The organism is Lacinutrix sp. YIN62 (genome assembly GCF_057219185.1).
On the sequence record NZ_JBXVVH010000004.1, the window covers coordinates 115204 to 205142 of the forward strand.

Here is an 89939-nt window from a genome sequence, read left to right on the forward strand (position 1 = left end):
GATTAATAAAAGGCCAGCGATACTTACAAACCATCTGTATTTTTCTTCATAATTATAGAACTTAAATTCTTCAATTTCTGTTTTTTCAAGCTTGTTTATCTCATCATATATTTCGGCTAACTTTTTGTTATTTGTTGCTCTAAAATATTCTCCTCCTGTTACCTGGGCTATTTCTTTTAATAATTCTTCATCTATTTCTACTTGTATTCTTCCATATTTAAATTGGCCATTAGATTTTATAGCCATAGGCGATAATGCCATTCCATTTGTGCCTATACCAACGGTATAAACTTTAATACCAAATTCTAAAGCTAATTCACTTGCTATTTTGGGATTTATAGATCCGGAATTATTAACGCCATCTGTTAGCAATATAATAATTTTACTTTTTGCTTTACTGTCTTTTAAGCGGTTGACAGCTGTTGCTAGTCCCATGCCTATTGCTGTTCCCCCTTCAATTATAGCATTGTACTTTATGTCGTTTAAAGATCTTAGTACTATTGCTTTATCGCTAGTTATTGGAGTTTTTGTATAGCTTTCTCCTGCATATTCTACCAAACCTATTCTATCGTTTGGTCGTCCTTTTATAAATTCGGAAGCAACATTTTTTAAAGCTTCTAAGCGGTTGGGCCTTAGGTCTTTTGCGAGCATGCTCGCAGATACATCTATAGCCATTACAATGTCTATTCCTCTAGTTGTTTTTGTTTTAGAAGAGACATCTACTGTTCTTGGTCTTGCCAAAGCTGTTATTAAAAAAGCTAATGCAACTAAACGTAGTGCAAAAAGTAAGTGTTTTAGTTTGGGGAGCCAGGATTTGGTTGCTTTAAAACCTTTTAAACTTGAAATTTTTAGTTCTGGGGTTTGTTTGTTATGCTTAAAGATGTACCATAGCAGAGCCAATGGTAACAATAGTAGCAACCAAAAAAACGACTTGTTTAAAAATTCTATGCCTTCAAACATTATTCTTTTTCTGGTTTTAATTCTAGGGAGTTAATAATTCGTTCTGTTATTTGGTTTGCATAAACATCGTCTTCCTGCCATGTTAATACAATTTGTTGTAATATATTTTGAGTGGTAAAACTTAGGATGGTAAATTTACCTTTTCTAGATTGCGCTTCAACCTTTGATGGGAAATCTCCTGTTCCAAAAGTTTTTAAACCTTCTGCTCCGTTTGGAGTAGTGAATTTCTCTTTGTTTAAAACAATGTTTTTAACACCGCTATTTTCCCACATCTTTATACTACTATCTGCAGCTTGATTAAGATCTATTTTGTTTTCCCCTTGATTAGCTTGATCTTGTTGTGGCTCATTATTGAGAGTAGTTGTAGCTAGTGCTATGTTTAATGGGCCTAAGAGGCTTCCATAAGTAAATAGAGTGATTTGTATTTTACCTTTCATCTCCTCAGGAATGTCGGGTGTTGTGCGTTTTAATACTTTTGGAGTACTAATGGTAATCGGAGGGTAACCATATTCACTAGTGACCCAATGTGTCTCTAGTAGTGTTTTGCTTTCGTGGCCTATGATAGTATCTTTAACGTAGCTAAAACCATATTTAATTGAAAAACCAATAAGTGTTGTTATAACTAAAAACGTTGCTATAGCTACGGTAAGGATTATTTTTTTGCGTTTTTGTTTTTTGGCCTGCGCTTCTTTGTATTGATGATCTAGTAATTTCTCTTCTTCAGTTGGCTCAGGAAGTGCTTCTTTTACTTGATCTATCTCTATATCAATGGTGTTTCTGTCGATTTCTGCAAGAGCAATATCGGGGGATGATTTAGCAAATTTAACCAAATCGGCACGTTTTAAAATAGATTCTATATTTCTAATATCTTCTTTACTTAGTTCTATTTGATTGCCTTCTTTTAAGAGATTTAGTCTAGAGATTAGTTCATTTGTAGTACTTTCTAAAGCACGATCATAAACTTTTTCATTAAGGTATTTTCTAATAATAAAAGTTAATTCAGAATAGTAATTCTTTAGGTCTTCATTTTCAAGATAGTTAGATTCATCTAATGCCTTTAATGCTAACTTTGCCCTATCGTATGGGGGGAGCAAAGCAATCTCTTCTGCTTTGGTTAACGGCTTTTTACGCCATATAAACCAATAGAGAGAAAACGCAGTTATTCCAATAATTAGTAGAGCTATTATTATGTATTTCCACCAATTTCCAGTACTTTTATTTACTTCTATAATAGGTTTTATATCGTATAACCCTTGTTTTGTAGTGTCTATAACAACATTTTTCACCTCTACTTTAAGTGAATCTGTAAAAAAAGATTTATTGCCAATAGTTATTTTTTGCTTTGGAATAGTATAAGCTCCTGAATCGAATTGTGTTAATCCGTATTTTTTTATAAGGTTATATTTTGCATCATATTTTGTTGTGTCTATTTTATACGATTCTATTACTTCTAAAGGGCGAAAAGTTTGCCCTTCAGGGAAAACAACAATTGCGGTTGTGTCGGTTTCAACTTCTATTTTGTAAGTGATTTGTTCTCCTATTTTTATAGTCGTGGAATCTATTACCGCTGTTATTTGCGAAAAAGATAATGAGGACACAAAGCAAAAAACAAAAGTTAAGACGGGTAACGATGACAATTTTAATATTGAAATCTTATCGTGTTTTTTAATTGTGTTAAAAAAAGTGAAATTGTTAGTCATAAAATTGGTATTCATTTTAACCTCTTCGTTTAAAATAACCTAAAAGTTTTTTTACATAACCCTCATCTACACGGCAGTCTATTGAGCCCGCTCCAGATTTCGCAAAACTATCCTTATAATATTCTGCTTTTTCGTGATAGAATTTACTATAATTAGTTCGTGTTTTTTTTGATGCTGTATTAACCAGCATTAATTCTCCAGACTCTTCATCTTGCATTTGAACCAGCCCTAGATTAGGTATAGACTCCTCGCTTTTATCATAAATTCGTATGCCTGTTACATCGTGTTTCCCAGCGACTATTTTAAGTGTTTGCTTGTAGTCGTCTGCAATGAAATCTGATAATAGAAATACAATTGCTTTTTTCTTCATTACATTTTGCAAGAACTTTAAAGCTTCAGCTACATTTGTTTGCTTGCTCTTAGGATCAAATTCTATGAGTTCACGAATAATCCTAAGAACATGTGAGCGCCCTTTTTTGGGAGGAATGTAAAGCTCTACTTCATCCGTAAATAAGATTAAGCCAATCTTGTCGTTGTTCTGTGTGGCAGAGAACGCAAGGGTGGCAGCAATTTCGGTTACTATTTCATTTTTAAATTGTAAATCTGTACCAAACAGTTCTGATCCTGAAACATCAACGACAAGCATCATTGTAAGTTCGCGTTCTTCTTCAAAAACTTTTATATAAGGTTCGTTATATCGTGCTGTTACATTCCAATCTATATTACGAACATCGTCACCAAATTGGTATTGTCGTACTTCACTAAAAGTCATACCGCGACCTTTAAAGGTAGAATGATATTCTCCTCCAAAGATGTGATCAGATAAACGTCGTGTTTTGATCTCAATCTTGCGTACTTTTTTTAGTAATTCTTTAGTATCCATTTTTAGTAAACAGTTTGTAGTTTTAAGTAAATGATTAAAAACAATTGTAAGGGGTCGAGCAGGTTTTTAACTGCAGAGACACTAACTAATAATAATCATTGACTATGGTACTTCTATTTCGTTTACAATTTTATTAATAATATCTACAGATGTAATGTTTTCAGCTTCAGCTTCATAAGTAATGCCTATTCTGTGACGTAAAATATCGTAAACTACAGCGCGAACATCTTCTGGGATTACGTAGCCTCTTCTTTTTATAAAGGCGTAACATTTTGCTGCCGTAGCTAAATTGATACTTCCACGAGGGGATGCTCCAAATGAAATTAATGGTTTTAAGTCTGCTAGTTTATATTTTTCTGGGTAACGTGTAGCAAATATAATGTCTAAGATGTATTTTTCAATTTTCTCATCCATATATACTTCACGAACAGCTTCTTGAGCTTTTATAATTTGAGAAATGGAGACTACTGGATTTACTTTTTCGAAAGCGCCTTTTAAATTCGCTCTCATAATTAGTTGTTCTTCATTTTGCTTAGGGTAATCAATTACCGTTTTCAACATAAAACGATCTACTTGCGCTTCAGGTAAAGGATAAGTTCCTTCTTGCTCCACGGGATTCATTGTCGCCATTACCAAAAAAGGCTTGTCTAAAATAAAGGTGTCTTCCCCAATAGTAACTTGTTTTTCCTGCATGGCTTCTAATAAAGCCGATTGTACTTTTGCTGGCGCTCTATTAATCTCATCCGCTAGTACAAAATTTGCAAAAACAGGTCCTTTTTTTATAGAGAAATCATTATCCTTCATGTTGTAAATCATCGTACCTACTACATCTGCAGGTAATAAGTCCGGTGTAAATTGAATACGACTAAAGCTACCATCTATAGCTTTTGATAAGGTGTTTATTGCTAGTGTTTTTGCTAGTCCTGGAACTCCTTCAAGTAATATGTGTCCTTGACCTAATAAACCTATTAACAAACGCTCAATCATATGTTTTTGACCTACAATGACTTTATTCATTTCTAAAGTTAGTAAATCGACAAAAGCGCTTTCTTTTTCAATTTTTTCATTAATAGATTTAATATCAACTGTACCTGTACCTTCCATTATTTTCAATTTTTTTAGCTCACGAATTTAACATTCATATTTCGAAAGTGCAAATTGTTAATTTTTTCGATGATTCGTTGTTAATAATTGGTTAAAAATTTAACATGTTAACACACGTTAACGTTATTTTATTTGCTGGTTTCAAGCCTTAAAAAAAGTAGCAATAGTTTTGTTGTAATAAAAGTAAGCCGACTTGAAATTGATGGCGTTGTAAGTGTTTACAGGGAAGATATACAGCATAGGGATTATAAATAATAATGAGAGTAAAAAAAGATTTTCAATCTAAAAAATGATAGATTTGAAGCTAGAAATGGTTTTCGTTTTTTATATGGTAAATAGATTGACTGCTTATTAAACGATAGTTATAAAAAAAAATAATTTAAAAAAGAACTTGCTTTTAAAGCTAAAAAGATGAAAGAAAAAATTGCATTAATAACAGGAGCGACGAGTGGTATTGGTAGAGCAACAGCTTATGAGTTTGCAAAACATGGCATTAAATTAATATTATGTGGAAGACGAGAAGCGCGTTTACAGACTATTAAAAAAGAACTCGAGGAATTTACAGCGATTCATACTTTGAATTTTGATGTGCGAGATAAAAAAGTTGTTTTTGAGGCTATTAACTCGTTGCCAGAAGCGTTTAAACAAATTGATATACTTATAAATAATGCTGGTAATGCACATGGCTTAGATCCTATTCAAGATGGAAATTTAGAGGATTGGGACGCAATGTTAGATATAAATGTTAAGGGGTTACTTTATGTTAGTAAAGCGGTTACCCCTCAAATGACGGAGAGGTGCTCTGGGCATATTATAAATATTGGTTCTTCAGCAGGAAAGGAGGTTTATCCAAAAGGGAATGTATATTGTGCGAGTAAGCACGCAGTAGTTGCTGTTACCGAAGGCATGCGTATAGATTTAAATCCGTTTGGGATTAAGGTGGGGTCTGTAAACCCAGGCTTGGTAGAAACAGAATTTTCTCAAGTACGTTTTAAAGGGGATACTATAGCAGATAATGCGTATAAGGGCTATAAGGCATTGCAGCCAGAAGACGTTGCAGAGGTTATTTATTTTGCGGTTTCGCGACCTGCACACGTAAATATAGCCGATGTTTTAATGTTTTGTACGGCACAAGCAACTGCTACTATAGTGAAAAGAGAATCATGATCGATTGGCTAAAAAAAGAATGGTACGAATTGGCGTCTTTATATATAAAAGAGGAACGCGTAATTGCGCGTTTTTGGGAAGAGATAGCAGGTGCCTATAGTGATAAAAAAAGATATTATCATAATTTGTATCACATCTATAATATGCTAGTTCATGCAAAGCAGATTAAAAATCATTTTGTTGATTTTGATAGTGTTTGTTTTGCTATTTGGTATCACGATATTGTTTATAAAGCAACAAGAAGCGATAATGAATTGAAAAGTGCTGTTTTTTCAGAAAAACGATTAAAACTACTGGGTGTTGAAGCAGAGAAAAGAGCACGTATTGAAAAAATGATCGTATCGACCCAAAAACATAATGTTTTAATTACAGGGAATAATGATAATGGTTATTTATTAGATTTAGACCTTTCTATATTAGGAGAGGACTGGGATGTTTATAAGGGATACGTTAATAATATACGAAAGGAATATAATGTTTACCCAGATCTGATATACCGTAACGGAAGAAAGAAAGTTCTGAATGCTTTTTTAGGTCGTGAGAGTTTATATTTTTCTACAGTTTTTAGAGATAATCTAGAGCTTAAAGCAAGAGAGAACTTAAAAAGAGAACTTGGTTTGTTGTGCTGAATGAAGAATGTTTTATCTATTGTTTTCTTATGTTTTATAAAACATAATGCTCTGTTTACATAAAGCGCCTTAACTATAATGCCCTTTTTTGATCTTTAGATCTGTGAAAAATAATGAAATTTAAAGGGTTTTAAAATAAAAACCCTTAAATTAACGTAGCCAATAAAAATAACATATCGTGAAAAAGCGTTCGTTTTTTTATAAGGGTATTTTTTCGTGTAAGTGGAGTGTGATAATGAGAGGTGTTTAGTTTGAGGTAATTAAAGCTAAAATAGATAAAGTTATTTAACGCGTATTATTTTTGAATTAGTATTGATGAAGCTAAATAATAATCAAGATTTAGAATAGACTATTAAATTATGATTAATAAGCGTCTTTTGATAAAAAACTTATTGGCTCATAATGATGAGAATAGTTTCTATGATAAAAAACGCAAAATAGATATTGGACTAAAAGAAGGTAAGGCTAAATTCTTAAAACATGTCTGTGCATTATCAAATAGCAACCCTCAAAACAATTCGTATATAGTTATAGGTGTAGAGGATGAAGATAATAGCGTTGTTGGTGTAGATTTTTTCGATGATAGTAAAATACAGAATCTTATTAATGCATATCTTTCTAACCCGCCAATAGTGCAATATGAAAATGTGCCATTTCCGCATTTGCCAGATCATAAAGTAGTAGGCTTGGTTACGATACGACCTATAAATAAATTAACTTCACTGCGTAAAAATATTTGGAAGTATTATGGAGGCGCCTTCTTTTTTAGAGATGGTAGTATGAGTATGCCAAAGATTTTCGAAAGTGAAATTAAAGATGTGAATTCGGAAATTGTAAAGGCTATAGAAAACCATTCACAAAATAATATTGAATATACGTTAGATGGTGTTTTCGATTTTATGAAAAACAGGAGAGATTATGATCCTCAATATAAGGTTTTTAAAGAGTATTTTGTGGTGTGTTGGTCAGGACGAAAAAAGAAAATTAAAGAGGAGGTTTTTTATTCTAGAGTGGATATCGAGCTTATCAACGAACGTGTACGTTTGTTTTTCTCTGCATTAGATGAGGTTTCTATAATGTTGGATGATCATAGTTTTAAGATTATTGAGTATGTGAATTTGGGACTGCAAAATACCTTTAAATATTATCCTTTAGAGGAAACTATAATCCATTTTAGTAATAACGCAAGTTATAATATAGATACGCGGTTGATCTTTGAAGCGCCTCAATTTGATAAAAAAATATTGCATCATATTTATAATGCAAATAATGCTTTACTAGAGAAATTAAAGAAAGGAAGTACACTAAATAATCAAGAGGTAAAAGATTTGTTAAACCTCCCAGTAACTTATTTAATATGTTATCTTAATTTATTTCATAAGGCTATAGATCGGTTGCACGAAGCGAAACCGTTATTAAAATCGTATAGTGATGAGGTGTATATGAGATATAAAGAGGCGGTTCGTATTTTGAGAAAAGTTAAATATAGTTGATGTGTTTTGAGATATAAAAAAGACAACTCATTTGAGTTGTCTTTTAAAATTACTAATTTTACTTTCCACCATCAAGTGTATCTTGCCAATCTTTTAGTTTTTGCCATTTGCCTTTCGATGCTAGCAAAGCTTGTTTTGGCCAAGAGTTTGGTTTGTGAATTTTAAAACGTTCGCCTTTGCTGTCGAGAATTGTTTGACACTCTTCTGTAGTGCAATTAGCAAGGGTATTCCATGTGTTAATATGGTGATTGTGAAATAATTATTTAATCTTTGGACCAATACCTTCTATTAAAGTTAAGTCATTTTATTTGATGGATTTACCAAATATTGTTTTGACTTTGGCGCTGTCAAAAGCGGGCTTTTTAGAAGTTTCTGGGGTCATTATTTTTGAGCCGATGCCTTCATTTCCTGCTCCAGAAGCTATCTTATGTTTAGAATTTTTATTTATTATCTTAGATGCTCGTAGTTCCGATTCTAGTATTGTAATTCTGTTTTTAAGAATATTCGAATCTACGTTGTGCTTTTTTGTATTTGTGATAAGCATTCCTAATACGTATCCTAAACTAGCACTAAGTACCCCTCCTATTAACGGGATTAATACACACCAATTCATATTTTTTATTTAGTTAATGCTTACTATTATTCTTCTGTTTTTTGCTTGTCCTTCTTTTTTGCTGTTGTCTGCTATTGGTGTATCAGGCCCTTTAGAAAATGTTTTTATCTTAGATTGTAGAATGCCATTTTCTATAAAATAATCCCTAACAAAATTAGCTCTGTTCAGCCCTAGTTGAATATTACTTGTTCTATCTCCAATATTATCTGTGTGACCTGTAATTTGTATGAAAGCCCCTTCTGTTTTATCTATATATTTTGAGATTTTAGCGAATTTTTTACGTTGATCTAAGGTTAGATTAATGTTGGTATTTCCTATTTCAAAATACAATATCAAAGGGTTTGTCTTGATGTCTTGTTCTAGGTTTTTTTGACTATTCTTAACCGAAGTGTGTTTTGAGTTAATGGTATTCAGTTTATAATCTGTTGGGCCTAAATAGGTGTCTTTATTGTCCGGGGTTAAGCTGTTTTTTAGTTTCCCATAAATGTTAATGGCTTTAGAAGGTGCATTATTAGCAACAAGGTAATTCTTGATTGCATTAGCTCTTGCTAGGCCTAAGTTTGGAAATGCAGTCTTGTTCTTCTCTTTAATAGTGTAATAGCCAACAATATCTAGGGACTTATTAGCATTGTTACTTAGGTAACTTGTTAGTTTTTTTATTTCAATATTGAGATCTTCTGGAAGGGGTTTTACGATTATGCTTTTAGAAGATTTAAAGTTGAAATTATTATCATTTTTAAATGCAATACCACTTTTTTGATCAATGATGGAAAAAGTCGTTTTCGTTATTTTTTTAACCTCAGTTGCCTTTGGTACTTGGTTTTTAGCTTCAGTTGCTTTATTTGTGTTAGCATAATAAGGACTGTAGCATAAATAATAATATAGAACTGTTCCTGCGGTAATGGTTATCAGTATTCCTAAGAGATAGTAGTTTTTTGTATTCATTATGCTGTTGGTTTTTAGGTTAATAGTCTTTTAAGTTATTAAATTAAATGTTAAATAGTAGTGTTTTACGTGTTTAAAATTGCATTCTGTTAAAATATGACTATAGCGCGTTGGTTAGCTATCCTATAAAGGGTACTCTTTAAGTTTTATTTTTTTGTAATATTCTACGATTATTGGTAGTTAAATGCACTGTATTTCAGTCTTTTGATTACGGTAAAAGCCGTAATTCTTCGATAAATCTTTCTTTTTAATGGTATTTTATCGAAAAAAGCAAAAAACCGACGAATCATTCGGTATTGTTTTGGTACATTTATTACGATTTCATTAATAAAAATCTTAAAAAACAATTAATTAATTAAAAAACAAGTGGTATTATGAGAAAAAAAGTACTTAAGACTTTTGCTTTGATTACGCTTTCGGCTTTAATGAGTTCGCAAAGTTATGGTCAAGAACAAAGAGGTAATTCGCAAAAAACGAATAAGAAGAATGGACAGCCAGGGCTAATAGAGCTCAGTAGGACTTCTGCTTATAAATTGCAAGATGTAAATTCAATTTTTGTGAATGAATTAAAGGTGGGTAAAGCAGATAGTTATTTGCAAACGAAGTCTGAAGTAGATGATTTAGGGTTTACGCATCAAAAATATCAACAGCAATATAAAGGTGTTAATGTGGAGTTTGGAACGTATACATTACATGCTAAAAATGGAGTGGTTAAATTGATGAGTGGTGAATTTTATAAAGTAGGAAATGTAGATGTAAGTCCGTCAATAAGCAAGGCACAAGGGCTTTCGAGAGCGCTAAGTCATATTGGAGCAGAATCTTACTTATGGGAAGATGCTAAAATGGCAGAGGCACTTGGTTATGTTAAGCCTAAAGGAGAATTGGTGATCTTGCCAGATTTTGATTCTGAGGATTCTAAAGGAGAAATAAAAGTGTTTAATTTAGCTTATAAATATGATATTTATAGTACTTCTCCAATTAGTAGAGGCGAACTTTATATCGATGCGCATACAGGAAAGGTGTTATTTTACAATAGCATAATAAAACATGTTGGTGAGCATGCTAATTCTTCAGTAAATTTAGGGTCTGTTGAGGCGCATTGTGAAAATTCAGAAAATGAGTCCGTTGCGTTTAGGGCAACAGCAAATGCAGCTACACGTTATAGTGGTACTAGAACGATTACTACAAGGACTGTTGGTGCTAGTTATGCTTTGAGAGATAATACAAGGGGTGGAGGAGTTAATACTTATAATAGCCAGCGTCAAAATAGTTATGCTCAGGTTAATTTTACCGATGCAGATAATAATTGGACAGCGGCAGAGTATGATAATGCAAATAAAGATGATGCGGCATTAGATGCGCATTGGGGAGCAGAGCAAACGTACGATTATTGGTTATCAGTTCATAATAGGAATAGTTTTAATGGTTCAGGGGCAGCAATAAATAGCTTTGTACATTATGATAATATTCCAGGTGGTGTTGGTTATGATAATGCCTTTTGGAATGGGAGTGTAATGACATATGGAGATGGTTCTTCTAATGGTAATGAAGGTAATGGTGGGTTTGATGCTTTAACCTCTATAGATGTAGCGGCACATGAAATAGGGCATGCAGTTACTTCTAATACTGCAAATTTAGCATATCAAAGAGAATCTGGGGGGTTAAATGAAGGGTTCTCAGATATTTGGGGAGCAGCAGTAGAGCAATATGCAAAAGGAAACGGAAGCGATACAGCACCTAGTGCTGAGGTATGGTTAATTGGTGATGAAATTGATAGACGAGCAGGATCTTCTGCACTTAGGTCTATGAGTAATCCAAATTCTAGAAATCAACCAGATACTTATGGTGGTACATTTTGGAGAAATCCTAATTGCGGTGTGCCCACTCAAAGTAATGATTATTGTGGAGTACATACTAATTCAGGGGTGTTGAATTTTTGGTTTTATTTAGCAGTTGTAGGAGGAAATGGAACTAATGATATTGGGAATGCTTATAGTGTTTCAAGTATAGGAATGGATAAATCTGCAAAAATAGCTTACCGAACTTTAAATGTTTATTTATCTGCTAATTCTACATTTGCAGATGCGCGATCAGGGGCTATTCAGGCAGCTAAAGATTTGTATGGAGCTGGGGGAGCTGAAGAAATTACAGTAACTAATGCGTGGCATGCGGTAGGAGTAGGTGATGCGTATGTACAGGTTTGTAGTTTGGGAGCACCTTCTAATTTTGCATCTTCAAATATTCAAGATACAGCGTTTTCATTAGCATGGTCTGCGGTATCGGGTGCTGTATCGTATGATGTGAAGATAGGCAATGCGTCTGTGGTTAATGTCTCGGGAACAACTTATGATGCCGTTGGATTAGCAGAAGGAACGACATATACCTGTACGGTTTTAGCAAAATGTTCTACAGGAGGAGAAGGTGTTGCGTCTAGTTTAAATGTAACAACAACAGGTACTGCGCCTATAGTATATTGTGATTCTAACGGCGATAATACGAACGATGAGTATATTAGTCGTGTGCAGTTAAATACAATAGATAATATTTCAGAAGCAGGGACTACTGGTACAGGTTATTCAGATTTCACATCTATTTCTGCTAATCTTATCAAAGGTGATGAAGCTTCTATTAGTGTGACGCCAACTTGGACAGGAACTCAGTATAATGAGGCTTATAGTGTTTGGATCGACTATAATAATAATGGTGATTTTACCGATGCCGGTGAACAAGTGTGGACAAAAGTGGCTTCTCAAGATACGCCAGCAACGGGTACGTTTACTGTTTCAGCTGATGCGCTTACAGGTGTGACTAGAATGCGGGTTGCCATGAGGTATAATACGCTTCCTGTTTCGTGTGGATCATTTAATTATGGCGAAGTCGAGGATTATACAGTTAATATTATAGGAGATGTGGCCGATACTACTGCTCCTGTTATTACCTTAGTTGGAGATGCTTCTGTAAGTATGACTCTTGGTGCTGCTTATACGGATCCAGGTGCTTCAGCTATAGATGATGTTGATGGGGATTTAACATCGAGTATCGTTACTACGGGAACAGTAAATAATAATGCGGAAGGAACGTATCTTATAAGATATAATGTTAGTGATGCGGCTGGAAATGCAGCTCAAGAAGTTGTTAGAACGGTTGTTGTTGTCGAACCAACCCCAGTTACATATTGTAGTGCTAACGGGAATAATACTAATGATGAGTATATTTCTAGAGTTCAGATGGAATCTATAGATAATGCTTCGGGCGTGGGGACTACAAGTACAGGTTATTCTGACTTTTCTGCGATCTCTGCAGGTGTAACAAAAGGGGCTTCTGTTTCTATTACTATAACTCCAACATGGACAGGGAGAGCTTATAATGAGGCCTATAGTGTGTGGATTGATTATAATAATAATGGAGAATTTTCAGATCCAGGTGAGCAAGTATGGACAAAATCTGTATCGCAAGATACTTCCGTTAATGGAACATTTGTAGTGCCAGCAGATGCTGTTATTGGAGCAACAAGGATGCGTGTTGCGATGAGATATAATGCTATTCCTGAATCTTGTGGGGCATTCAGCTATGGTGAAGTTGAAGATTATACCGTAAATATAAATGCGTCTAATAGTGTTTATGGTTTCACTGCAGAACAGCATAACGATCCTGTTCTGTTAGAAATTTATCCTAACCCAGTAAAAGGGAGTCTGTTATATGTGAAATCTAATGAGGGTTTAGAATATGTAATTGTTAATATGGTAGGACAGCAAGTTGCTAGAGGAGTTGCTTCTTCAAACGTTATAAATGTTGGAGGTTTGAAGTCTGGTTTGTATATCATTCAATTTAATGATAGTGATACATTGATAACTAAAAAGTTTATCAAAGATTAATAGTCAGATCTTTTGATTATTGTATGGGCCTCGGTTTTATCGAGGCCTTTTTTGTTGGGCTTTGTGTTTGATTATTTTAAAAAATAAAGAGACTTATTTAAAGCTATTTATGAAAGTACTATTGAATTGATTAAGATTTAAACGAGTTACTAATCGTTTATTTTTGGACTATAAATTATAGTACTATTGAAGGTGCTCTATTAAAAAAAATGAAACTTGATTTATAACTACTAATTTACTATCTTTAGTACGTTTTGAAGTTGAAAATCAATATACTACCTAGGCATTCGAAGTGGCGAACAACCGCTACATTTCTAATAGCGGTATTGATAGGTCTGGGGTTATTTATGGCTAGAGAATCTAGAGTGGTTTCATACATGTCAGATGATCCACAAGCATGCGTTAACTGTCATGTTATGACCTCTGTTTATAATAGTTGGATGCATAGTTCTCATCGTGAATGGGCTAATTGTAATGATTGTCATGTTCCTCATAATAATGTGTTTAATAAATATTATTTTAAGGCTAAAGATGGTTTGTATCACGCTTCTGTTTTTACGGCAAGGGCTGAACCAGATGTTATTAAAATGAAAGAAGCCTCTCAGGCTGTTGTGCAAAATAATTGTATCCGCTGTCATGTACAGCAAGTAACACAAGTAAAATATGATGGTTGGATTGAAGGGCATAGGGAAAATAGAACCAACCGACAATGTTGGAGTTGCCATAAACAAGTACCACACGGTAAAGTTCATGGTTTAACTACTGTAAAGTATAACATTGCGCCATTGCCTACCGATCAAGAAGAATTAGTAATTCCGTCTTGGATGGAAAAACAGATAAAAGACTAAACCGCAAATCAGATGAAAAACAAAGTATTATTTATCGTAACGATTATTGTCGTTTTTCTATTGGGGCTTTTAGCTTCAAGCATTGTAAACAGGAAATCTGAGGCAAAATACAGGTATATGCCGAGTGTAGATATAGTAGAAAATGAGCCAAGAAATGAAGTTTGGGGAGAAAATTATCCTAAAGAATATCAATCGTACTTACAAACGCTAGATACAACATTTGTGTCAATGCAAGGAGGTTCTGCTATGCGAGATGTATTGCATGAAGATCCTAATCTCGTTATATTGTTCGCTGGTTATGGCTTTTCAAAAGATTATAATCAAGGAAGAGGGCATGCCTATGCTATTGAAGATATACAGAATACGTTAAGAACTGGTAGTCCGAAAGGAAAAGGAGATGGTCCAATGCCTGCTACTTGTTGGACTTGTAAAGGCCCAGATGTACCGCGTTTAATGAGTGAAATTGGAATTACAGAATTTTATAATGGTAAATGGGCAGATATGGGGATGGAAATTGTGAATCCAATTGGTTGTGCCGATTGTCATGACCCTAAAAGCATGAAATTGCGTATTACAAGACCAGCTCTTGTTGAGGCCTTTGATGCTATGGGAAAAGATATTAATAACGCGACGCATAACGAAATGCGCTCTTTGGTTTGTGCGCAATGCCATGTAGAGTATTATTTTAATAAGGAGCTTCCTGATAAAGAAGGGGTTCCTTATTTAGTCTTTCCTTGGAAAAATGGTACTACTGTAGAGGATATGGAACGGTATTATGATGACTTGGAATTTTCTGATTGGACGCATAAATTAAGTAAAACACCAATGTTAAAGGCGCAACATCCGGGTTATGAAACATTTACTACAGGTGTGCATGCCGATAGAGGTGTGTCTTGTGCAGACTGCCACATGCCTTACAAAAGTGAAGGTGGGCAAAAATTTACAGACCATCATATACAATCACCTCTTAATAATACGTCTAATGCGTGTCAAGTATGTCATAGAGAAGAGTCTGATAAGTTGATTGCTAATGTGTATGATAGGCAGAAAAAAGCAACTGAAAATAGGTTAAAACTTGAGGATATGTTGGTTAAAGCGCATTTAGAGGCTAAAAAATGTTGGGACTTAGGGGCTACCGAAAAACAAATGCAACCTATATTGACAGATATTCGTCATGGTCAATGGCGTTGGGATTATTCTGCAGCGGCACACGGTGCCTCATTTCATTCTCCAGTTGAAACTAGTCGTGTTATTGGTAGTGGATTAGTTATAGCTCAAGAAGCTAGAGTGAAATTGGCAAGACTGCTTGCTGATCTTGGGTATAATAAACCTATTGAAATGCCTGATATTTCTACCAAGGAAAAGGCTCAAAAATTTATTGGTTTAGATATTGAAAAACTGAAAACTGAAAAAGAAACATTTAAAAAAACAGTATTACCTAGATGGTTAAAGGAAGCTAAAGCGCGTGAGGATAAGACGCCAATTAATTCAGTTTCTTCGGTAACTCATTAAAAACTGTTTTCAACTAAATATTTATACTATATCTCTTTTCAAAAAGTGTATTGAGATTTCCTTTATCTAAATCTAATGAATAAATTATCTCGTTTTCTTGGTTCGCCAATTTTAGCAACATTTTTATTATTGACTTTTGCTTTAGCTATGGCTATAGCAACTTTTGTTGAAAATGATTATGGAACAGCTACAGCTTGGCGTGTTATATATGATGCTTTGTGGTTTGAGCTTGTAATGTTAGGGTTGGGGCTAAGTTTTGTCGCAAATATTTATAAATATAAGCTTTGGCGAAAAGAAAAATGGCCTGTCCTTACATTTCATCTTGCTTTCGTAGTTGTTCTGTTTGGGGCTAGTATTACAAGGTATGTTTCTTATGGTGGTGTAATGAGAATTAGAGAAGGCACATCTTCAAATATAATTATTTCAGATAAAAACGATCTTAATATACATATTTCAAAAGGAGAAACATCAAAAATTGTAAAACAACAATTAGATTTTTCACCACTAAGTAATAATAATTTTAGAATAGACACTGATATAGATAATATTCCAATTACAGTTTCTTATAATGAATTTATTCCTGATGCCATTCCTAAAATTGAAAATGATGATAACAACGGAACACCAATAATTGAAATGGTCATTTCTGATGGAAACGGAAGAAAAACCATATTTATTGAGCATGGTGAAATAGAAGTTGTTGGTAAACATAGTCATAAAATTGGATTTAATGTTTATGAGCCAGGGGTTATAAACATCACTGCGAATAATGGTGATTTAAGTGTAGTCTCTCCTAGGAATTTAAGTACGTTTGCTATGGCTTCACAAATTGCTGGAACTATCAAAAAAGATTCAGTTCAAAGCTTTTCTTTAAGTACGCTTTATCGTGATGGGGATGTGTCTTTTGTACCTTTGTCTTATTACCCTAAAGGAAAAATAACGCTCGTAAGTTCGTCTGTAAAACCAAAAGATAATGACGAGAGAAAAGAGGATGCCTTAGTGGTTAATGTTCGGTTGGGAGAAAGTATTAAGCAGGTGGATTTGCTTTATAGGGAGGGTTTTTTACCTACAACGCATAGTATTGAAATTGGAGGTGTTAATCTGTCTTTGTCCTATGGCGCAGCGCCCATTATTACGCCTTTTTCAATTTATTTAAATGATTTTCAGTTGGAACGCTATCCAGGCTCTACGAGTCCATCAGCTTATGCGAGTGAGGTTGAAATTATTGATAATGATAGTGAGCTGCCTTATAGGATATTTATGAATAATGTTTTGGATTATGGTGGATACCGTTTTTTTCAGGCGAGTTATGATACGGATGAGAAAGGAACAGTTCTAGCTGTTAATTACGATTATTGGGGTACAAACATCACGTATATAGGGTATTTATTAATGATGATTGGGATGTTTTTTACGCTTTTTGGCAAAGCTTCTCGTTTTTCATTGGTTAACAAAAAGCTAAAGCGGTTAAAGCTAAAAAATGCCGCTCTGGTGCTTTTGTTTTTAGGGGGGACTAATATTCTTGTTTCGCAGGAAAAGCGGGCTTCTGTTGACTTAGAATTAATTAAAGCTCTCGAAATAAATGCGCAGCACTCCGAATTATTCGGGAGATTAATGGTGCAAGATTTAGATGGGCGTATTAAGCCTATAAATACGTTAGCTTCGGAGTTTTTGAGAAAGCTTTCTCGTAAACCTTATTTTAAATATACTGAAAGCGGAAAAAGCATATGTTATGATGCTAATCAGGTGTTTTTAGCAATGCAATCAGCTTCAAATATTTGGCAATATGTTCCTCTTATTAAAGTTGATGTGAAAAAAGGAGGAGAATTGTTTAGTGATTTAAAAGTAAGCGAAGATAATTTGTTACCATTTACAGCATTTTTAAATGTTAATGGGGATTATCTTTTAAGCGAGGCTGTTGAGAAGGCAAGTAAAAAAAAACCTGGTGAACGTAGTGAGTCTGATAAAGAGGTTTTAAAAGTTGATGAAAGATTCAATATATTATTTAATGTGTTTGCTGGAAATTATTTAAAAATATTTCCTAATAAAAATGATGATAATAACACGTGGTTTAGTCATGCGCATCATTTTAACGATTTTCCCGAAGAAGATGCTTTGTTTGCAAAGCGGATTATTCCAGCTTATTTTGAGGATGTTAAAGGGCGAAATTGGGTTGCGGCTAGCGAAAAACTGGCTTATATTAAAACGTATCAAGATGTTATAGGAGCAGCTGTTATTCCAAATAGAAAGCGGATAGAAGCGGAGTTGTTGTACAATGCGCTAAATTTAAATTTTTGGTTGTTTCAAGGCTTTTTTGTTACAGGTAGCTTGCTATTGATGTTGGCTATTTTTAAAATTTTTACTCTGCGTAAGAGTATTGATCTAGTTTGGGACGCTTTAGTAATCATGACGCTTATTGTTTTTATATTATTTACAGGGAATATTATATTACGGTGGTATGTCGCTCAACATGCGCCTTGGAGTAATGGTTATGAAATGTTGGTTTTTGTTTCTTGGGTCTTAGCTTTATGTGGATTGATAACTTTTAGAAAATCAGATTTTGCCCTCCCTCTTGCGACTCTTTTTTCTGGAGCTTTGCTTTTTGTGAGTTATTTAGATTGGTTAAATCCTGAAATAACCAATTTAATGCCAGTATTAAAGTCGTTTTGGTTGAAGGTGCATGTGGCTACAATTGTTAGTAGCTATGCACCATTAGCACTTTCGTTTATATTGGGTTATATGGCTTTATTATTGATGATATTTAAAACTAAAAGGACGGCCAAGACGATAGATGTTAAGATAAAAGAGCTTACTTATATTAATGAAATATCTATGACTATAGGTTTGTTTGTATTGGCAGTTGGTACATTTTTAGGAGGTGTCTGGGCTAATGAATCTTGGGGGCGGTATTGGGCTTGGGATCCTAAAGAAACTTGGGCCTTAATTAGTATTATTGTCTATGCTATTGTTTTGCACTTGCGTCTTATTCCAGGAATGAAAAGTACTTATGTTTTAAATGTCGCTAGTATATTAGCGTTTGGAACTATTATTATGACTTCTTTTGGGGTGAATTATTACCTTTCGGGCTTACATAGTTATGCTGCAGGAGATCCTTTACCTATACCTACTTTTATTTATGTGTTAACTTTTATTGTGATTACTGTTTCTGTGCTTGCTTATTTTAGAAAGCGACCTCAAAGAGTTGTAAGAAAATAAGACAATTTATGTAAATAATAGTGTATTCAAAACCTGGTTTGTGTAGCTTTTAATTCAATATTAATGATATTGAATTAAAACGATTTCCTGGTTTAATGATATTTGTTTTTTTACCTGTAGTCTTTTAGGGGTAAACCCTTTTTGTAGTTAGTTTGTCGGGATGACAGGATTTGAACCTGCGACCACACGACCCCCAGCCGTGTACGCTAACCGGACTGCGCCACATCCCGAATTATTAGTTGAAAAAAAAGCCACTATTTCTAGTGGCTTTTCTAAACTTGCTCCTCCTCTTGGGCTCGAACCAAGGACCCTCTGATTAACAGTCAGATGCTCTAACCAACTGAGCTAAGGAGGAGTGTTTTTCGCTATTGCGAGTGCAAATATAGGAGCTTTTTTGAGTTCTGCAAAATAAAATTTAATTTTTTTTTTATTTTTATGCTAACCAATCTATAATTGCCTTGTATAAATCGTTTCCGTTTGCAAATAATACGAGACCTATTAAAAGAAAAAAGCCGACCATTTGTGCGTACTCCATAAATTTATCGCCAGGCTTTCTCCCTGAAATCATTTCATAAAGCAAGAACATAACATGGCCGCCATCCAATGCTGGTATAGGTAATAAATTAAGTACACCAAGCATTATAGATAAAAATGCAGTTAGCATCCAGAACGCTTGCCAATTCCATTGTGGAGGGAATAATTTTCCAATGGCAGCAAAACCACCAAGTTGAGAAGCGCCTTTTTTTGTGAAAATATATTTGAACTGAGCAAAATAATCTTTAACGGTCCAATATCCCATAGCGGTTCCTTTAGAGATGCTTTCTCCAAACGAATAAGACTTATGATGTGATTTTACGTAGTCTTTATCTGTGGGTTTTAAAATGACTCCTATTTTAGATTTTTCATTCGGTTTTATAAAAAGGTCTTTAATGCTATTATTTCTGTTTATTGTAAATTTAACAATAGAGTCTTTACGATTCTTTATTGCGTAATTGTAATCCGTATCATAAACGATAGGTTTATCATTTATGGCAACTATTTTGTCGCCTTCTTTTAGGCCTGCAATAGCAGCTGGAAATTTAGGAGCTATAGAATCTAATGTAAAAGGAACTCTTGCCGCAAAAGCAGGAGCGTCACCATTTTGGAATAATTGTTTACCTATGTCTTCAGGAATAGAAATTTCTTGCGTTTGTCCATTTTGATGCGCAACAGTAACGGTATTTATGGTTCTAAACATTAAATTTGCGTTAATGTTATTAGCGTCTTTAAATGGTATGCCGTCTACACTTATAATTTTGTCGCCTTGATTAAAACCAAGCGCTTCCATTGTTTTTGAGACACCAAAACCATATTTAATATCATCTTTTGTAGAATAGTTGGTTCCCCATGCAAATATCACTAGGATATAAATAACAAAAGCTAATATAAAGTTTACTGTAACACCACCAAGCATAATAATTAGACGTTGCCAGCTAGGTTTAGAACGAAATTCCCATGGCTGAGCAGGTTTTTCCATTTGTTCGGTATCCATACTTTCATCTATCATTCCAGAAATTTTCACATAACCTCCTAAAGGAAGCCAACCAATACCATAAACGGTTTCTCCTATTTTCTTCTTGAACAAAGAGAATTTAACATCAAAAAATAAGTAGAATTTTTCTACTCTGGTCTTAAATAGCTTTGCAGGAATGAAGTGACCCAATTCGTGTAATACTACTAGAATGGATAAACTTAAGAGTAGCTGTGCTGCTTTTATGAAAAATACTGTCATTTATATATATGATTTTTTAACGCCCAAAAGTACGTATTTAGGCTTAGTATAAAAAGCTATTCGTGTATTGCTTTGTGTTTTAACAGCAATTTATGAGCCAAATAAAGGTCCTGTGTTTCAATTTCATTGTATTTTTGTAACATCTTACTCAAATTAATAAGAATGTTATCGTTTTTTAAAGGTTACAAAAAATTTGCCATCGCATTCACGCTACTCTCAGCTGTGATTATCTCCATTTTCTATTCTATTTTAAAGGTTGAAAAGCCCTTGCCGATTTATCAGCCTAATAGTATCGATGTTACCTTGGTAGATAGTACTATTCAACATGTTAAAAAATATCATAAAATAGCCGATTTTAGTTTAATTAATCAAAACGGAAAAACAATAACGCAAGACGATTACAAAAATAAAATCTATGTTGCGGATTTCTTTTTTACGACTTGCCCTACTATCTGCCCCATAATGACCGATCATATGCGAGATATTCAAAAGGAAATTTTGAATGATGATGAGGTGATGTTGCTTTCGCATTCGGTTACACCCAAGATAGATAGTGTTGCGCAATTGAAGCGTTATGCTAAGCGAAAAGGTGTCGATGATAGAAAATGGAATTTGGTTACGGGCAATAAGAAGCATATTTATGAACTGGCTAGAAAAAGTTATTTGGCGGTTAAAACGAATGGAGATGGCGGAGAGTATGATATGATTCATACTGAAAACTTTATGCTAATCGATAAGAAAAAGCAAATAAGAGGGTTTTATGATGGTACGGATCCAGAAGCTATTTCGGAATTATTAAAAGACATACAGCGGTTGAAAAAAGAAGACGGATAAGAGTTTTTTGTCTGCATTTTTTTTTACCGTAAATTTTTGACTTACTTTTGGTTCTTTAAAATCAATCTAAATAAGCTTGCAACTCACTTTAGCACATCTTAAACGCGGCGAAAAAGCCATTATAATTGACGTATCATCAATACAGATTCCTTTAAAACTTCTTGAAATGGGATGCTTGCCAGGGAATCATGTAGAGTTGGTGCAGGTAGCGCCTTTTGCAGACCCTATGTATCTTAATATAAACGGAAGTCATTTGGCTATAAGAAAAGAGACAGCGCAGCATATATTAATTGAAAATGTAAGTAATGGCTAAGCAATTGAATGTCGCGTTAATAGGGAATCCAAATACAGGGAAAACATCTGTTTTTAATGCTTTAACGGGCTTAAAACAGAAAGTTGGAAATTACCCTGGAATTACGGTTGAAAAAAAAGAAGGGATTTGTAAGTTGTCAAGAGGTGTAAAGGCTCATATTATAGACCTGCCAGGTACTTATAGTTTAAATGCATCATCACTTGATGAAAATGTAGTTATTGAATTACTCTTAAATAGGAACGATAAAGATTTTCCGGATGTAGTAGTTGTGGTTAGTGATGTTGAGAATCTCAAGCGAAATTTATTATTGTTTACTCAGATAAAAGATTTAGAAATCCCTTGTTTGCTAGCTATAAATATGGCAGACAGAATGAAGTATAAAGGGATTTCTCTTGATATTGATTATTTGGAGTCTAAATTGCAAACCAAGATAGCGTTAATTAGCACACGTAAAAAAGAAGGGATAGACACTTTAAAATTATTAATTGCTAATTATAAAGAATTATCTATAGCACCTTGTTTAAATGCTTCTGAAATTGAAAAAGAATATTTTGAAAGGCTGCAAAGTGCTTTTCCTAATCAGCTACTCTATAAGCTTTGGTTGGTTATTACACAAGATGTTAATTTTGGGAAAACAAATAGAAAAGAGATAGATGCTATAGCGAGTTTTAAAACAAAATCTAAGAGTGATTTAAAAAGGTTACAGCAAAAAGAAACAATAAAACGGTATCAATTTATAAACGATACGCTTAAAAAAGGACAAACTATAGATGCATCTCAAGCTAAGGATTTGAGAACAAAATTAGATAGGGTTTTAACTCATAAGGTTTGGGGTTATGCTATTTTCTTTCTTATTTTATTGACTATTTTTCAAGCTATTTACGATTGGTCAAGTATTCCTATGGAATTTATAGATAGCACATTTGCTTCGTTAAGTGAGTGGGCAAAACAGATACTGCCAGAAGGTGCTTTTACCAATTTAATAGCTGAAGGTATTATTCCAGGCCTGGGAGGAATCGTTATATTTATTCCGCAAATAGCCTTTTTGTTTTTATTTATTGCGGTATTAGAGGAGAGTGGTTATATGAGTCGCGTCGTCTTTTTAATGGATCGTATTATGAGGCGATTTGGATTGAGTGGGAAAAGTGTTGTGCCGCTTATTTCTGGAACGGCATGTGCTATTCCTGCTATTATGGCGACACGTAATATAGAGAGTTGGAAGGAGCGTTTAATTACTATATTGGTTACGCCATTTACAACTTGTTCCGCAAGGCTACCTGTATATTTAATTATTATTTCGTTAGTAATACCAGAAGGGCGCTTTGTAGGGTTGAGTTATCAGGCTTTAACCTTAATGTTATTATATTTAATTGGCTTTGCAACAGCTATATTTTCAGCCTATATTTTAAATAAAATTTTAAAAATTAGAAGTAAGACCTTTTTCGTGGTTGAAATGCCAAACTATAAATTGCCAATGGTTAAAAATGTGGCTTTGACGGTTTTGGAAAAAACAAAATCTTTTATTTTTGGTGCCGGAAAAATTATCTTAGCTATATCTATTGTATTGTGGGTATTAGCGTCTTATGGGCCTGGCGAGCAATTTAATAATGCGGAAACCATAGTCGCTTCCACTTATGCATCTCAGGATTTAAGTGAGGAAGAGTTACAACAAAAAATAGCTTCTCATAAATTAGAGTATTCTTTTATAGGGATTACAGGAAGGGCTATCGAGCCTGCAATTAGGCCTTTAGGTTACGATTGGAAAATAGGTATAGCATTGGTGAGTTCCTTTGCGGCAAGAGAGGTTTTTGTAGGGACATTAGCAACCATTTATAGTGTTGGTAGTGATGATGAGGATACTATTAAAAACCGTATGGCTGGAGAGAAAAATATAATAACTGGAGGCGCGCTTTTTAATTTTGCTTCCGGAATCTCGCTATTGCTTTTTTATGCCTTTGCTATGCAGTGTATGAGTACATTAGCTATTGTGAAAAAAGAAACTAATAGCTGGAAATGGCCAACATTACAATTAACAATTATGACCGCGTTAGCATATGTAGCTGCTTTAATAGCGTATCAATTTTTAAAGTAAGTGAATTTATAGTGTGATTTAAAAGGCTTTAAGATGGTTTTTTTAATTCGACTAAATTTGTGATATCGTAAATACCTAAGTCAAGATGAATATTATTATTCAAGAAATACTCGTTTTTATAACATTAGCAATTGCTATAACGTTTTTGATTAAAAAATTCTTTTGGAAGAAAAAGAAATCTAAAAAAGTTTGCGGTAAAGATGACTGTGGTTGTCATTAATTACCATTGTTAAATAAAAAGAACTGTAGCTATTTCTATAATGGCATTAGAAATTAGTTCTTAACTTCAAGTTGAATGTAATAGTCTTTCATTTCAAGTGCCTTTCCTTGTTCAGGGTAAGGTGATAAGTTGTATCCAGAAATATTTAATTCTTTTGAAGTATATATTCTTTTGGTATTATCAGACTGCTTTCTAGAAGTGTTAAAGGTTAGTTTCCTTTGCGTAATTTTTTTATGGTCTTTAAATATGTCAATTAAAACAATGGCTTCTCCAGCCCATACACAATTTACGTTTTTAGGGCAACGTGAGTCTGTTACTACATCAACAAATTTGATGGTTATATTCTTAAAATGCATCGGTTTGTTAAATAATAATTTAGAAACAATACGAGGGGCTTTAGCTTTTAGCTTAGTTGTATTTTGAGAAAAGCTTAATATAGAGCATAGTAATGTGATAATGAGTAGAATAGGTTTCATAGGCGTTTTGAATAAAAATATAAATATAAGGTAAATCGTATTAAAGTGATTTAAATCTTGTTTTTTAGTTATATTTGTAAAAAATTTAAGTAAGCTTAAAAAATAATTAAAGCAATATAGATATGTCTGTAGCGATTGAGAATTTTGTAAAAGCTATTTACAAAAATGATAAGCATGATAATAATGATACAAAGCCAGGTAGTATTGCTAAGAAATTAGGAATATCTAATGCAGCGGCAACAGATATGGCTAAGAAGTTAGCTGCTAAGGAAATATTGCATTATGAAAAATATAAAGCGCTTAAGTTAACAGAGCGCGGAACCAAAATGGCTTTGAATATAGTACGTAAACATCGCCTTTGGGAAGCTTTACTTTTTAAGATGTTCGACATGTCTTTGCATGAGATTCATAGAGAAGCAGAGCTTTTAGAACATGAGACTTCAAATTTTTTAGCAAACAAAATAAGTGAGTATTTGGGTAACCCTAAGTTTGATCCGCATGGAGATCCTATTCCTAATGCAGAAGGCGAGATTACAACAGAAGACACTTCGATTGCATTATCTATGGCAATGGAAGGGCAGTCTTATATTATCTCTAGATTAATGAGTGATGATAAGGAGTTTTTTGATTTTTGTGCCCAGCATGGATTAAAATATGGAAACTCAATTTTGGTGTCTAAACAATTTAGTTCTAATAAAATGACTCAAATATTAATTAATAATAATACAATTCTATTAAACGAAGATTTTACAAAAATAATTTATGTTAATGAAATCAAATAAATACTCAAAATACCTTTTAAGTTTAGCCTTAGGATTAACTACAGTAGGAGCCGTATTTGCTCAAGAAGAACAAACATTGGGAACTCTAATTACAGATAGGCCAGACCAAACAGAGTCTCCAAGTGTTGTGCCGAAAGGATTTGTACAAATAGAAACAGGGGCTTTTTTAGAAACATTTGAAGAAAATAACACCAAAACAGAAGATTTTACATTCAATACAACTCTTGTGCGTTATGGGGTATTAGATAATTTAGAACTACGTTTAGGTTGGGATTATACAGATAGCAAGACTGAATTTAACGGAAATGAAATAGCTTCATCAAATAGTTTTTCGCCATTACTTTTGGGGTTTAAAGTGGCTATAGCAGAAGAGAAAGGAAGCATGCCGGAAATTGGTTTTTTAGGGCATTTAAATTTGCCGTTTTCAGTAAAAGAGGAGTATAGACCAGAAACTACAGGTGTAGATTTTAGGTTTTCGTTTGCACATACATTAAATGAGAAATCCAGCTTATCTTATAATTTAGGAGCAGCGTGGGAGAATGATTCTTCAGAAGCGGCTTATGTATACACTATTGCTTATGGTTATAGCCTGTGCGATAAATGGGGAGCATACCTAGAATTGTATGGTGATCTTCCAGAAAACAATAAAGCAAATCATTTATGGGATGCTGGAGTGACCTATTTAATGTCTAATAATATACAATTGGATGCGACCGTAGGAACGAGTATAACCGAAGGGCAAGATTTGTTAATTAGTGCAGGAGTGAGTTTTAGATTGCCTAAGTAATAATATAATAAATACTGAGTTCGAAAAATCAGAAAAGAATATAAAAACTTTCGAAGTTATAGAAATAGATAAAGAATTTTTAATGAAAAAATATATAGCAATTATAGGAGTCGTTTTATTTGCATTTGGGTGTAAGAATGAACAGAAAAAAGAAAATGAAAAGCTAAATGTTGTTACAACGACTACAATGATCACAGATTTAGTTAAGAATATAGGGGGAGATCATGTGAATTTACAAGGGTTAATGGGGAGTGGTGTAGACCCGCACCTTTATAAAGCTAGTGAAGGTGATGTTTCTAAGTTAGCAAACGCCGATATTATTTTTTATAATGGTTTGCATTTGGAAGGGAAATTGGTTGAAGTTTTTGAGAAAATGGGAAGCCAGATGAAAACACAAATAGCTTTAGCAGAAGCTTTAGATAAAAAAACTTTGATCGGGTCAGAGTATTTTGCTTCTAATTACGATCCGCATGTTTGGTTTGATGTGGATTATTTTAAAACCTTTGCAGGGCAAGTTACAAAAGTGTTGTCTGAGAAAGATCCTAAACATGCAAAGGATTATAAAGCTAATGAAAAAGCATATTTAAAACAATTAACTGCGCTCCAATTAAAATTATCAGAACAGATTAACGTGTTGCCAAAAGAAAAACGCATTTTAGTGACAGCGCATGATGCTTTTAATTATTTCGGAAAAGCTTTCGATTTTCAAGTCGTAGGCTTGCAGGGGTTATCTACAGCAACAGAAGCGGGAGTACAAGATGTTCAAAAATTGGCTGCATTTATTATAGAAAACCATGTGAAAGCTATTTTTGTAGAGAGTTCTGTTCCTAAGCGTACTATAGAGGCTTTGCAAGCAGCGGTAAGGTCTAAAAATCATGAAGTAACCATTGGTGGCACTTTGTATTCTGATGCTTTGGGCGACGCTGGGACTATAGAAGGAACCTATATAGGTATGTTTGACTATAATGTGAATACTATTGTAAATGCTCTTAAATAATGAGTTTCTGTAATCATTAGGAATTCTAATTAAGAGTGATTAGTAAATGAAGTTTAATTAATGCGATGACTTCGAAAGAAGGCATAGAGTAATGAGTAAAAACATAGCGGTTAAAGTAGACGATTTAACAGTGGCGTATAATTACAAACCTGTGCTTTGGGATATTGATTTAGAGATTCCAGAAGGAGTACTTATGGCTATTGTTGGACCCAATGGGGCTGGAAAATCAACATTAATAAAATCTGTTTTAGGAATATTAAAACCTATAGCAGGGAGTGTTAGTATTTATAATAAACCGTATGAAAAACAACGGTCTTTGGTGGCCTACGTTCCGCAAAAAGGAAGTGTAGATTGGGATTTTCCAACAACTGCTTTAGATGTGGTTATGATGGGAACCTATGGAAGTTTAGGTTGGATAAAACGACCGAGGCAAAAAGAGAAAAAAAAGGCTTTAGAGGCTTTAGAGAAAGTTGGAATGTTATCCTTTAAAGGGCGGCAAATAAGTCAATTGTCTGGAGGTCAACAACAGCGCATTTTTTTAGCAAGAGCGTTGGTGCAAAATGCTTCTATATATTTTATGGATGAACCTTTTCAGGGGGTCGATGCAACAACAGAAGTAGCGATTATAAATATCTTGAAAGAATTACGGAAGGCAGGGAAAACCGTAATTGTAGTGCATCACGACTTGCAAACGGTTCCAGAATATTTTGATTGGGTAACCTTTTTAAACGTAAAAAAAATAGCAACAGGCCCTGTGAAAGATATTTTTAATGACGATAATTTAACTAAAACCTATGGGATAAACTATAAAGTGAGTATTCAAGAATAATAAGTGCTGTTTTGCTTAAAACAGTGTTTGTTGTAGGTTTAGTCATAATTTATAAGACATTATCATTTTTACATATAATAATATTTAATACATTATAAAGTCATCGATTTAAAAGAATATATAGCACTGGTTTTTTCTGATTATACACTCAGAACAATAACGTTAGGGACAGCCGTACTAGGAGCTGTTTGTGGTATGCTTGGAAGTTTTGCTGTATTAAGAAAGCAAAGTTTATTGGGAGATGCTATTTCACATGCGGCATTGCCTGGAATTGCAATTGCATTTTTACTTACTGGTGCAAAAGATAGCAATGTGTTGTTGCTAGGTGCTTTAGTGAGTGGCTTAATAGGAACCTTTTGGATTCGTGGTATAATTACAAAAACACACTTAAAATCGGATACCGCTTTAGGGCTTATTTTATCCTTGTTTTTTGGATTTGGGATGTTATTATTAACGTTTATTCAAAAGCAACCCAATGCTAATCAGGCGGGTTTGGATAAGTATCTTTTTGGTCAAGCGGCAACTTTAATAGAAAGTGATGTTTGGTTAATGTCTCTTGTTACTGGAATTTGTTTAATCGTTTTATTATTGTTTTGGAAAGAGTTTAAAATACTATTGTTTGATGCCGATTATACAAAAACACTTGGGTTTAATACGCGAATTATAGACATATTAATAACGAGCTTTATTGTATTAGCTATAGTGCTAGGTTTGCAAACGGTAGGCGTTGTTTTAATGAGTGCTATGTTGCTTGCGCCTGCTGCTGCTGCCAGACAGTGGACAAATAGTCTAGGGCTTATGGTTTTTCTAGCTGCAATTTTTGGAGCTTTTTCTGGCGTGTTAGGAACCGCAATAAGCGCATCAGAAAACAACTTGTCTACAGGGCCTGTTATTGTTTTAGTGGCTTCGGTATTTGTGTTGTTTTCATTTGTGTTTTCTCCAAGTCGGGGATTGCTTTTTAAACAAATTAGGTTTCTAAAAAATAGAAGAGACTTAACACTGCATAAAACGCTGGCTTTTATGTATAATATAGCGGAAACACACGATAATATTTCGCATCCGCATACCATTAAAATCTTGAATAATTTTCAAGGATATACCAAAGGGACGCTTCAAAAATTAGTAGATAAAAATTATGTAAAACTAGAGGGGTCTATGTGGTGTTTAACAAAAGAAGGATTTAAGGTGGCTTCTAATTTATATAATCAACAAAGTAATAAGGATGAGTAGCGTACAAATAGAAATACAGCTTATTGCTAGTTTAGTGGCTATAGCCTGTGCGATTCCGGGAACATTTTTGGTTTTGCGTAAAATGGCAATGATAAGTGATGCGATTAGTCATTCTATTTTGCCCGGTATTGTTATCGGCTTTTTTATCACGCACAATTTAAATTCTCCGGTATTAATTCTTTTAGCTGCTTTAACAGGTGTTATTACAGTCGTTTTGGTAGAATGGATTCAAAAAACAGGATTAGTAAAAGAAGATACAGCTATTGGATTAGTCTTTCCTGCTCTTTTTAGTATTGGAGTAATATTAATTGCTAAAAATGCTAACGATGTGCACTTAGATGTCGATGCTGTATTATTAGGGGAGTTGGCTTTTGCGCCTTTCGATAGATTACTGGTTTCTGGAATAGATATTGGTCCCAAATCTTTATGGGTTGTTGGGTGTATTTTAGTTGTAACTATCGGGCTTTTGATTGCTTTTTTTAAAGAGTTGAAAGTAAGTACTTTCGATGCTGGTCTATCTGCTTCTTTAGGCTTCTCTCCTGTTGTGATTCATTATGGGTTAATGACGGTGTCATCTGTAACTACAGTTGGCGCTTTCGATGCTGTTGGAGCTATTTTAGTTGTTGCTTTAATGATTGCTCCAGCTGCAAGTGCTTACCTGTTAACAACAGATTTAAAGAAAATGTTACTATATGCCGTAAGCTTTGGCGTATTTAGTGCGATTTCAGGGTATTGGTTTGCACATTGGTTAGATGCTTCTATCTCTGGGTCTATAACAACGATGTTGGGTGTTTTGTTTTTAATCGTGTACCTCTTTGCGCCAACAAAAGGGTTAATAGCGGTAATGTATAAAGAAAAGCAACAACGTACCGAGGTGTCTTTACTAACTTTTTTATTGCATTTAAAAAATCATAATGAACAAGAAGAGCGTCATGTGAATCATTTACGAGAGCATATAAATTGGCAAAAAGTAAGGGCTAAAACCGTATTAGAATTAGCCCATAAAAATAATATGATTGTAATCGATAACCAGATTGTTTCCTTAACCAAAAAAGGAAATGCTTTTACAGCTAAAGCAATTGATTACATTGTTACAAATGAAGATTCACAGATTGAAGATATGAAAGATGACTTCTTTTTGTTTAGAGGTTAGTTAAAATCTTTATTTAAAGCTTTTAATGCCTCTTTTAACTCTTTAATGGTTACTTCTTTGAAGTTTAAATCGAGTTCATGGATTTGTTTTATCTCTGTATTTTTTATACCTAGATATATTTTATTATCATTCTTTTTTATAGCAATTAAAGTTATTTTTTCTCCTGCTGTAATGTTTCCGAAATCAAAATAATTTTTATGTTTTTTACTGGGTAAAATAGCGCTAATACTTTTAAAAACAAGTTTTAAGTCGGCGGTATTACCATTTTTTATTTTAAACTTATATCGAATAGTCTTGCCTTTGTTTTTGGTAAAACGATCGCAGTTAATCCATCCTAATTTTGAACTTGCAAATGCATAACGTACGATGTCATTTTGGTTTATTTTTCCCTTAATAGAATCTGTAGAGATTTTAGTTTCTAAAAATTCTGTGAAAATGGTTTCATCTTTTACGGAGATGGTAGTGTTGGTGCTAGAAGGTCCGTCAAGAGTTATGCTAAGAGGAAAGTAATAAGGTACTTTTACAGCTCTTCCACGTTGCATGCCTGGTTTCATTTGAGGTAATAAGCGCATAATTCTAATGGCTTCATCGGCAAGAGCTTTATGAGGAGCTCTTGCTTCAATATTAACAACTCTCCCTTCTTTATCTATCTTAAAAAAAATAGACACTTTAAGCTTTCCCGATAAATTTAAACCTCTAGCAAGGTTAGGATTGTAATTTTTATTTATAAACAAATCTATGTTGTTATTGAAACATTCGCTTCTCTCTTTGTTGTTTTTTGTATGCTCACAGCCAGGATAGGTGGGGACTTTTTCTATAACATTAAAAGCGACCTCTACATCTTCTTCTATAGCTTCAAAAATATAGTTATTCGATTTTGTGGGATTGTCTAGCTTCCAATTAATTTTATTTTGTTGGTATTCCCCAGTAAATAATAGCATTCCTTTTTTTCTTTTATAAGGAAAAGAAATAGACATTGTATTGGTATTGATGAGCTTTAGCTCTTTTCCGTTTTTACTAGCTTTAATAAATAACATGCCAGCAGTTTCCAATATGTTTTCATCGTTTTTTGTACTTAAATTAGCTAGTAAAATATCAGCAAGCTTATAGTATTCTGTAATCTCTAGTTTAATTTTGCCGCGTACCAATCTGTTATTCGTTTTGTAAACTAAAGATTTTGGCTTAATAATGATTTTAGTGCCTTCTTTGCAAGTTATACTTGCTCCTTTTTCTATGTCTATTGTAAAGGTTTCGGGTGTTTTTTTTATAGAATTGTAAAACGCAACTAATTCAGGTGCAACTGTTTTCAATGTATCATTGGAAGTGTTGGGCTGTTTTAAAATTACAGTAGTAATCGCGTTTTTCTTAGTGTTAATTAGTTGTTTTTTTTCTGATTGTTTAGTTGTTAAAGAAACAATGGCGTGATCTTTCTTTATAATTTTATTTTTATTATTCTTTTTAATATGTATTATAATAGAATCGTTTATGGGCTTTAAATGTTTCCATTTAGGGAATTGCTGATAAAAATTTTCTAAGGTTAATGAACGAGAGAATTTAGTTTGAGTTGTTTCATAATAGTACTTAATATGGTGTGCATTAGTTTTCTTTCGATCTAGAATAATAGTATCTTTCTTATAAACAACGATATATTTTTTTTCATTTGAAGTTAAATGTTTTTTATGAGTTTTATTTTTAGTGGTATCTGTTGTAAAAGTTGATGTGTTTTTTTCTTGAGAGACCTTTTGACTATCGTGCTTAGGAATTCCAAAAAATAAACTGTAACACAATATTGAAATACCAATAATAGTAATTGGGAATCCAATAATTTTGAGCCATTTATTAAAAATAAAATGTTTACGAGCAGCACATATTTCTTGTTTTAAAGCAGCCCGTTTTATACCCTCTAAAAGCAGAAGGTGTTCGTTGTAGAGGCTGTTAAAAGTGTCGTCGGTTTGTAGTTTCCTTTCAAAAGCAGTTCTATCGGTTTCAGAAAGTGTATTATTAATATAATTATTAATGTACTCTATGTTGTTTATATCGTTTTTCATAAGGTTCAAGAATTAAGAATGAATCGTTTTCGATTGAGAGCTGTATATGCCCTTGGCTTTTTGTAAGCATTTATACTTTTGGTTTTTTGCAACTTTTTCAGATTTAAACTGCATTTGTTTTGCAATGTCTTTAAAGGACATTTTTTTAATATAAAACCATTGTAATAATTGCTGGCAACGCGCTCCTAATTCTTGAAAAGATTGCTCTGCTAAGCGGTATTTTTTTTCTTCTAAAGCGCTATGTAATATTGTGGCTTCTTCAGGTTTTAAATTGTATACTTCTCGTTTAGAAAATTGCTTTTGTTGGTCTTTCCAAATAAAACGTGAGACAGAATATAAATAAGTGTAAAAAGAACAGGTTAATTTAAAATCTGTTTTTTTTAGGTTTCTATACAATACAATTAATGCTTCCTGAAAGACATCATTAGCATCAGCCTTTGTGCCGCCTTTATGTAGAATAACTTTTTCTATTCTAGGATAGAGCGTGTATAATTCTTTAAACGCCTTCTCGCGATACCCATTTTTAAAAAGCATTACAATTTTTTGATTCCTCATAAAAGTATTTTACTTATTAATGGACATTCTGTTAAAAGGTCTCCTAATTAATTTCTAAAAATTAAAAACTAAGGTAGGAAAATCGAAGTGATCTGGGTTAACTTTTTTATCTTTACACATGCAAATTCCCGAAGGAAAAAAAATATATTTCGCTTCTGATAATCATTTAGGAGCGCCAACAAAAGCACAGTCTATTCCAAGAGAAAAGAAATTTGTAGCTTGGTTAGATGAGGTTAAAAAAGATGCAGCTGCAATCTTTCTATTAGGAGATTTATTCGATTTTTGGGCAGAATACAAAACGGTTGTTCCTAAGGGGTTTACAAGAACCTTAGGCAAGCTAGCAGAAATTAGTGATTCTGGAATACCAATTTATTATTTTGTTGGAAATCATGATCTTTGGATGAATGGTTATTTTGAAGAAGAATTAAATATCCCAGTATATCATAAGCCTAAAGAATTTGTTTTTAATGATAAGCTGTTCTTTATTGGTCATGGCGATGGTTTAGGACCAGGTGACAAAGGATATAAACGCATGAAAAAGGTGTTTACGAATCCTGTTGCACAGTGGTTTTTTAGATGGCTGCATCCCGATATAGGTGTGCGATTAGCTCAGTATTTATCGGTTAAAAACAAATTAATTTCTGGAGATGAAGATGTGACTTTTTTAGGGGAAGATAATGAATGGTTGGTACAATATTGTAAACGGAAGTTGGAAGATAAACATCGTGATTTTTTTGTGTTCGGACACCGGCATTTACCATTAGATATTCAATTGAATGAAAACGCTAAGTATATTAACTTAGGAGATTGGATAGGTTATTATACTTATGGTGTTTTTGATGGGGAAACGCTTCAACTTAAAACTTACCAAAAAGAAGCGGAACTTTAAATTAGGAATTAAAATGTAAACAGGTTAGTTATAGGTGGTTCGACCGCGTCTATAACTGAAAGTTTATAAAAGGTTTTGCGTCTAAGAATAAGCTTTAATCCGTTTTTTAAACCATGCCGAATGAATTATACAAGTTTTAGAAAGTCACAAAAGTGTTTTATTTCTAGTGAAGGAGGTATAAAATATATAGACAAAGGACACGGTGCTGTAATCTTATTATTACATGGGGTTCCAACGTCATCATGGTTATATCGAAAAATGATTAATGGTCTTGCAGCGCATTATCGTGTTATAGCTCCGGACATGTTGGGTTATGGTAGTAGTGATTCCCCTCAAGGTTATACTATTTATTCTGAAAAAAATCATGCAAAGCGCTTACTGGCATTAATGGATAATTTGAAAATTGAAAGTTGGACACACGTTTTACATGACGCCGGAGGGTTATGGACATGGGCGTTGATTAAAATGAAACCCAATCGTATTGAGAGATTAGTGGTTTTAAATACAATTATATACGAAGCGGGATTTAAGCCACCTATACGTTTTAAAAAAGGAAGACTTGCAAAAATGGTCATGTGGAGTTATAAAAACGGTATTACTACAGGGATGATGTTAAAGGGGCTTTTTAATTCTGGATTGGTTAAGAATAATTTAAATAAAGATGATTTAAAAGGATATAGCAAGCCTTTAATGGAGGGGAAAACGAATGGGATGTATTATTTTTTTTCGCATACCTGTAATACATTACCTGTTTACGATGTTGCGTTAAGATCTATTAAAATACCTGTAATGGTCATCTGGGGGGAATCCGATATTTTTTTAAATTGGCAAGCTCAAAAGGAAAAAGTAATGACCGATTTAAATGTCTCTGAAGAGAATGTCCATTTATTAAATGCGCGCCATTTTATTCAAGAAGAGCAACCCGAAAAAATAAACAGACTTATTCTGGATTTCTTAAAAAAATAAAAGTACTATTGTTCTTGATGCTCTTTTATATCTTGTCTTAAATCGAGGGCTCTAAAGGATGGTAATGCTATTCCTGTTGTAATAACGGTGATTAAAGTCATTGTTCCACCAAAAACAACAGCGGTAACGCTTCCCATTAACTTGGCGGTTAAGCCGCTTTCAAAAGCTCCAAGTTCGTTAGAGGATCCTACAAACATAGAATTTACAGATGCTACTCTGCCACGCATATTATCAGGTGTTTTTAATTGAAGAATGGTTTGACGGATCACCATGGAAACACCATCTGTAACACCACTAAAAAATAGCGCAATTACCGAAATCCAAAACACAGATGATAAGCCAAATATGATAATACAAATTCCAAAACCAAAGATGGCTAGCAGTAGTTTTAAACCTGCGTTTTTACTTATAGGGATGTAAGCTGTTGTTAGCATTGTTAGAAAAGCTCCAACAGCAGGAGCGGCTCGTAAAACACCAAATCCTTCTGGACCAACTTTTAAAATATCTTGAGCAAAAATAGGAAGCAATGCAATAGCTCCACCAAAGAGAACGGCAACCATATCTAGGGTTAGCGCACCTAAAATAGCCTTCGTCTTGTATACAAACTTTATCCCTTCTTTTAAACTCTGCATAACAGGTTCTCCTATTTTTGGGTTTAATATGGGTTTTTTCTGTATCATAAAAACAGTAAATAATGATAAAATAACCAGTCCAAAAACAAAACATAACGTCCAGTGTACATTAAACCAATGTATCGAAAATCCTGCGAAAGCAGGGCCTAAAACGGAGGCCATTTGCCAAGTGGAGCTACTCCATGTTGCAGCATTAGGATATATTTTTTTGGGAACAATCAAAGCGATTAGAGAAAAAATGGCTGGGCCAAAAAAGGCGCGTAAAAAACCACCAAAAAAAACCAAAGCATAAATACTATGTAAAACGGTTTGGGTAGACCAGTCTTTTACTACTGGAGGCCAGGTAAGTAAAAAAAGACCTAGGCTAATTAAAGAAAAGGCGGCTATGCATAAGGCTAATAAGTTTCTTTTCTCTTTTTGGTCTACAATATGTCCTGCAAATAACGCCATACTCAATGCAGGGATAATTTCTAATAAACCAATAATTCCTAAGGATAAAGGATTTTTGGTAATAGAGTAAACTTCCCATTCTATAACAATGAATTGCATAGTCCAAGCAAATACTAAGGCAAAGCGCATGAGTAAAAAAATGTTAAATTCTTTGAATTTTAATGCTGCATACGGATCATTTTTTTGCATATATTTTAATTGTAAGACTGCTTTTTAAAAGTGTTATTTTATAATTCAAGCAAAATTAGTCTTTACAAAGTGTATTTAAGTAATCATTTAAATTTAATTGAAAAAGAGTGCCTTTTATAAGGTCTTCAACTTGGATGAGTTCTTTTTTATTTAATGCCAAATCAACTTTTGAGCTAGGTGTTTTTAATAGGATGGATTTTATTCCACAATTGTAATCACAACAGTTACAGGTTTCTCTGTTTTTTGCTTCAGCTATATGTCGATGAAATTGTTTAATCTCATTAGTTGTTAAATAAAACCCCATATTTCTAAATACAATTTGAGTTTTATTGCATCTAGTTATATTGTCTTCCCATTGGAAAGCTATTCCAAAGTCGTTATGGTATATTTTAAAAATCTCATTCTCCATATTAGATTATTTTCAATATCAAATATACTATTATTTATAATGAATCTAAATAATAATTGAAAATTTATTCTTTAATATCTTTTAATTTTAACTGTAGATTGACATTGCCTTGCCAGTGGTTTTCATCAACAGAGTAAGTTGCTTTGAATTTTTTTTCATTCTTAACTAAATCAATTTTGTCCCCTAAGCCAAAACCGATACAAGTTAATTTAGGATTACCACTTTGGGTTACAGTAACACGCAAGTGTGATTTATCTTCGCCAACGCATTTTCCGTAACCAGTATCTTTAAGGTTGGTACTCATAAATACAGGGGATAGATTTCCTGGTCCGAAAGGCGCAAATTGACTTAATATTCTATAGAATTTAGGCGTAATTGTATCTAAATCCAATTGCGAATCTATTGTAATTTCTGGGGTTAGGAGTTCTTTGTCAATTGTAGTTTCTACAACCTTTTCAAATTTATGTTTAAAAGCCTTGTAGTTTTCTGGTTTTAAGGTTAGGCCAGCAGCATATTTATGGCCTCCAAATTGCTCGATATATTCCGAGCAAGCTTCAAGAGCATTATAAACATCGAACCCTTTTATAGATCTCGCCGAAGCAGCGAGTTTATCTCCACTTTTTGTAAAAACTAAGGTCGGCCTATAGTAGGTTTCTATTAATCTAGAAGCCACAATACCAATAACGCCTTTATGCCAAGTTTCGCTGTAAAGAACAGTAGTAAAGCGTTCCTGTTCTTTTTGTGCTTCAATTTGTTCGAGAGCTTCCTTAGTAATTTGTTTGTCTGTATCACGCCTATCGGTATTAAAGGTTTCAATTTCTTCTGCGTATTTTATTGCTGTATCTATATTGTTTTGTGTTAATAGATCTACAGCATATTGACCGTGTTTCATTCTTCCAGCCGCATTTATTCTTGGAGCAATACTAAAAACAACGTCGGTTATGGTGAGACTGTCTTTTTTTAATTGATCAATAATGGCTTTAAAGCCTGCTCTTGGATTTGTGTTAATTACCTGAAGGCCGTAGTAAGCTAAGATTCTGTTTTCGCCAACTATGGGGACGATATCTGCTCCAATAGCAGTGGCAACAAGATCTAGGTATTGTATTAAGTCATCAATGGTTTGTTTTCTTTTTGAAGCTATTGCTTGTATTAATTTAAAACCAACACCGCAGCCACAGAGCTCATTAAAAGGGTAATTGCAATCGTCTTGTTTGGGGTCTAAAACAGCAACTGCATTTGGTACTTTTGATGCAGGTCTGTGGTGGTCACAAATAATAAAGTCGATGTTTTTTTTCTTTGCATAATCGACTTTATCGATCGCTTTTATACCGCAATCTAATGCGATTATTAAAGAGATCGTATTGTCTGAAGCGTAATCTATACCTTTATAGGAAATGCCGTAACCTTCATCGTAACGGTCTGGTATATAAGTTGTAATGTTTGAGTAGATACTTGATAGGTATGAAGCCATTAAAGAAACGGCTGTTGTGCCATCTACATCGTAATCACCATAAACCATAATATTTTCTTGGTTAGTAATTGCTAATTCAATCCTGGAAAGCGCTTTATCCATACCTTTCATAAGAAAAGGGTCGTGTAAATCTTCTAAACGAGGTCTGAAAAAATCTTTAGCTTGTGTGTAGTTTTCTATGCCACGTTGTGCAAGAAGTGAAGCAATAGGTGTTTCAACTTGCAGTGCTTTAGAAAGGTTTTTTACAATCTCAGTCTTGGGTTTCGGCTTTAGGGTCCAGCGCATTTATGGTTTTTGTTTTGTGCTATTGTATCTTGGTTTTACTACGGCTGTAATCTATTGATAGTCTTTTTTTATATAAAACTAAAAGTTAGAATTTAGTTATTGTGGAAAAAAACAGTTGTTTTTATTTCAGCAAATTTTCTAAACATTTCCATAACCCCACAATAAGTGTCTATAGATAAATTTACGGCTTTGTTTATTTTGGGTTCATCCAGGCTTTTTCCATAAAAATGATAGTCAATGGTTACTGTATGATAATATTTGGGGTGTTCTTCTGTTAGTAATCCTTCTACATCCATTTTGAAGTCGCTAATGTCTACTTTCATTTTTTTTAGAATAGAAACAACATCTAGACCAGAACATCCAGCTAATGCAGAAAGCATCATTGCTTTTGGACCTAAGCCTTTGTTAGTTCCACCATGTTCTTCCGACGTATCCATCATTACTTTGTGTCCGCTAGGGTTATCAGATTCGAAAAGCATATTGCCTTTCCATTGCGTTGTGATTTTATGCGACATTATTAAAGTTTTTTATCGTTAATTTGTAATATCAAAAATACCACTAAAAAAATAAAATTTATGCCGTTAATAACACCTTTAACTCCAGATCATGATTTAGAGACTAAAAAACTTGCTGAGTTTTTTAATGAAACTTTAGGGTTTTGTCCTAATTCAGTATTAACAATGCAGCGTAGACCTGCTATTAGTAAAGCTTTTATAAACTTGAATATGGCTGTTATGGCTAATGAAGGACGTGTAACTTCGGCGTTAAAGCGTATGATAGCCTGGGTAAGTAGTAATGCTACGGGGTGTCGTTATTGTCAAGCACACGCCATAAGAGCTGCAGAGCGTTATGGAGCAGAACAAGAACAGTTGGATAATATTTGGGAATACAGAACGCATCCAGCTTTTAGTGAAGGAGAACGTGCTGCTTTGGATTTTTCTTTGGCCGCATCTCAAGTGCCAAATGCTGTAGATGAAGAGATAAAAGCACGCTTGCATAAGTATTGGGATGAAGGGGAAATTGTAGAAATGCTAGGTGTTATTTCGTTGTTTGGTTATTTAAATCGTTGGAATGATTCTATGGGAACGACACTTGAAGGAGATGCTATTGATAGTGGAAATCAATATTTAGGAAAGCATGGTTTTGAAGTAGGAAAACACGTGTAATTAAATAGAGATTTATTTGGATGGTTACTCCCTGTAAATCTTTGAATTAAAGAGATAAATAAAAAAACCTTACTGCAAATAGTAAGGTTTTCTTATTTATGAATAATGTTAAGGTGTGTTTTTAATCTTTATATTATTAAGTAAAAAAGGAACAGATATAGTGCTTGTGCTTTTTATAGAGGTACTTCTTAGTGTAATCCAAATTGTTAAAACCGCTTTCTTAAACAATATAAACTTTAGTTATTGAGATTAACTATAATATTTGTAGCCTTAGTTTTAATGTTGTCTTGAGCGTTTTTAATGCTTGAATCTATAAGGGATGTGTTATTAACCATATCTCTTGTTGTTGCTAGAGCTTTAATATACCAGTCTTCCCATGCTTTTATTATTGCAATTTGAGTTTGTAGAGGTTCGCCTTTTTTTAAAGCATCTTCACTTTGTTTTAATTCTTCATCAAGTCTTTTGTAGGCTGCTGTTTTAATTTGTGTTATTATTTTTTTAGCGAAATGTGCATCTGCATTTATAAGTTGGTATGCGGCGTAAAGCGATGCTATACCAACGTTTTTAAGTGTTTTTTTAGAAACTTTATCGATGCGATCATTGTCTGTGTGATAGAATTGATCTGTAAAATGCCAAAATAATACACTAGGGATATTTGATTTTAAAAAGGGAACATGATCGCTACCACCTTCAAAAGGGTTTGTGTTTACAATCCAGTTAGTTTTTTTGCCTTGAGTTTTGAAGGTGTGTATTAAAAAATCATTTAAATAATGAGGTTTCATTTCTTTTAGAGTCATTTTTCGTCCTCCCCATTCTGTGTGTTTGTCGTTTCCTCTTGTCCATACCGCACTAGGATCAGGCATTTTTTCAATTAAAAAAGAGCCGCCAGTAATATCTGTATTTTCGCCAACCATATCTAGACTAATACCCCATTTTATACCTTTTGAACGCGTTTTATTTTCTTGTACGTATCTGCGTGTCGAAATAATTTCATCTCCCCATAGAAAAGTGAGTGTGCGTTTGGGGGTAAAAGTATTGTTTTTTATCATCTTGGCGGTAATGGTGGCCATTTCTAAAGCAACTCCAACTCCTGTGGCATTGTCGTTTGCTCCAGGCTCTTGAACATGAGCGCTAAATACTAATCGTTCATTTGGAAGGGTATTGCCTTTTACATCTGCAACAATTGTTAGTTCTTCCGATTTGTAAATTTTTGTTTCTATAAAAACATTTAGTTTTACAGGACCTTTGTTTAATGCTGCTTTTAGGCGTTCTTTAGCAGCATAGGACATTGCTATAGCCCATCCTTTTATGTCTTGGTTTAATGGAATAGATCTAAACTGAATCGATGTTGTGTTTTTTTTAGGTTGTAAATAGCTAGGATTACTATAAGATAAGATGCCAATAGCACCGCCTTTTACTACCGCTGTTTGAAAAACTCTTGCAGGGTTAGATTCCACAAAAACTATTTTTCCGTTTACGTTTGTGTGCTTTAATTGTTTAATGTCTTTAATATGAATAACTTCTGCGTGTACGCCATCTTTTGGAGTGCTATAAGAATTTATAGCTAGCATATTTCTGTTTGTTTTATGTTGTAATAGAGGGGTTTCAATCCCGTCTATTTTAACAATGGCATCAATGGATTCCCAGGTAGGTTTTTTGAGTATGCGTTTTTCAATCCTGTAAGTTAAAGGAGTATTAGAATTTGCGTTTTCTTCAAGGATATAGCCTGCTTTTTCAAGTTGTAGTGCAATATGATGGATGCTTTTGTTGAATCCAGTATTGCCAACGATTCGCCAATATTTTTCTACAAAAGCTGTGGTTTCATACGCTAAATCCCCTGAGAACTCTTTGTTGATGGTATTTAAATAATTAATAGCAGATTGCTTTTTGTTTTGCGTCGTAGGGGATATTGATGAAGACTTACAGGCAACTAATACTAATACAATTATAAGAATACTAAGGTGTTTTTTTAACATGATTTTTTTGATTGATGTTTTGATGAATTATTTTTTTCCTGCTACAACGATTACGATTTCACCTTTTGGAGGTTTGTTTGTGTAATGTTCTAAAACTTCTTTGGCTGTTCCGCGAATAGTTTCTTCATATAATTTGGTGAGCTCTCTAGAAACAGAAACAGATCTGTCTTCTCCAAAATACGTGCAAAAATGGCTGAGTGTTTTTATAAGCTTGTGTGGCGATTCGTAAAAAATAATAGTTCTAGTTTCTTCAGCTAAAAGTAGTAATCGTGTTTGGCGGCCCTTTTTTACGGGTAAAAACCCTTCAAATACAAATTTGTCGTTTGGTAACCCACTATTTACTAAGGCGGGGACGAATGCTGTCGCACCAGGAAGGCAATCGACTTCAATATTATTTTCTACGCAAGCTCTTGTAAGTAAAAAACCAGGATCGGAGATGGCTGGTGTTCCAGCATCACTTATAAGTGCAATGGATTCTCCGTTTTTTATACGTTGAACAATATTGGTAACAGTTTTGTGCTCATTATGCATGTGGTGGCTTTGCATTTGAGTAGTGATTTCAAAGTGTTTTAAAAGTTTTCCTGATGTTCTGGTGTCTTCAGCTAAAATGCAATCTGCGTTTTTTAAAACAGTAATTGCTCTAAAGGTGATGTCTTCTAAGTTTCCTATAGGTGTGGGTACGATATAGAGTTTGCTCATTGATGAAATTGTTATGATTTCAAATTTACGATCTTTTTAAGTGTTTTTGATGTAAGCGTTTTATATTTTCAAAATCACAAAAAAATACTATTATTTTAATGCTAATCGGTTCTTATTTAGTTTTAAAAGGTGGTGAGCCTGGTGTGGATTTGGTTATTAGTATGAATTAAAGGGGGATGTAGTAGGGGATGAGTGTTTTTATTATTATATTAAATTTATTCAACTAATTAAGATGCTGATCTTACTAGTTTGCCAAAAAAATAGGATATTAAAATGATGGGAATTGCTATGGCTGATAAGCCAAGACCATGTCCAGCAAAATAATGAGCAGCCGTTGCTAGAATAACATCAAAGAATATGCCTGCATAGGCCCATTCGGTAAGCCAATTGCTTTTACGCCATAATATCATAATAACAGCAAGTATTTTTAATATGGCTAAGGGGATTACAATGTATGTTGGGTAATTTAAGGTCTTAAAAAAGCCTTTTACCATTTCTGTATTTGAAAAATACATATTTGCAGAATACAGCATTATAACGCATATTACAATAGTAGTAATCCAATACGTTAGTTTTTGAATTCTCATCCTTAATTAAATTTAGCTTCTAATATTTCCATAAAACGTGTTTCATAATCTTCTTTGCCTTTCCAGTTATTATAATCTGGTTTTACAATATCTTTAATTAAGCGAGAAGCTTCTTTATAAGACTTAAAAGTATTTAATTGGGATAAAACGCGATCATAGTCTTCACTTTTACCTTCAAACAAGTGTTTTATAAAGGCTAATTTATCGTTTAAACCAATAGATAGCCCCGATTTTAGTTTGTCGTTAAGTGATTTTTTATCGTCTTCAATTTTTATGTCTGAAGCTTTTTCAAAAACAGGAATGTCTTTAAAATCTGAAGTAATATCTTCCAGATTGTTTTTTGGAGGTTTTGTATTGGGGGTTACAGCCTCAAATAGATCGTCTATTTTTTGTGTTTCTTCAGGCATTTGAGCCACAATGTCTTTTATTTTTTCCATTAAAGGCTCTGTGAGTTCTTCGGCGTCATTGTCGTCTAAATTAACGTACACTTTATTCTCAACCTCTATGTTGTCACTTATCTTATTATTAAAGGCAGTGTCTAGCATTCCAAAAAAAGAAGAGTCATTTCCAATGGTGGGAAGATTCTCTTCAAAATTCTCTTGAGCAAACTTTAAAACAGTTAATTTTTCATACAAAGCGGTAACTTCGGCGTGCATTTTATTTACATCTTCTTTCCCTCTTAATTTTAGAATCTTATGAGCAATGCTTATTAATTCTGATTCTAACTTCTTCTTCATAAATTAAAATTTTTAAGTTTAATGCAATTTAGGCTTTTGATTTTTAATAAATTTGACCCACCTTTATAAAGAATAAAAGGGATTTCATTATAGTGCTAAAATTACAAAATGTTTCTTGAAAATACAGTAAATCAAAAAGAACAATTTGGTTGGATTGAAGTTATTTGCGGATCAATGTTCTCTGGTAAAACAGAAGAACTCATTCGTAGGCTTAAACGTGCTCAGTTTGCAAAGCAAAAAGTGGAGATATTTAAACCAACCATTGATGTGCGTTATGATGAGGAAATGGTGGTTTCACATGACGCTAACGAAATTCGTTCTACACCTGTTCCTGCGGCTGCGAATATTCCAATATTAGCAGATGGTTGCGATGTTGTAGGAATAGATGAAGCTCAATTTTTTGATGATGAAATTGTGCGAGTTTGTAATGATTTGGCAAACAAAGGCATTCGGGTTATCGTTGCTGGCTTGGATATGGATTTTAAAGGAAATCCTTTTGGGCCGATGCCTAATTTAATGGCTACAGCAGAATATGTTACAAAAGTACACGCTGTATGTACGCGAACAGGGAATCTGGCGCAATTCAGTCATAGAAAGACAAAAAGCGAAGATATTGTTATGTTAGGAGAAACAGAGGAATATGAGCCATTGAGTCGTGCAGCATATTATAAGGCTACAATACGTGAAAAGATAAAAACGATGAAGGTGAATGATGCTGAGGAAGTAACATCAAAACAAAAAAAATCTGATGCCTAGAGTACAAGAAACAACTTTGGAAATAGATTTAAAAGCACTTAAGCATAATTTTGAGTTTATTAAATCTAAACTTAAAGAAAATACGAAGTGTTTGGCTGTTGTAAAAGCATTTGCTTATGGTAGTGATGCTATTGAAGTTGCTAAGTCTTTGCAAAAATTAGGGGTTGATTATTTTGCGGTAGCTTACGTTAAAGAAGGTATTGCGCTTAGGGAGGCAGGGATTATAATACCTATATTAGTATTGCATCCGCAAGTTCTTAATTTTGATAGCTTAATAGAGCATTCTCTTGAACCTAGTTTATATTCTCATCGTGTTTTGAAGGCTTTTATAGAGGTGTCCAAACGAAAGGGGTTGAAAGACTATCCGGTACATATTAAATTTGATACAGGATTAAATAGATTAGGGTTTGTAGCAGAAGAAGTTACTACGATGCTTGCTATGCTAAAAGAAAACAGCTCGATTAAAGTAGTATCGCTTTTCTCTCATTTAGCAGCTAGTGAAGATGAGAATGAAAAGGATTTTACAAAAGGTCAAATTGAGAGATTTAAAAATGTATCAAAGAAAATAATAGAGGGGTTAGATTATAAGCCAATGCTACACCAATGCAATACTTCAGGTCTTCTAAATTATCCTGAAGCTCATTTTGATATGGTAAGAAGCGGTATCGGGATGTATGGTTTTGGAAATGATCCAAAAGTTAATACGTCTTTAAAACCAATAGCAACACTTAAAACAATAGTTTCTCAGATTCATACACTAAAACCTGGGGAAAGTTTAGGTTATAACCGTGCATTTATTGCAACTAAAACAACAAAAACAGCAACACTACCTATAGGACATGCCGATGGTATAAGTAGGCAATTAGGCAATGCTAAGGGTTTTGTTACCATAAACAAACAGAAGGCTAATATTCTTGGTAATGTGTGTATGGATATGATAATGGTGGATGTTACAGATATTGTTTGTGAAGAAGGAGATGAGGTTATTGTTTTTGGGGCAGAGCATACTGCAAACGATTTAGCGTTAGGGATACAATCAATTTCTTACGAATTATTAACGGCGATATCGCAACGTGTAAAGCGAACATTCTGCAAATAAATTAATACTAGATTTAAAATAAGGTTCCAGGCTGGTTAGAATGGACTTTGTTAAAAAAATGCGATTGAAGGCAACTGCTTTTTTTTAATGGAATAGCAATTCTGTGCGTTGTAGCGTTATTTTTTTTGATATAAATTTTCATAAAATATTTTTTTTTCAATTTAAATAGATTGAAATGGTATAATTTTGTGTGAGTTGTGGTTAATAAAAAAAATAAAAAATGAAAGTAGCAGTTATAGGTGTCACGGGTATGGTTGGCGAAGTGATGCGTAACGTTCTGGAAGAACGTAATTTTCCGATAACAGAATTTATCCCAGTAGCATCAAAACGTTCGGTGGGAAAAAAAATAACGTTTAAGAATAAGGAGTATACTGTGGTTAGTATTGAAGATGCTGTTGCAATGTGTCCAGAGATTGCGTTATTTTCAGCTGGAGGTGAAACCTCTTTGGAATGGGCGCCAAGATTTGCTGCGGTCGGTACTACAGTAATTGATAATTCTTCAGCTTGGCGAATGGATAATAGTAAAAAATTAATTGTTCCAGAAATTAATGCTAATAAATTATCTAAAGAAGATAAAATTATAGCTAACCCTAACTGCTCTACAATACAAATGGTAATGGTCTTAGCGCCTTTGCACGAGCAGTATAAAATAAAACGTATTGTAGTTTCGACTTACCAATCGATTTCTGGTACAGGAATAAAAGCAATGCGGCAATTAGAAAATGAATTAGCAGGGGTAAAAGGAGAAATGGCTTATCATTACCCAATACATAAGAATGCAATTCCGCATTGCGATGTGTTTGAAGCGAATGGTTATACCAAAGAAGAGATGAAGTTGGTAAAGGAAACTCAAAAAATACTTAATGATACAACAATATCGATTACCGCAACGGCGGTTCGTATACCTACTTCTGGAGGGCATAGTGAAGCTGTAAATGTAGAGTTTGAAAATGATTTTAATCTTAATGATGTGCGTCGTATTTTAAACGAAACAAACGGCGTTGTTGTTCAAGATAATGTCGATGTGAATACTTATCCAATGCCAATATATGCTAATGGTAAAGATGAAGTATTTGTGGGGCGTATTCGTAGGGATGAGTCGCAACCAAATACTCTAAATCTTTGGATTGTAAGCGATAACTTGCGTAAAGGAGCAGCTACAAATACCGTTCAAATTGCTGAATATTTAATATCTAAAGTGTTATAAATGTGATTTTTTTGTCATAAATTCACCGCTTATTAAGTTAAAAAATGAATTTATGGCAAAAAAAATACTTTTATTTGTTCTTACCTTTAATTTATTAACATATGCTTCATGTGGGTCTGATGATGATTCAATTGATGATTCAGGTTTTATCTACGAGCCAGCGCCAACATCTCCTGTGGTATTTAATATTGAAGAGGTCCCTTATGCTAATCTTTCAGATTACAATCTTTTCGAAGGTGATTTAAAGGCGTTAAATCCTGTTTATGGCGTCCTTCCCTATGAACCAATTAATGCATTGTTTACAGATTATGCACATAAAAAACGTTTTTTATGGATGCCAGAAGCTGTAAAAGCAACTTACAATCAGGATAATACTGTTTTAAACTTCCCAATAGGAAGTCTGCTTATCAAAAATTTTTATTACGATAATGTGCAACCGTCTAATGAGACAAAGATTATCGAAACCCGAATTATGATAAAAAAAAATGAAGGATGGGTGTTTGCAAATTATATATGGAACGATGAGCAGTCTGCTGCGGTTTTAGATTTAACAGGAGGAAATACAAATATAGAATGGATTGAGAATGGAGTTGTTAAAAGTACTAATTATAGAATTCCTTCAGAGAGTGAGTGTTTTATATGTCATAAAAATGCAGAATATGCTACGCCTATAGCGGTTAAACCTCAAAATTTAAATAAAAATTACCCTTATCCAGATGGCGCTTTAAATCAATTACAGAAACTTGTAGATTTTGGGTATTTGGAAGATGATTTACCAACAAATATTAATACTGTAATTGATTGGAAAGATGAATCTATGCCAATAGATTTAAGAATGAGATCCTATGTAGATGTCAATTGTGCGCATTGTCATTCTGTAGATGGACATTGTGATTATAGGCCTGTCCGATTTGCTTTTAGCGAAAGTGAAGATGAGGTGGATTTAGGTGTTTGCGTTGAGCCGGATACCGGAATTCCTGGGATGACACATATTGTGAGATCGGGAAATATTGATAGATCTGTTTTGTATTATAGAATGAATAATACCGATGAGCAGTATCGAATGCCAATATTGGGACGTACTCTTATACATGAAGAAGCAATAGAAATGGTCGAAGAATGGATAAATAGCTTAACTATAACTTGTGATTAATACTCATTAACTATGAAAAAAATAATTTTACTAACAACAGCTTTTTTTAGCTTTACTTTTTTATTCTCTCAAGACACTTTTACTTGCAATGCTGCTTTATTGGTAACAGCAGGCCAGTATACTGTTACTGGTATAAACGGTACGGAAGTGCCAATGCCAATCTGTTCAGGAAATGGTATAGGAGCTACCAATGGAAAATGGTATAAATATATAGCTAGTCAAGACTATTCTTTAACGGTTTCTACAGATTTAACTACTAATAGCGGTGGAGACACAAGGTTTCAGGTGTATACAGGGGATTGTGCAAGTTTAGTGTGTCATGCAGGAGATGACGACTCGGGGACTGGACTCTTATCAAAAGATACATTTAATGTAGCGCAAGGCGAAACGTATATAATTGCTTTTGACGATAAATGGAGTGATGCTGGTTTTGTTTTTGAAATTTCAGAATCGGATCCAGTTGTTGTTGAAACAGCACCGATTACATTTACTATACAAGGTGTAACAACAACAGGGGAAGAAATGGCGGTAGTAGATATGAATGGGGATTTTCTAGATGATATTGTTTCTATAGGCGGGACCAATGTAAATATTCTACATCAGCAAATAGGTGGTGGATTTAATACGGTAAATATAACAACGCCTTTGGCAGATTTTACTCCTAATTGGAGTTTGTGTGCTGCAGATTACGATAGAAACGGTTATACCGATTTGTTGTATGGAGGTGGTAGCGGTGTTACCTTTATGAAAGCCAATGCTGATGGATCTGCTTTTGAAGAATCTTCAGGAAGTGATTATGTATTTTCTCAGCGATCCAATTTTATAGATATTAATAATGACGGCGATTTGGATGCATTCGTATGTCATGATGTTGCCGAAAATGTTTACTATATTAATGATGGTTCTGGAAATTTAACTTTTTATCAAGGGCAAAATGTTGATGGTGTGCCCAACGGTTTAGGAATATACAGCTCAGGGGGGAATTATGGTTCTCTTTGGGTGGATTATGATAATGATGGCGATATGGATATGTTTATTGCTAAATGTGGAGGAGAAGAAAATAGACGGAAAAATCAAATGCATAGAAACGATGGTAACGGTAATTATACAGAGGTTGCTGAAAGTATTAACCTGTCAGATCCTATGCAAACTTGGTCTTCCGCTTGGGGAGACTATGATAATGATGGTGATATGGATGTTTTTGTTGGTGCCAGTACTGGAAGTCATAAATTAATGCGTAATGATATAAGTGATTTAGGTGTTTTTACAGAAGTTACTATGGAAGCGGGTATCTCAACGTTTACTGCGACAGGCATAGAGAATGTAACCTATGATTTTGATAATGATGGAAATTTAGATGTGGCTTCAAATGGAAGTATTTTATTTGGAAATGGAGATATGACATTTAATGTCTTTCAAGATATAATGCCTATTAAAGCTTTTGGAGATTTAAATAACGATGGGTTTATTGATGGTTTTGGGGCTGGTAATATATATATGAATGATGCGAATAACAATAACTGGATTACAATTAACCCTATTGGTACAACTAGTAATATAAATGGAATAGGGGCTCGTATTGTTTTAGAAACAGCTTCAGGGACACAGATTAGAGATGTAAGAAGTGGTGAAGGGTTTGCATATATGAACACTTTGAATACGCATTTCGGAATTGGAACAGAGGATCAAATAATAACGATTACAGTGTATTGGCCATCGGGAATCGTAGATCAAATTCTAAATCCTAATCTTAACGCATCTATAGCCATAGTAGAAGGAGAACACCCCTTGGGTTTAGAGGCTTTTGTCGTAGACGATTTAATACTATATCCAAACCCAACAAGGCACAGTTTAAATCTTAATAAAACGTATCAGAATACTAGTGCTGAATTTATGATTTTTGATATGATGGGTAGAATGGTAAATAAAGGATTGATTAAAGGGAGTATTGATGTTAGTCAATTGCATACAGGAAATTATATGCTTAGAGTTTCTAGTGATAAAGGGATTACCGTGCAGAAATTTATTAAGCAATAGATTTATTATAGACTTAAAAAAAGCGCTTATATAATTAAATATAAGTGCTTTTTTATTTTATTTTTATGGCAACTAAAAGAAACAATACAATGAAAAAAGTAGCAATTTGCTTGTTAACCCTTTCAATAATTATGTCTTGTAAAGAAGAGGAAAAACAAAAACAGAGAAAAGAAATAGCCGTTACTTATCCAGAAACAAAAAAAGTAGATACGGTTACTAATTATTTTGGAACCGATGTGAAAGATCCTTATAGGTGGCTGGAAGATGATAGGAGTAAGGAAACGGAAGACTGGGTTAGTAAGCAGAATGAAGCGACTTTTGGGTATTTGGAGCATATTCCATATCGTAATGAGCTTAAAGAACGCTTATCTACATTGTGGAACTATGAAAAAGTAGGAGCGCCTTTTGAGGAAGGCGATTATACTTATTTTTATAAAAACGATGGCCTTCAAAACCAGTATGTAATCTATCGTTACAAAACAGGGGACGACCCGACAACAGCAACAGTGTTTTTGGACCCTAATGCATTTAAAGAAGACGGTACTATTTCTCTTGGAGGCACTAGTTTTTCAAAAGATGGAAAAACATTAGCTTACGCTATTTCTGAAGGAGGAAGTGATTGGAGGAAAATCCTTGTTATGAATGTGGAAACCAAAGAAATTGTTGAAGATACTTTGATTGATATTAAATTTAGTGGGATGTCTTGGTACAAGAATGAAGGGTTTTACTACTCAAGTTATGATAAGCCTAAAGGAAGTGAATTATCGGCTAAAACAGACCAGCATAAAGTCTATTATCATAAATTAGGGACGCCACAAAAAGAGGATGAGTTAATTTATGGGGGGATACCTTCAGAAAAGCATAGGTACATATATGGTACGGTAACAGAGGATGATAAGTATCTTTTAATATCGCCACGAGTATCTACTTCAGGGAATAAGTTATACATTAAAGATCTTGCCAATAAGAATTCTAAATTGGTTGAGATTGTAGGGAATACAGCTAGTGATACTTATGTTATCGAAAATGAAGGAAGTAAATTATATCTAGTAACTAATTTGAATGCTCCTAATAAAAAAATTGTGACTGTTGATGCTGCAAATCCTACACCAGAACATTGGGTAGATTTTATTCCTGAAACAGAAAACGTATTAAGTCCTTCAACAGCAGGAGGTTATTTTTTTGCAGAATATATGGTAGATGCTGTTTCTAAGGTATTGCAATATGATTATAAAGGGGAAATGGTTCGCGATGTGAAATTACCAGGCATTGGAAGTGCTAGTGGTTTTGGAGCTAAAAAAAATAGTAAAGAGTTGTATTATTCATTTACAAACTATGTAACACCAGGAAGTATCTATAAATATAATATAAAAGAGGGGACTTCGGCGTTGTTCCGTAAGCCAAACATCGATTTTAATTCAGAAAATTACGAGAGTAAGCAGATCTTTTATAATTCTAAAGACGGGACTAAAATCCCAATGATTATTACCTATAAAAAAGGGTTAAAGTTAAATGGTAAAAACCCAACGATACTCTATGGTTATGGTGGGTTTAATATTAGTTTAACACCCTCATTTAGTATTGCTAATGCGGTTTGGATGGAACAAGGAGGTGTTTACGCTGTTCCTAACCTTCGTGGTGGTGGAGAGTACGGTAAAAAATGGCATGACGCAGGAACACAACTTAAAAAGCAAAATGTTTTCGATGATTTCATTGCGGCAGCAGAATATTTAATAGATAAGCAATATACCTCTTCAGCGTATTTAGCAATCCGTGGCGGATCAAATGGAGGTTTATTGGTTGGAGCAACGATGACACAACGCCCAGATTTAATGAAGGTCGCTTTGCCTGCTGTTGGTGTTTTAGATATGTTACGTTATCATACCTTTACTGCAGGAGCTGGTTGGGCATATGATTACGGTACAGCAAATGACAATAAAGAAATGTTCGATTATTTAAAAGGCTATTCGCCTGTACATAATGTAAAAACAGGAGTTGAGTACCCTGCAACTATGGTAACAACAGGGGATCATGATGATCGTGTGGTGCCGGCTCACAGTTTTAAGTTTGCTGCCGAATTGCAAGAAAAACAAATCGGGAATAACCCAATATTGATTCGAATAGAAACAGATGCTGGTCATGGAGCAGGAACTCCAGTGAGTAAGACCATTGAGCAATATGCAGATATTTATGGGTTTACACTTTATAATATGGGGTTCGATGTTTTACCAAGTAAAATGAAAGAAGAATTTAAAGATTAATTCTATACTCATATAAATGATTGAAGCCACTTGATTTTAAGTGGCTTTTTTTTATGTTATTTTTGTAATTTAAATCATCAAATGCTTCAAGTAAAAAATATAATATTCAGTTACGATAAAGTAAACATTTTAAATAACCTTTCCTTTGTGGTTGAAGCAGGGGAATATCTTGCCGTCATTGGAGAAAGTGGTTCTGGAAAAAGCAGCCTTTTAAATGTGTTGTATGGGGAATACGATTTAGATCAAGGCAGTATATTTTGGAAAGACGAACCGGTCTTGGGTCCTAAATACAATTTGGTAGTAGGCTACGATTTTATGAAATGCGTCACACAAGAATTCGATTTGATGCCTTTTATCTCGGTAGAAGAAAACATAGGAAAATTCATGTCTAATTTTTTTCCTGAAGAAAAAAAGAAGCGTGTTAAAGAATTGCTAGAAGTTGTAGAGTTAACTCTGTTCGCGAAAACTAAAGTAAAGTTTTTAAGCGGTGGGCAAAAGCAACGTGTAGCTTTAGCAAGAGCCATTGCAAAACAACCAGAAATTATACTATTGGACGAGCCCTTTAGTCATATAGATAATTTTAAAAAACAATCGTTAAGACGGCGTGTTTTTAGCTACTTAAAATCGAAAAATATAACATGTATTGTTGCTACACATGACAAAGAAGATGTATTAGGATATGCCGATAAATTAATTGTCTTAGATCAACACAAAATAATAGCTAATGATACACCTCAGCAATTATATAAAGAGCCTAAAACGCCATTGATAGCCTCGTTTTTTGATGAATTTAATACTATTAATGGTGAAATTGTTTATGCAAATCAGTTGCAAGTCGTTAATGTTTCGAATTTAAAAATAGAGGTCAGTCAATCCTATTTTAAGGGGCATTATTATTTAATTGAAGGTGTTGTAGAAGGAAATAAAATTTTTTTTGAACACCATTCAAAAATAGAAAAGGGAGAAAAAGTATTTTTAAAATCTAGATAAACAAATTAGCCTAGTACGTTTTTTTTTGATTGTTTTTTTTGAAAAATAGTTGACCTAATAAAGCTTTGTTTTAAATTTAATATTGTTGATTTAAAAAAAAATGAGCCCTAAGGATCTTATATTATTTCCTTTTCGGCATATGTTAATCCATTAGGTAATTCAATTGAAGAAAATTCCAAATGTAAAACGCGCCTTCTTTTCTGTTGGATGGCTTTGGAAGAGGCATGTAATAACAAAGGTTTTAATAATTGTACGCCACCAGAACTCACTTCACATGTAAAAGGAATGGAGTTTTCGGAGATTAATTTAATTTCCTCATTATTTAATCGCTTTTTATGGGTACCCGCAATCACTTTTAAAGCGCCGTTTAAATAGTTGGTGTCATCCAAATGAATACGCATTGAAAAAGTGTCTTTAGAAATATTTTCTGGAGGCCGTACGCTAATGACTCCATTTTTATTGGTCCAGGCATTAAAGTCTTCGGTATCTATTTTTGTGGCGACATTTATGGGGATGTCTTGATGCCAAGTTACATACCAATTATCCTTTGGGGACTTGTCAAAATAGATGGCCTTTGTTAAAAAAGCATCTTTGTCAATGGAACGGATTATTTTTTTAAAACTCTTGTTGAAAAGAATGGCTTTTAATTCTGGTAATTTTAGCAACACCTCTCGCATTCCAAAGGACTGCTCGTCGTTTAGTTTTATATAAGTGTCTAATTTGCTTTTTAGTTTTCGAATGTCTCGTTTGCTGTATAACTGGTTTAAAATGGTAAAGCCTTTAAGTTTTAATCGTTTTGAGATGGTTTGTAGCCCATTGTCGCTTATTTCGGTTTCATAAGCGTCCACAGCATCATACAATCGCTCTTTTATGTTCCGTTTCAGACGCTCGGGGCCAATGACCTTAATGGCTTCCCCTAAACCTAGAATCTCTTTTTCTAATTCGAAATTCAACTGGACATCCAAAGAAATGGTGATGCCATAATTATCCTTTTCAATAACTTTTTGGGAATGGTGAAAAGGTTTTGTTATAACATATGGAGCGTGCTTATGTGTAATGTAAAGGATAACATGTTCTGTTTTCAATGTGGGGCTAATGGATACACCAATGGCTTTTTTGTAGAAAATTTCGGAGTCGAAAGAGGCATCAAAAACAAAAGGGTTTTTACTTTTTTTAATACTGATAATGCGATCTAAAGCCAAATTTAAAATGCCCTCGTTCTTTCTTTTCTTTCCGATGACGAACCATCTGTTTCTATATTCTTTTAATAAATGAGGGTGAAAGGTAAATGTGCTTTCTGCTCTAGCTTTAAAAGATTTGTAGGTAAGCTCGATCGCTTGTTTCTTTAATATGAATTGATAGAGTATGTCTAAAAATTCCAAGCCTTTTAAGTTTTCGTTTTTTTCAAAATCGATTAATGGTTTTTCTTGCGTCTTTTGGGTGTAAACATGGTCTTCCAGTTTTTGAACCATACTTCCTAATTTCTTAAAATGCGAAAAACCTTGAAATTGTTTCAAAAAGGAAACGGCTTCCGATAGTTTTGTTAGGTCTTGACTGGAAATAGGGCTGTTGGTAATGCTGTAGTCCTTCTGGTCGTATTTGTAGTATTTTCTATTGTAAACAACGATTGGTGCATTGTAGCCTAATTTGTCGCTACGCATCATTTGTATGTCCAATTGAATCGTACGTTTGCTTATATCTATGTCTTTGCCTTCGTATTCGTAAAGGGCATTAGAGCAGGCTTCGATAAGGTTATCCAACGTCCATTCTCGATACTTGTTTTGTAAACATTTATCTATGGTTTTATATCTGATTAATGCGTTTTTATTTACAGCCATTTTAAATAATTTATTCTCTAAAAATATTTAAAAGTAATGATTGCGCAAAAAGATTGCGTATTAATCTAAAACCTTTGTTTAAAAGAATTAAAAAATGGAAGCACTTAAGCTTAAAATATTCAATGTTTTAGTTGAAAACATATCAGTTTCAGAATTTGAAAATTGGCTGTATTCTTCAGAATTTTTAAAGAAAAAATTAAAATCCAATTCTTTAATATTCAGTGTAGTTAATCTTAATTATAGAGAGAGTGACATTGTTATAAAACTTAAAGAAATAGCCTCTGAAATTTTTAATGAGGATGATAAGTTAATCATTAAAATTCAAGTAGGATGTAAAAATATAGTTAGAGCAAATAATTCAGAAGAAATTAAAGATAACATTTTAAGAATAATTGAAAATTTTGATTTTGATGATGATTTCAAAATTTTGTGGGATTTTTATAATTTGTATCATTCTTTTGAAGGGTATTACGATAAAAGTTTTTCAAAAAGTAGTTATGAAGCTATTGATGAAGAATCGAAACAATTAGCCGAAGAAACACTAAAATTACTGGAAAGCTGTAAAAGTATTGAAGATAAAATAAATATTTTATCATTAAAAAAAGAAGTAGTAAAGACAGAAGAAAAAGAGAGTTTTGCAATCGTTGAGAATGAAAAACGCACATTGTTGAATAAATGTCTTGCTTTTTTCAAAAAAATATAATACTTCGTATTATCGGTATGTTTTTTTTAGAGATTTAAAAATAAATTTTGATAATTAAAAAATAAATCTAAATATTTGCAATGCAATAAAGCAACAAAATAATATTAACTAAAACGAAGCGTATGTATTTATTCATATCAAAACAAAATAGACCAAAAGGGATTCTACCTTTTGTTGTGCTTCGAGCGTATAGTTAATACCACTTTTCATAAATAAATGAAAAATCCGAAGCAAATAAAAACCTGTTTCGGATTTTTTGTTTCCAAGCATTAGCAAGCCAGCTAATAAACATTCAAAACAGTAACAACAATAGAACCAGAATTGCACTTTGTTCGTAGTCGACACGTTCAAAATGTATTTCACAAAACAAAATTAAAAATGAAACACATACATACAATCTAAACACCGATTCCTAATTGGGAGTAATTACTGGAATCATTAAAAAAAGACAAAAACAATGAGAAAAGGTCTAATGAAACCTGTAAACATAAAAGAACAAAGGCAAAAGAAAGTCTGACGCTTATTAGAAAGATTAGGGAATTACAGCGTAAGCTGGGATTTATAAAATTAGAAAAACCCATACGACACGGTTGGTTTAAATAAATCACAACAACACATCGTATAGAAATCTTTAAGAATAAGAATCTGATTTTAGAAGTTTACGATACGTTTGAAAAGTTCGTTTGGGCAAGAACCAAAGAAAAAGCAGCTTTTAAGTGCTAGCATCAAACGTCTCAACATCTTATTTATAGAGACATTCCAAGGCTAAGCAAAAAACAATACAATAAGTTAAGTGAAGGTGTACAATGCTTATGTGGTCCGTTTTAATATTACTAGGAAAAGCATAATATAAAAACGAGCTTATAAAATTACGTTTTCAAGAGCATATATAACGCATAGATCCATTACTGCAAAGTGAAAGCAATTTAATAGAGTAGGAGTTTATTAAAAAAAGGATATTACAATGTGACTCAAGCTTATTCTGGTTGGGAAAAATATTAGAGTCCAATCACAAAGAAACCAGAAAAGTTAAAAACAAAAAGACATCTAAAGAGGCTAAAAAAAATGCGCTCTTGAAGATATCATTAACGATACCATATCATGGGAAAAAAATTAAGCGGAAAAGACTTAATCAAATTAGGCTTTCCGAAAAACAATAGCATCAATGTGGCTTTGGGTCAGATTAACCGCTATCAAAAACGAGTTAAAAAAGAACAAATATTAACAGAAGCAAAAAAAGTATTATTAAACCCAGAACATTATAAAGGGGATGGCGTTTGGGGCAAAATAGCCGAAAGCTTGCTAGATCCCGTAGTCGTAAAAAAGCAAGTGTTAAGTACGCATCGCGCGCCGTTTCAAATTTATGGAGAAAATGAGATAGCTGATCAAGCAAAATACCAATTATACGATGCCTTAAAATTGCCAATCGCCGTATCGGGCGCTTTAATGCCAGATGCTCATGTAGGTTATGGCTTGCCAATTGGAGGTGTATTGGCAACAAGAAATGCCGTCATTCCTTATGGTGTAGGAGTAGATATTGGGTGCAGAATGTGTTTAAGCATTTATCCAGTTAAAGCATCTTATTTAAAAGGGAAAAAGCATCAATTGGAAAATATTTTGTCGGAACACACCAAGTTTGGAATGTACGAAACACATAAAGTAAAACACGATGATCCCGTTTTTGAACGAGAAGAATTTAAAACAATTCCATTAGTAAAACGCTTGAAAGATAAAGCATATAAGCAATTAGGAACCTCAGGAGGAGGAAATCATTTCGTGGAATTTGGAGAAGTAAGTATTCTAGATGTAAATAACGAATGGGATTTACCAATAGGAGAATACCTAGGTGTTCTGTCGCATAGTGGATCCCGTGGGTTGGGAGCCAACATAGCAAAACACTATACGTATTTGGCAACAAAACAATGTCCGTTACCAAAGCATGTACAGCATTTGGCTTGGTTGGATTTAAACACGCATGACGGACAAGAATATTGGTTGGCTATGAATTTAGCAGGAGATTATGCGCAAGCTTGCCATGATAATATTCATAAACGAATTGCAAAACTATTGGGAGAAAGACCAATAGCTAAAATAGCTAATCATCACAATTTTGCTTGGAAACAAGATGTGAATGGCGAAGAATGCATAGTGCACAGAAAAGGAGCAACACCAGCTAAAAAAGGAGAGTTAGGTGTTATTCCAGGCTCTATGACAGCGCCAGGATTTATAGTACGAGGATTAGGTAATAAAGATAGTTTACAATCGGCATCTCACGGTGCGGGCAGATTATTATCCAGACGACAATGTAAAATGACATTAACGCAAAGTGCCGTTAAAAAAGAATTACAAAAGCACAAAGTCTCTTTAATTGGAGGCGGTATTGACGAAGCGCCAATGGCCTATAAAAATATTGAAAAAGTCATGCGAAACCAATTAGAATTGGTAGAAGTCGTTGGGAAATTCACTCCTAAGATTGTAAGAATGGATAGATAGAAAAAGGGCTAAATTTTTCTTAAAAAACAAATGAATTATGGGAGCAAATCATAACATAAAAAGATACGGAGAACAATGGCCAAACTATAGAATAGAACAAGGGTTGGACATATTGAATAAATTAAAAGCATGGGTTATTATTTCTGGAGGTTGGGCTTGGCACTTTATGTCGCCAGAAGATCATACAGAATACAAACATGCACATGACCATAAGGACATCGATATTTTTGTGCATCCAAAAGAGGTGGGAGAAGTCATGGTGATACTAGCAAACGAAGGATTTGAAAAAGCATGGACAAGATACGATCATATACCTAGCAATGAGAATTTTAGACGTTACGAGAAAAAAGATTGGCTAGAAACAGGGAAACAAGTAAGAGTAACCATAGATTTTTTTGAATCTAAGACTATTGAAACAATAGAAGTTAATGGTTGGAAAGTAGTCGAGCCAAAAACCTTGTTAAGTTATTATTCCAGTATTCATTCAAGTGATAAATGTTGGGCAGTAAAAGCAGCATTGCAATTGGTTGAAAAAGGCGAAAACCCAGTAGGGAATGCATTACTGTCTAAAAACCCTTTAGAGTAAGTATAGAAAATAATAAATAATATAAAGGGTGTTCCTCTTTTTTAGAACGGATAGTATGGCTCTCTGGTAACTCTTAGAGCATCCGTTTTAACATAATGGTCACACTTTTAAATAAGAGAAATATTAAAATGGAACGCATAAAAATAAATTTGGACTTAAGATCTTCAGAGCGATGGAAAGGTCTAAGGCAATATGCAGAAGAAATAAATGGTCTTTTTAAACATTATTTGGAAGATTTAAGTGGAGCAGGAATTTTCGAGGACTATATAGAACTGTATAAAATTAATTTTATATCAAAAAGCTATAGAGACGAAATTACATCTATAGAGAAGTTTTGCAATTTTACTGAAAACCAAATACTAATAACAAACTTGTATTACGACGTTTTGAAATTTGTGTTTGGATGCACAGCATTTTGTGTTACGAATCAAAAAGAAAAGTTACATGCTAGGAATTTAGATTGGTGGACCGAAAATAACATTTTAGGGAAATACACTAAGATATTCGATTTCGAACAAAATGAAAAAAAGATATATTCTCTTGTAGGTTGGCCAGGATTCGTTGGTGCGCTTTCTGGAGTCAAACAAGGCGTGTTCTCCATTACATTGAATGCTGTTTTGAGTAACGAATCGCCACAATTTGCAATTCCCATTACATTTTTAATTAGAGATGTCTTGGAGAAAGCAAAGACGTTTACTGAAGCTGTCAAAATACTATCGGAAACAACAATTGCATCCGATTGCCTATTAATGGTTGTAGGTGTTAATGAGGGTGAAAATATAGTAATAGAAAGAACACCAACGACATTTTCAATTCGTAAACCTTTAGATGATAGTTTAATTGTAACCAATGAGTATTTGTCGTTAACAGAGAATAAATTAACACAAGACACTTTGCAACTAACAGCATTTGGAAGGCATGTTAGAGTCAAGGAGTTGTTGGATGAAAATAAACCAAAGATTATACAAGATTATTTTGATGTATTGTCAGATAGTAAAGTGAAAATGGATATCACAGTACAACAAATGGTACTAAATCCTAAGAATGGAGAGATTCATTTAAAAATTTAAGAACAAAAATGAAAACTAAAATAATACAAATAACCTCAGGGCAAGGGCCAGCAGAATGTTGTTGGGTTGTTGCGCAAGTTCTAAAACAATTTTTAGAAGCTGTGAAGAGCAATGGTATCGAATATAAAATATTACAAAGAGAAAAAGGAATTGAGAATGGTACGTTGCAATCAGTGACTATTCAATTGGAAGGAGAAAATCTAGACGTATTTTTAAAACAATGGATAGGTACAATACAGTGGGTAGGAGCCTCGGGTTTTAGACCGCAGCACAAGCGTAAAAATTGGTTTGTAGGCTTATATGAAATTGAAAAACTTCAGCAATTACAAATTGAAGAAAAAGAGATTTCATATCAAGCTACACGTAGTTCAGGACCAGGAGGACAACATGTAAATAAAGTGAGTTCCGCTATTAGGGCTATTCATAAACCAACCAAAATACAAGTGTTGGTTATGGATAGCCGTTCACAACATCAAAACAAGAAAATAGCAAAAATACGCTTGCAAGAAAAAGTAAGTACATTACAATTGAAAGCATTAAAGGTGAGCGTAAAAAACCAATGGGAAAATCATTTAAAATTAGAAAGAGGTAATCCAGTACAAGTTTTTAAAGGGGCGAGTTTTAAAAAGAATACAATTGTAAAAACGTATAAAAAGCAACGCAATGCATTAAAAAATGACTTGCGAAACGAATTAAATAGCTAAAACGATGGAAACAAATTTGTTAAATAGTTATGTGCTTAAAGCTATAGATGCTTATCCATACGAGTTAGAAGAAGCTGTAGAAAATTTAAACTATGCTTTGTCTTACGAATCTAAGAATACCTATGCTTTATATCTAATGGGAAGAATACAAGCAGAGCAGTTAGGTGATTATGAGCAAGCCAAAGCATATTACGCAGAAGCGTTGGCAAGTAAAATGGATTTTCATAAAGTGTATACTAAGTATATTCAAGTGTTATTGTGGAATGGCGATTTTAACGAAGCTCAAAAACTAATCGATTTTGCGTTGACGGTTAAAGGTATAGATCAAGGCTCTATTTGGGATAAACAAGGGCAGCTCTTCGAAATTAAGCAAGACTATAAAAAAGCTATTAAGGCTTTAAAAACAGCAATAATATTTGGGTTTAATGATTCATTCATAAATTATATTAATGATGAAATTAGTCGCATAAAAACGAAACTAAAACCAAGTAAAAGGAAAAGAGGTTCTAAGAAAAAGAAGCATAGAAATAAAAAGAAGTAAAATAAAATACAACTGCGTAAAAAGATTGCGCAACAGTATGGAATATTTGCAAAGTAATCATAAAGAAGTTTTACTAATTAAGCTTCAAAAGTAGTGCTCCGCCAGATAATGGAAGCTGGTGGGGCTTAATAAAGAGAAAAAATGAAAAATAGAGATAGGTTCAATGCAGACGCCTTTTTAATGAAAGATGAAAAACTTTGGAAAGCATTAGAGCAACATTGCTTGGTTGAATGTTGTGGGATTGATGCTTTCGATTTTTCTACTGAAGCATTTACTGAAGTTAAAGAAAACTATAATTTTAAAATAACTGTAATCAATTTAGAAAACTTAATTGAAGCGATAAAGGAGAGTTCCTTTAATAATGTTGGCAGTTTAATTTTTGGGTATTATGCTAAAAGAGGTGCGTTTGTATTTCTATTAGAAAGCATTAAAACGACAATAATTAAAATAACGGAGAAGATTACGGTTGAAAATACTGATTCTTAGATTAAATAATTAAAATGGAAGTATTGAGTAATTGGTTGGCTCGTCAGGCTGAAATGCGTTTTCAAATTCAACGAATCCTACTTTATTAAAGTAGAATGTATTGAGTTAAAATCTGGTCTTTAATTAGCGAGTAGGTTCGAGTCCTACTACTTTCACATCAAGCGAGTCTTGTTAAGTGTTTCGATATAACACCATTGCATGAGCCTTTACTGTTTAGTATTAAGGATTTATGTTCAACTTGACTTGAAGGTTTCGATTGTGTATCCAAAAAACAGTCTCCATCTATGTACGCAGGTTCGAATCCTGCCTTCGTTAATTTGAAGTAGCTAAGTCTGGTAAAGCAGTAGGTTTTCAATCGCAGGTTCGAATCCTGCCAAAACGTAACGGTTTTGTGGTCGAGCGGTCTAAGACACAACACTGAAAATGTTGCATTGAAATGGACTCAAAATCCATCCTTGAAAAAGCTGGTCATCTTGTAAAACGGACCACAACGTGAGTCGCACTTAAAACGGCAAAACAATGTGAAGTTAAGCGGGTTGTAAGACAGAAATGTTTCAAGGCAACAATCCCGAAAATACCTTGAAATACAAAGTGTATTTTAAAGTAACGGTTTAACTTTTTGTTGCAATAATTACCAATTAGGCTATGATGTTTTATATGGATCTATAGGTAAACGTTTCAGCATAAACTTAAGGTCGTACCTAAAATAACGATGTGTTTCCGTAGTAAGAAAGATCGTTTTTCTTTCACATTGTTTAAAAAAGAATAGGGATTCCTAAAAAAGGAATTTATTATAAATGTTTAATAATTCTGAAGGCATTCAGAATAAAAAGTAGAAAAATGAAAAGAGTAAGAATTTATGCGGGTACTGTAGGCTTAGTGTTTAAAAATGGTGATTACCAAAAGGTAATTACAGAAGGTAAATATTGGTTGGGGTTTAATGAGAGTGTTCTAACTTATAGCTTGTCTACACCGTTTAACGCACCCAAAGCATTGGAAATCTTACTTAAAGATGAGGCTTTAGCCAATATGTTAACCATAATAGAAGTTAGGGATCATGAAATAGCTTTGGTGTACGAAAACAATAACTTTAAAACAGTATTAACAGCAGGTCGTCATGCATATTGGAATACTTTGATCGATTACAAATTTGTAACTGCCGATTTAAATAAGATTGAAATAACAGAACCAATCGACAAAGCATTGTATAGCAAGCCAGAACTAAGCAAATATATTCGAGTATTCGAAGTATCCGCCTACGAAAAAGCAGTCATGATTGTAAACGAGAAGAATGTTAAAATTTTAGAGCAAGGAAGCTACCATTTTTGGAGAAACGAGCAAACCCTTAAAATTGCAAAAGCCGATTTACGTCAATTACAAATAGAAATTTCTGGTCAAGAATTGTTAACAAAAGATAAGGCAACAGTGAGAATCAATTTCAATGCACAATATAAAGTTGTGGATATTGAAACGGCTTTAATGCATAACAAAGATTATGAAAAACAATTGTACATCACATTGCAATTGGCATTGCGTGCATTTGTTGGGACTTATACGCTAGATGAAATGTTGGAGCAAAAAGAAACAATAACTCAAGCTGTATTTAACGCGGTTAAAACACAAGTAGCCACATTAGGCGTTGTTGTTTTGCATTGCGGGATAAGAGATGTGATTTTACCAGGAGATATGAAAGCCATCATGAATCAAGTATTGATTGCGCATAAGAAAGCACAAGCAAATGTTATTATGAGAAGAGAAGAAACAGCATCGACAAGAAGTTTACTGAATACCGCAAAACTAATGGAAGATAATACGATGCTGTTTAAGTTGAAAGAAATGGAATATGTAGAGAAAATCGCCGATAAGATTGGTGAAATTACAGTCTCTGGTAATGGTAACATCATAGAACAATTAAAAGATATATTCTCTGTGAATAAGTAAGCTTATGGCGTAACCCAAACCGAAAAAGGTTTGGGTCGCGCTTTCCGCTATATCTTTTGCAGAAAAAGCAAAAGGATACCGCTGCAATCGCTTACGCGGGATTAACAACAAACTGTGTTTTATTCAAAGAAACTTTAATGTTTAAAAGAACACTACGGCCTCAAACAAGTTTACTTATGAGGAAAATAAATTACAAATAAATAATACTACGCAAAAAGATTGCGCAACGCTTTGAAATATTTGCATTGTAATCATACAGAAGCCTTTCTAATTAGGCTTTAAATAGTGCTCCGCCAGACAATGGAAGCTGGTGGGGCTTAATAAAATAAAAATGGAAAACGTAAATAAAATAACAGGAAACGAATTAATCGCATTAGGATTTAGACAAGGAAAATGGATGAAAGATGCCATCGAGTATATAAATACAAATACATTGGAAGGGGAAGCAATGCTTAATTATTTAGAGCAATTTAAATCGCCAGATCCAGTCGATTTACATACAGAAACTGTGGCATTTTCAATAAACATTAAAGCAGAAAACGAGTTGGAAGAAGATAATGTGTCTAAAGTGGTTAACTCCATGGAAACATTAATGAAAACGCCAACACTCGTAGATGGAGCAATTATGCCAGACGCCTGTCCAGCAGGACCAAGCGGAACCATTCCTGTAGGTGGAGTTGTAGTTGCAAAAAATGCAATCCATCCAGGAATGCATAGTGCCGATATTTGTTGTTCGGTCATGTTAAGCGATTTTGGTAAAGCAGATCCAAAATCCGTTTTAGATGCCGCACATAAGAGCACACATTTTGGGCCAGGCGGAAGAGATAGGAATACACAATTTAGATTTCCAAAAGAACTATTAGAAGCCTTTAAAGCTAATTGTTTTTTAAACGATGGAAATATGATTCAAGCAGCGAGAGCGCATTTAGGAACACAAGGTGATGGCAATCACTTTTTGTTTGTGGGAACATCAAAAAAAACGGGAAATACAATGTTGGTAACACATCATGGATCTAGAGGTCCAGGAGCCAGGTTGTATACAAAAGGAATGAAAGTGGCCGAAAGATTCAGAAAAGAGCTGTCACCAGAAACCTTAAAACAAAACGCATGGATTCCGTTTGAAACAGAAGAAGGAAAAGCCTATTGGGAAGCATTGCAAACCATGAGGGATTGGACAAAAGTAAACCATAAAGTCATTCATGATTCAGTAGCAGAAGCTTTAGAGTTGACTATTGAAGATCGATACTGGAACGAACATAATTTTGTGTTTAAAGATGGCGATTTGTTCTATCACGCCAAAGGTGCAACACCATTGGATGCTAGGTTTATGCCAGACATCACTGGACCAAGATTAATCCCGTTGAATATGTCGGAACCAGTATTAATTGTAGAAGGAAAAACCACCAAAAATAATTTAGGGTTTGCGCCACACGGCGCTGGTAGAAATGTGAGTAGAACACAGCATAGAAAAAGTAAGACAGGAACAATTACAGATATTTTTAATGAGGAAACTAAAGGGTTAGATATTCGATTTTTCTCTAAGGAAATTGACATTACCGAGTTGCCAAGCGCATACAAGAACGCAGAAACCGTTAGAAACCAGATGGAAGAGTTTGGTTTGGGTGAAGTTATCGATGAGGTAATGCCCTATGGTTGTATTATGGCTGGCGATTGGCAAAAAAATGCACCTTGGAGAAAAAAGCGAAGACAAGATAAAATGAAGAGCAAATAAAATGAAGGAAAAATCTTTAAGCATTTTTGGAGGTCTTTATAATAACTATAGCAATTCCCATAATTCTATTTTCAATAGTATTTGTGGAAATTCCATTATTGATTTTTGGTATTATTAAAAGGGCAATTGATAAAAGTAAATAGTCAAGGAAAGCAAAACCTTTTAATACAATACTTAGTTAAAATCCAAGATGAAAATGTAATCTCTAAAGCGCACTACAACTCATTTAAGTATTATAAAAGGAATAATAATCTTGAAGCTTTTTTTTCATTGCTTAATAATCTAAATAAGAAATGACTGTCAGATTAATAAAAGTAATTGGAAACTTATATAGTATTTTCAAATATGATGTTGTTCAAAAATATTTAAAGGAAAGATCTTGCACTGGTGTTTAATGAGCAATCCGTTCAGAGAAAGGAAGGATGAAAATGAAAAAACATTTAATTCGTTCAATTAAAAAGAGATTGATAAATAATAAAAACAAATGGAAGGCATAGCAACAGAAATCTTTAAAGAAAAAATATTTCAAACGCTTCTTGAAATGATAAAGAAGCAAGGGGGAATAGCAATGTTAATTAGAGGAGCTGTTATAGATAGAATTCAAGGGTTACCTATAAAGGATGTGGATATCGAAGTCTATGGTTTGTCCTATGCAGAATTGGTTGTTTTAATTGATCTATTAGACTAGCCATATAATTTAGTAGGAAAATCGTTTGGAATAATAAAAACAACAATTAATAATATAGAAATAGATATATCTATACCTAGAAAAGAAAACAAAATAGGTAAAGGACATAAAGGGTTTGATGTTTTGTTAAATGAAAAGATGACATATAGGGAAGCGGGTGAGCGTCGAGACCTAACGATTAATAGTATGTATCAAAACTTGCATAATGGAGAGATAGAAGATCCGTTTGATGGGTTAAAAGATTTAGAAAAAGGAATTATTAGAGCCACAGCAAAAGAAACCTTTATAGAGGATCCATTGCGAGTATTAAGAATCATGCAACTATTACCTAGGAAAGGAAAGAAAGTTGCTAAAGCTACTATGAAATTATGTCAATCTATGATAAATACATTTTCAGAATTATCAAAAGAACGTGTTTTTGTAGAATGGGAAAAACTCCTGTTGAAAGCAGAAAAACCATCTGTAGGGCTGGAGTTTTTGAAAGAATCAGGATGGTTAATTCATTTTCCAGAATTAAGTGATTTAATAGATTGCCCACAAAATTCTATATGGCACCCGGAAGGAGATGTTTGGGTTCATACAGGAATGGTCCTAGATAATGCAGCTCAATTGAGGCATTTAATTCCAGAGGGTTGGAGATTGGCGTACATGTTGGGAGCATTGTTACACGATGTAGGAAAGCCAGCTACTACAACACCTGATTTAAAGTCATATGGACACGATATTGTAGGCGCAAGTATTGCAGAACGTTTTTTAAGACGAATGACGAATGATAAGATGTTAATATATAGAGTAACTACCATTGTAGAATTGCATATGCGTCCAGCACAGTTATATCATTCTCAAGCAAAGGAAACAGCTTGGAAACGATTGCATAATAAATGTAGGCTAGATATTCTAGGGTGGCAAAGTAAAGCTGATTCAGCAGGAAGAACGGGAAGAGATGTTGTATTGGATGAGCACAAAGTATCAGAAAAATGCTTCAAATTATTTAAGGATTTTGGAGAAACAAGAATTAAACCTTTAGTCTTAGGTAGAGATTTAATTACATTAGGTTTAGCACCTTCTAAAGCATTTAAGCAGGTTTTGGAAGATTGTTATGAAAAACAAATGGAAGGCTTAAGTAAGGAAGAAATTATTTTAAGTGTTAAAACTTCATTAAAGTCATGAAAACTAAAATATTAGAAAAACTTTTAGAGTTAGAGAAAGAAAAGAACATCGAAATATTATTTGCTTGTGAATCTGGAAGTAGAGCTTGGGGTTTTGCTTCTCCAAATTCAGATTACGATATTAGATTTATATATAAACATTCTAAAGATTGGTATTTAAACCTATGGGGTAAAAAGGATACGATAGAGTTTTTAACAGGTGATTATTTGGATGGTTCAGGATGGGATTTAAGAAAGTCATTGAAATTAATGGCCAAATCTAACACCTCTTTGTTAGAGTGGCTGTTCTCTCCTATGATCTATAAAGTAGATGCTGTATTTTTAAAGGAAATGCAAATGTTGGCGAGCAAGAATTTTAATCCCATAGCAGGTTTCTATCACTACCATAGTATGAGTAAGAATTTTTTGAATAAGATAACAAAGGAAGATGTAAAGTTAAAAAGCTTTTTATACGCAATGAGAACTGCTTTGTCGGCCCATTGGATTATTAAGAATAAGACGATTCCTCCTGTTTTTTTTTCAGAAGTACTAACTATTGTAAACGATCGTACTCGCAAGAAAATAGAAGAAATGGTTGTGTTGAAAAGGAAGCACAATGAAGATTTTTATACTGAAAAGAATGAAGTGCTTTATCAGTATTTAAAAGAACTTATTAAAGATAATGACAAAAAGGCGAGGCTATTACCTAGTATAAGCAGAAAAACAGAGCCATTCAATGCGCTTTTTATAAAAACTTTAAAATGACACTAGAAGAACTTAGGAAATCTGGAAATATTATTTTTGAATGTATTGCGGGAAGTAGGGCTTATGGTTTGGATACAGCAGCTTCCGATACAGATATTAGAGGAGTCTTTATATTACCTAAGGCGCAATTTTATAGTTTGAGCTATGTAGGGCAGGTGAATAATAAAACCAATGATATAGTTTACTATGAATTACGGAAGTTTATAGAGTTGTTGGCAAAGAATAATCCTAATGTTTTAGAGTTGTTGAATGTTCCTGATGAATGTATTTTATATAAAAACCCGATATATGATAATTTAGATAAAAGCACTTTTCTTTCTAAATTATGTAAAAATACATTTGCTAATTATGCGTTTACACAAATTAAAAAAGCAAGAGGGTTAAATAAGAAAATTGTAAACCCTGTAGAACTCAAACGGAAAGTAGTTGAAGATTTTTGTTACGTAAGATTTGAAGAAAAAACAATATCACTGAACTGTTTTTTAGTCAAAAATAAGTTGAATGTTTCGAATTGTGGTTTAGCTAAAATACCACATATGAGAGATTGTTACAACCTGTTTTATAGTAATACTATCCCATATAATGGTGTGTCAAGAGAAAATGCGAATGAAGTTTGTTTAAGCTCTGTCCCAAAAAAGGAAAAACCATTAGCGATGTTACATTTTAATGTAGATGCTTATTCTAGCTATTGTAAAAAGCACAAGGAATATTGGAATTGGGTAAATAAAAGAAACGAAGCACGATACAAGAGTAGTATTTCGCATTGTAAAAACTATGATGCTAAGAATATGATGCATACGTTTAGATTGCTTCATATGGCTAGAGAAATTGGTTTAAAAAAGGATATTAACGTTAGACGCTATGATCGAGAATTTTTGTTGTCTATAAAAAATGCAGCATTTGAATATGATGATTTGATAAGTAAAGCAGATCGTATAAAAACTGAATTAGAAGTTATATATGATGCATCTAATTTACCAGAAAGACCCAATGTAGAAACGATAAATAATCAACTAAAAATGATGAGAGAATGCTTTTATAAGTAGTGATAAACTGTCACGTTTTTTTTAAAATTAGAAATAACGACACTATTTTTTGGATAGTGTCAACTTAAAACAGCTCTATATCCCTAAGCACTTCAAAACGTTTTCTTTATAGGTTTCTCCTATAGGTATACGGACATCATCTATAACAATTTTTGTTTTTTGAAGTGCTTTTATATGAGTAATATTTACAATGAAAGATTTATGAACTCTTAAAAAATGTTGTGGTAATTTCTCTAAAATATCTTTAAAACTAGAAAGTGTTAATATCGATTTATTGTTATCTAGAGTGTATATTTTTATATAATCTTTAAGTCCTTGGAGGTATTTTATGTTGTTAATATCTATTTTAATGTTCTCATATTCAGATTTTACAAAAATATAATCCTTATTAGTCGCCCTGTGTGTTGTATTTGTAGGTAACGGATTTATATTATTAGTTTTTTTTAATTCATATTTTTCTTTTGCTCTAGAAACAGCTTTTAAAAACCGATGGAACGGGATCGGTTTTATTAAATAATCGGTAGCATTTAAATTAAAACCATCTAGAGCATATTGAGGATATGCTGTTGTAAAAATGAATTGCGGAATGTTTTCAATAGTCTTTACTAAATCAATTCCAGTAAGATTAGGCATTTCTATGTCTAGAAAAACTAAATCAACTTGGTGTTTATTAAGAAGCGTTATTGCTTCTAATGGATTACTGCAAGTCGCAACAATCTCAATACTTCCTATTTGATTAACATAAGATTCTATAATATCTATAGCTAGTGGTTCATCATCTATGATTATACATTTCATTTAATCTAGTTTTAATGAGAGGTTTACGATAAATTGGTTATTCTTTTCTTCTAAAAGTAAGAAATGCTTTTGAGGGTATAATAATTCTAAACGTTCTTTTGTGTTTTGTATTCCAATACCAGAATTCTCTTTGTTTTTAGTTCTGTTTCCAATTAAATTTTTGCAATTAAATTTAAGTGTTTCCTCGTTGATAGTAATCTCTATTTTGATTTCTGTTCTTCCCTTAAAATCAGTTGCATATTTAAAGGCGTTTTCTATTAAAGAAATAAATAATAATGGTCTTATTTTTTGAAATGTAATGTGCCCAGTAATATTTATTTTTATGTCTTCATTATTTGCAATACGTAACCGTTGTAGTTTTATGTAGTTTTGAATATAGTCTAACTCTTGTTCAAGTGGGACAAACTGGTCATTTGATTTATACAGCATATACCGCATCATTTCAGATAATGTTATTACGGCCTCAGGCGCATTATCAGATTTTTTTCTAACTAAAGAATAAATGCTATTTAAAGAGTTAAAGAAAAAATGTGGATTTAATTGATTTCTTAAAATTTGAAGTTCTGCTGAATTGTTTTGTGATTCTATTTCTTTTTTTCTTCTTTCGTTAATATTCCATTCTTCATACACTCTAATTACGGTGCCTACAATTATAAAAATGGCATTAAACAGCAAAGGAAGTCCATATCGAATGCCTTTTAGGTTCTGAAATTGTTTAAACAGTAGTTTAGAAGAATCAACAGGAAAAAAGAAGGTTGCTAAATAGATTGGACCAATTATAATAATTGTGATTGAGACAAGATATAACGTGGTGTTTTTTTTTAATAAAAAGCGTGGGACAAGATATAAATAGTTTACATAGAATAGTATAATGTTTATTGAGATTAGCCAAAGAAATCTCGAAGGAATCTCTCCTCTTGCTTCATAAACAGGAAGTAACATAATAGATATAATAGAAGACCATATTAAAAAATGAATACTTCCTTTTTTATATTTTTCAATAGCTTCGAGCATACTATTATTTTTTTAGGTCTACTATAACAAATTTACACAATCAATATGTATTTTTAAATGTTTAAGTTCTTCTAAGGTTAATGCTGGTTTTTCTCTATTTATAATTTTATTTTTTACAAGTGCTGCTGTCCTTTTGGCATCAGCTATAGAACAAAAGGGTTTTTGATCTTGTATTACTGGAATGACTTCTTGCTTAATTATTATTTTATCTTTTGCTAAAATGGTATAGCCGTAACCATCTTCAATTTTAAAAACAGTAGTCGTTATTAATGGTTCGGATTTAAAAAATAAAAACAGACCTAGAATAACTAAGATACTAAAACTTATGCGGATTGTTGTTTTTTTCATTTCAGATTTTTTTTAAAATACCCTAATAATCTTACTAATACGGTACAATACATTAGCTTGATTATTAGGGTGTCTACCAATTATTAATCCTCTTCATCAAATTCTTCTAATGGAAAAAAGGCATAGTTGTCATCAAGGTATAGGTTACCAGTTCTACCCAATAAAACAAACCCTCTGTGATCATCAGAAAAGCTTATAGGGTCTTGACGTGCAGAAGCTTCTATTCCAGAAAGTTCTTCCCATGTATCGATACCTGGATTATATTCCCATACAGAATTTAAGGCTCCATTATTGTAACCAGCGACTATATAACCTAATCCGTTTATGGAAAAACCAACAGCATTGGAACGTGCTACTCTGTAATCATCCTCTTCATCCAAATCGTTATTCCTTGTCCAGCTTTCAGTTTGTGGGTTAAATGTCCAAAAGTCATCTAGATATATACCATTACTTACACCTGTTCCTAAATAGACCTTGTTGTTTAAAGTAAATGTAGTCGCATCTCTACGTTTGTTACCTGCAAAACCTACAATTTCAGTCCATACATCTGTTGTGGCATCATATTTCCAAAAATCTTTTCTATCATTGTCGCCATCATACCCAGTGCCAATATATCCATAACCATTAATGCTAAAACCTACAGCACCTCTACGTACTCCGCCTCCAAAATCCGCTTTTTGTAACCAGACATTAGTATTGGGGTCATATTCCCAGAAATCACTTAATTCTAAATCACCATCATATCCAATACCAATATATCCTTTATTGCTTAAGGTGAAACCTAAAGCTGCGCTTCTTGGTATACCTGGAAAACTGGCTTTTTGAGACCAATAGTTTCCATCCATATCATATTCCCAAAAGTCATCAAGATAATCATCACCATCATAACCTGTTCCCATGTAGCCTTTACTTCCTATAGTAAAACCAGCCGCATTACTCCTAGGAATCCCATCAAAAATCGAACGCTCCTTCCAGTTTCCTCTTTTGTCATCATTATCAGTAGAACAGTTTGTAAGGAGTAATGTAAAGCAAATTAACCCTAGTATGATTTTTTTATTGTTTATCATCGTTGTTTTAAAATTATTTTAATTAATATTCTGTAGAAAAGAAACTTATATGTTTAAGTAATAGCTTTCTTAAGCCTTCTTGTTTGAATACAGAAATAAATGTCTAAACAAACATATTGTAGTAACCGTCTATTTAAAAATGTAATAGACATACTCATTGTATTTCTATACCAATCATACATTTTTTTAGATAAAAAGGAATGTGTGATTTGTAGATAGTTATTGATTGTTAGACTTTTAAATACCGGATTTGGTATACTTTTTTTTTGTGTTTGTATGAACTCCTATAGATTCGTTAAAAAAAAGAATGAGATATATCGTTTTACTTTTAATTATAGGAAGTTGTTTTTCTTGTTATGAAGATAATATTGGAGGAACATCTCAAGTGGGTGAAGATTTTGTAGAGAGTGATACGCGCGTTTATTTTATCGATACTTTAACGGTAGAGACTTCAAGTATTAAGTTTGATTCCTTGATAGTATCAAATGCAAATAGACTTTTGGTAGGGGCTTATAATGATCCTGTTTTTGGGAAAACATCTAGTAAAAGCTTTATTCAGCTAACGAATCTTGTTTACGATATCCATGAAGACGCCATTTATGATTCTATTGTTTTAGAACTTAAGTACGATAAATACTTTTATAACGATACAATATCCAACCAGAGGTTTAAGATTCATCAAGTTTTAGAAGATATTGAGCCCGATGAAGGTAATTATTATAATAGTATGCATTTTAATTATGATGAAACCCCTATTGCTATTATAGATTTTTTAGCAGAGCCTATAAAAGGGGATTCCCTGGAGATAAAAATGAATGATGATTTTGGGTTAACGCTTTTTAATAAATTAAAGGATAATGAAATTAATAATAGTACAGAATTCTTAGACGAATATAAAGGCCTGTTAGTTGAAGCAGACGCTAATCTAAACACCTCTATTTTAGGGTTCTCTACCGCTAGTTCGATGAAACTATATTATACGATAGATGATAATGATAACGAACAATTAGAGAGAACGATAGTTTTTAATATGAATGAGTTACATTCTTTTAATCAAATAAATAGTGATAAAACAGGAACATATTTTGAGAATATTGTAGATCAAGAAACATTAATTCAAAGTTTAGACACAGGGAATAGTTCTTTTATTCAGTCTGGAATCGGAATAGCTACGCGATTAGATATTCCTCATATAAAATCATTAAACGATATTTCTCCTGATGGTGTTGTTATTGATGCTAATCTGAAATTTTCTTTAAAAAAGAACACTTACTCAGATGAGTTACATACAAGCGATTCTTTGTGGGTTTATATCATGGATCATAAATCTAATGTTTTGCGAAACTTAACTTATAATGAATCTCCTGTTATAAGTAGTGTAGAAAATGATAACCCAGAATTTGAGACAGATGAGTATGTTATGAATTTAAAAAGTTTTATAGAGTTAAAACAACTTGAAACCTATGAGGAGTATTTTTTGGTTATTTACCCCAGAAATTTTAATAATTCTTTAGATAGATATATTTTTAACGGGAATCTCGCTCCCAATGATATGCAAATGAAATTAGAATTAACATACGCAACATATGAGCAATAAATTTTGGAAAAACCTATATGTTATTTGTGGTTTAATTCTTTGTCAAATAGCTTTTTCACAATCAAATAGTCTATCATCATCACCATATTCTCTTTATGGTTTAGGGTTAACGAATAATTTAAACACAGGGAAAACAAATACCTTAGGAGGAACAGGTTATGCTATGCCTTCATTATATTCTATAAATAATTTAAATCCTGCTTCGCTAGGAACCATTCCCAAAGGAAGTCTTTTATGGGATATAGGTTTTAAGCTACAGCGTGAAACGCTTTATGAAGATGGTCAAGAAGAGGTTTTGTTTAGTGGAAACTTTTCAAATATAGGCATCGCTTTGGCTATATCAGAAAAATCTGGATTAGGAATAACGCTAATCCCGTATACTAATGTCGGGTATAATGTGTATGGATTAGAGCAGCCTATTGATGGTTCTACAGATACTTTTCTTGCTAATATTTCGGGTTCAGGGGGCTTAAATACGATACAGTTTAATTATGGGTATTCCGTTAATGACAAACTTCGTTTGGGATTAAAAGGCGGGTATTTGTTTGGGAAAATAGAAGAAGAAGAAATGGATGTTATAGGAAATAGTACTTTAATTATTTCTGAAGAAAATTTTTATAAAGGCTTTCGACTGGGGTTAGGGGTGCAATACGTTGTAAGTAGTAAGATTTCCATTGGTAGTGTTATTGATTTTCCCGTAAAATTAGATGGAGAACAAACAAGAACTGTTATAGGTGGAATTGAGCCTGTAGAAGAAGAAAATGCTATAGATGCTTTTAAGTTGCCTTTAGAGCTTGGTTTTGGAATACAAACAAAGTTAAATGAAAAGCTGTTTTTTAATATCGATTATAAAAGGAGCTTTTGGGATGCAACCAATCAAAGTGATTTAATAGGAGACTATGTTGATCAAGATTTTATAGGAGTTGGGGCAGAGTTTGTACCGAAAATTAATAGTGTAAAATACTGGGATAGGGTAAATTATAGGGTTGGATTTAATATGAATAATGGTAATTTAGCTATCGATACAGATCGAATTACTAATTATAATATCAACCTAGGATTAGGTTTACCTGTGGGGAGGAGGCATTCTAAGATAAATTTAGGATACTCATATGGACAAGTAGGGCAAGTTTTAAATGGTTTAATTAAAGAACATTTACATATGCTAACATTAAATTTTAGTTTTGAAGATTTGTGGTTTCAAAAACGGAAGATTAATTAAAACACAGATTTTATTACAAATTCTTGATCCCTAAATATTACTAGGTCTCCAATAGTTTTAGATAATAATAATTTACCAATAGGCGTATTTGCAGAAATGGCGTAGAAAGAATCGGTTCCAACAGTTAAAATACCTGCGCTAATAGAAATATAATAATTAGCTTTCGTTGTATAAATTAAACTCCCAAGTCCAATTGTTGCCCCAGTTTTTAAACGATCTATTTTAGATAATAAGGCTCCTGTTTTTTGAATTTCTGCCAATTGATTTCCTGCTTTTTCACGTTCCAACTGTAACATTGCGCGACCAGTTTCATGTTTGTCCCCAGCACTACTTTTGGTTTCAGATAATAAGGATTCTTGTATCTCGGTCATTGTTTTTTGAATCGTTTTTAAACGCAGCTCTAAAAAAGTTAAACACTCTTGGTACAGGCGCTCTTTTAATATCGTTATTTCCATTTCTTCTTTTTAAATTTTAATGCTCCAAAATACTGCATTTGAGTCGTTATCCATTGTTTTCTGCTTTGAATATAATTTGTAGCAGGTTTGGCCTTGTAATATCTCGGTCTTGGTAAAATGGCCGCAATTGCAGCTGCTTCTTGTTTGGATAATTTGGAGGCCGATTTTTTAAACCAATATTGAGCAGCAGCTTCAGCTCCAAAGATATCATTTCCCATTTCAATGCTGTTGAGGTAGACTTCTAAAATCCGTTTTTTAGACCAGGTTAATTCAATAAGGAACGTGAAATAGGTTTCTAGTCCTTTACGCAACCAACTGCGATCGGGCCACAAAAAAACATTTTTAGCTGTTTGCTGGCTAATTGTACTGCCGCCTTTAATACGTTTTCCTTTTTTGTTGTGTTGGTATGCCTTTTCTATAGCTTTTAAATCAAAGCCGTTATGTTTAAGAAAAGCTTGATCTTCACTACAAATAACAGCCAGCTGTAAATGTCTAGAGATGGATTCAATTGGTACCCAATCGTGTTTTTGTTTTTTGCTATTTTGTAATACCATTAGCGGTGTTATTGGTACTGGAAGCCATTTAAAAATTAAAACGATAACAAAAGAGAGTGTAACAATCCAGAAGCACAGTTTAACAAAAAATTGAATTAATTTTTTCATTGTGTTAATGCAGCCAATTCTTTTCCAATTAAGCTTCCAATAGCAACTCCCATACCTCCTAAGCGTACCCCGCAAAACACGTTGTTAGAGAGCTGTTTTACAATAGTTTTTTTTTGTGAGCCAACACCCATTATGCCGCTCCAACGGTGTTCTATTTCAAAAGATGTATTGGGTAAAATGGTGTTTTTTAATAATGTTTCTAATGCCTTTTGGATTACAGTAGTTTGTTCTAATGAAGTGGTCTCCTCTCCTTTTAAGTCTAAATTTCTTCCTCCTCCCAATAGTATTCTATTATCGATATTTCTAAAATAATAATAGCCTTTATCTAAATGAAAAGTGCCTTTAATAGGTAAGTTTTTAATAGGTTTTGTTATTAGAACTTGGGCTCTTGCTGGTTTTACGGCTTCATTTATTAACTTTGAAGCAAAACCATTTGTTGCAATTAATAATTTTGAAGTAGATATTTCAAAGGCATTTGTTTTTATAGCAACGGTATTGTTTGTTTCAGAAAAGCCTTCAACAGTAATATTATTAAGAATCTTAATACCTTGCGCATAGACTTTTAATAGTAATGCACTCATCATTTTACCAGTGTCTATTTGTCCTTCAAACCTATTGAAACAATATTGAGGTTTAATGTTTTTAAAGCCAAGATTGTTAGCTTTTAAACTGAATACAGTGTTTTTAAAAAGGGGCTTAAGTAAATTGTTTACGGTGTCTTTTTGTGAACAGCAATACTCATAAAAAGCATCATCGCTTTTTAAAAACAATTCATAACCACCCAGCTCTTGATAGTCAATAGCGCTATCTCCTAGATTCTGCCTTAATAATTGTAAGCCTTTTATGCGTTTGTTAATGAGTTCGACAGTTTCTGTTTCACTATGAGTGTTAAGGTCATCTATAATTTCACTCAAGCTCCCAAAACAAGCAAAACCTGCATTTTTTGTACTGGCACCTTGAGGTAAGAACCCTTTTTCTAAAATTAGAATCTTAGCTTTTGGAAATTGAGCTTTTAATTGCAAGGCACAATTTAATCCTACAATCCCACTACCTACTATAGTGTAATCTACATTAGTTAACCAACTTTTTATTTCCCAATAAGATAAATTCATATAATTACAATTGCGTTTAGTATAAAGAAAGTTCGTATTTAATGAAGGATAATATAAAAAGCAAAATAATAAAAAAAAGGCGAGTATCTCTTATATTGTATTAATGAGTTGGGTATAAAAAAACTCCGAACCTACGTTCGGAGTTTTTAATAGTATAAAAAGAAGCGTGTTGTTATTGCACGATAATCTTTTTAGTGATCGTTTTTGATCCTTCTTGTATACTTAGTAAGTACATTCCAGATTGTACATTTCCTAAATTAATCGTTTGATTAAAATCACCTGTTGTATTGTAAGCTTTGTTTAATATAGAACGGCCTCTAATATCAAAGACTTGTAAACTTATATTTGCGGACGCATCATTAAGTTTAATTGTAAACTCACCATTATTAGGGTTAGGATATATAGATAACTTATTTTTAGTATCAAAATCTACTGTATTTAATACGTTAATTGTACATATTTCTAAATCTACGCTATTGAAAGTCATGCTGTTTGGGCCTATGTTAGCAGCCATAAATCTCCATTGACCATTCATCTCTTCTCCATTAAAGTTACTTAAAGGCTCTGGATCTGTTATATTAGCTGGGGTAACTGTTCCTACTAATGGGTTAGAACCACAGACTATAGGACCAGAAGCTTGATCATCAAAAGTGACTTGAATATTAGCGCTTCCATCTGTTGCTGAGCAAGGTCCTGCTGCATAAAGGTAGGAACGTGTATCTGATGGATTAAGAATTGCTAAGTGTATTTGAGAAGGATCAGATGTTGAGACATCATATTTTACATTCACATCTGTTATAATTCCGGATGCTGTCACATTCTCGTCAAAAAATTGAAACGTTTGTGCATTGGGGGTTATAGTTTGGTTAATATTAAAACTATAAGTGGTGCAAACCTCCTCAAAAACATACCCTATTGCAAGTTTAGCTGTGTTTATGTTAAAAAAGATATTGCCATTCCCTTTTACCATTACGATACAATCTTCAGAAAGAATATTAGGAACTGTTATGTCGTGAGAACCATCATTAGGCACAGCTGAAGCTAAGACTGTTGGGAAGGTTAATCCTCCATCTGTAGATAATAAAATATCAACATTTGGGGTGTTCACTGCCCCAGTATTTGTATTTGCTACATTCCAAGTAATCGTTTCTGTGTCGCCAACAGTCCATGAGGTTAATGTGCTTTGTGAAGTGACAGCAAAAGGTCCAGCTGCATTATTAACAGTCGCAGTCATCGAACTTACAGCAGTTCGTCCTCCGTTAGGATTATTATCTCTTACCGTTAGTCTAAAGTTAAGGTCTCTATTAACAGATGCAAGTTTTTCCCAAGTCGTTGAACCTCCTCCGTTTAACATTAAATCGTGTAACCTAGGAATATATCTAGTTGCATTAGTTGTTCCTTCGAAAGATCTTACCATTGGACCAGAGGTGTTTGTCTCAGCAGGTAATCCTGCAGGGCCTAAATCATATTGTTCCCAAGTGAATGTATGTGATGAAGTTCCATCGGCATCTGTTGAACTCCCTGTAAGCATATATGGCGTAGATGCAGGAATAGTATAATTACTTCCGGCATCAGCTGTAGGAGCATTATTTCCTGTAGCTATTTGATTGGCACATGTACTATTTCCTGCTGTAACATTGTTCCAAATCATTTGCAAACTCTTTTGATGGAAATAAGGATCACTATTACCTTGTACATTATCACTGCCACAGATACCTGCATAAGCCATAATTGTAGTACCACTACCTACTTCATAAGCATTAGATGCTGATCTATTTCCTCCCTCACAGTTGCCTTGATTACCATTGAACGTATGGGGAGCACCAAATTGATGTCCTAATTCATGCGCAACGAAATCAATATCATATGGATCTCCAACAGGTGAAGGTCCTCCAGTGATTCCTCGTGCTTTACCTCCTGTGCAAGGAGAATTTAATTGTGCTAAACCACCACCGCCAGTGCTAAAAGTATGACCAACATCATAGTTAGCGCTACCAATTGTATTGTCAATCACTGTTTGGCTTTGGTTTATTAAAGTAGGTGCATTATCATTACTGAAGTTATCTGAAGTTATAAAAATAATAGAGTCATTATTAGCAACTAATGTCATAGTAATAGAGAAGTCTCTTTCATACACAAAGTTGTTTCTTGTCATTGTTACGACTATGGCTGCCATTACAGCTTGTTTTTTTGCAGCAACAGTATCACCTGCAGTTAAACCAGCAGCTAACCAATGAAATTCAGAATATTCAATAGTAGTAGCAATTGCTAATCTAAAATCACGCATCATACCGTCTCCAGTGTCTCTTAGTTCGTAGCTATTTCCTAGGTCTTTTTCCTCAATCATAGCATCATCTACGACTCCGCAAATCCATGGTTGTTCTAAAGCGGGCAAATCACGTTTTGCATATACAATATAATTATTATTGTGTTTGGTGAAAGGGTCTATAAATTGTGTTCCTATTTCTGGGGATAAAACCATAGCGTGTAAGCCTTGAGGAGTTATTGAGAATCGGATCATAGTGTTAGGGTTTTCAACACTTTGGCCTGCATAAGAACGAATACTAGGGTACTTCGCTTGAAGTTCAGGAGACATTATAGAAGCCTCTGTTATTCTAAAAGCTTCAAGAGAACCTTCAGCAATAGGGAAGTTTATAATTAAATTAGAAACTTGGTTGTTCTTTCTTTCTGGGGCGTTTTCTAATTGTCCTTGTAAACTAGCAACATCTAGCTGGTAATAATTAGCTTTTTTAGGATGCGTTTTTCTAAAAACTTGTTCCTTTTTGGATAATTCGTTTTTTTTTGCTTTGCTCCATAACGCATCTTTTTTCTGAGCAAATCCACTTGCTGAAAACATTAGAGTTGTTAGTAGGGTTAAAACACAACGAGTGTAATTTTTTTTCATAATTATTGTATGTTTTTGAATGTCGTAAATATACCTGCTTGTCTTAAGATAACCAAGGATAAAAAAGTTAAAATATTGTATATTTGCGACTATGAAAGCATTTATATTAGTAATAGTTATTTTTTTTATATCTTGTAGTTCTCAAAAACCTATAAATCAAGATAATAGTTTAAACATTGAAAAAACAGGATGCCCAAAGGATGGTATTTGTAGTTTTGAAGTTTTGAAGGACAAAAGCATTCTTGTGAAAAAAGATGAGTTTGGGAGTTCATATTCTAAATTGTTGGATGGGAATCACACAGTGTTAAAATTCGAATATAGTAGAAATATAATAGAGGGTGTTCAAGATAGTAGTTACAGGGAAATTATTTACATAGAAATAAATGAAGGCGAGGAGATAGAACTTAAAGATTTAGGTAAAACTAATATCGCTTTTTCCAGATTATGTTTTTGTAGAGGGCAAACTGGGACTTATAAAGTAAAAGAAGGAGAACTTGCTATTTCTAAAATAAGTGGGAATACTTATAAATTACATTTAGCATTTAAAGTAAACGAGGTTCCGCAGGTTATTAATTCCATAGAGCAAATTTTTAAACTATAAAAAAGAAAAGCGAACTACTTAGTAGTTCGCTTTTTTTAATTACTCTTTTTTAGGTTTTTCTATAACAAAGTCTTCCATAAACTTTGTGGTATAATTTCCAGTTAAATAATCAGGGTGATCCATTAACTGTCTATGAAAAGGGATTGTTGTTTTAATGCCTTCTATAACAAATTCATCTAAAGCACGTTTCATTTTGTTAATTGCTTCTTCTCGTGTTTGCGCAGTTGTTATTAACTTGGCAATCATAGAATCGTAATTAGGAGGTATGGAGTATCCAGCATATACGTGAGTATCTAAACGAACACCATGTCCTCCTGGAGCATGCAATGTGGTAATTTTTCCTGGAGAAGGTCTAAAATCATTAAAAGGATCTTCTGCATTTATTCTACATTCTATAGAGTGTAGGTTAGGGGTATAGTCTTTACCAGAGATAGGAACGCCAGCGGCTACTAATATTTGTTCACGAATCAAATCAAAATCAATAACTTGTTCGGTAATAGGGTGTTCTACTTGAATACGCGTATTCATTTCCATAAAATAGAAATTCCTATGCTTATCTACTAAAAACTCTACCGTTCCTGCGCCTTCATATTTTATATATTCTGCAGCTTTTACAGCAGCTTCTCCCATTTTAGTACGCAATTCATCGGTCATAAATGGAGAGGGGACTTCTTCTGTTAGTTTTTGGTGACGTCTTTGTACTGAACAATCTCGCTCAGATAAATGACAAGCTTTACCATTAGAATCTCCTACAATTTGTATTTCGATGTGTCTAGGCTCTTCAATGAGTTTTTCCATATACATATCGTCATTTCCAAAGGCAGCTTTAGATTCGTACCTAGCAGAATCCCAAGCGTCTTGAAGATCTTCAGGCTTCCATACAGCACGCATACCTTTTCCTCCGCCTCCTGCAGATGCTTTTAACATGACTGGGTAGCCTGTTTCTTCGGCAATTACTTTACAATCTTCAAAAGTTTCTATTATCCCTTCACTACCAGGAACACAAGGAACTCCAGCGGCAAGCATTGTAGATTTTGCATTCGCTTTATCTCCCATCCTGTCAATCATCTCAGAAGAAGCTCCAATGAATTTGATGTCATGCTCATCACATATTTGAGAAAACTTAGCGTTTTCAGACAAAAAACCATAGCCAGGATGAATAGCATCAGCATTTGTAATTTCAGCAGCAGCTATTATATTTGACATTTTTAAATAGGATTCGCTACTTGGAGCAGGTCCTATACATACAGCTTCATCAGCAAATTTTACATGAAGACTTTCGGCATCTGCAGTAGAGTATACCGCTACTGTTTTTATGCCCATTTCTTTACAGGTTCTAATAACACGTAGTGCTATTTCTCCTCTATTTGCAATAAGTATTTTTTTAAACACAACTTCTTATTTTAAAAATTACAAATTCCAATCGCCAAATATTCCTAATACATTGTAGGACTTTGAGATTTGTATATTGGAATTTTTAAACGGTTATGACGGATCTACTAAAAATAACGGTTGATCGAATTCTACAGGAGAAGCATCATCCACTAATATTTTTACGATTTTACCTGATACTTCAGATTCTATTTCGTTAAATAATTTCATTGCTTCAATAATACAAAGTACATCTCCTTCTGCAATGGTTTGTCCCACTTCTACAAATAATGGTTTATCTGGAGATGGTTTTCTGTAAAATGTTCCAATAATTGGGGATTTTACAGTAATGTATTTAGAGTCTTCTTTTGCTGGTTCTGGAGTTACTGGATCTGGAGTAACAGCTACAGGTTGTTGTGCTGGCATAGCCATTTGCGGCATTTGTGCAGCCATAGGCATTTGTTGCACAATAGTTGTTTCTGTATCAGAGCCTGTTTTTATAGTGATTTTAACGTCATCTGTTTCTAATTTAACCTCACTTGCACCAGATTTGGCTACAAATTTGATTAAGTTTTGAATATCTTTTAAATCCATAATTAAAATGTATTAAATTTAGTTTTGTTAGTTTAAGAATTATAAGCCCATTTCAAATAAATAGAGCCCCATGTGAATCCTCCTCCAAAAGCAGCAAATATTAAATTATCTCCTTTTTTTAGTTTAGATTCATAATCATTTAAAAGCAAAGGGAGTGTTGCAGAAGTTGTATTGCCATACTTCTGTATGTTCATCATTACTTTTTTGTGATCTAATTCTATGCGATTTGCTGTAGCATCAATAATGCGTTTATTTGCTTGATGTGCTACCAACCAAGCAATGTCGTCTTTTGTTAAATCGTTCCTTTCTAATATTTTTACGGCGACATCAGCCATATTAGAAACAGCATTTTTAAATACTGTTTTCCCGTCTTGAAAAACAAAATGTTCTTCATTTTCTAAGGCTTCGGTTGTTATTGGGTAAGAAGAGCCTCCTGCTTTTGCCTGCAAAAACTCTCTACCAGAACCATCGCTCCTTAAATATTCATCTTGTAGTCCTAATTGCTCTTCATTGGGTTCAAATAAAACAGCTCCAGCACCATCACCAAAAATAATGCATGTTGCTCTATCTTTAGGATTGATCATTGAAGAGTTCTTATCGGCACCAATTAAAAGTACTTTTTTGTATTTGCCAGATTCTATATACCTAGCGGCTGTAGACATTCCGAATAAAAAACTAGAACAAGCCGCTTCTAAATCAAAAGAGAAGGCATTAACGGCTCCTATTTGTGTGGCTGTATATGCAGCGGTCGAAGCAGCCTTCATATCTGGGGTTGCTGTGGCTACAATTACAAGTTCTATTTCTTCAGGGTTTATACCTTTTTTGCTTATCAAATCCTTAGCGGCTTTTATAGCCATAAAAGAGGTTCCTAAACCTTCTCCTTTAAGGATTCTTCGCTCCTTTATACCTGTTCTTGTTGTAATCCATTCATCATTGGTATCAACAATCGTTTCAAGAATCTGATTTGTCAATACATATTCTGGTACATAAGCACCTACAGCTGTAATTGCTGCTGAAATTTTACTCATACTTTTTAAGTTAATTTGACCAAAAACAGCTCAAAACCGTTTAAAAAAGGCGAAATTTCGCTAAAATTAATGATTTTTGATCAGTATTATACAAATTAAGTTGTTTTTAACGCAAAGAAAAAATTATAACAAAAAAAACGCTCACAAGTGAGCGTTTTTTTATATGCATGCATAATACTTATGCTAAGTTTTCTTCAGTTGCTGAGTTGTCAATTAATACTTGACCTCTGTAATATAGCTTTCCTTCGAACCAATGTGCTCTATGGTATAGGTGAGCCTCTCCAGTTGTTGGACAAGTTGCAATTTGTGGCGCTACTGCTTTATAGTGAGTTCTTCTCTTATCTCTTCTTGTTTTAGAGATTTTTCTTTTAGGATGTGCCATTTTATAATTTATTTATCCGTTAATAGTTTTTTTAATGTATTCCAACGAGGATCTGTTTCCTCTTTGTCTTCTTTAGTTTCCCTTGTTTTAGGGCTTAATTCTTCTAATCTTTTAAGTATTTCTGAATCTAATGTGCCGTCCTTAACTCCTGGATGAATACGTTTTCTAGGTATTGCTAGTACAATTAATTCATAAATGTATTGCTGTATGTTTATCTCATATTCCCCATGAGGGATAATAAGCATATCTATATTTTCATCATTATAACTTTCTCCAAATTTAACTACAAGATCAAATATACTTTCAATATTTTGATCATATGCTTCGTTTGTTAGATCACAATTTAGATTTACAGATCCAGAAATTTCAAAATGTAACTCTAATAGTGTTGCTTTTTTTTCTAAAAGTAAATCAACTTTTACAGCGGTACTATTGAAATCTTCATACTCAAAATGCTCAAAGAACTTTTGCTTTATTTTATAATCAAAATGATGTTTACCTATTTTTAAACCAACAAATGGAATAGTAAACTCTTTCAAACACTTCATTATCACATCTATTTTGAGCCTGCAAATATACAAATTTTTATTAACTAGATCATTTAATAAACATTTTTTTGATTATATATTTGATTTACAATAAAGTGACCTTTAAGACGTTTTGCTTCACATAAAAGCAGTTTAGGTTAATCATGGCGTTTTCGCTTAGAAAATGCTAAAGGGTTTTTCGTAAGTGCTTGATGTTCTTTTTTGTTTTTAAATATGTGAATTGCTGTAAATATGGCTTCTTTGAATGAGCCAACATCTGCAATACCTTTTCCTGCAATTTCAAAGGCTGTGCCGTGGTCTGGGGAGGTTCTTATCTGATTTAAGCCAGCAGTATAATTTACACCTTGCCCAAAAGAAAGTGTTTTAAATGGGATGAGTCCTTGATCATGGTAAGATGCAATTATGGCGTCAAAATTTTTATAATTACTGGAGCCAAAAAAACTATCTGCTGAATAGGGACCAAAAACAAGTGTTCCGCTTTCTTTTATTTTTTTAAGTGTTGGGCGCATTATTGTATCGTCTTCATCACCTATTACACCATTATCTCCAGTATGTGGATTTATGCCTAAAACAGCTATTTTAGGTTTTCCTATTCTAAAGTCTTGTTTTAATGAGTTGTGAACTGTCTCTATTTTTTCTTGAATTAATTTTGGAGTGATATGATTTGCTATATCTTTAAGCGGAACATGATCTGTTAATAAGCCAACTCTTAAAGTATTATTAACCATAAACATTAAGCTATTACCCTCTAGTTCTTTTGCTAAATAATCGGTATGACCAGGGAAATTAAAATCTTCAGACTGTATGTTGTGTTTGTTTATAGGTGCTGTTACTAATACATTGATTTTTTGGTCTTTAAGTGCTTTAGTTGCTTCTTTAAGAGATTTAATAGCATATTTACCAATTTTAGGGTCTTCTTTACCAAAGTTTATTATTACATTTTCTTTCCAACAATTTAAGACGTTTACTTTGCCATAATTTATTTGATCAATATTGTGAATTGCGTTTAAGTTAATGTTTAACTTAAAATGACTCTTTATAAAATTCATAGTCTTAATAGATGCAAAAATTACAGGGGTACAAAATTCAAGCATTCTATTATCTTCAAATATTTTTAAAACGACTTCTGCTCCTATTCCATTTAAGTCTCCAATTGATATTCCAACTATAATATTTTCTTCTTTCCTCATTAATTATGATAACTTTTGTTTGTAATTTTACAACGACAAATTTAACTAAATAATACGTTTAAGACTATGTTTACAGGAATTATTGAAACTGTGGGTGTTATAAAAGACTTAAAGCATGAGCTGGGCAATCTGCATATTACAATAGATAGTGCTATGGCTTCAGAATTAAAAATAGATCAAAGTGTAGCTCATAATGGGGTTTGCTTAACAGTTGTTAGTCTTTCTGAATCTAATTACACGGTTACAGCAATTAAAGAAACTTTAGATAAAACAGCTATTGGGAATGCTAAAATTAATGATAAGATTAATTTAGAGCGAGCAATGAAATTAGGTGATAGATTAGATGGGCATATTGTACAAGGGCATATCGATCAAACTGCAGTTTGTACTAAAGTAGAAGAAACCTCGGGGAGTTGGTTGTTTACTTTTAATTACGACAGTTCTCTAAATAATGTTACTATTGAAAAAGGATCTGTTACCGTTAATGGAGTGAGTTTGACAGTAGTAAACTCAAAGAGAAATGAGTTTAGTGTAGCTATTATTCCGTATACCTATGCGCATACTAATTTTAATACATTTACAAAAGGAAGTGTAGTAAATTTAGAGTTTGATGTTATTGGAAAGTATGTGTCTAGATTAAATAACTTAAATAATTAAGCTGTTTTAGATTTTCGTAATTTCAATATCTTATAGATGCCGTAAATAAAGCCTAAAGCAATAAGAATTAAAATGCCTCCATCTAAGGGTAGTCCTACGGGGTTAGGTGGTAGGGGTGGCGGCGGTGTTTGGGCGGAGCATACAAAACTTATTAATACAAATAAGATTGAGGCAATTGTGGGTTTCTTTTGTATCATAATTTCAGGGCGTAAAAGTATAAAAAAAAGTGTTTTAACAAAATTTTTTAATTTGTTTTTTTAAATAAAAACATCTGTTAAAAGCATAAAACATCGTTTAAGTACTATTTTACGGGGTTTAAAATAGAATAATCTATTGCTAAATCATAATTTTTTGGATTTAGTATTTTGTTGTTTAATTAAAAAAAATGGATTATTCTATTTTATTATTTCTAGAATATGGTGATATGATATAGCTTAAGTTACTATAAGTTTTCACTAGCATACCATTCCGCATATGAGGTTGCCGTTTCTTGTAGTTTTAGTGAATGTAATTTAATTTCTTTAGGTAATCGGTTTTTAATTTTGGATGCAAAATCTATAACCATCATTTCGCTTGTAGGTTGATAATCTACTAATAAAACATTATGGCCTCTATCTTGAAGTTCTTTAGCTAAGTCTACATGTGGCGTGTTTTTATTAAAAACCGTAGCATGATCAAAGACATTTACAATTTCTTCTTTCACAATTTTTTTAAGATCACTAAAATCTATGACCATACCAAATTTCACATTGGATTGCTCTTCTATCGGGTGCCCAATAACTGTTACTGAAAGTTTATAGCTGTGACCATGTACATTTTTACATTTACCATCGTATCCATATAAAGCATGTCCTGTTTCAAAGGAGAATTGTTTGGTGATGCGAATATTTCCCATTATCTGCGTCTGTTTCTGTTTATAATATAAATAACAATAAGTGCTAGGCCTAAGATTAGAAATAAACCATTGCCTCCTAAAAATTTAAGAATATCCATTAAGTTTTAATTATATAATTATAGGACAAAGTTAGTTGTTTTGAGAGAGTGCTAAAAATTCTTTCCTAAATTTTATGATTAATGGAATTCCTCGGGCTATAATCCAAAATGTAAAGGCTATAAAAATGCCGTAGAGTTTATAGTTGAAATGATCCAAAATAAAAAGAATGGGGAGAAACACTAAAATTGTAGATGTTAAAAGAAGGTTACGCAAGTCTTTCATTTTTCCAAGGCCTTTAAAAATACCGTCAAAAATAAATGCTAATGCACAAAGCGGTTGCATAATTAAAACAATCCAAAAAATATTACGGAATTCAATAAGAACAGCTTCATCTTTTGTAAATATATAACCTATAGGTTTATAGGCAATAGCCCCTAAAACAGCAATTAAAATACCTACTGCTATACCATATACAATGAGTTTATTACTTAATTGTATGAGTTTAGAATATTCTTTGCTTCCCAAGAGTTTTCCAGATAGAATATTTCCAGCGCTCGCATAACCATCAATTATAAAAGCGCCTAAAAACCAAAGGTTTATTGCTATAGTATAGGCTGCGATGTACTTTGTTCCATAGGCTGTTGCATACCTTGTTGCGAAGTATAATGTTGTGTTTAGAGCTAATGTTCTAATAATTAAGTTTCCAATCATTGTTAAAAAGCGATTGATTTCTTTATTAAAAGGAAAGCTTAAGCGTAGTGGGATATTTGTTTTTTTTATTAGAAAATAGCCTGAGCAAACTCCCATTATTAGTTGTGCAATTACACTAGCATAAGCAGCGCCTTGAATGTGCATTTTAGGGATAATATCTAGAAACCCATAAACGAATATAACGTCTAAAAGAATATTAGCAAAAGCTCCTATAATAGCAATGATCATGGGGTAGTAAGTGTTTTGAAGCCCTCTAAAAGTGCCGAAAACAGCTATGGTGAAAAGCGTAAAAGGGAAACCAAATACTCTAATTCTATAATATTCTATGCTATATTCTAATATCGTGCCAGAGGCATTGTATAATTTAAAGATATTTTGAGATAAAGGGTAAGTTGTTACGATGAGTATTATACTCAAAGCTGTAATTATAAATATGGCTTGCGCAGGAAGGTTTTTTACATCGTTTATTTTGTTTGCTCCTAAATATTGTGAAACGATTGATGAAATAGCACTTCGAGTTTGTCCAAATACCCAGATTAACATAGACATAAATGTTGAAACAATACCTACTGCGGCAAGTGATTCTGTAGGATTTAAATGTACATTTCCAATAATAGCAGCATCGGTTAATGATAGAATAGGCTCTGATATTCCAGCGATTAATGCTGGAATGGCTAATTTGTTTATATGATTTAATCTAATGTTAGTATTCAATGGATGTAAAATAGAATGACAAAGAACGTGATTTTTTAGTTTAAAAAACTGTACTTTTGTTAGTTGAATTCAATAATTTATTTTACTATGAAGAATATTCTTGTTCCAGTTGGATCCTCAAAAAATGCAAAAAGCCATTTGCAATATGCTGTAAATTTTGCAAAAGCTACAGGCGCAAAGTTATTTGTTGTGCAAATTTACAATGTGTATACTAAGGCAGGAACAATGATTAAAATCGATCATATTTTGGAGCGCGAAAGTATGGCTTTTTTGGAAGCGCATATCGCGCAAGTAGATACAGAAGGTGTAGAGGTGGTTATTAAAACATTTAAAGGGAAATTAATAGATACTATAGCACTTATAAGTAAATCATTGGATTTAGATTTAATTATTCTAGAGCCCAGAACAAATTCTATTAAAGGAGAAGTTTTTCTAGGGAAAACTTCAGGGAAAATTATTAAGCAGACAAATATTCCTGCTTTAATTGTACCCGAGGGTTATGTTTTTAAACCAATAGATAATATTTTAATGGCAATAAAATCGGCAACGATTAAAAAAGAAGGTGTTTTAAAGCCTTTAAAAGGGATAAAGGATAAGTTTGAATCTAAAGCAAATCTTTTGTTGGTTAAAACACCGACTTACAATACAGGTGATTTTGAGGTTAATCAAGATTTAAACGCATTGATAAATAAAACGACTAAGACAGAAAATGCAACTACTTTTCAAGGTGTTTTAGAGCATTACAAGGATAATAATCCAGATTTATTATGTGTTGTAAGAAGAAAAAGAGGATTCTTTATTAAGTTATGGGAAAATAATGTAATATTGAAAAAAGATTTTTATGTTTCGTCTATGCCCGTTTTGGTGCTTAGTGGATTAAAATAAGAAATAAGGGGAATTAGCTCAGTTGGCTAGAGCATTTGGCTGGCAGCCAAAAGGTCATCGGTTCGAATCCGATATTCTCCACAAGAATATGTGCTGTTTTTTTTGATTATAAAGGGAGTGTAGTATTATGCAGAATGTATGCGCGCTATCTAAAAAAGTTATTTTATTTCTATAAAAACCTAAAATAGGAGTGTATTAAGTTATTTAAATGAATAGCTATAAGTCTAATGTCGAAACTTGAGTGTTTTAAAAATAATAAATAAAAGCCGAGACTTAATATAAAAGAATGTTATTTTTAGCGACACTATCCTAAAAAGTGTGTAAGTTCAAAATTTCAGGGTTAGGTTATTTATATCCTAATCCTGTTTTCAAATATAGCTAAAAATTGGTTTAGTATAAGTCCCCAATTTCT

General features: G+C 33.2%; 81 protein-coding genes, 4 tRNA genes and 1 pseudogene (1 of these 86 running past the window's edge). 48 read left to right on the forward strand and 38 right to left on the reverse strand.

What is annotated here, in order from left to right; genetic code table 11:
• The 4 genes from AC2D8I_RS04005 to AC2D8I_RS04020 form a co-directional block, all read right to left on the reverse strand.
• On the reverse strand, positions 1-960 hold the 5' portion of the coding sequence (locus AC2D8I_RS04005) for a vWA domain-containing protein (RefSeq protein ID WP_484704702.1). 45 nt of this gene lie to the left of the window's left edge; the window shows 960 of its 1005 coding nt (coding positions 1-960); it begins with the start codon at positions 958-960; the stop codon falls past the left edge of the window.
• Positions 960-2660, reverse strand: coding sequence for a hypothetical protein (locus AC2D8I_RS04010; RefSeq protein WP_484704781.1), 1701 nt, complete (start codon positions 2658-2660; stop codon positions 960-962). The genes AC2D8I_RS04005 and AC2D8I_RS04010 overlap by 1 nt, the downstream gene beginning before the upstream one ends.
• Before the next feature lie 16 nt (positions 2661-2676).
• Positions 2677-3543: a DUF58 domain-containing protein gene (locus AC2D8I_RS04015; protein ID WP_484704703.1), complete on the reverse strand. Its 867-nt coding sequence runs from the start codon at positions 3541-3543 to the stop codon at positions 2677-2679.
• A gap of 102 nt (positions 3544-3645) precedes the next feature.
• Positions 3646-4647 carry an AAA family ATPase gene (locus AC2D8I_RS04020; RefSeq protein WP_484704704.1) on the reverse strand — a complete coding sequence of 334 codons (1002 nt, stop codon included), beginning with the start codon at positions 4645-4647 and terminating at the stop codon, positions 3646-3648.
• 411 nt (positions 4648-5058) lie between these two features.
• On the opposite strand from AC2D8I_RS04020, the gene AC2D8I_RS04025 reads away from it, so the two are divergent.
• The 3 genes from AC2D8I_RS04025 (at position 5059) to AC2D8I_RS04035 (ending at position 7936) form a co-directional block, all read left to right on the forward strand.
• Entirely contained in the window at positions 5059-5814 is a 756-nt protein-coding gene (locus AC2D8I_RS04025; RefSeq protein WP_484704705.1) for an SDR family NAD(P)-dependent oxidoreductase, read from the forward strand.
• Positions 5811-6443, forward strand: a complete 633-nt coding sequence (locus tag AC2D8I_RS04030) for an HD domain-containing protein (RefSeq protein WP_484704706.1) — start codon at positions 5811-5813, stop codon at positions 6441-6443. Before AC2D8I_RS04025 ends, AC2D8I_RS04030 begins: the two co-directional genes overlap by 4 nt.
• A 359-nt stretch (positions 6444-6802) precedes the next feature.
• Complete coding sequence (locus AC2D8I_RS04035) at positions 6803-7936, forward strand: DUF5929 domain-containing protein (RefSeq protein WP_484704707.1); 1134 nt, start codon at positions 6803-6805, stop codon at positions 7934-7936.
• Positions 7937-8240: 304 nt separating this feature from the next.
• On the opposite strand, the gene AC2D8I_RS04040 is transcribed toward AC2D8I_RS04035, so the two are convergent.
• Both AC2D8I_RS04040 and AC2D8I_RS04045 read right to left on the reverse strand, forming a co-directional pair.
• A complete protein-coding gene (locus AC2D8I_RS04040) occupies positions 8241-8549 on the reverse strand; it encodes a hypothetical protein (protein ID WP_484704708.1) in 309 nt (102 codons plus the stop codon).
• Positions 8550-8558: 9 nt separating this feature from the next.
• Positions 8559-9494 (reverse strand): OmpA family protein, encoded by a 936-nt coding sequence (locus AC2D8I_RS04045; RefSeq protein ID WP_484704709.1) that lies wholly within the window; start codon positions 9492-9494, stop codon positions 8559-8561.
• Between the two features lie 374 nt (positions 9495-9868).
• Between AC2D8I_RS04045 and AC2D8I_RS04050 the strand changes: the two genes are divergently transcribed.
• The 4 genes from AC2D8I_RS04050 (at position 9869) to AC2D8I_RS04065 (ending at position 18945) form a co-directional block, all read left to right on the forward strand.
• Positions 9869-13369, forward strand: coding sequence for a M4 family metallopeptidase (locus AC2D8I_RS04050; protein WP_484704710.1), 3501 nt, complete (start codon positions 9869-9871; stop codon positions 13367-13369).
• Positions 13370-13629: 260 nt separating this feature from the next.
• The gene (gene nrfH, locus AC2D8I_RS04055; protein WP_484704711.1) at positions 13630-14217 is read left to right on the forward strand and encodes a cytochrome c nitrite reductase small subunit; all 588 of its coding nucleotides are present in this window, start codon (positions 13630-13632) and stop codon (positions 14215-14217) included.
• 12 nt (positions 14218-14229) lie between these two features.
• Positions 14230-15729 (forward strand): ammonia-forming cytochrome c nitrite reductase, encoded by a 1500-nt coding sequence (gene nrfA / locus AC2D8I_RS04060; protein ID WP_484704712.1) that lies wholly within the window; start codon positions 14230-14232, stop codon positions 15727-15729.
• Between the two features lie 75 nt (positions 15730-15804).
• Positions 15805-18945 (forward strand): cytochrome c biogenesis protein, encoded by a 3141-nt coding sequence (locus AC2D8I_RS04065; RefSeq protein ID WP_484704713.1) that lies wholly within the window; start codon positions 15805-15807, stop codon positions 18943-18945.
• 155 nt (positions 18946-19100) lie between these two features.
• Here AC2D8I_RS04065 and AC2D8I_RS04070 read toward each other — a convergent pair.
• The 3 genes from AC2D8I_RS04070 to rseP form a co-directional block, all read right to left on the reverse strand.
• A tRNA-Pro gene (locus AC2D8I_RS04070) sits at positions 19101-19175 on the reverse strand.
• Between the two features lie 51 nt (positions 19176-19226).
• Positions 19227-19300: transfer RNA gene (locus AC2D8I_RS04075), tRNA-Asn, on the reverse strand.
• A gap of 78 nt (positions 19301-19378) precedes the next feature.
• A complete protein-coding gene (rseP, locus tag AC2D8I_RS04080; protein ID WP_484704714.1) occupies positions 19379-20716 on the reverse strand; it encodes an RIP metalloprotease RseP in 1338 nt (445 codons plus the stop codon).
• 162 nt (positions 20717-20878) lie between these two features.
• Between rseP and AC2D8I_RS04085 the strand changes: the two genes are divergently transcribed.
• The 4 genes from AC2D8I_RS04085 to AC2D8I_RS04100 all read left to right on the forward strand — a co-directional run bounded on the left by AC2D8I_RS04085 (position 20879) and on the right by AC2D8I_RS04100 (position 24175).
• Positions 20879-21550 carry an SCO family protein gene (locus tag AC2D8I_RS04085; RefSeq protein ID WP_484704715.1) on the forward strand — a complete coding sequence of 224 codons (672 nt, stop codon included), beginning with the start codon at positions 20879-20881 and terminating at the stop codon, positions 21548-21550.
• Positions 21551-21626: 76 nt separating this feature from the next.
• Positions 21627-21863, forward strand: coding sequence for a FeoA family protein (locus tag AC2D8I_RS04090; RefSeq protein ID WP_484704716.1), 237 nt, complete (start codon positions 21627-21629; stop codon positions 21861-21863).
• The gene (gene feoB / locus AC2D8I_RS04095) at positions 21856-23955 is read left to right on the forward strand and encodes a ferrous iron transport protein B (protein ID WP_484704717.1); all 2100 of its coding nucleotides are present in this window, start codon (positions 21856-21858) and stop codon (positions 23953-23955) included. Before AC2D8I_RS04090 ends, feoB begins: the two co-directional genes overlap by 8 nt.
• Before the next feature lie 85 nt (positions 23956-24040).
• Positions 24041-24175 carry a FeoB-associated Cys-rich membrane protein gene (locus tag AC2D8I_RS04100; protein WP_484704718.1) on the forward strand — a complete coding sequence of 45 codons (135 nt, stop codon included), beginning with the start codon at positions 24041-24043 and terminating at the stop codon, positions 24173-24175.
• Between the two features lie 53 nt (positions 24176-24228).
• Here AC2D8I_RS04100 and AC2D8I_RS04105 read toward each other — a convergent pair whose 3' ends face one another.
• Positions 24229-24651 carry a hypothetical protein gene (locus AC2D8I_RS04105; RefSeq protein WP_484704719.1) on the reverse strand — a complete coding sequence of 141 codons (423 nt, stop codon included), beginning with the start codon at positions 24649-24651 and terminating at the stop codon, positions 24229-24231.
• Positions 24652-24773: 122 nt separating this feature from the next.
• Between AC2D8I_RS04105 and AC2D8I_RS04110 the strand changes: the two genes are divergently transcribed.
• The 6 genes from AC2D8I_RS04110 (at position 24774) to AC2D8I_RS04135 (ending at position 30429) form a co-directional block, all read left to right on the forward strand.
• Entirely contained in the window at positions 24774-25433 is a 660-nt protein-coding gene (locus tag AC2D8I_RS04110; protein ID WP_484704720.1) for a metal-dependent transcriptional regulator, read from the forward strand.
• On the forward strand, positions 25420-26220 hold the full coding sequence (locus AC2D8I_RS04115; RefSeq protein WP_484704721.1) for a transporter: 801 nt from the start codon (positions 25420-25422) through the stop codon (positions 26218-26220). Before AC2D8I_RS04110 ends, AC2D8I_RS04115 begins: the two co-directional genes overlap by 14 nt.
• 82 nt (positions 26221-26302) lie before the next feature.
• Entirely contained in the window at positions 26303-27217 is a 915-nt protein-coding gene (locus AC2D8I_RS04120; protein ID WP_484704722.1) for a metal ABC transporter solute-binding protein, Zn/Mn family, read from the forward strand.
• 91 nt (positions 27218-27308) lie between these two features.
• Complete coding sequence (locus AC2D8I_RS04125) at positions 27309-28046, forward strand: metal ABC transporter ATP-binding protein (protein WP_484704723.1); 738 nt, start codon at positions 27309-27311, stop codon at positions 28044-28046.
• 102 nt (positions 28047-28148) lie between these two features.
• Positions 28149-29276, forward strand: a complete 1128-nt coding sequence (locus AC2D8I_RS04130) for a metal ABC transporter permease (protein WP_484704782.1) — start codon at positions 28149-28151, stop codon at positions 29274-29276.
• Positions 29269-30429, forward strand: coding sequence for a metal ABC transporter permease (locus tag AC2D8I_RS04135; protein WP_484704724.1), 1161 nt, complete (start codon positions 29269-29271; stop codon positions 30427-30429). The genes AC2D8I_RS04130 and AC2D8I_RS04135 overlap by 8 nt, the downstream gene beginning before the upstream one ends.
• Here the strand turns inward: AC2D8I_RS04135 and AC2D8I_RS04140 are convergent.
• Both AC2D8I_RS04140 and AC2D8I_RS04145 read right to left on the reverse strand, forming a co-directional pair.
• Complete coding sequence (locus AC2D8I_RS04140; RefSeq protein WP_484704725.1) at positions 30426-32477, reverse strand: energy transducer TonB; 2052 nt, start codon at positions 32475-32477, stop codon at positions 30426-30428. The two genes, AC2D8I_RS04135 and AC2D8I_RS04140, sit on opposite strands and share 4 nt — an antisense overlap.
• Positions 32478-32489: 12 nt before the next feature.
• Positions 32490-33032, reverse strand: coding sequence for an RNA polymerase sigma factor (locus tag AC2D8I_RS04145; RefSeq protein ID WP_484704726.1), 543 nt, complete (start codon positions 33030-33032; stop codon positions 32490-32492).
• Positions 33033-33150: 118 nt separating this feature from the next.
• Here AC2D8I_RS04145 and AC2D8I_RS04150 point away from each other — a divergent pair, with 118 nt between their 5' ends.
• Positions 33151-33921: a UDP-2,3-diacylglucosamine diphosphatase gene (locus tag AC2D8I_RS04150; protein WP_484704727.1), complete on the forward strand. Its 771-nt coding sequence runs from the start codon at positions 33151-33153 to the stop codon at positions 33919-33921.
• 120 nt (positions 33922-34041) lie between these two features.
• Entirely contained in the window at positions 34042-34887 is an 846-nt protein-coding gene (locus tag AC2D8I_RS04155) for an alpha/beta fold hydrolase (RefSeq protein ID WP_484704728.1), read from the forward strand.
• Positions 34888-34892: 5 nt separating this feature from the next.
• Here AC2D8I_RS04155 and AC2D8I_RS04160 read toward each other — a convergent pair whose 3' ends face one another.
• From AC2D8I_RS04160 to AC2D8I_RS04175, 4 genes are all read right to left on the reverse strand, one after another.
• Positions 34893-36158, reverse strand: coding sequence for an MFS transporter (locus AC2D8I_RS04160; RefSeq protein WP_484704729.1), 1266 nt, complete (start codon positions 36156-36158; stop codon positions 34893-34895).
• A 55-nt stretch (positions 36159-36213) separates the two neighbouring features.
• Positions 36214-36567, reverse strand: a complete 354-nt coding sequence (locus tag AC2D8I_RS04165) for a DUF6686 family protein (protein ID WP_484704730.1) — start codon at positions 36565-36567, stop codon at positions 36214-36216.
• 64 nt (positions 36568-36631) lie between these two features.
• On the reverse strand, positions 36632-38323 hold the full coding sequence (recJ, locus tag AC2D8I_RS04170) for a single-stranded-DNA-specific exonuclease RecJ (protein ID WP_484704731.1): 1692 nt from the start codon (positions 38321-38323) through the stop codon (positions 36632-36634).
• Positions 38324-38415: 92 nt separating this feature from the next.
• Positions 38416-38838: an OsmC family protein gene (locus tag AC2D8I_RS04175; RefSeq protein ID WP_484704732.1), complete on the reverse strand. Its 423-nt coding sequence runs from the start codon at positions 38836-38838 to the stop codon at positions 38416-38418.
• 60 nt (positions 38839-38898) lie between these two features.
• Here AC2D8I_RS04175 and AC2D8I_RS04180 point away from each other — a divergent pair, with 60 nt between their 5' ends.
• A complete protein-coding gene (locus AC2D8I_RS04180; protein WP_484704733.1) occupies positions 38899-39489 on the forward strand; it encodes a carboxymuconolactone decarboxylase family protein in 591 nt (196 codons plus the stop codon).
• A 236-nt stretch (positions 39490-39725) separates the two neighbouring features.
• Here the strand turns inward: AC2D8I_RS04180 and AC2D8I_RS04185 are convergent, their stop codons facing one another.
• The 4 genes from AC2D8I_RS04185 to AC2D8I_RS04200 form a co-directional block, all read right to left on the reverse strand.
• Positions 39726-41465 carry a M28 family peptidase gene (locus AC2D8I_RS04185; RefSeq protein WP_484704734.1) on the reverse strand — a complete coding sequence of 580 codons (1740 nt, stop codon included), beginning with the start codon at positions 41463-41465 and terminating at the stop codon, positions 39726-39728.
• Between the two features lie 27 nt (positions 41466-41492).
• A complete protein-coding gene (gene rsmI / locus AC2D8I_RS04190) occupies positions 41493-42164 on the reverse strand; it encodes a 16S rRNA (cytidine(1402)-2'-O)-methyltransferase (RefSeq protein ID WP_484704735.1) in 672 nt (223 codons plus the stop codon).
• 227 nt (positions 42165-42391) lie between these two features.
• Positions 42392-42751: a DoxX family protein gene (locus tag AC2D8I_RS04195; protein ID WP_484704736.1), complete on the reverse strand. Its 360-nt coding sequence runs from the start codon at positions 42749-42751 to the stop codon at positions 42392-42394.
• A 2-nt stretch (positions 42752-42753) separates the two neighbouring features.
• Complete coding sequence (locus AC2D8I_RS04200) at positions 42754-43488, reverse strand: hypothetical protein (RefSeq protein ID WP_484704737.1); 735 nt, start codon at positions 43486-43488, stop codon at positions 42754-42756.
• Between the two features lie 108 nt (positions 43489-43596).
• Here AC2D8I_RS04200 and AC2D8I_RS04205 point away from each other — a divergent pair, with 108 nt between their 5' ends.
• The 7 genes from AC2D8I_RS04205 to AC2D8I_RS04235 all read left to right on the forward strand — a co-directional run bounded on the left by AC2D8I_RS04205 (position 43597) and on the right by AC2D8I_RS04235 (position 52991).
• Complete coding sequence (locus AC2D8I_RS04205) at positions 43597-44244, forward strand: thymidine kinase (RefSeq protein WP_484704738.1); 648 nt, start codon at positions 43597-43599, stop codon at positions 44242-44244.
• Positions 44237-45343, forward strand: coding sequence for an alanine racemase (gene alr, locus AC2D8I_RS04210; RefSeq protein ID WP_484704739.1), 1107 nt, complete (start codon positions 44237-44239; stop codon positions 45341-45343). The genes AC2D8I_RS04205 and alr overlap by 8 nt, the downstream gene beginning before the upstream one ends.
• A gap of 220 nt (positions 45344-45563) precedes the next feature.
• A complete protein-coding gene (locus tag AC2D8I_RS04215; RefSeq protein WP_484704740.1) occupies positions 45564-46550 on the forward strand; it encodes an aspartate-semialdehyde dehydrogenase in 987 nt (328 codons plus the stop codon).
• Between the two features lie 52 nt (positions 46551-46602).
• Positions 46603-47703: a hypothetical protein gene (locus AC2D8I_RS04220; RefSeq protein ID WP_484704741.1), complete on the forward strand. Its 1101-nt coding sequence runs from the start codon at positions 46603-46605 to the stop codon at positions 47701-47703.
• Positions 47704-47715: 12 nt separating this feature from the next.
• A complete protein-coding gene (locus AC2D8I_RS04225; RefSeq protein WP_484704742.1) occupies positions 47716-49740 on the forward strand; it encodes an FG-GAP-like repeat-containing protein in 2025 nt (674 codons plus the stop codon).
• A gap of 89 nt (positions 49741-49829) precedes the next feature.
• On the forward strand, positions 49830-52001 hold the full coding sequence (locus AC2D8I_RS04230) for a prolyl oligopeptidase family serine peptidase (RefSeq protein WP_484704743.1): 2172 nt from the start codon (positions 49830-49832) through the stop codon (positions 51999-52001).
• Between the two features lie 81 nt (positions 52002-52082).
• Complete coding sequence (locus tag AC2D8I_RS04235) at positions 52083-52991, forward strand: ABC transporter ATP-binding protein (protein ID WP_484704744.1); 909 nt, start codon at positions 52083-52085, stop codon at positions 52989-52991.
• Between the two features lie 116 nt (positions 52992-53107).
• Here the strand turns inward: AC2D8I_RS04235 and AC2D8I_RS04240 are convergent, their stop codons facing one another.
• The gene (locus tag AC2D8I_RS04240) at positions 53108-54829 is read right to left on the reverse strand and encodes a WYL domain-containing protein (RefSeq protein WP_484704745.1); all 1722 of its coding nucleotides are present in this window, start codon (positions 54827-54829) and stop codon (positions 53108-53110) included.
• A gap of 94 nt (positions 54830-54923) precedes the next feature.
• Here AC2D8I_RS04240 and AC2D8I_RS04245 point away from each other — a divergent pair, with 94 nt between their 5' ends.
• From AC2D8I_RS04245 to AC2D8I_RS04315, 15 genes and pseudogenes are all read left to right on the forward strand, one after another.
• Entirely contained in the window at positions 54924-55532 is a 609-nt protein-coding gene (locus tag AC2D8I_RS04245; protein WP_484704746.1) for a hypothetical protein, read from the forward strand.
• Positions 55533-56633: 1101 nt separating this feature from the next.
• Positions 56634-58025: an RtcB family protein gene (locus AC2D8I_RS04250; protein WP_484704747.1), complete on the forward strand. Its 1392-nt coding sequence runs from the start codon at positions 56634-56636 to the stop codon at positions 58023-58025.
• A gap of 37 nt (positions 58026-58062) precedes the next feature.
• Positions 58063-58611 carry a hypothetical protein gene (locus tag AC2D8I_RS04255; protein ID WP_484704748.1) on the forward strand — a complete coding sequence of 183 codons (549 nt, stop codon included), beginning with the start codon at positions 58063-58065 and terminating at the stop codon, positions 58609-58611.
• Between the two features lie 128 nt (positions 58612-58739).
• Positions 58740-59681, forward strand: a complete 942-nt coding sequence (locus AC2D8I_RS04260) for a C45 family autoproteolytic acyltransferase/hydrolase (RefSeq protein ID WP_484704749.1) — start codon at positions 58740-58742, stop codon at positions 59679-59681.
• Between the two features lie 8 nt (positions 59682-59689).
• Complete coding sequence (prfH, locus tag AC2D8I_RS04265) at positions 59690-60385, forward strand: peptide chain release factor H (protein WP_484704750.1); 696 nt, start codon at positions 59690-59692, stop codon at positions 60383-60385.
• Positions 60386-60389: 4 nt separating this feature from the next.
• Positions 60390-60926, forward strand: a complete 537-nt coding sequence (locus AC2D8I_RS04270; protein WP_484704751.1) for a tetratricopeptide repeat protein — start codon at positions 60390-60392, stop codon at positions 60924-60926.
• Between the two features lie 141 nt (positions 60927-61067).
• Positions 61068-61412, forward strand: coding sequence for a DUF6331 family protein (locus tag AC2D8I_RS04275; protein WP_484704752.1), 345 nt, complete (start codon positions 61068-61070; stop codon positions 61410-61412).
• A gap of 16 nt (positions 61413-61428) precedes the next feature.
• A tRNA-OTHER gene (locus tag AC2D8I_RS04280) sits at positions 61429-61567 on the forward strand.
• 685 nt (positions 61568-62252) lie between these two features.
• A complete protein-coding gene (locus tag AC2D8I_RS04285) occupies positions 62253-63353 on the forward strand; it encodes a slipin family protein (RefSeq protein ID WP_484704753.1) in 1101 nt (366 codons plus the stop codon).
• 331 nt (positions 63354-63684) lie between these two features.
• Positions 63685-65085, forward strand: coding sequence for an RtcB family protein (locus AC2D8I_RS04290; protein WP_484704754.1), 1401 nt, complete (start codon positions 63685-63687; stop codon positions 65083-65085).
• Between the two features lie 484 nt (positions 65086-65569).
• Positions 65570-65773: a hypothetical protein gene (locus tag AC2D8I_RS04295; RefSeq protein ID WP_484704755.1), complete on the forward strand. Its 204-nt coding sequence runs from the start codon at positions 65570-65572 to the stop codon at positions 65771-65773.
• 24 nt (positions 65774-65797) lie between these two features.
• A pseudogene (locus tag AC2D8I_RS04300) lies at positions 65798-66025 on the forward strand (nucleotidyltransferase family protein); the annotation flags it as partial.
• 33 nt (positions 66026-66058) lie between these two features.
• Positions 66059-66943, forward strand: a complete 885-nt coding sequence (locus AC2D8I_RS04305) for a tRNA nucleotidyltransferase/poly(A) polymerase-related protein (protein ID WP_484704783.1) — start codon at positions 66059-66061, stop codon at positions 66941-66943.
• The gene (locus tag AC2D8I_RS04310; RefSeq protein WP_484704756.1) at positions 66940-67686 is read left to right on the forward strand and encodes a nucleotidyltransferase domain-containing protein; all 747 of its coding nucleotides are present in this window, start codon (positions 66940-66942) and stop codon (positions 67684-67686) included. Before AC2D8I_RS04305 ends, AC2D8I_RS04310 begins: the two co-directional genes overlap by 4 nt.
• Complete coding sequence (locus AC2D8I_RS04315; RefSeq protein WP_484704757.1) at positions 67683-68732, forward strand: nucleotidyltransferase domain-containing protein; 1050 nt, start codon at positions 67683-67685, stop codon at positions 68730-68732. The genes AC2D8I_RS04310 and AC2D8I_RS04315 overlap by 4 nt, the downstream gene beginning before the upstream one ends.
• Before the next feature lie 75 nt (positions 68733-68807).
• On the opposite strand, the gene AC2D8I_RS04320 is transcribed toward AC2D8I_RS04315, so the two are convergent.
• The 4 genes from AC2D8I_RS04320 to AC2D8I_RS04335 all read right to left on the reverse strand — a co-directional run bounded on the left by AC2D8I_RS04320 (position 68808) and on the right by AC2D8I_RS04335 (position 71959).
• Entirely contained in the window at positions 68808-69530 is a 723-nt protein-coding gene (locus tag AC2D8I_RS04320; RefSeq protein WP_484704758.1) for a LytR/AlgR family response regulator transcription factor, read from the reverse strand.
• The gene (locus AC2D8I_RS04325; RefSeq protein ID WP_484704759.1) at positions 69531-70544 is read right to left on the reverse strand and encodes a sensor histidine kinase; all 1014 of its coding nucleotides are present in this window, start codon (positions 70542-70544) and stop codon (positions 69531-69533) included. It lies immediately after the preceding gene.
• Positions 70545-70565: 21 nt separating this feature from the next.
• A complete protein-coding gene (locus tag AC2D8I_RS04330) occupies positions 70566-70892 on the reverse strand; it encodes a DUF4907 domain-containing protein (protein WP_484704760.1) in 327 nt (108 codons plus the stop codon).
• Positions 70893-70975: 83 nt separating this feature from the next.
• On the reverse strand, positions 70976-71959 hold the full coding sequence (locus AC2D8I_RS04335; RefSeq protein WP_484704761.1) for a Kelch repeat-containing protein: 984 nt from the start codon (positions 71957-71959) through the stop codon (positions 70976-70978).
• 307 nt (positions 71960-72266) lie between these two features.
• Between AC2D8I_RS04335 and AC2D8I_RS04340 the strand changes: the two genes are divergently transcribed.
• Together AC2D8I_RS04340 and bamG are read left to right on the forward strand one after the other, a co-directional pair.
• Positions 72267-73556 (forward strand): DUF4270 family protein, encoded by a 1290-nt coding sequence (locus AC2D8I_RS04340; RefSeq protein WP_484704762.1) that lies wholly within the window; start codon positions 72267-72269, stop codon positions 73554-73556.
• Positions 73546-74778 (forward strand): BamG family beta-barrel-assembly machinery protein, encoded by a 1233-nt coding sequence (gene bamG / locus AC2D8I_RS04345; RefSeq protein ID WP_484704763.1) that lies wholly within the window; start codon positions 73546-73548, stop codon positions 74776-74778. The genes AC2D8I_RS04340 and bamG overlap by 11 nt, the downstream gene beginning before the upstream one ends.
• On the opposite strand, the gene AC2D8I_RS04350 is transcribed toward bamG, so the two are convergent.
• The 4 genes from AC2D8I_RS04350 to AC2D8I_RS04365 form a co-directional block, all read right to left on the reverse strand.
• Positions 74775-75233: a 3-oxoacyl-ACP synthase gene (locus tag AC2D8I_RS04350; protein WP_484704764.1), complete on the reverse strand. Its 459-nt coding sequence runs from the start codon at positions 75231-75233 to the stop codon at positions 74775-74777. The genes bamG and AC2D8I_RS04350 overlap by 4 nt on opposite strands.
• Positions 75224-75895: a monofunctional biosynthetic peptidoglycan transglycosylase gene (mtgA, locus tag AC2D8I_RS04355; protein WP_484704765.1), complete on the reverse strand. Its 672-nt coding sequence runs from the start codon at positions 75893-75895 to the stop codon at positions 75224-75226. The genes AC2D8I_RS04350 and mtgA overlap by 10 nt, the downstream gene beginning before the upstream one ends.
• Complete coding sequence (locus tag AC2D8I_RS04360) at positions 75892-77007, reverse strand: NAD(P)/FAD-dependent oxidoreductase (protein WP_484704766.1); 1116 nt, start codon at positions 77005-77007, stop codon at positions 75892-75894. Before AC2D8I_RS04360 ends, mtgA begins: the two co-directional genes overlap by 4 nt.
• A 172-nt stretch (positions 77008-77179) precedes the next feature.
• A complete protein-coding gene (locus AC2D8I_RS04365) occupies positions 77180-79912 on the reverse strand; it encodes a zinc-dependent metalloprotease (RefSeq protein ID WP_484704767.1) in 2733 nt (910 codons plus the stop codon).
• Between the two features lie 91 nt (positions 79913-80003).
• Between AC2D8I_RS04365 and AC2D8I_RS04370 the strand changes: the two genes are divergently transcribed.
• Positions 80004-80513, forward strand: coding sequence for a hypothetical protein (locus AC2D8I_RS04370; protein WP_484704768.1), 510 nt, complete (start codon positions 80004-80006; stop codon positions 80511-80513).
• 39 nt (positions 80514-80552) lie between these two features.
• On the opposite strand, the gene accC is transcribed toward AC2D8I_RS04370, so the two are convergent.
• From accC to pdxA, 6 genes are all read right to left on the reverse strand, one after another.
• Positions 80553-81905: an acetyl-CoA carboxylase biotin carboxylase subunit gene (accC, locus tag AC2D8I_RS04375; RefSeq protein ID WP_484704769.1), complete on the reverse strand. Its 1353-nt coding sequence runs from the start codon at positions 81903-81905 to the stop codon at positions 80553-80555.
• A gap of 93 nt (positions 81906-81998) precedes the next feature.
• Positions 81999-82478: an acetyl-CoA carboxylase biotin carboxyl carrier protein gene (gene accB, locus AC2D8I_RS04380; RefSeq protein WP_484704770.1), complete on the reverse strand. Its 480-nt coding sequence runs from the start codon at positions 82476-82478 to the stop codon at positions 81999-82001.
• Positions 82479-82510: 32 nt separating this feature from the next.
• A complete protein-coding gene (locus AC2D8I_RS04385; RefSeq protein ID WP_484704771.1) occupies positions 82511-83506 on the reverse strand; it encodes a beta-ketoacyl-ACP synthase III in 996 nt (331 codons plus the stop codon).
• A gap of 178 nt (positions 83507-83684) precedes the next feature.
• Complete coding sequence (gene rpmF, locus AC2D8I_RS04390) at positions 83685-83888, reverse strand: 50S ribosomal protein L32 (protein ID WP_452597421.1); 204 nt, start codon at positions 83886-83888, stop codon at positions 83685-83687.
• 8 nt (positions 83889-83896) lie between these two features.
• Complete coding sequence (locus AC2D8I_RS04395; RefSeq protein WP_484704772.1) at positions 83897-84436, reverse strand: YceD family protein; 540 nt, start codon at positions 84434-84436, stop codon at positions 83897-83899.
• A gap of 137 nt (positions 84437-84573) precedes the next feature.
• Positions 84574-85626, reverse strand: coding sequence for a 4-hydroxythreonine-4-phosphate dehydrogenase PdxA (pdxA, locus tag AC2D8I_RS04400; protein WP_484704773.1), 1053 nt, complete (start codon positions 85624-85626; stop codon positions 84574-84576).
• A 66-nt stretch (positions 85627-85692) separates the two neighbouring features.
• Here pdxA and AC2D8I_RS04405 point away from each other — a divergent pair, with 66 nt between their 5' ends.
• Positions 85693-86283, forward strand: coding sequence for a riboflavin synthase (locus AC2D8I_RS04405; protein ID WP_484704774.1), 591 nt, complete (start codon positions 85693-85695; stop codon positions 86281-86283).
• Here the strand turns inward: AC2D8I_RS04405 and AC2D8I_RS04410 are convergent.
• From AC2D8I_RS04410 to AC2D8I_RS04420, 3 genes are all read right to left on the reverse strand, one after another.
• Positions 86280-86480 carry a PID-CTERM protein-sorting domain-containing protein gene (locus tag AC2D8I_RS04410; RefSeq protein WP_484704775.1) on the reverse strand — a complete coding sequence of 67 codons (201 nt, stop codon included), beginning with the start codon at positions 86478-86480 and terminating at the stop codon, positions 86280-86282. The two genes, AC2D8I_RS04405 and AC2D8I_RS04410, sit on opposite strands and share 4 nt — an antisense overlap.
• Before the next feature lie 245 nt (positions 86481-86725).
• Positions 86726-87178 (reverse strand): 6-pyruvoyl trahydropterin synthase family protein, encoded by a 453-nt coding sequence (locus AC2D8I_RS04415; protein ID WP_484704776.1) that lies wholly within the window; start codon positions 87176-87178, stop codon positions 86726-86728.
• A gap of 129 nt (positions 87179-87307) precedes the next feature.
• Complete coding sequence (locus AC2D8I_RS04420) at positions 87308-88642, reverse strand: MATE family efflux transporter (RefSeq protein WP_484704777.1); 1335 nt, start codon at positions 88640-88642, stop codon at positions 87308-87310.
• An 87-nt stretch (positions 88643-88729) separates the two neighbouring features.
• Between AC2D8I_RS04420 and AC2D8I_RS04425 the strand changes: the two genes are divergently transcribed.
• Both AC2D8I_RS04425 and AC2D8I_RS04430 read left to right on the forward strand, forming a co-directional pair.
• Entirely contained in the window at positions 88730-89527 is a 798-nt protein-coding gene (locus AC2D8I_RS04425) for a universal stress protein (RefSeq protein ID WP_484704778.1), read from the forward strand.
• Between the two features lie 7 nt (positions 89528-89534).
• Positions 89535-89608: transfer RNA gene (locus AC2D8I_RS04430), tRNA-Ala, on the forward strand.
• Positions 89609-89939: the final 331 nt, after the last annotated feature.

Excerpts from the sequence above, each read along its gene's own strand:
- AC2D8I_RS04370 (WP_484704768.1), top strand. The coding sequence starts at position 80,004 with ATGAAAGCATTTATATTAGTAATAGTTATTTTTTTTATATCTTGTAGT.
- AC2D8I_RS04340 (WP_484704762.1), top strand. The coding sequence starts at position 72,267 with ATGAGATATATCGTTTTACTTTTAATTATAGGAAGTTGTTTTTCTTGT.
- AC2D8I_RS04325 (WP_484704759.1), bottom strand. The coding sequence starts at position 70,544 with ATGCTCGAAGCTATTGAAAAATATAAAAAAGGAAGTATTCATTTTTTA.
- AC2D8I_RS04105 (WP_484704719.1), bottom strand. The coding sequence starts at position 24,651 with ATGAAACCTATTCTACTCATTATCACATTACTATGCTCTATATTAAGC.
- AC2D8I_RS04045 (WP_484704709.1), bottom strand. The coding sequence starts at position 9,494 with ATGAATACAAAAAACTACTATCTCTTAGGAATACTGATAACCATTACC.
- bamG (WP_484704763.1), top strand. The coding sequence starts at position 73,546 with ATGAGCAATAAATTTTGGAAAAACCTATATGTTATTTGTGGTTTAATT.
- AC2D8I_RS04425 (WP_484704778.1), top strand. The coding sequence starts at position 88,730 with ATGAAGAATATTCTTGTTCCAGTTGGATCCTCAAAAAATGCAAAAAGC.
- AC2D8I_RS04360 (WP_484704766.1), bottom strand. The coding sequence starts at position 77,007 with ATGAATTTATCTTATTGGGAAATAAAAAGTTGGTTAACTAATGTAGAT.
- AC2D8I_RS04240 (WP_484704745.1), bottom strand. The coding sequence starts at position 54,829 with ATGGCTGTAAATAAAAACGCATTAATCAGATATAAAACCATAGATAAA.
- AC2D8I_RS04230 (WP_484704743.1), top strand. The coding sequence starts at position 49,830 with ATGAAAAAAGTAGCAATTTGCTTGTTAACCCTTTCAATAATTATGTCT.
- rsmI (WP_484704735.1), bottom strand. The coding sequence starts at position 42,164 with ATGAGCAAACTCTATATCGTACCCACACCTATAGGAAACTTAGAAGAC.
- AC2D8I_RS04415 (WP_484704776.1), bottom strand. The coding sequence starts at position 87,178 with ATGGGAAATATTCGCATCACCAAACAATTCTCCTTTGAAACAGGACAT.
- AC2D8I_RS04085 (WP_484704715.1), top strand. The coding sequence starts at position 20,879 with ATGTTATCGTTTTTTAAAGGTTACAAAAAATTTGCCATCGCATTCACG.
- AC2D8I_RS04030 (WP_484704706.1), top strand. The coding sequence starts at position 5,811 with ATGATCGATTGGCTAAAAAAAGAATGGTACGAATTGGCGTCTTTATAT.
- AC2D8I_RS04035 (WP_484704707.1), top strand. The coding sequence starts at position 6,803 with ATGATTAATAAGCGTCTTTTGATAAAAAACTTATTGGCTCATAATGAT.
- AC2D8I_RS04025 (WP_484704705.1), top strand. The coding sequence starts at position 5,059 with ATGAAAGAAAAAATTGCATTAATAACAGGAGCGACGAGTGGTATTGGT.
- AC2D8I_RS04275 (WP_484704752.1), top strand. The coding sequence starts at position 61,068 with ATGAAAAATAGAGATAGGTTCAATGCAGACGCCTTTTTAATGAAAGAT.
- AC2D8I_RS04215 (WP_484704740.1), top strand. The coding sequence starts at position 45,564 with ATGAAAGTAGCAGTTATAGGTGTCACGGGTATGGTTGGCGAAGTGATG.
- AC2D8I_RS04330 (WP_484704760.1), bottom strand. The coding sequence starts at position 70,892 with ATGAAAAAAACAACAATCCGCATAAGTTTTAGTATCTTAGTTATTCTA.
- AC2D8I_RS04310 (WP_484704756.1), top strand. The coding sequence starts at position 66,940 with ATGAAAACTAAAATATTAGAAAAACTTTTAGAGTTAGAGAAAGAAAAG.
- nrfA (WP_484704712.1), top strand. The coding sequence starts at position 14,230 with ATGAAAAACAAAGTATTATTTATCGTAACGATTATTGTCGTTTTTCTA.
- AC2D8I_RS04140 (WP_484704725.1), bottom strand. The coding sequence starts at position 32,477 with ATGAAAAACGATATAAACAACATAGAGTACATTAATAATTATATTAAT.
- AC2D8I_RS04015 (WP_484704703.1), bottom strand. The coding sequence starts at position 3,543 with ATGGATACTAAAGAATTACTAAAAAAAGTACGCAAGATTGAGATCAAA.
- AC2D8I_RS04185 (WP_484704734.1), bottom strand. The coding sequence starts at position 41,465 with ATGTTAAAAAAACACCTTAGTATTCTTATAATTGTATTAGTATTAGTT.
- AC2D8I_RS04165 (WP_484704730.1), bottom strand. The coding sequence starts at position 36,567 with ATGGAGAATGAGATTTTTAAAATATACCATAACGACTTTGGAATAGCT.
- pdxA (WP_484704773.1), bottom strand. The coding sequence starts at position 85,626 with ATGAGGAAAGAAGAAAATATTATAGTTGGAATATCAATTGGAGACTTA.
- AC2D8I_RS04245 (WP_484704746.1), top strand. The coding sequence starts at position 54,924 with ATGGAAGCACTTAAGCTTAAAATATTCAATGTTTTAGTTGAAAACATA.
- AC2D8I_RS04145 (WP_484704726.1), bottom strand. The coding sequence starts at position 33,032 with ATGAGGAATCAAAAAATTGTAATGCTTTTTAAAAATGGGTATCGCGAG.
- feoB (WP_484704717.1), top strand. The coding sequence starts at position 21,856 with ATGGCTAAGCAATTGAATGTCGCGTTAATAGGGAATCCAAATACAGGG.
- AC2D8I_RS04285 (WP_484704753.1), top strand. The coding sequence starts at position 62,253 with ATGAAAAGAGTAAGAATTTATGCGGGTACTGTAGGCTTAGTGTTTAAA.
- AC2D8I_RS04135 (WP_484704724.1), top strand. The coding sequence starts at position 29,269 with ATGAGTAGCGTACAAATAGAAATACAGCTTATTGCTAGTTTAGTGGCT.
- AC2D8I_RS04050 (WP_484704710.1), top strand. The coding sequence starts at position 9,869 with ATGAGAAAAAAAGTACTTAAGACTTTTGCTTTGATTACGCTTTCGGCT.
- AC2D8I_RS04365 (WP_484704767.1), bottom strand. The coding sequence starts at position 79,912 with ATGAAAAAAAATTACACTCGTTGTGTTTTAACCCTACTAACAACTCTA.
- alr (WP_484704739.1), top strand. The coding sequence starts at position 44,237 with ATGCCTAGAGTACAAGAAACAACTTTGGAAATAGATTTAAAAGCACTT.
- prfH (WP_484704750.1), top strand. The coding sequence starts at position 59,690 with ATGAAAACTAAAATAATACAAATAACCTCAGGGCAAGGGCCAGCAGAA.
- AC2D8I_RS04225 (WP_484704742.1), top strand. The coding sequence starts at position 47,716 with ATGAAAAAAATAATTTTACTAACAACAGCTTTTTTTAGCTTTACTTTT.
- AC2D8I_RS04065 (WP_484704713.1), top strand. The coding sequence starts at position 15,805 with ATGAATAAATTATCTCGTTTTCTTGGTTCGCCAATTTTAGCAACATTT.
- AC2D8I_RS04125 (WP_484704723.1), top strand. The coding sequence starts at position 27,309 with ATGAGTAAAAACATAGCGGTTAAAGTAGACGATTTAACAGTGGCGTAT.
- AC2D8I_RS04385 (WP_484704771.1), bottom strand. The coding sequence starts at position 83,506 with ATGAGTAAAATTTCAGCAGCAATTACAGCTGTAGGTGCTTATGTACCA.
- AC2D8I_RS04120 (WP_484704722.1), top strand. The coding sequence starts at position 26,303 with ATGAAAAAATATATAGCAATTATAGGAGTCGTTTTATTTGCATTTGGG.
- AC2D8I_RS04320 (WP_484704758.1), bottom strand. The coding sequence starts at position 69,530 with ATGAAATGTATAATCATAGATGATGAACCACTAGCTATAGATATTATA.
- AC2D8I_RS04335 (WP_484704761.1), bottom strand. The coding sequence starts at position 71,959 with ATGATAAACAATAAAAAAATCATACTAGGGTTAATTTGCTTTACATTA.
- AC2D8I_RS04040 (WP_484704708.1), bottom strand. The coding sequence starts at position 8,549 with ATGAATTGGTGTGTATTAATCCCGTTAATAGGAGGGGTACTTAGTGCT.
- AC2D8I_RS04115 (WP_484704721.1), top strand. The coding sequence starts at position 25,420 with ATGAAATCAAATAAATACTCAAAATACCTTTTAAGTTTAGCCTTAGGA.
- AC2D8I_RS04155 (WP_484704728.1), top strand. The coding sequence starts at position 34,042 with ATGAATTATACAAGTTTTAGAAAGTCACAAAAGTGTTTTATTTCTAGT.
- AC2D8I_RS04405 (WP_484704774.1), top strand. The coding sequence starts at position 85,693 with ATGTTTACAGGAATTATTGAAACTGTGGGTGTTATAAAAGACTTAAAG.
- AC2D8I_RS04260 (WP_484704749.1), top strand. The coding sequence starts at position 58,740 with ATGGAACGCATAAAAATAAATTTGGACTTAAGATCTTCAGAGCGATGG.
- accB (WP_484704770.1), bottom strand. The coding sequence starts at position 82,478 with ATGGATTTAAAAGATATTCAAAACTTAATCAAATTTGTAGCCAAATCT.
- AC2D8I_RS04315 (WP_484704757.1), top strand. The coding sequence starts at position 67,683 with ATGACACTAGAAGAACTTAGGAAATCTGGAAATATTATTTTTGAATGT.
- AC2D8I_RS04100 (WP_484704718.1), top strand. The coding sequence starts at position 24,041 with ATGAATATTATTATTCAAGAAATACTCGTTTTTATAACATTAGCAATT.
- AC2D8I_RS04205 (WP_484704738.1), top strand. The coding sequence starts at position 43,597 with ATGTTTCTTGAAAATACAGTAAATCAAAAAGAACAATTTGGTTGGATT.
- AC2D8I_RS04160 (WP_484704729.1), bottom strand. The coding sequence starts at position 36,158 with ATGCAAAAAAATGATCCGTATGCAGCATTAAAATTCAAAGAATTTAAC.
- AC2D8I_RS04235 (WP_484704744.1), top strand. The coding sequence starts at position 52,083 with ATGCTTCAAGTAAAAAATATAATATTCAGTTACGATAAAGTAAACATT.
- AC2D8I_RS04270 (WP_484704751.1), top strand. The coding sequence starts at position 60,390 with ATGGAAACAAATTTGTTAAATAGTTATGTGCTTAAAGCTATAGATGCT.
- AC2D8I_RS04200 (WP_484704737.1), bottom strand. The coding sequence starts at position 43,488 with ATGAAGAAGAAGTTAGAATCAGAATTAATAAGCATTGCTCATAAGATT.
- recJ (WP_484704731.1), bottom strand. The coding sequence starts at position 38,323 with ATGCGCTGGACCCTAAAGCCGAAACCCAAGACTGAGATTGTAAAAAAC.
- AC2D8I_RS04175 (WP_484704732.1), bottom strand. The coding sequence starts at position 38,838 with ATGTCGCATAAAATCACAACGCAATGGAAAGGCAATATGCTTTTCGAA.
- AC2D8I_RS04195 (WP_484704736.1), bottom strand. The coding sequence starts at position 42,751 with ATGAGAATTCAAAAACTAACGTATTGGATTACTACTATTGTAATATGC.
- rpmF (WP_452597421.1), bottom strand. The coding sequence starts at position 83,888 with ATGGCACATCCTAAAAGAAAAATCTCTAAAACAAGAAGAGATAAGAGA.
- AC2D8I_RS04295 (WP_484704755.1), top strand. The coding sequence starts at position 65,570 with ATGGAAGGCATAGCAACAGAAATCTTTAAAGAAAAAATATTTCAAACG.
- AC2D8I_RS04290 (WP_484704754.1), top strand. The coding sequence starts at position 63,685 with ATGGAAAACGTAAATAAAATAACAGGAAACGAATTAATCGCATTAGGA.
- AC2D8I_RS04220 (WP_484704741.1), top strand. The coding sequence starts at position 46,603 with ATGGCAAAAAAAATACTTTTATTTGTTCTTACCTTTAATTTATTAACA.
- AC2D8I_RS04150 (WP_484704727.1), top strand. The coding sequence starts at position 33,151 with ATGCAAATTCCCGAAGGAAAAAAAATATATTTCGCTTCTGATAATCAT.
- mtgA (WP_484704765.1), bottom strand. The coding sequence starts at position 75,895 with ATGAAAAAATTAATTCAATTTTTTGTTAAACTGTGCTTCTGGATTGTT.
- rseP (WP_484704714.1), bottom strand. The coding sequence starts at position 20,716 with ATGACAGTATTTTTCATAAAAGCAGCACAGCTACTCTTAAGTTTATCC.
- AC2D8I_RS04180 (WP_484704733.1), top strand. The coding sequence starts at position 38,899 with ATGCCGTTAATAACACCTTTAACTCCAGATCATGATTTAGAGACTAAA.
- AC2D8I_RS04010 (WP_484704781.1), bottom strand. The coding sequence starts at position 2,660 with ATGACTAACAATTTCACTTTTTTTAACACAATTAAAAAACACGATAAG.
- AC2D8I_RS04350 (WP_484704764.1), bottom strand. The coding sequence starts at position 75,233 with ATGGAAATAACGATATTAAAAGAGCGCCTGTACCAAGAGTGTTTAACT.
- AC2D8I_RS04250 (WP_484704747.1), top strand. The coding sequence starts at position 56,634 with ATGGGAAAAAAATTAAGCGGAAAAGACTTAATCAAATTAGGCTTTCCG.
- AC2D8I_RS04410 (WP_484704775.1), bottom strand. The coding sequence starts at position 86,480 with ATGATACAAAAGAAACCCACAATTGCCTCAATCTTATTTGTATTAATA.
- AC2D8I_RS04395 (WP_484704772.1), bottom strand. The coding sequence starts at position 84,436 with ATGAAGTGTTTGAAAGAGTTTACTATTCCATTTGTTGGTTTAAAAATA.
- AC2D8I_RS04110 (WP_484704720.1), top strand. The coding sequence starts at position 24,774 with ATGTCTGTAGCGATTGAGAATTTTGTAAAAGCTATTTACAAAAATGAT.
- AC2D8I_RS04255 (WP_484704748.1), top strand. The coding sequence starts at position 58,063 with ATGGGAGCAAATCATAACATAAAAAGATACGGAGAACAATGGCCAAAC.
- AC2D8I_RS04020 (WP_484704704.1), bottom strand. The coding sequence starts at position 4,647 with ATGGAAGGTACAGGTACAGTTGATATTAAATCTATTAATGAAAAAATT.